This window comes from Paraburkholderia sp. LEh10 (assembly GCF_017814945.1).
Classification (GTDB): Bacteria; Pseudomonadota; Gammaproteobacteria; order Burkholderiales; family Burkholderiaceae; genus Paraburkholderia.
Genome location: NZ_JAGIPX010000034.1, coordinates 1 through 89,378, shown reverse-complemented (window position 1 = coordinate 89,378; position 89,378 = coordinate 1). Strand labels below are relative to the sequence as shown.

General features: G+C 63.7%; 81 protein-coding genes, 3 tRNA genes and 4 pseudogenes. 40 read left to right on the top strand and 48 right to left on the bottom strand.

All coding sequences use genetic code 11. The features are described from left to right. Positions 1-197: 197 nt before the first annotated feature. Positions 198-617, top strand: a complete 420-nt coding sequence (locus J8I87_RS25950) for a type IV pilin protein (RefSeq protein ID WP_209934905.1) — start codon at positions 198-200, stop codon at positions 615-617. 29 nt (positions 618-646) lie between these two features. Here J8I87_RS25950 and J8I87_RS25945 read toward each other — a convergent pair whose 3' ends face one another. The 3 genes from J8I87_RS25945 to J8I87_RS25935 form a co-directional block, all read right to left on the bottom strand. After that, positions 647-1,123, bottom strand: a complete 477-nt coding sequence (locus J8I87_RS25945; RefSeq protein WP_209934899.1) for a DUF3318 domain-containing protein — start codon at positions 1,121-1,123, stop codon at positions 647-649. 45 nt (positions 1,124-1,168) lie between these two features. Beyond that, a complete protein-coding gene (locus J8I87_RS25940; RefSeq protein ID WP_209934898.1) occupies positions 1,169-1,552 on the bottom strand; it encodes a phage holin family protein in 384 nt (127 codons plus the stop codon). 120 nt (positions 1,553-1,672) lie between these two features. Then, entirely contained in the window at positions 1,673-1,975 is a 303-nt protein-coding gene (locus tag J8I87_RS25935; protein ID WP_007584918.1) for a YqjD family protein, read from the bottom strand. Positions 1,976-2,359: 384 nt separating this feature from the next. On the opposite strand from J8I87_RS25935, the gene J8I87_RS25930 reads away from it, so the two are divergent. Beyond that, complete coding sequence (locus tag J8I87_RS25930) at positions 2,360-2,998, top strand: peroxiredoxin (protein WP_209934897.1); 639 nt, start codon at positions 2,360-2,362, stop codon at positions 2,996-2,998. 104 nt (positions 2,999-3,102) lie between these two features. On the opposite strand, the gene J8I87_RS25925 is transcribed toward J8I87_RS25930, so the two are convergent. Beyond that, a complete protein-coding gene (locus J8I87_RS25925; RefSeq protein ID WP_209934895.1) occupies positions 3,103-4,293 on the bottom strand; it encodes an acyl-CoA dehydrogenase in 1,191 nt (396 codons plus the stop codon). A 119-nt stretch (positions 4,294-4,412) separates the two neighbouring features. Between J8I87_RS25925 and J8I87_RS25920 the strand changes: the two genes are divergently transcribed. Further along, the gene (locus J8I87_RS25920) at positions 4,413-5,219 is read left to right on the top strand and encodes an IclR family transcriptional regulator (protein WP_209934894.1); all 807 of its coding nucleotides are present in this window, start codon (positions 4,413-4,415) and stop codon (positions 5,217-5,219) included. Between the two features lie 6 nt (positions 5,220-5,225). Here the strand turns inward: J8I87_RS25920 and J8I87_RS25915 are convergent, their stop codons facing one another. Next, entirely contained in the window at positions 5,226-6,056 is an 831-nt protein-coding gene (locus J8I87_RS25915) for an EAL domain-containing protein (RefSeq protein ID WP_209934893.1), read from the bottom strand. Between the two features lie 239 nt (positions 6,057-6,295). Here J8I87_RS25915 and hmgA point away from each other — a divergent pair, with 239 nt between their 5' ends. After that, positions 6,296-7,618, top strand: coding sequence for a homogentisate 1,2-dioxygenase (gene hmgA, locus J8I87_RS25910; RefSeq protein ID WP_209934892.1), 1,323 nt, complete (start codon positions 6,296-6,298; stop codon positions 7,616-7,618). Then, complete coding sequence (gene fahA, locus J8I87_RS25905) at positions 7,615-8,925, top strand: fumarylacetoacetase (protein ID WP_209934891.1); 1,311 nt, start codon at positions 7,615-7,617, stop codon at positions 8,923-8,925. Before hmgA ends, fahA begins: the two co-directional genes overlap by 4 nt. A 123-nt stretch (positions 8,926-9,048) precedes the next feature. On the opposite strand, the gene J8I87_RS25900 is transcribed toward fahA, so the two are convergent. From J8I87_RS25900 to J8I87_RS25890, 3 genes are all read right to left on the bottom strand, one after another. Then, the gene (locus tag J8I87_RS25900) at positions 9,049-10,206 is read right to left on the bottom strand and encodes an MFS transporter (RefSeq protein ID WP_209934889.1); all 1,158 of its coding nucleotides are present in this window, start codon (positions 10,204-10,206) and stop codon (positions 9,049-9,051) included. Between the two features lie 83 nt (positions 10,207-10,289). Beyond that, positions 10,290-11,447, bottom strand: coding sequence for an MFS transporter (locus J8I87_RS25895; RefSeq protein ID WP_209934888.1), 1,158 nt, complete (start codon positions 11,445-11,447; stop codon positions 10,290-10,292). Between the two features lie 206 nt (positions 11,448-11,653). After that, positions 11,654-12,523, bottom strand: coding sequence for a crotonase/enoyl-CoA hydratase family protein (locus tag J8I87_RS25890; protein ID WP_209934887.1), 870 nt, complete (start codon positions 12,521-12,523; stop codon positions 11,654-11,656). A gap of 264 nt (positions 12,524-12,787) precedes the next feature. Here J8I87_RS25890 and J8I87_RS25885 point away from each other — a divergent pair, with 264 nt between their 5' ends. Beyond that, the gene (locus tag J8I87_RS25885; RefSeq protein ID WP_209934886.1) at positions 12,788-13,345 is read left to right on the top strand and encodes a plasmid fertility inhibition factor family protein; all 558 of its coding nucleotides are present in this window, start codon (positions 12,788-12,790) and stop codon (positions 13,343-13,345) included. Positions 13,346-13,389: 44 nt separating this feature from the next. Here J8I87_RS25885 and J8I87_RS25880 read toward each other — a convergent pair whose 3' ends face one another. Together J8I87_RS25880 and J8I87_RS25875 are read right to left on the bottom strand one after the other, a co-directional pair. Then, complete coding sequence (locus J8I87_RS25880) at positions 13,390-14,397, bottom strand: 2-hydroxyacid dehydrogenase (protein WP_209934885.1); 1,008 nt, start codon at positions 14,395-14,397, stop codon at positions 13,390-13,392. 52 nt (positions 14,398-14,449) lie between these two features. Then, positions 14,450-15,436 carry a LysR family transcriptional regulator gene (locus J8I87_RS25875; RefSeq protein WP_209934883.1) on the bottom strand — a complete coding sequence of 329 codons (987 nt, stop codon included), beginning with the start codon at positions 15,434-15,436 and terminating at the stop codon, positions 14,450-14,452. A gap of 581 nt (positions 15,437-16,017) precedes the next feature. Between J8I87_RS25875 and J8I87_RS25865 the strand changes: the two are divergent. Together J8I87_RS25865 and J8I87_RS25860 are read left to right on the top strand one after the other, a co-directional pair. Further along, positions 16,018-17,404: pseudogene (locus J8I87_RS25865) on the top strand (bifunctional aspartate transaminase/aspartate 4-decarboxylase). Positions 17,405-17,562: 158 nt separating this feature from the next. Then, complete coding sequence (locus tag J8I87_RS25860) at positions 17,563-18,789, top strand: alanine--glyoxylate aminotransferase family protein (RefSeq protein ID WP_209934882.1); 1,227 nt, start codon at positions 17,563-17,565, stop codon at positions 18,787-18,789. Between the two features lie 830 nt (positions 18,790-19,619). Here the strand turns inward: J8I87_RS25860 and J8I87_RS25855 are convergent. The 3 genes from J8I87_RS25855 to J8I87_RS25845 all read right to left on the bottom strand — a co-directional run bounded on the left by J8I87_RS25855 (position 19,620) and on the right by J8I87_RS25845 (position 22,611). Then, positions 19,620-20,072: a GNAT family acetyltransferase gene (locus J8I87_RS25855; protein WP_209934881.1), complete on the bottom strand. Its 453-nt coding sequence runs from the start codon at positions 20,070-20,072 to the stop codon at positions 19,620-19,622. Then, positions 20,069-21,253, bottom strand: coding sequence for an acetylornithine transaminase (locus tag J8I87_RS25850; RefSeq protein ID WP_209934880.1), 1,185 nt, complete (start codon positions 21,251-21,253; stop codon positions 20,069-20,071). The genes J8I87_RS25855 and J8I87_RS25850 overlap by 4 nt, the downstream gene beginning before the upstream one ends. A 326-nt stretch (positions 21,254-21,579) precedes the next feature. Beyond that, positions 21,580-22,611 (bottom strand): CDP-6-deoxy-delta-3,4-glucoseen reductase, encoded by a 1,032-nt coding sequence (locus J8I87_RS25845; RefSeq protein WP_209934879.1) that lies wholly within the window; start codon positions 22,609-22,611, stop codon positions 21,580-21,582. 74 nt (positions 22,612-22,685) lie between these two features. Here J8I87_RS25845 and J8I87_RS25840 point away from each other — a divergent pair, with 74 nt between their 5' ends. Continuing rightward, the gene (locus J8I87_RS25840) at positions 22,686-23,777 is read left to right on the top strand and encodes a sugar nucleotide-binding protein (RefSeq protein WP_209934877.1); all 1,092 of its coding nucleotides are present in this window, start codon (positions 22,686-22,688) and stop codon (positions 23,775-23,777) included. Positions 23,778-23,991: 214 nt separating this feature from the next. Here J8I87_RS25840 and J8I87_RS25835 read toward each other — a convergent pair whose 3' ends face one another. The 6 genes from J8I87_RS25835 to J8I87_RS25810 form a co-directional block, all read right to left on the bottom strand. Then, positions 23,992-24,180, bottom strand: a complete 189-nt coding sequence (locus J8I87_RS25835; RefSeq protein WP_209934876.1) for a hypothetical protein — start codon at positions 24,178-24,180, stop codon at positions 23,992-23,994. Positions 24,181-24,345: 165 nt separating this feature from the next. Next, entirely contained in the window at positions 24,346-25,050 is a 705-nt protein-coding gene (locus J8I87_RS25830) for a pseudouridine synthase (RefSeq protein WP_209934875.1), read from the bottom strand. Between the two features lie 137 nt (positions 25,051-25,187). Next, positions 25,188-26,009 carry a glycine betaine/L-proline ABC transporter ATP-binding protein gene (locus tag J8I87_RS25825; protein ID WP_209934874.1) on the bottom strand — a complete coding sequence of 274 codons (822 nt, stop codon included), beginning with the start codon at positions 26,007-26,009 and terminating at the stop codon, positions 25,188-25,190. A 14-nt stretch (positions 26,010-26,023) separates the two neighbouring features. Beyond that, positions 26,024-27,016 carry a proline/glycine betaine ABC transporter permease gene (locus tag J8I87_RS25820; RefSeq protein WP_209934873.1) on the bottom strand — a complete coding sequence of 331 codons (993 nt, stop codon included), beginning with the start codon at positions 27,014-27,016 and terminating at the stop codon, positions 26,024-26,026. Positions 27,017-27,055: 39 nt separating this feature from the next. Next, the gene (locus J8I87_RS25815; RefSeq protein ID WP_209934871.1) at positions 27,056-28,096 is read right to left on the bottom strand and encodes an ABC transporter substrate-binding protein; all 1,041 of its coding nucleotides are present in this window, start codon (positions 28,094-28,096) and stop codon (positions 27,056-27,058) included. A gap of 81 nt (positions 28,097-28,177) precedes the next feature. Beyond that, a complete protein-coding gene (locus tag J8I87_RS25810; RefSeq protein ID WP_209934870.1) occupies positions 28,178-29,341 on the bottom strand; it encodes a mandelate racemase/muconate lactonizing enzyme family protein in 1,164 nt (387 codons plus the stop codon). Positions 29,342-29,582: 241 nt separating this feature from the next. Here J8I87_RS25810 and J8I87_RS25805 point away from each other — a divergent pair, with 241 nt between their 5' ends. Beyond that, complete coding sequence (locus tag J8I87_RS25805; protein ID WP_209934869.1) at positions 29,583-31,013, top strand: PLP-dependent aminotransferase family protein; 1,431 nt, start codon at positions 29,583-29,585, stop codon at positions 31,011-31,013. 140 nt (positions 31,014-31,153) lie between these two features. After that, on the top strand, positions 31,154-32,407 hold the full coding sequence (locus J8I87_RS25800; RefSeq protein ID WP_209934867.1) for an MFS transporter: 1,254 nt from the start codon (positions 31,154-31,156) through the stop codon (positions 32,405-32,407). Positions 32,408-32,434: 27 nt separating this feature from the next. On the opposite strand, the gene J8I87_RS25795 is transcribed toward J8I87_RS25800, so the two are convergent. Further along, a complete protein-coding gene (locus J8I87_RS25795) occupies positions 32,435-33,370 on the bottom strand; it encodes an alpha/beta fold hydrolase (protein WP_209934866.1) in 936 nt (311 codons plus the stop codon). Between the two features lie 276 nt (positions 33,371-33,646). Here J8I87_RS25795 and J8I87_RS25790 point away from each other — a divergent pair, with 276 nt between their 5' ends. Beyond that, positions 33,647-35,035, top strand: a complete 1,389-nt coding sequence (locus J8I87_RS25790; protein WP_209934865.1) for an amino acid permease — start codon at positions 33,647-33,649, stop codon at positions 35,033-35,035. Positions 35,036-35,209: 174 nt separating this feature from the next. Here J8I87_RS25790 and J8I87_RS25785 read toward each other — a convergent pair whose 3' ends face one another. Beyond that, entirely contained in the window at positions 35,210-35,365 is a 156-nt protein-coding gene (locus J8I87_RS25785) for a hypothetical protein (RefSeq protein ID WP_209934863.1), read from the bottom strand. Positions 35,366-35,525: 160 nt separating this feature from the next. Here J8I87_RS25785 and J8I87_RS25780 point away from each other — a divergent pair, with 160 nt between their 5' ends. The 3 genes and pseudogenes from J8I87_RS25780 to J8I87_RS44950 all read left to right on the top strand — a co-directional run. Then, positions 35,526-35,954, top strand: coding sequence for a hypothetical protein (locus tag J8I87_RS25780; RefSeq protein WP_209934862.1), 429 nt, complete (start codon positions 35,526-35,528; stop codon positions 35,952-35,954). Then, a complete protein-coding gene (locus J8I87_RS25775; protein WP_209934861.1) occupies positions 35,951-36,547 on the top strand; it encodes a hypothetical protein in 597 nt (198 codons plus the stop codon). Before J8I87_RS25780 ends, J8I87_RS25775 begins: the two co-directional genes overlap by 4 nt. Further along, positions 36,544-36,718: pseudogene (locus J8I87_RS44950) on the top strand (PAAR domain-containing protein); the annotation flags it as partial. The gene J8I87_RS25775 and the pseudogene J8I87_RS44950, both read left to right, overlap by 4 nt. On the opposite strand, the gene J8I87_RS44945 reads toward J8I87_RS44950, so the two are convergent. Next, complete coding sequence (locus J8I87_RS44945) at positions 36,680-36,898, bottom strand: Arm DNA-binding domain-containing protein (protein ID WP_409518801.1); 219 nt, start codon at positions 36,896-36,898, stop codon at positions 36,680-36,682. The pseudogene J8I87_RS44950 and the gene J8I87_RS44945 sit on opposite strands and share 39 nt — an antisense overlap. Before the next feature lie 21 nt (positions 36,899-36,919). Here J8I87_RS44945 and J8I87_RS25765 point away from each other — a divergent pair. Continuing rightward, a pseudogene (locus J8I87_RS25765) lies at positions 36,920-37,078 on the top strand (DDE transposase); the annotation flags it as partial. Between the two features lie 160 nt (positions 37,079-37,238). Here the strand turns inward: J8I87_RS25765 and J8I87_RS25760 are convergent. Together J8I87_RS25760 and hemN are read right to left on the bottom strand one after the other, a co-directional pair. Continuing rightward, positions 37,239-37,323 (bottom strand) — tRNA-Leu (locus tag J8I87_RS25760). 92 nt (positions 37,324-37,415) lie between these two features. Further along, entirely contained in the window at positions 37,416-38,834 is a 1,419-nt protein-coding gene (gene hemN, locus J8I87_RS25755) for an oxygen-independent coproporphyrinogen III oxidase (protein ID WP_209934859.1), read from the bottom strand. A 250-nt stretch (positions 38,835-39,084) separates the two neighbouring features. On the opposite strand from hemN, the gene J8I87_RS25750 reads away from it, so the two are divergent. From J8I87_RS25750 to J8I87_RS25740, 3 genes are all read left to right on the top strand, one after another. Further along, the gene (locus tag J8I87_RS25750) at positions 39,085-39,381 is read left to right on the top strand and encodes a YkgJ family cysteine cluster protein (protein WP_209934858.1); all 297 of its coding nucleotides are present in this window, start codon (positions 39,085-39,087) and stop codon (positions 39,379-39,381) included. A gap of 115 nt (positions 39,382-39,496) precedes the next feature. Further along, positions 39,497-40,090, top strand: a complete 594-nt coding sequence (locus J8I87_RS25745) for a DUF1439 domain-containing protein (RefSeq protein ID WP_209934857.1) — start codon at positions 39,497-39,499, stop codon at positions 40,088-40,090. A 76-nt stretch (positions 40,091-40,166) separates the two neighbouring features. Continuing rightward, positions 40,167-41,003 carry an undecaprenyl-diphosphate phosphatase gene (locus tag J8I87_RS25740; RefSeq protein WP_209934855.1) on the top strand — a complete coding sequence of 279 codons (837 nt, stop codon included), beginning with the start codon at positions 40,167-40,169 and terminating at the stop codon, positions 41,001-41,003. Positions 41,004-41,100: 97 nt separating this feature from the next. Here the strand turns inward: J8I87_RS25740 and trmB are convergent, their stop codons facing one another. The 5 genes from trmB to J8I87_RS25715 form a co-directional block, all read right to left on the bottom strand. After that, positions 41,101-41,886, bottom strand: a complete 786-nt coding sequence (trmB, locus tag J8I87_RS25735) for a tRNA (guanosine(46)-N7)-methyltransferase TrmB (protein ID WP_209934904.1) — start codon at positions 41,884-41,886, stop codon at positions 41,101-41,103. A gap of 169 nt (positions 41,887-42,055) precedes the next feature. Further along, positions 42,056-42,130 (bottom strand) — tRNA-Gly (locus tag J8I87_RS25730). A gap of 70 nt (positions 42,131-42,200) precedes the next feature. Beyond that, a complete protein-coding gene (locus tag J8I87_RS25725; protein WP_209934854.1) occupies positions 42,201-42,764 on the bottom strand; it encodes a YggT family protein in 564 nt (187 codons plus the stop codon). A 144-nt stretch (positions 42,765-42,908) separates the two neighbouring features. Next, entirely contained in the window at positions 42,909-43,229 is a 321-nt protein-coding gene (locus tag J8I87_RS25720) for an EthD family reductase (RefSeq protein WP_209934902.1), read from the bottom strand. A gap of 173 nt (positions 43,230-43,402) precedes the next feature. Continuing rightward, positions 43,403-44,341, bottom strand: coding sequence for a Rossmann-like and DUF2520 domain-containing protein (locus J8I87_RS25715; RefSeq protein ID WP_209934853.1), 939 nt, complete (start codon positions 44,339-44,341; stop codon positions 43,403-43,405). A 96-nt stretch (positions 44,342-44,437) separates the two neighbouring features. Here J8I87_RS25715 and J8I87_RS25710 point away from each other — a divergent pair, with 96 nt between their 5' ends. Further along, entirely contained in the window at positions 44,438-44,716 is a 279-nt protein-coding gene (locus J8I87_RS25710; RefSeq protein ID WP_209934852.1) for a hypothetical protein, read from the top strand. A gap of 151 nt (positions 44,717-44,867) precedes the next feature. Here the strand turns inward: J8I87_RS25710 and J8I87_RS25705 are convergent, their stop codons facing one another. Continuing rightward, complete coding sequence (locus J8I87_RS25705) at positions 44,868-45,095, bottom strand: hypothetical protein (protein WP_209934851.1); 228 nt, start codon at positions 45,093-45,095, stop codon at positions 44,868-44,870. A gap of 40 nt (positions 45,096-45,135) precedes the next feature. Here J8I87_RS25705 and J8I87_RS25700 point away from each other — a divergent pair, with 40 nt between their 5' ends. Beyond that, positions 45,136-45,420, top strand: a complete 285-nt coding sequence (locus J8I87_RS25700) for a hypothetical protein (RefSeq protein ID WP_209934850.1) — start codon at positions 45,136-45,138, stop codon at positions 45,418-45,420. Between the two features lie 128 nt (positions 45,421-45,548). Here the strand turns inward: J8I87_RS25700 and J8I87_RS25695 are convergent, their stop codons facing one another. Together J8I87_RS25695 and J8I87_RS25690 are read right to left on the bottom strand one after the other, a co-directional pair. Further along, a complete protein-coding gene (locus J8I87_RS25695; protein WP_209934848.1) occupies positions 45,549-46,226 on the bottom strand; it encodes a LysE family translocator in 678 nt (225 codons plus the stop codon). A 51-nt stretch (positions 46,227-46,277) separates the two neighbouring features. Next, a complete protein-coding gene (locus tag J8I87_RS25690) occupies positions 46,278-47,855 on the bottom strand; it encodes a UbiD family decarboxylase (protein ID WP_209934847.1) in 1,578 nt (525 codons plus the stop codon). Between the two features lie 617 nt (positions 47,856-48,472). Here J8I87_RS25690 and J8I87_RS25685 point away from each other — a divergent pair. Then, the gene (locus J8I87_RS25685) at positions 48,473-49,666 is read left to right on the top strand and encodes a transglycosylase SLT domain-containing protein (RefSeq protein ID WP_209934846.1); all 1,194 of its coding nucleotides are present in this window, start codon (positions 48,473-48,475) and stop codon (positions 49,664-49,666) included. A gap of 152 nt (positions 49,667-49,818) precedes the next feature. Here the strand turns inward: J8I87_RS25685 and J8I87_RS25680 are convergent, their stop codons facing one another. From J8I87_RS25680 to J8I87_RS25645, 8 genes are all read right to left on the bottom strand, one after another. Next, a complete protein-coding gene (locus tag J8I87_RS25680; RefSeq protein ID WP_209934845.1) occupies positions 49,819-51,012 on the bottom strand; it encodes a pyridoxal phosphate-dependent aminotransferase in 1,194 nt (397 codons plus the stop codon). 130 nt (positions 51,013-51,142) lie between these two features. Then, complete coding sequence (gene nusB / locus J8I87_RS25675; protein ID WP_209934844.1) at positions 51,143-51,580, bottom strand: transcription antitermination factor NusB; 438 nt, start codon at positions 51,578-51,580, stop codon at positions 51,143-51,145. Beyond that, positions 51,577-52,095, bottom strand: a complete 519-nt coding sequence (gene ribH, locus J8I87_RS25670; protein ID WP_209934842.1) for a 6,7-dimethyl-8-ribityllumazine synthase — start codon at positions 52,093-52,095, stop codon at positions 51,577-51,579. Before ribH ends, nusB begins: the two co-directional genes overlap by 4 nt. Positions 52,096-52,173: 78 nt before the next feature. After that, entirely contained in the window at positions 52,174-53,310 is a 1,137-nt protein-coding gene (gene ribBA / locus J8I87_RS25665; protein WP_209934841.1) for a bifunctional 3,4-dihydroxy-2-butanone-4-phosphate synthase/GTP cyclohydrolase II, read from the bottom strand. Positions 53,311-53,424: 114 nt separating this feature from the next. Next, positions 53,425-54,039, bottom strand: a complete 615-nt coding sequence (locus J8I87_RS25660; protein ID WP_209934840.1) for a riboflavin synthase — start codon at positions 54,037-54,039, stop codon at positions 53,425-53,427. 21 nt (positions 54,040-54,060) lie between these two features. Next, positions 54,061-55,182 (bottom strand): bifunctional diaminohydroxyphosphoribosylaminopyrimidine deaminase/5-amino-6-(5-phosphoribosylamino)uracil reductase RibD, encoded by a 1,122-nt coding sequence (ribD, locus tag J8I87_RS25655; RefSeq protein WP_209934839.1) that lies wholly within the window; start codon positions 55,180-55,182, stop codon positions 54,061-54,063. Between the two features lie 39 nt (positions 55,183-55,221). Continuing rightward, a complete protein-coding gene (gene hemL / locus J8I87_RS25650) occupies positions 55,222-56,502 on the bottom strand; it encodes a glutamate-1-semialdehyde 2,1-aminomutase (RefSeq protein ID WP_209934835.1) in 1,281 nt (426 codons plus the stop codon). 229 nt (positions 56,503-56,731) lie between these two features. After that, positions 56,732-57,388 carry a hypothetical protein gene (locus tag J8I87_RS25645; RefSeq protein ID WP_209934834.1) on the bottom strand — a complete coding sequence of 219 codons (657 nt, stop codon included), beginning with the start codon at positions 57,386-57,388 and terminating at the stop codon, positions 56,732-56,734. Between the two features lie 183 nt (positions 57,389-57,571). Between J8I87_RS25645 and J8I87_RS25640 the strand changes: the two genes are divergently transcribed. Further along, complete coding sequence (locus J8I87_RS25640; protein ID WP_209934832.1) at positions 57,572-58,780, top strand: Bcr/CflA family multidrug efflux MFS transporter; 1,209 nt, start codon at positions 57,572-57,574, stop codon at positions 58,778-58,780. A gap of 210 nt (positions 58,781-58,990) precedes the next feature. Here the strand turns inward: J8I87_RS25640 and J8I87_RS25635 are convergent, their stop codons facing one another. From J8I87_RS25635 to zwf, 3 genes are all read right to left on the bottom strand, one after another. Further along, on the bottom strand, positions 58,991-60,907 hold the full coding sequence (locus J8I87_RS25635) for a bifunctional transcriptional regulator/glucokinase (RefSeq protein WP_209934831.1): 1,917 nt from the start codon (positions 60,905-60,907) through the stop codon (positions 58,991-58,993). Continuing rightward, positions 60,885-61,592: a 6-phosphogluconolactonase gene (gene pgl, locus J8I87_RS25630; protein WP_209934829.1), complete on the bottom strand. Its 708-nt coding sequence runs from the start codon at positions 61,590-61,592 to the stop codon at positions 60,885-60,887. Before pgl ends, J8I87_RS25635 begins: the two co-directional genes overlap by 23 nt. 224 nt (positions 61,593-61,816) lie before the next feature. Continuing rightward, positions 61,817-63,274 carry a glucose-6-phosphate dehydrogenase gene (gene zwf, locus J8I87_RS25625; protein ID WP_209934828.1) on the bottom strand — a complete coding sequence of 486 codons (1,458 nt, stop codon included), beginning with the start codon at positions 63,272-63,274 and terminating at the stop codon, positions 61,817-61,819. 532 nt (positions 63,275-63,806) lie between these two features. Between zwf and J8I87_RS25620 the strand changes: the two genes are divergently transcribed. The 4 genes from J8I87_RS25620 to J8I87_RS25605 all read left to right on the top strand — a co-directional run bounded on the left by J8I87_RS25620 (position 63,807) and on the right by J8I87_RS25605 (position 68,250). Then, the gene (locus J8I87_RS25620; protein WP_209934827.1) at positions 63,807-65,054 is read left to right on the top strand and encodes an ABC transporter substrate-binding protein; all 1,248 of its coding nucleotides are present in this window, start codon (positions 63,807-63,809) and stop codon (positions 65,052-65,054) included. 174 nt (positions 65,055-65,228) lie between these two features. After that, positions 65,229-66,170: a carbohydrate ABC transporter permease gene (locus J8I87_RS25615; protein ID WP_209934826.1), complete on the top strand. Its 942-nt coding sequence runs from the start codon at positions 65,229-65,231 to the stop codon at positions 66,168-66,170. Then, positions 66,160-67,017: a carbohydrate ABC transporter permease gene (locus J8I87_RS25610; RefSeq protein ID WP_209934825.1), complete on the top strand. Its 858-nt coding sequence runs from the start codon at positions 66,160-66,162 to the stop codon at positions 67,015-67,017. The genes J8I87_RS25615 and J8I87_RS25610 overlap by 11 nt, the downstream gene beginning before the upstream one ends. Positions 67,018-67,134: 117 nt before the next feature. Then, on the top strand, positions 67,135-68,250 hold the full coding sequence (locus tag J8I87_RS25605) for an ABC transporter ATP-binding protein (protein WP_209934823.1): 1,116 nt from the start codon (positions 67,135-67,137) through the stop codon (positions 68,248-68,250). Positions 68,251-68,412: 162 nt separating this feature from the next. On the opposite strand, the gene J8I87_RS25600 is transcribed toward J8I87_RS25605, so the two are convergent. The 3 genes from J8I87_RS25600 to trxB form a co-directional block, all read right to left on the bottom strand. Next, positions 68,413-69,033, bottom strand: coding sequence for a trimeric intracellular cation channel family protein (locus tag J8I87_RS25600; RefSeq protein WP_209934901.1), 621 nt, complete (start codon positions 69,031-69,033; stop codon positions 68,413-68,415). Between the two features lie 14 nt (positions 69,034-69,047). Further along, on the bottom strand, positions 69,048-69,857 hold the full coding sequence (locus tag J8I87_RS25595) for a Smr/MutS family protein (protein ID WP_209934900.1): 810 nt from the start codon (positions 69,855-69,857) through the stop codon (positions 69,048-69,050). A 201-nt stretch (positions 69,858-70,058) separates the two neighbouring features. Further along, entirely contained in the window at positions 70,059-71,060 is a 1,002-nt protein-coding gene (gene trxB / locus J8I87_RS25590) for a thioredoxin-disulfide reductase (RefSeq protein WP_209934822.1), read from the bottom strand. A 470-nt stretch (positions 71,061-71,530) separates the two neighbouring features. Between trxB and J8I87_RS25585 the strand changes: the two genes are divergently transcribed. Beyond that, positions 71,531-73,846 (top strand): DNA translocase FtsK, encoded by a 2,316-nt coding sequence (locus J8I87_RS25585; RefSeq protein ID WP_209934821.1) that lies wholly within the window; start codon positions 71,531-71,533, stop codon positions 73,844-73,846. 114 nt (positions 73,847-73,960) lie between these two features. Further along, positions 73,961-74,656: an outer membrane lipoprotein chaperone LolA gene (gene lolA / locus J8I87_RS25580; protein ID WP_209934820.1), complete on the top strand. Its 696-nt coding sequence runs from the start codon at positions 73,961-73,963 to the stop codon at positions 74,654-74,656. 9 nt (positions 74,657-74,665) lie between these two features. On the opposite strand, the gene J8I87_RS25575 is transcribed toward lolA, so the two are convergent. After that, positions 74,666-75,580 (bottom strand): LysR family transcriptional regulator, encoded by a 915-nt coding sequence (locus tag J8I87_RS25575; protein ID WP_209934819.1) that lies wholly within the window; start codon positions 75,578-75,580, stop codon positions 74,666-74,668. Between the two features lie 163 nt (positions 75,581-75,743). Here J8I87_RS25575 and speB point away from each other — a divergent pair, with 163 nt between their 5' ends. Both speB and J8I87_RS25565 read left to right on the top strand, forming a co-directional pair. Continuing rightward, on the top strand, positions 75,744-76,736 hold the full coding sequence (speB, locus tag J8I87_RS25570) for an agmatinase (protein ID WP_209934817.1): 993 nt from the start codon (positions 75,744-75,746) through the stop codon (positions 76,734-76,736). 300 nt (positions 76,737-77,036) lie between these two features. Then, on the top strand, positions 77,037-80,267 hold the full coding sequence (locus J8I87_RS25565) for a tetratricopeptide repeat protein (protein WP_209934816.1): 3,231 nt from the start codon (positions 77,037-77,039) through the stop codon (positions 80,265-80,267). 14 nt (positions 80,268-80,281) lie between these two features. On the opposite strand, the gene cytX is transcribed toward J8I87_RS25565, so the two are convergent. Next, complete coding sequence (gene cytX, locus J8I87_RS25560) at positions 80,282-81,598, bottom strand: putative hydroxymethylpyrimidine transporter CytX (protein WP_209934815.1); 1,317 nt, start codon at positions 81,596-81,598, stop codon at positions 80,282-80,284. Positions 81,599-81,876: 278 nt separating this feature from the next. Between cytX and J8I87_RS25555 the strand changes: the two genes are divergently transcribed. From J8I87_RS25555 to J8I87_RS25515, 9 genes and pseudogenes are all read left to right on the top strand, one after another. Further along, positions 81,877-83,187, top strand: coding sequence for a replication-associated recombination protein A (locus tag J8I87_RS25555; RefSeq protein WP_209934814.1), 1,311 nt, complete (start codon positions 81,877-81,879; stop codon positions 83,185-83,187). A 92-nt stretch (positions 83,188-83,279) separates the two neighbouring features. Continuing rightward, entirely contained in the window at positions 83,280-84,575 is a 1,296-nt protein-coding gene (gene serS / locus J8I87_RS25550) for a serine--tRNA ligase (protein WP_209934813.1), read from the top strand. 160 nt (positions 84,576-84,735) lie between these two features. Further along, a tRNA-Ser gene (locus tag J8I87_RS25545) sits at positions 84,736-84,826 on the top strand. A 314-nt stretch (positions 84,827-85,140) separates the two neighbouring features. Then, entirely contained in the window at positions 85,141-85,371 is a 231-nt protein-coding gene (locus J8I87_RS25540; protein WP_209934812.1) for a hypothetical protein, read from the top strand. 523 nt (positions 85,372-85,894) lie between these two features. Beyond that, the gene (locus J8I87_RS25535) at positions 85,895-87,247 is read left to right on the top strand and encodes a two-component system sensor histidine kinase NtrB (RefSeq protein WP_209934810.1); all 1,353 of its coding nucleotides are present in this window, start codon (positions 85,895-85,897) and stop codon (positions 87,245-87,247) included. After that, positions 87,244-88,005 carry a response regulator transcription factor gene (locus J8I87_RS25530; protein WP_209934809.1) on the top strand — a complete coding sequence of 254 codons (762 nt, stop codon included), beginning with the start codon at positions 87,244-87,246 and terminating at the stop codon, positions 88,003-88,005. The genes J8I87_RS25535 and J8I87_RS25530 overlap by 4 nt, the downstream gene beginning before the upstream one ends. A gap of 60 nt (positions 88,006-88,065) precedes the next feature. Further along, positions 88,066-88,452 (top strand): response regulator transcription factor, encoded by a 387-nt coding sequence (locus tag J8I87_RS25525; protein ID WP_209934808.1) that lies wholly within the window; start codon positions 88,066-88,068, stop codon positions 88,450-88,452. Positions 88,453-88,691: 239 nt separating this feature from the next. Beyond that, on the top strand, positions 88,692-89,168 hold the full coding sequence (locus tag J8I87_RS25520) for a YMGG-like glycine zipper-containing protein (protein WP_209934807.1): 477 nt from the start codon (positions 88,692-88,694) through the stop codon (positions 89,166-89,168). A gap of 26 nt (positions 89,169-89,194) precedes the next feature. Beyond that, positions 89,195-89,378 (top strand): annotated as a pseudogene (locus J8I87_RS25515) (hypothetical protein); the annotation flags it as partial.

The window sequence follows — 89,378 nt, the reverse complement described above, 5'->3', positions numbered from 1 at the left end:
TAGAGTTTCTACGACCGGAGACCTTTGCTATCGGGGGCTGGATTCGACACTGCACATAAAAACTTTCGGCCGGTAATTCGCAGATGTGGCTGCAACTCCAGGTGGTCATCAGGGGCGGCGCGATTGAGAAACACTGGCGGCGCGTCGCTGCGCGTCCTTTTTAGGTTCTCACGGTGCACCCGACCATGACCATTGCGATCAAGCGCAACACGCAAGCCTTTTCGCTGCTCGAACTGATCGTCGCGTTGGCGATAGCCGCGACGCTCGCCGTCCTCGCGATTCCGTCGTATCGCGCTCATGTGGCGAAAGCGCACCGAACGGATGCGGCGTCGGCGCTGTATCGGGCAGCGCAGTTCGCGGAGTCACCGGCGCATGTGGATGGCGCGCCACTACCGTCCGGTCTCGATCAGGCGCCGCAAGCCGGGAGGGCTATCTATCGGCTGCGCATCCTGCCCGCCGGCGATACGAACGGCGGCTACGCGCTCGAAGCGCAGCCGGCGGAGGACGGCCCGATGGCCGGCGATGCGTGCGGCACTTTCATACTCGACGCGACGGGCTTGAGGAATAACCGGGGCGCGACGGGAGCGGACCCCGACGAATGCTGGAGCGCACGATAGAGATGATGGAAAGGTCGGTGCAAGCCGCGTCAGGGCGGGCTCATGTCGGAATCGTGGGCAGCGGCGGACGCGGCAGCTGGCTTGCGTGTTTCCCGCTTGATCTGCTGATAGATGCGAAAGGCTTCCCACGCGGCCAGCCCCAGGCTGCCCCACTTGAGCACGGGCTTTGCGGTCGCGGTGACGCCTTTGCGGATCGGCTTGGCGAGCACCAGCGAAACCAGCGAACTGATCAGCGGGTACTCCTTGAGCAGCGTGCCGATATTGCCCGCTGTGCCACGGCGGCGCCCCCAGGACATCGAACCGAAGCCCGGCACGATGAACTTGAGCCAGCTAAAGTGCATGACAGCGTTGCGAATGTCGAGCGTGGCCTGAGCCAGCTCCATGCGCTCGACGTCCGCGCGCACGATCAGCAGTTCTTTGCGCAACGCGCGCAGATGCGGCGCGCTCAGATCTTTGGCGGGCGGGCGGCGGCTGCGAAAGGCGTTATCGGAATGGACGTGGCTCATGGTAGATCGGTGGCAATGGACGAAGAGGGCGGCGGCACGGCCCGTTCAGCGTTTGCGGAAAATCTCGCGGTCTTTCTCGAACTCGTTGAGCGTCGTCTCGAAGATCATCGGCGCGTTGCGCAGGCCGCTGCGGGCGCGCAGCGCGCAGCCGATTGCGGCTAGCGCATAGACAATCGTGATGCCGGCAAGCGCCTGCCAACGGTAGGTGTCCCAGAAGGCGATCGCGATGAGCGCGGTCAGCGCAATCAACGCCATCGTCGCGAGCATCATGGCGGCGAGCCCCATGAAGAGCACCATCAGCAGGCGGTCCTTTTCTTCGGCCAGTTCGATGCCGATCAGTTCGAGCCGCGTCTGCAAGATCGAAAAAACCGAGCTGAGTAAGCGCCGCAATGGCCCGCGGTCCTCGCTGTGCGATTGTGTGTCGATCATGGCTTGAGCGTGTTGCGCGCGAGGATGCGCGAAGAAGGTGGAGACGGGACGCGTGCGCCCGTCCGCCTGTCGGCAAAGCGCACCCGCCGCTCGACGTCGCGGCGGGCCGCTCCCCGCGCTTTATTTGCGATTGATCAGCAAGCCGACCAGTACGCCGACACCGGCTGCGATGCCAATCGATGCCCACGGATGTTCGTGAACGTAGTCGTCGGTGGCGCGGGCGGCTTTCTTGCCCTTTTCGACGACCACGACCTGCACGTCGGCTGCCTTTTCCTTCGCCTGCTTGAGACGCGAGAGCGCCGTCTCGCGCAGTTCAGAAGCGCGTTCGCCCGTGGCGCTCGCGGCCTGCTTCAGCAGATCTTCCGCATCTGCGAGTACGGTTTTGATATCCGACATCAGTCTCTCCTTGTTGACTTCCGACATTGACTGCTCCCTTGTGCACGCTACGCGTGAATCGTAACCAAAGAAACGGCCGCTGGCGAGCCAGTGTGCCGTGCGCCATGGGTTACGCGCAAACCGCGCGCAATTTCCCGAACCCGTTCGCATGAAGCGTTCCCGAACGCCGCGAGCGTTTCATCTGCCCGCTTCGAGTCGTTCCGCTCATGGTGTTGCAAAGCACGCCATCGGTTGATGGAGTTGATCTGTCCCGTTAAGTTTCGTACATCGGCGAGAAAATTACAAAAACTGATAAGCGTTGCAGCCAATGTTCGTTAGAAGTGCACGTCTTCGTCCCGTATGCTCTAATTTTGCACCGCTCGGCCGGCCGGGTCGGGGCGGATTATTCGAACAATTTCAAGGAGCTGCACTATGAGTCTACGTCTTGGCGATGTCGCGCCCGATTTCGAGCAGGAGTCGAGCATTGGCCGCATCAGGTTCCACGAATGGCTGGGTGACAGCTGGGGCGTCCTGTTCTCGCACCCGGCAGACTTTACGCCCGTCTGCACGACGGAACTCGGGCTGACCGCGAAGCTCGCCAGCGAATTCGAAAAGCGCAACGTGAAGACGATCGCATTGTCCGTCGACAGCAAGGAGTCGCATAACGAGTGGATCAAGGACATCAACGAGACCCAGGCCGCGAGCGTCGGTTTTCCGATCCTCGCCGACGGCGACCGCAACGTTTCGCAGCTTTACGACATGATTCACCCGAACGCGAACGAAACGCTGACTGTGCGCTCGCTGTTCATCATCGACCCGAAGAAGAAGGTCCGGCTGATCATCACGTATCCGGCCAGCACGGGCCGCAATTTCGACGAAGTGCTGCGCGTGATCGACTCGCTGCAACTGACCGACAACTATCAGGTCGCGACGCCGGGCAACTGGAAGCATGGCGACGATGTCGTGATCGTGCCGTCGCTGAAGGATGAAGAAGAGATCAAGCGTAAGTTCCCGAAGGGCCATAAGGCGCTGCGTCCGTATCTGCGCATGACGCCTCAGCCGAACAGGTAAGCGGCTCGTGCGCGGCGGCAGGACGGCGCGCATAAACGAAAGCCCGCGTTCGTCGGAACGCGGGCTTTTCTATTCCCAGGGAAATCTGAACTGCTTGGCGAGTGTCAGAAGAACGCCTGGATACCCGTCTGTGCGCGTCCAAGAATCAGCGCGTGAATATCGTGCGTGCCTTCATAGGTGTTCACGACTTCAAGATTCACCAGATGCCGCGCGACACCGAACTCGTCCGAGATGCCGTTGCCGCCCAGCATGTCACGCGCGAGGCGCGCGATGTCGAGCGCCTTGCCGCATGAATTGCGCTTCATGATCGACGTGATCTCGACTGCGGCGGTGCCCTCGTCCTTCATCCGGCCCAGACGCAGCACGCCTTGCAGGCCGAGCGTGATTTCCGTTTGCATGTCGGCGAGCTTTTTCTGGATCAGCTGATTCGCGGCGAGCGGCCGGCCGAACTGCTTGCGATCGAGCGTGTACTGACGCGCCGTGTGCCAGCAGGCTTCCGCCGCGCCGAGCGCGCCCCACGCGATGCCGTAGCGCGCCGAGTTCAGACAGGTGAACGGTCCGCGCAAGCCTTTCACACCCGGCATCAGATTTTCTTCGGGCACGAACACTTCGTCCAAAACGATCTCGCCGGTGATCGACGCACGCAGGCCGACCTTGCCGTGAATTGCGGGCGCGCTCAAGCCCTTCCAGCCTTTCTCAAGAATGAAGCCGCGAATCTCATCCTTGCCGTCGGTGTCGAGCTGCGCCCAGACGACGAACACGTCCGCAATCGGCGAATTTGTGATCCACATCTTCGAGCCGGACAGCGAGTAGCCGCCGTCCACTTTTTTCGCGCGCGTGACCATGCTGCCCGGATCGGAGCCATGGTTCGGCTCGGTCAGGCCGAAGCAGCCGATCCATTCGCCCGACGCGAGCTTCGGCAGATATTTGTCCTTCTGCGCAGCGGAGCCGAATTCGAAGATCGGGACCATCACGAGCGACGATTGCACCGACATCATCGACCGGTAGCCCGAATCGACGCGCTCCACTTCGCGCGCGATCAGTCCGTAGCTCACGTAGTTGAGGCCGGGGCCGCCGTATTGCTCAGGAATGGTCGGGCCGAGCAGGCCCAGTTCACCCATCTCGCGGAAGATCTCAATGTCCGTCTTCTCGTGGCGGAATGCGTCCAGCACCCGCGGCGCGAGCTTGTCCTGCGCGTAGGCCTGCGCGGCGTCGCGCACCATGCGTTCTTCTTGCGTGAGCTGCTGGTCGAGGAGCAGCGGGTCTTCCCAGTGAAACTGCGCGGCGGCTGCCATGACGTATCTCCTGTGTCGGTGGAGTGGCGCTTTCGCCCTTTACCTCCATCCTATGCTTGACTTGAGTTCCGCTCTGCGAAACAATGTTTTGCAAAACGACGATCGGAGTTTAGCACCCCATGTCAAAGCCTGCATCTACAACGTCGCTATCGGCGCGGCCTTCCGATTCGATAGACGAACGCAAGTTCGTGACCGCGCTGGCACGCGGGCTCGATCTGCTGCGCGCGTTCCGGCCGGGCGAGACGCTGCTCGGCAATCGCGATTTCGTCGAGCGCACCGGGCTGCCGAAGGCGACCGTCAACCGGCTCGCGTACACGCTGACCGTGCTCGGCTACCTGCGTTTCGACGAGGCGCTCGGCAAATACGCGCTCGACGCGGGTGTGCTGTCGCTCGGCTTCGCGCTGCTGGCGGGCACCGACACGCTTGAACTCGCGCGCCCGCACATGCGTAGCTTCGCGCGCGAAGTGGGCGCGGCGGTGTCGCTCGGTTGCCGCGACGGAATGGACATGGTCTATCTGGAGACGATCCGCAGCGAGACGGCGCTGACGCTCGGCCTCGCATCGGGCTCGAAGCTGTCGATGCTGACGAGCTCGATGGGCCGCGCGTATCTCGCGGTGCAGCCCGCCGACGTGCGCGCCGCGTTGCTCGCCGAATTACGGCGCGCGGCGGGCGACGAAGGCACCGAGCTGGTCGCGGCGGCGCAAAAGGAAATCGATGTGTTCGCGAAAGAAGGCTGCTGCTATTCGTTCCGCGACTGGCACGACGACGTGAATGCCGTCGCGGTGCCGTTCACGGACCCGCGCGACGGGCGGCTGCTGGTGCTGAGCTGCAGCGGGCCGGCGTCGTCGATGGGGGAGAGCGTGTTTCGGGAAATGGTTGCGCCGCGTCTGAGAGCTTTGGCGCGGCGCCTCGGCGACAGCACCTGATGAGTCTCAAGCGGTCCGATTCTCATGCACGACGAATAGAGGCCCCTGCACGAACCGCACATCGTATTGCTGTAGCAGATCGAACTGCGCGTCCGTCGCCACACGGTTGAAGATCAGCGGAATTTTTAGCCGGTTCGCGTAGCTGACCAGCGGCTTCACCATCGAATCGCGCAGCGCCGAAGCGGCGTCCATCTTGATGAAATCCAGCCTCGCCATGTCCGACACGGACAGGATCTGCCCTGCGTTCGGCAGATTGCCGGCGACCTTGAATCCATAGTGTTGATAGCTCTTGGTCAGATAACCAAGAAACGTCCGATGTGCGACCGCAGCGGGCGGCAACTCGATCACCACACGCGATGGATTTAACCCGAACGACATCAGAATCGTCGAGAAATGCCGGCCGTGGTCGTAGCGCACGCTTTTCAGCAGCCGTTCGTGCACGCGCAGAAACAGCAGCCCGTGCCGTTGCGGGCCGAAGAAATTGATCGCGTGCATCGCGCGCGACATCCGGTCCAGCGCGACCAGTTGCTGATCGTCGGGGACGTGGTCGAACGGATCGAACATATCGAGCGGCTTGCCGTCGAGCCTTAGCGTGATCGCCTGGACGCCGAGTTCGTCGCCGAAGCGGTCTGCGCTGTCCGGCGACGACGATAGCGACTGCGCAAGCGCGTGCACGGTGATGTCGAAGATCGGCTCGTAGCCGCTGCCGATCTCGACGTCACCATAGGTCGCGATTGCTTCGCTGCTGTGCGGGCCTGTGCCCATCCTCAGATGCTCGCCTAGAAAAGGGTGAGTGGAGGCGCGGTCGACGAGTTGAGGGACGGTCAGCGGGATCATGAATACGTGCGAAGCGGTTTTGGATCACGGCGGGTGCCGCATGGTTCGATGGTAGCAGCCGCTGGCGCCCATCCATGCACCAAATACTGATATGGATTTCGTCGTCCGTGTGACGATCGCCAGCGAACCAAGGGTTTACGTTAATTTCACTAATCATAATCTGTTTTACTATTCGTAAATCTATCCCGCTTCAAGTCCGGCGCACGCGCAAACCGCTTGAGATTCATCGGAGACTTTGCATGGAATCGACCACACGACGCGAAATCCAGCCAGGCTATCAGTCCGGCTTCGCGAACGAATTCGCGACCGAGGCCTTGCCCGGCGCGCTGCCGCAAGGCCGCAACTCGCCGCAGCGCGCGCCATACGGCCTGTACGCCGAGCAGCTGTCAGGCACCGCATTTACCGCGCCGCGCGCGCACAATCGCCGCTCGTGGCTGTACCGCATCCGCCCCGCGGCCATGCACCAGCCGTTCACGGCGCTGCCGTCGCACCGCCTCGTCGCGAATTTCGCCGACGTGCCGCCGACGCCGCCCAACCAGTTGCGCTGGGACCCGCTGCCGATGCCCGTCGAGCCGACGGATTTCATCGACGGCTGGGTGACGATGGCGGGCAACGGTTCCGCCGAGGCGATGAGCGGCTGCGCGATCCACCTGTACGCGGCCAACCAGCCGATGCAGGACCGCTACTTCTACAACGCGGACGGTGAACTGCTGATCGTGCCGCAGGCCGGGCGTCTCGCGATCTTCACGGAGATGGGCAAGCTCGACGTCGAGCCGTTCGAGATCGCGGTGATTCCGCGCGGCGTGCGCTTTTCGGTGGCGCTGCCGGATGGGCGCGCGAGCGGCTATATCTGCGAGAACTTCGGCGCGTTGCTGCGCTTGCCGGATCTTGGGCCGATCGGCTCGAACGGCCTCGCGAATCCGCGCGACTTCCTGACGCCGCACGCCGCGTACGAAGACCGCGAGGGCGACTTCGAACTGGTCGCGAAGATGAACGGCCACCTGTGGCGCGCGGACATCGGGCATTCGCCCCTCGACGTGGTCGCGTGGCACGGCAACTATGCGCCGTATAAATACGATCTGCGCCACTTCAACACGATCGGCTCGATCAGTTACGACCATCCGGACCCGTCGATCTTTCTCGTGCTACAGGCGCAAAGCGACACGCCGGGCGTCGACACGATCGACTTCGTGATCTTTCCGCCGCGCTGGCTTGCCGCCGAAGATACGTTCCGCCCGCCGTGGTTCCATCGCAATGTCGCGAGCGAGTTCATGGGCCTCGTGCACGGCGCGTACGACGCGAAGGCGGAAGGCTTCGTGCCGGGCGGCGCGAGCATTCATAACTGCATGTCGGGTCACGGCCCGGATGCCGACACGTTCGAAAAGGCGTCGCAGATCGACACGACGAAGCCGAACAAGGTCGACAACACGATGGCCTTCATGTTCGAAACGCGCGCGCTGCTCAAGCCGACGCGCTACGCGCTCGAAACGGCGCAGCTTCAGGCGCATTACTACGAATGCTGGCAAGGTCTCAAGAAACATTTCAACCCGGAGCAACGATGAACGCGTCGAGCGATCTCCAGGCGACGCTCGACGCGTCGCGCAAGAGCTGGGTCGAATCGGCAAACGATCCGGCCTGCGATTTTTCGATTCAGAACCTGCCGTTCGGTATCTTCAGCGACGGCTTGAATGCGACACGGCGCGCGGGTGTCGCGATCGGCGATTGCATCGTCGATCTGGCGGCGCTGGAAAGCGCGGGCCTGCTGACGGTGCCCGCATCGGGCGCGGGCGACAGCGTGTTCGTACGTGACGGGTTGAACGACTTCATCGCGCTCGGCCGCGATGCGTGGCGCAGCGTGCGCATTCAACTGAGCAAGCTGCTGTCGCGCGAGAACCCGACGCTGCGCGACGACGCAGAACTGAAGAGCCGCGCGCTGATCCGCGAGGCCGACGCGACGCTGCATCTGCCCGTGCAGATTCCGGGCTACACGGACTTCTATTCGTCGAAGGAACACGCGACCAATGTCGGCTCGATGTTCCGCGATCCGAAGAATGCGTTGCTGCCGAACTGGTTGGAGATTCCGATCGGCTACAACGGACGGGCATCGTCGGTGGTGGTGAGCGGCACGCCCGTGCGCCGCCCAAATGGACAGATCAAGCTGCCCGATCAGGAACGCCCCGTCTTCGGCGCGTGCCGCAAGCTCGACATCGAACTGGAGACGGGCTTTATCGTCGGACGCGGCAATGCGCTCGGCGAGCCGATCGCGTGCGAGGACGCGGAGAACCACATCTTCGGCATGGTGCTGCTGAACGACTGGAGCGCGCGCGATATCCAGCAATGGGAATATGTGCCGCTCGGGCCGTTCAACGCGAAGACCTTCGCGACGACGATCTCGCCGTGGATCGTCACGCTCGACGCGCTCGAACCGTTTCGCGTCGCGCAGCCCGCGCAAGACCCGCTGCCGCTCGAGTATCTGCGCCACGGCGGCGCGCACGCGTTCGACATTTCGCTCGAAGTGCTGTTGAAGCCGCAAAGCGCGAACGAGCCGACGACCATCGCCCGCACGAACTTCCGTCATATGTACTGGACGATGGCGCAGCAGCTCGCGCATCACACGGTATCGGGCTGCAATACGCGTGTCGGCGATCTGATGGGCTCGGGCACGATCAGCGGCCCCACCGACGATTCGTTCGGCAGCCTGCTCGAACTGACGTGGAACGGCAAGAAGCCGCTGCAACTGAAAGAGGGCGGCACGCGCGCGTTCATCGAAGACGGCGACGAACTGACGCTCGAGGGATGGTGCCAGGGCGACGGATATCGCGTGGGCTTCGGCGCGTGTGTCGGCGAGATTCTGCCGGCGCATCGGTGACGTGACGAGGCGGCTCATGTTCGTCGAGCAGCGCGCGAGCACGAGCCCCCCGCGAAAGCCGCAGGGCTTCAATGCCGCTGTATCAATAGCCGCGCGCGGATCGAAGCGCGCGGCTTCATCGGATCATGATGGCGCGCACACTACGCCGCGCCGCTTCTCCCACGACGCCGCCGCGAGGAACGCCAGCGCGCTCGCGAGCACCACGCCGATCATCGCGTCGTTGCCGACGCTCTTCATCAGCGTGCCCGCGATGAGCGGTCCGCCAAAGCTCGCGATGCTCCACGACGCGCCGACGAGCGAACTCGCCGACACCAGCGCCACGCCGCGAAATTGCTCGCCGCACGCAACCAGCGACAGCGTATAGATCGCGCCCGCCGCCGCGCCGAGCACATAGAGCAGCGGCCAGCACAGCCACGGCGAGCGCACGGCCCACGGCAGAAGCGGCAGCAGCACGACGACGAGCACCGCGCAGCCGATATGCACGCGCTCGCGCCCGAGCCGGTCCGCGAGCCAGCCGATGGGAAACTGCATCGTCGTGTCGCCGAGCAGCAGCGCCGACGCGAACAGCACGGCGACTTCACTGGCGACGCCATGCGCCATCGCGAACAGCGGCATCAGCGACAGCGCGATCGTATCGAACAGCGCGAAGAAGCCGGTGCCGATCACGAGCGCGGGCATTTGCGGCAGAACATGACGCCAGCTGCCATGCGGCTCGTGTTCGTCGGGCGCGTGAGGTGTCGAGCGGATCATCGACAACACGGGCAGGGCGATCAGAAAGATCGCGCCGCAGATCAGAAAGCGCCAATGCTCGTACTGCGCGATCTGACTGACGAGCACGGGACCAACCACCTGGAATAGCGTGAAGTTCGTCGCGTAGATCGCGACGACGCGCCCGCGCGACGCATCGTCGGCGAGCTGGTTGACCCAGGCTTCGCCGATCGTGAAGAGCAGCATCAGCGCTGCGCCGCAGAGCACGCGCAACAGTCCCCAGACGAATGGATTCGCGCTCAGCTGCATCAGTGCCGTTGCAATCGCGACGATCAGCACCGCGCCGACGATCGCCTGGCGGCCGCCGCAGCGCGCGCCGATCCGGCCGGCCACGGGCACGACGAGCAGGCCGCCGCCCGCCTGCGCGGCCGTCAGCAGGCCGACGATATCGGTGCCGTAGCCCGCTTGCGTCAGCGCGAGGGCGGTGAGGGGGAGCGTCGCGCCGCTGCCGAGGCCGACAACGGCCACGCTCAGGATCAGCGCGAGGAAATCACGGGAGAAGACGACTTTCATAACGGGCGAGATGCTACTACGCCCGCATGCCGCGCGCACCCGCTGATGACGGGGTGCACGCGCCGGATATATCCGCTCGGCGTTCAGCCCGCCACGGGCAGACGACGGTCCAGCGACACCGACCACCACGTCAGCGCGACGGCGGCGGCCGCCGTCGCGACGCCGACCCAGGGCAGCGACGTGAGCGGCGCGCCCGCGCCGATCGCCATGCCGCCGAGCCATGCGCCCGTCGCGTTCCCCAGGTTGAAGGCGCCTTGATTGAGCGTCGAGGCCAGATTCGGCGCGTTGCTCGCCCGGTCGACGATCAGCATCTGCAGCGGCGGCACGATCGCGAACGCGAGCACGCCCCACAGGAAAATCGTGATCATCGCGGGGATTTCGCTGTGCATCGTAATCGCGAAGATCGACAGGATCGCGACGATCGCCAGCAGGAACGACAGCAGCGACTGCACGGGGCGCCAGTCCGCGAGCTTGCCGCCGAGCGTGCTGCCGACCGTCAGTCCGAGACCGAACAGCAGCAGCACCATCGTGACGGCATGCGGCGTGAAGCCCGTCACGTCTTCGAGAATCGGCGTGATGTACGTGAACGTCGAGAACAGGCTCGCCGATGCGAGCACGCTCGTGCCCAGCACCATCAGCACCTGCGGATTCTTCAATACGGTGAATTCGTGAACGAGGCTCGCCTTCTGCATCGCGATCTTCGACGGCAGGCACAGCGCGAGCGCGACAGCCGCAATCACGCCGATGCCCGTCACGGCCCAGAACGTCGCGCGCCAGCCGACCGCCTGGCCGAGCGCCGTGCCGAGGGGCACGCCGAGCACGTTCGCCAGCGTGAGGCCCGTGAACATCAGCGCAATCGCCTGCGCGCGGCGGTTCGGCGCGACGAGCCCCGCCGCGACGACGGAGCCGATGCCGAAGAACGCGCCATGACAGAACGCCGTGACGATGCGCGCGGCCATCAGCACCGCGTAGCCGGGCGCGATCGCGCACAGCAGATTGCCGACGATGAATATGCCGATCAGGCTCATCAGCGCCTTCTTGCGTGGCATGTTCGCGACGGCAATCGCGACGATCGGCGCGCCGATCGTCACGCCTAACGCATACGCGGACACCAGCATGCCCGCAGCCGGAATCGACACGCTCAGATCGCGCGCGACATCGGGCAGCAGCCCCATGATGACGAACTCGGTGGTACCGATTCCAAAGGCGGCAACGGCAAGTGCAAGCAAGGGCAAGGGCATGATGGGACTTTCACGGGACGGGTGCGCCGGCGGATGAGCGTGCCGTTCGCATCGCCGCCGCGCGCTTTCGGGACGAGTGCGCAGGCGTCGGCAAGGGTAAATCAGTAAGGGATTGTACCGAAGCCAAAAGCGTCGTGCTGCGCGCCGGGCGGACTGTTTTGTATTGCGTCGATTGCGGTGCAGGCGCACCAGGAAAGTGCCTTGTTTCAGGGGACTTTTTTGTCAGACGGATTGCTGAGCGCGCTCCCGTGGCGGCCCGCTCCCGCCGCGAACGCAGCCGCGCCGGCGAGGCCTTGCGCGAACACGGCCCGGTAGCCGCCCGCGCCCTCGCGGCGCAGCGCTTCGGGCAGATCGCCGGATGCGCTGTTCTCGTAGACCGAGCGCCGGTCCGCGAGCAGTGCGGCTTGCGGCAAGGCGGCCAGTTCGGCGGCCAGCTGCTCGGCGGCGGCGCGCGCAGCGCCGCTGGGCACGACGCGGTTGGCCAGACCGAACGCGAGCGCTTCGTCGGCGTAGACGGCGCGGCCCGTCAGGATCAGATCGAGCGCGCGCGACTGGCCGATCAGACGCGGCAGCCGGATCGTTCCGCCATCGATCAGCGGAATGCCGACACGCCGGCAGAACACGCCGAGCACCGCGTCCGCTTCGACCACGCGCAGATCGCACATCGCCGCCAGCTCCAGGCCGCCCGCCACCGCATGGCCCGCAATCGCAGCGATTACGGGCTTTGTGAACATCATCCGCGTCGGTCCCATCGGGCCGGGACCGCTGCCGTCCGCATGCAATTCGTTGCGCCGCTCATCGTCTTGAAGAGCAGTGAGGTCCGCGCCTGCGCAAAACGTGCCGCCCGCGCCTGTCAGCACGGCCACGCGCCACGCGTCGTTCGCTTCGAAGCGGCGGAACGCAGCGGACAGCGCGTCGGCTGTCGGGCGGTCGACGGCGTTGCGGCGCGCCGGACGATCGATCACGATCGTTGCGACGGCATCGAGCTGGACCGCAACTTGCTGGTTTTGTGTAGTTGGGTAGTTTTGTGCACTTTCAATGCGCACGTTTTCGCCGAACCGTTCGATAGCCATCATTCTCTCCGCTGCCGTTGCTTGAACGGCCTAGACTGGATTGAAGAGCATTGGACCAAAGCGGGCGCGCGCGGAGACCCTAAAGAAGTGCGCCAAACGACCGCTAAACATGAAGCAGGAGCCTGAGCTTCGATGCAGGACCAACGGGCGGCGATGCAGCGCGAATTGCTTGCCGCCACGTCACGCGGTTTTCACAATCGACTCGTAGCTTAGGCGGATTTCGAACAGCCAGGGCGCGCGCACGCACCGGCGCATGGAGTACGCCCTATGTCATCACTGATGGAATTTCCCACACCGTCTGCTGCGGCATCGCCGTCATCCGGCAACGAGCCCGTCTGGATCGTTCCGTTGCATGATCATCCTCCTTATGGTTCCGTACGCCTGAAACGCGTCTTCAACACGGACGGCACGCGGCATCAGGTCGTGCTGGTTGATGCGCGCAAACTGATTGCCTGCGCGGATCGCGACGAGACCGACTATGTGCTGCGTCCCGTGCACGAATGGCATCAGGGCAAGATGCGTGGCATCCGCGAATTCCTCGATCCGTCGAATGCGCGCATTCCGCAGATGCCCTACGTGACGATCACGACGCGTCGTGCGCCCGGACTTCTCGGCCTGTTGAGACTCGAGCACGAGGGCGTGGTCACGTTTCGCAACGGGCAGCATCGCGCGCGCTACATGCTGGCGGCGGGCGCCGTGTGGTTCCCCGTCGAAGTGCACGAGCGCGAGGCCGCGCTGCTGCGTCAATACTGCGGCGCGCCCGATGATGCACGCACCGCTTTGCGGCCCGGCCCGAACAGCGCGGGCGCGTTGCCGCGCAACTGAACGTAGCGCAATGCGGGCGGGCGGACGACGGCCCGCATTGCGCTTTAACCACTCGCCGGCGGCGCTTCGACGACATTGCGCGGCGTGCCGTCGCGCCATGCCTCGACATTGGCCAGTGTGGTCTGCGCGATCTCGGACATCGCCTCGCGCGTGAAAAACGCCTGATGCGCGGTCACGATCACATTGGGAAACATCAACAGACGCGCGAGCACGTCGTCCTGCAGCGGCAGATTCGAATGATCCTCGAAGAAGATGCCGCCTTCTTCCTCATACACGTCGAGCCCGAGATGTCCCAACTGGCCGCTCTTGAGCGCGCCGACCAGCGCATTGCTTTCGACGAGCCCGCCGCGCCCCGTGTTGATCAGCATCGCGCCGCGCTTCATCTTCGCGAGCGCGCGGCTGTCGATCAGGTGATACGTCGACGGCAGCAGCGGGCAATGCAGGCTCACCACATCCGAATCCGCGAGCAGCGTATCAAGCGGCACGTAGCGTCCGCCGAGCGCGAGCAGCTCCGTCGCGGGCGGGCCGGGATCGTGCGCGAGCACCTGCATGCCGAAGCCCGCCATGATGCGCGCGAAGCAGCGGCCGATGGTGCCCGTGCCGATCACGCCGACCGTCTTGCCGTGCAGGTCGAAGCCGAGCAGCCCGTTCAGCGAGAAATCGCCCTCGCGCGTGCGGGCGACGGCGCGCGCCAGCTTCCGGTTCAGCGCGAGGATCAGCCCGACTGCGTGCTCGGCCACCGCGTACGGTGAATAGGCGGGCACTCTGACCACCGCGATGCCGAGCCGCTGCGCGGCCGCGAGATCGACGTGATTGAAGCCCGCCGAGCGCAGCGCGATGAGCCGCGTGCCGCCCGCATGCAGGCGTTCGAGCGTCGCGGCGTCGACGGTGTCGTTGACGAACGGGCACACCACGTCATAGCCTTCGGCGAGCGCGGCCGTGTCCGCTTCGAGATGCGACTCGTGGAAGTGCAGCTCGTACTGGAAAGCGGCGTTCGCTTCCGTGAACGTCTCGACGTCGTATTGCCGGCTGCTGAACAGGATCATGCGCATGGTCACTGGCCTCCCGTGGGTCGCGATCGGAACCTGGGCAACTGCGCGCGGCTCATGAAGCGTGCCGCGCGATATGCAGGTCGTGCGCGACGATCGCATGCGCGCCGGCGGGAATCTCCGACGGCGCGCAACCCGCGTGTTCGAGCGTGTAGTCGACGAACGCGCGCGTCTTGACGGGCAAATGCCGGCGACGCGGATAGACGAGCGAGACCTTCGCCTGCGATTCGTCGACTGTATAGCCCGGCATGATGCGCTTCAGTGCGCCCGTTGCGAAGTCATCGGCCACGAGGGATTCCGGCAGCACCGCGATGCCCATCCCCGCGAGCGCCGCAAGCCGCACGAGCAATGCGCTGTTGACCGTGTAGGCAGGATCGAGCGCGACGGGTTGCGTATCGCCTTCGCTGCCGACGAAATGCCAGACGGTCGGAGCGCGCTGGTCGGAGGGCGTCGAGATGCACGCATGCAGCGCGAGCTGCCCGGGATGGCGCGGCTCTTCGCGCGCCGCCAGATATGACGGCGCGGCGCATGGCACGAGGCGCTGGGTCGCGAAGGACAGCTCGACGCTGTCGGTGTCCGGGGCCGCGCCCGCCGGCGCAGGGCCGGCGACGAACAGGCCGGCGTCGTAGCCGTCTTCGATCAGGTGCGCCGAGCGCTCGGCGAGCGTCAGGCGGATGCGCACCTTCGGGTAGCGCCGGCGGTAGCCGTCGAGCAGTTGCGTGAGCGACTGCGGCGACAGCGCACCCGATGCGACGACGCGCAGCGTGCCGCCCGGCTCGCGCTCGGTGCCCGCCACGGAACCTTCCAGATGATCGAGCTCTTCGAGCAGCCCGCGGCAGCCTTCCAGATAGTGCGTGCCTGCCTCCGTCAGCGACAGGTTGCGCGTGGTGCGATTGATGAGGCGCGCGTGCAGATGCGCCTCCAGCGTGGCGATCGAACGCGTGACGAGCGCATTCGACACTTTGAGTTGCTGGGCCGCCCGCCTGAAGCTCTGCGTTTCGGCGACCCGGACAAAGACCCGCATTGCGTAGATCTGATTCATGTTGGCGCCCTCGTGGTGCGCGGTGCCGCCGCGCGTCGTTAGCCCGGCTGTGGCCTGCGGCAGGGAGCGCTGCGTTGGCCTTGGCGGGTGTCAAACCGGCAGATTGCGAATGATCTCCGGCCCTCGAATCTTGCAGATCCGGCTCAAAAATAATATTGACAGTCGCTGAGGATTACAATATTTATGAAAACGATGACGCTATTTCGCGAATGTAAAAAGGCCATTTTCCTGTCATTTTACGAAATCCTGCTTGTCATTTCGCAAGATTCAAAAACACGGACATAAAAAACATCGGACGAAACCCCGCCGTGTTCACTGTTGTTGGACAATTTCGCGGGAGAACGATGTCTGTCAACGAAATCAACACCAGCTGATTCCCGGCTGCTCGACGAACACGCCGCCCCGATATGACGCCAATGTGTCCGCGCGGCGCAATACATTCCGTTTCGAATGACGCCGGTTAATCCGTCGATTAGCTGCGCGCGCTTTCATTAATCGCGATTTAATCTCGCGCGGATAATCGCGCGCCGAATCTTCTTAAAAAGATTCATACAACGATCCGCTTTGCGGGAAATCCGGACATGGTTGCCGAATTGCTTAAGTCTCCGCCGGAGATTGCGCTGTTCGCGAGTCTTGCGCCCGGATACCTGATTGGCGCGTTCAAGATCGGACCCATCCAGTTGGGCGGCGTGTGCGGCACGTTGATCGTGTCGTTGCTGCTCGGCCAAACGGGCGCGCGCGTCGCGCCCGACCTGAAGAACATTGCGTTCGCGCTGTTCATCTTCGCGCCCGGCTTTACGGGGGGCGCAGTTCTTCGCCAACATCGGGCGCGGATGGCGCTACGGGCTGTTGTCCATCGTCGAGATCGTCTCAGTGCTGACGCTCGTGATGGTCGCCGTCGTCCTGCTGCACCATCTGATCAAGGCGGGCGATACCATCGCGCTCGGCTGCCCGATCTTTACGCCGTACATCGAGATACCGACGCTCAACGACTACGAACTGAACGTCGTCAACCTGGACGCCGACGTCGAGAACAACTGGCAGTACTCGAAAGCGGAACTCGACAAGCTGCGCGACCCGAAGGTGAAGGTGTTCTTCCTCGTGAATCCGAGCAATCCGCCTTCCGTGAAGATCAGCGACGAGAGCCTCGAATACGTTACGGAAATCGTCAAGGAGCGCCCGGACCTGGTCCTGCTCACCGACGACGTCTACGGCACGTTCGCCGACGACTTCGTGTCGCTGTTCGCGCTCGCGCCGAAGAACACGATTCTCGTGTACTCGTATTCGAAGTATTTCGGTGCGACGGGCTGGCGTCTCGGCACGATCGCGACGCACAAGGACAACCTTCTCGACAAGCTGATCGCGGAGCTGCCGAAGGACACGAAGAAAATCCTGCACAAGCGCTACGAGTCGATCATGACGGAGCCGGACAAGCTGAAGTTCATCGACCGGCTGGTCGCCGACAGCCGCACCGTCGCGCTCGATCACACGGCGGGCCCGTCGGCGCCGCAACAGGTGCAGATGGTGCTGTTCTCGCTGTTCTCGCTGATGGAGACGCCGGACGCCTACAAGAACGCATTGAAGCGCCTGATCCGCTCCGCAAGCGCGCGCTGTTCGAGGAAATCGGCATGGCGTTCGACGAGAAGGACGCGAACCAGGTCGACTACTACACGATCATCGACATGGAGTATTTCGGCGAGCGCGCATATGGCCGCGAGCTCGTCGACTGGCTGTTGAAGCACGCCGAGGCGTCCGCGCTGCTGTTTCGCCTCCCGGCCGATGCGCGCGTCGTGCTGCTGCCGGGCATGGGCTTCGGCACGAAGCATCCGTCGGGGCGCGTGTCGCTGGCATCTCAACGAGTCGGACTATCGGAAGAACGGGCGCGCGATCCGCAAGCTCACGGACGAATACGTCGAGCGCTACAGGAAGGAGACGGGCAAGAAGTTCCAGCGAAAAGAGGTCAAGTGATGGGAGCGCGACTGTGCGAGCGTCGCTGAATCAGTCGGAAAGCTTGCGCAATTGCGCGTATCGGTGAATGATCGAACGACGGTCCGCCGCCCGCAGGTGCTGCTGCGCGTGGCGGGTCGTTTCTGTCAATGCTCACTACCGTTTGATGCGCACCGATCATGACCATTACAACGTCCACCGTCGTTCCTTGTCCTGAAGTCGAATCGCTCGATGCGATTCTTCCCGAAGAACCACTGCTGATGATGGGCGCCGGCCCCGTGCCGATTCCCGCCGCCGTCGCGAAGGCGAATGCGATCGTTATCAACCATCTGGGCAACACGATGGCCAAGGTGGTCGGACAGGTGAAGACGATGGCCCGCTACGTGTTCCAGACGAACTCGAAGTGGGTGCTGGGCGTTGCGGGTCCGGGCTCGGCGGCGATGGAAATGGCGATCTCCAACCTCGCGTGGTCCGGCACGCGCGTGCTGAGCATCAAGAACGGCTTTTTCAGCGCGCGGATGGCCGAGATGGGGCGGCGCGTCGGCGCGGACGTGTCGCTGCTCGAAGTCGCGGACCGTGCGGTCGCGACGCTCGAACAGGTCGAAGAGGCGATTCGCCGCGTGCGTCCTGAGATCGTGACGATCGTGCAGGGCGAGACGTCGAACACTGTCTGGAACTATCACCTGAAGGAGATTGCCGCGCTCGCGAAGAAGGCGGGCGCGCTCGTCATCGTCGATGCCGTGTGCACGCTCTCGACGATGCCGCTCGACATGGACGCATGGGGCATCGATGCCGTGATCACGGGCGGGCAGAAGGGGCTGTCGTCGATTCCGGGCGTGTCGCTGATCGCGTTTTCCGATGCGGCGTGGGAGCGCGTGAAAGGGCGCCGGCAGGCGAGCGCACACTGGTGCCTCGATGCATCGCTCGCCGAGAATTTCTGGCACAACGCGGGCTATCACTATACGGCGCCCGTGTCGGGCGTGCTGGCGCTGCACGAGGCGCTGCGGCTCGTCTGCGCTGAGACGCTGGAGAAGCGCTTCGCGCGCCATTTGAAGTGCTCGCTTGCCTTGCAGGCGGGCATCAGCGCGATGGGCCTCGCGCTGTACGCGCCCGCCGAATGCCGGCTGAACTCAGTGGTCGGTATCGAAGTGCCGACGAAGCAGAAGCCCGGGCTTACGCCGGGCGATATCTGTACGCATATTTCACGTCATCACCAGGTCGAGATTTCGGGATCGTTCGGGTTGCCGATCGTGCGGATCGGGCAGATGGGCGAGCAGGCTCGCGCTCATAATCTGTTTCGAACGCTGCATGCGTTTGGGCGCTCGATGATCGAGCTTGGGGTTCAGGTGGATTTGCCGGCTGGGGTTGCGGCGTTGGAAAGGTCTCTTGCGGGTGGGCGGGAGTAAGGGGAGGGGCTGTGGTTTGGTTTGGTTTGGCGCTGTCGCGGGCATTTGCGAGGCGGTTTGCTTTGCTCCTGCGCGGGCATCCGCGACGTATTCGCTTTGCCCCTACGCTGGCATCCGCGATAGCGCATCGCGGCGCAGGCGTTGCCCCTGTGCGGGGCGGCACCTACTTTCTTTGCCGCGGCAAAGAAAGTAGGCAAAGAAAGCCGCTCACACCTCCAACCATTGACCGTCACCCACGGGCCCTCAACGTCCCCATACTTCTCACGGCAATGCGTTGGCCCACGTTGATTGCCAACGCGCAATTTGAACGCCTCACCCACTTCATGCGCTCGCACAACAGCTAACCATCCCTGATGTTTCAGCGCCTTTTGCGGCAAAAATATGTTGGTTGTCGCGCATCACAGGGCAGCGCCCGCACCGAGCAGGCATGTCGCGCAGCGAAGGTGTCCTGTGTGGCGCGAAGGCACACATAGGTTTGCCGCACAGGGGCGTGGGATATTCGAGGGCGTGGCTTGCAACGCGGGAGCACGATGCGCGTGAGACGTTAGTCAGTGCGCTGGCAACGGACATGGGACAGCGGGTTGCCGCGAGAACTGTGGGGACGTTCGGAGCCCGTGGGTAAAAACAAGCACTGGCGGGGTGAGCGGCTTTCTTTGCTTACTTTCTTTGCCGCGGCAAAGAAAGTAAGTGCCGCCCCGCACAGGGGCAACACCCGCGCCGCGAGGCGCATCGCGGATGCCAGCGAAAGTGGCAAAACACAGGCCAGCGAAGAGGCAAAACAAACCGCATCGCGAAATCGAAATTCGCCCCCAGTGCAAAGGCAAACAAACCTACGCCACGCTCCCCAACCTCTTTCCCAGACTGATCACCTCATCAGCACGGTACCCAAGCGATTCGTAGAAAGCGCGCACATCCGCCTTGGCACTCAACACCTGCAGATTAACCTTCGGGCACCCGCGCCGCGTCAACGCCGACTCCGCATGCCGAACCAGCGCAGCGCCAATTCCGCGACGCCGTTCGGCGAGATCGACAGCAAGCGAATACAACCAGCCGCGATGGCCATCGTAGCCGGCCATCACCGTCCCCACGACGCGCCCATCCCTCACCGCGACGAAGAACAGTTCCGGCTGCGTCGCGAGCTTGTTCGCGATCGACAGATGCGGATCGCGCTGTGGCTTGCTCGTGTCCTTGTACTCCGGAAACGCATCGAGCCACAGTGCAACCACGGCATCCGTGTCGGCGGCGTCGAACGCCCGAATCGACAGCGAATATGCGCCGATCACAGCGAGTCGAGCACCGAACGCAGCATCGCCATCATCTGGTCGATCTCCTGCGTCGTCACGTTCAGCGCGGGCATGAAGCGCAGCAGATTCGGACGCGCCGCATTGAGCAGCAGGCCATCCGGCTGCATCAGACGCGCCTTCTCGACGATCTGGTTGCCGATGTCCTTGCCAAGCAGCAGCGCGCGCAACAGTCCTTCGCCGCGTTCGCCCTCAAAACCGCGCTCCGCCGACAGTTCCAGCAGTTTCGTGCGCAGATACTCGCCGCGAGCCTTAACGCCGTCGAGGAAGCCGGGCGCCGTCAGTTGTGAAATCACCGAGTAGCCGGCCGCCGTCATCAGCGGATTGCCGTTGTATGTGCCGCCCTGGTCGCCTGCTTCGAATACTTCGACATGCTTCTTGCACAGCAGCGCGCCGAGCGGCACACCGCTGCCGATGCCCTTCGCGAGCGTCATCACGTCCGGCTCGATGCCCGACAGCTCGTACGCGAACAGCGTCCCTGCACGGCCGCAGCCGCTTTGCACTTCATCGACGATCAACAGCAGGTTGTGCTTCTTCGTCAGTTCGCGCAGTTGCTGCATGAATTCGCGCGACGCGGGAAGCACGCCGCCTTCGCCCTGGATCGGTTCGAGCATCACGGCGACCGTCTTGTCGTTGATCAGCTTCTCGACAGAAGCGATGTCGTTCAGATCCGCTTTCGGAAAGCCCGGCACCTGCGGCGCGTAGAGCGTGTCCCAACCCGGCTTGCCGCTCGCGGACATCGTCGCGAGCGTGCGGCCGTGGAAGCTGTGATCGAACGTGATGATCTCGTACGCGCCGTTCTTGAACTTCTTGCCGTATTTGCGCGCGAGCTTGATCGCGCCTTCGTTCGCTTCGGCGCCGCTGTTCGTGAAGAACACCTTGTCGAAGCAGCTATGCTGCGTGAGCAGGCCCGCGAGCTTCGCCATCGGCTCGTTGTAGAACGCCGGCGACGGGTTGATCAGCGTGCGCGCCTGGTGCGCGAGCGCTTCGATCACGCCGTCGTTGCAATGGCCAAGGCTGTTCACCGCCCAGCCCTGAATGAAATCCAGATAGCGCTTGCCGTTGTTGTCGTAGAGCCACGAGCCTTTGCCGTGCGTGAAAACGATTTCGGGCCGGTTCGTGATGTACATCAGCGAATCGATCGGATACTCATTGAAATTCATGGCTACAGGCTCCAGGCAAACAGGGATGAAAAACCGCCTCGGACAAAATGGCCCAGCAACGGAGAGAAAGAATAGCGACGGAAAAACAAAAAGCCACGGCATGCCGTGGCTTTCATGATTCGAACAGCGTGCGCCTGATACGCGCGAACCTGTGACGAAGCCAGCGGCGTCCCTAAGGGAGCAGCGAGCGGCGACGTCGAAGTTCGGACAGGATGCGGTTCATGCGCGAAAGAATACGACAACGCCGGCGCCCGTGTAAACCTGCAATTTGCATGTCTTCACGCACTGCCGGCCGATTTTTCGTTCAGACGATGTCGACGCAACGATCAGACGGGGTTCGCCAGATCGGCTGCGCTCGTGAACGAATCCGCATAGAACTCGTCTTCCGGCAGGCGATGATGCTGCGTGAAATCGCGCTGTGCCGACTCGACCATCACGGGCGCGCCGCACGCATACACCTGATACGCCGACAAGTCTGGCAGATCCTCGATGACGGCGCGATGAACGAAGCCAGTGCGGCCCGTCCACGCGTCGCTTGCGTCCGGCTCGGACAGCACGGGCACGAACTTGAAGTTCGGGATCTCGCGCGCCCATTGCTCGGCCAGCTCCATCATGTACAGGTCTTTCTTGCGGCGCGCGCCCCAGTACAGCGTCATCGGGCGCGTGATGTTCTTGAACGCCGCATGTTCGACGATTGCCTTCAGCGGCGCGAAGCCCGTGCCCGATGCGAGCAGGACGATCGGCTTGTCCGACTCTTCGCGCAGGAAGAACGTGCCGAGCGGCGCCTCGAAGCGCAGGATGTCGCGCTCCTTCATCGTGTTGAAGACGTGATCGGTGAACGCGCCGCCCGGCATGTGGCGGATGTGCAGCTCGATCGGGCCTTCCGCGTGCGGCGCGGTCGCCATCGAATAGCTGCGGCGCTTGCCGTCCTTCAGGATGAACTCGAGGTATTGGCCCGCCATGTATTGCAGGCGCTCGTTCGCGGGCAATTGCAGCTTCAGCACGACGACGTCGTCGGCTTTGCGCTCGATTGCGTTCACGCGGCACGGCAGCTTCTTGATCTGCACGTCGCCGATGCCCGTCACTTCGCGGATATCGATTTCGAGGTCGGTGCACGCACTCGCGCAGCAGAAAAGGGCCATGCCGCGCGTCTTCTCGTCATTCGACAGCGCCGACGACGAATGCGCGCGCTGCTCGACTTCACCCGCGACGACCGTGCCCTTGCACGAGCCGCATGCGCCATTCTTGCAGCCGTACGGCAGGCCGATGCCCTGACGAAGGGCGGCTGTCAGCACGGGTTCGTCGGGTTCCACCTGAAACTGCCGGCCGCTTTGCCGGAGCGTTACGTTAAATGCCATAGGTCGTTCAATGTTCGAATACAGAAAGTCGGTAACCAGTGCATGCAGTGGATCGCGGCTACAATGCGTCCACGATGAAAGCGACACGAAATTTGCGCAGACCGCGCGTGCTGATCGTCGGCTGCGGCGATGTCGGCATGCGCTGCGTGCGTCAACTGCAGCGGCGTGCGCGTCTCTATGCGCTCACGCATCACGCCGAGCGCCGCGACGAATTGCGTGCGGCGGGCGTCACGCCGATTGTCGGCGACCTCGACGTGCGCGCGAGTCTGTCTCGTCTTGCAGGTCTCGCGCCGACCGTGCTGCATCTCGCGCCCCCGCAAAAGACAGGTGACGGCGACACGCGTACGCGCGCGCTGCTTGCCGCGCTGACTGCGCCGCGCGCCGGGCATGCCCGCCATCTCGCGACGAACGCGGCAGGGCGGCTCAGGCGCGCGCAGCGCGGCATTCGTGCGCGCAAAGCACCCTCCATTGTACCCGACGGGGGTATGGGGGCCCGACACGCCGGACATGCTGCCCGCGTGTGTGCCCGCATCGTCTACGCGAGCACGACGGGCGTCTATGGCGATTGCGGCGGCGCGTGGCTCGACGAGACGCGTCCCGTCGCGCCCGCCAACGAACGCGCGAAGCGCCGCGTCTCGGCGGAAACGCAACTGCGGCGCGCGGCCGCGCGGCGTGCGGTCACGGCGAGCATCGCGCGCATTCCGGGCATCTACGCGGCCAACCGGCTGCCGCTCGCGCGGCTGGAAAAGCGCACTCCGGCGCTCATCGATGCCGACGACGTCTACACGAATCACATCCATGCGGACGACCTCGCAGCGATCCTGCTGCGTATGGCGGCGCGCGGTCGTCCATCGCGCGTGATCCACGCATCCGACGACACCACGCTGAAAATGGGCGAGTACTTCGACCGTGTGGCGGACGCATTCGGCGTCGAACGGGCGCCGCGCATCACGCGCGACGAGGCGGAACAGCAACTCGGACCGATGATGCTGTCGTTCATGCGCGAATCGCGGCGCCTCGTCAACACGCGGCTCAAGCGTGAGCTGCGCGTGCGATTGCGCTATCCGGAGGTCGACGATTTCTTGCGCACCGCCGCGCATGCGGGGCGAGACGCCGATGCGGCGGGCGGGCGCGGTGACGCGCCTTCTGGACGGGCGAACCCATGACAGGCCGCGCCCGCCAGCGCGTAATCACCGCACGACAGGCACACGACAGGCACACGACAGGCACACGACAGGCACAAGACAGGCACAAGACAGCCACACGACAGGCACAAGACAGCCACACGACAGCCACACGACAGGCAAGCCAGCCGGCCGCGCACACGCGCGGCCACATGAGAAAGCATTAAAAAGCGCGACGGCGACGCGCGTGAAGGTATTAGATCAGAGCCGGCAGCGCTTCGAGCAACACGAAGCAGCAGAATGCGCCGATCAACGCCGCGAGCAGGTTCGGCTCGTACTTGTGCCGCATATGCATGACGGCCAGCGCGCCGCCAATCAGCAACATTGCGAGACCGATGAACGCGACCATCCCGTATGAAATCGCCAGGTTGCCGTAGATGACCATGGCGCCTCCTTGCCTGCTTTGTAATGTTTGTTGATCCGAGTATAGGACGGGCGTTCGGAACAGGCATGCTGCACCGCAGCGTTCTGGAAGGTTTTTGTAGCCGTTTTGTCCGGAATGCAACGTGATCTCAGGCACTTGCAGCACGGCAGCGGCGGCGTTAGTCGTTTACCCGCCCCGTAGCGCTCCGAGGTCGGATTCATCGAGCCATTGCCACGCGCCGGCGGCGAGGTCGGCGGGCAGCGCAAGCCCGCCGATGCGCTCGCGATGCAGCGCCTCCACGCGGTTTCCCGCCGCCGCCACCATGCGCTTCACCTGATGGTACTTGCCTTCGAGCACGGTCAGTTCGAGCGCGTGATCGCCGCGCGCGTGCGCAGCCACGGCCGCGACGGGCTTCGTTTCGCCGTGCAGCAGCACGCCGTCCCGCAAAGCCGTTAGCTGCGCGTCGTCGAGCGGGTGGCGGGTTGTCGCGTGGTAGACCTTCGGCACCTTGCGCTTCGGCGATGTGTACGCGTGAACGAACTGGCCGTCGTCGGAGAGCAGCAGCAGCCCCGTCGTGTCCTGGTCGAGCCGGCCGACGCACTGGACGCCGCGCGTCGCGAATTGCGCGGGCAGCAGGTTGAAGACACTCAGATGATGCTGCGGATCGCGTGAGCACTCGTAACCCGCAGGCTTGTTGAGCACGATGTACGCGCGCTCGCGAAAAGGCCACGCGATGCCGTCGACGGCGAAGGTGAGCGCGTTCGTATCGACATCGGTGTCGGGATCGGCGATCGGCGTGCCGCCGATCGACACCCGTGCGTCCGCAATCAATGCGCGGCACTGGCGGCGCGAGCCGAAACCCTGGGAAAAGAGGACGCTTTCGAGATTCATTGGAGCGGGCGAAGGGGCAGGCACGAGGAGCGCTGCATCAAACGTCGACGGCGTCCTTCGTTGCGAAGGACGCCGTCATCGTGTGCATTTTAACCGCCGCCTTGCATGGCGCCTCGAAGCGAGGCGCCGCGCACCCGTCAATGCGCGCCCGAACGCCTTTCGACGAAGCGCGCGACGTAATCGTCGGCGGGCTTCGTCAGGATCTCGTTCGGCGTGCCTTCCTGCACCAGCGTGCCGTCGCGCAGGATCGCGATGCGGTTGCCGATGCGCAGCGCTTCGTCGAGATCGTGCGTGATGAACACGATCGTCTTGTTGAGCGTCGCCTGCAATTGCAGAAGCTGGTCCTGCATTTCCGTGCGGATCAGCGGATCGAGCGCGGAGAATGCTTCATCCATCAGCAGCACGTCGGTATCGGCGGCGAGCGCGCGCGCAAGGCCCACGCGCTGGCGCATGCCACCCGACAGCTCATCCGGATAATGATCGCCGTACCCATCGAGCCCCACCTTGCTGAGCCACGTTCGCGCCTTCTCGTTCGCCTCGGCCTTGCCTTCGCCGCGCGTGCGCAGCGCATACGCGGTGTTGTCGAGCACGGTCTGATGCGGCAGCAGGCCGAAGTTCTGGAACACCATGCTCACCTTGTAGCGGCGCAGCTCGCGCAGGCCGTGCGCATCGAGCTTGATGACGTCCGAGCCGTCGATGACGATCTCGCCCGCCGTCGGCTCGATCAGCCGGTTGAAGTGGCGCACGAGCGTCGACTTGCCCGAGCCCGACAGCCCCATGATCACGTAGATCTCGCCCGAGCCGATATGCAGGCTCACGTTGTTCAGGCCGACGTTGCAGCCCGTTTGCGCGAGCACTTCGGCCTTGGTTTTGCCGCTCTTCAGCAGGTCGAGCACGCGAGCGTGTCCCGCTTCCGGGCCGAATAGCTTGTACACGTTCTTGACTTCGATCGATGACATGTCCGTGCCCTCCGTCAATCTGCCGCGCGGGTTTCGAGGCTGCGCTGCGCGGCGCTCTCGTTGCCCGTTTCCGCTGCGTCTTGCGCCGGCTCTTCCGTGCGCGCCGCGCGATATGGAATGCGCGACGCCGCCTTCGCCTTGCGACGCTGCGCGACGAGCCGCCGCGTGCGCCGGTCCTGACCGTAGCCCTGGCTGATGCGGTCGATGACGATCGCGAGAATCACGATCGCGATGCCCGCCTGCATGCCCTTGCCGATATCGAGCGTCTGGATGCCTGCGAGCACGTCTTCTCCGAGGCCGCGCGAGCCGATCATCGACGCGATCACGACCATCGACAGCGCCATCATCGTGGTCTGGTTGATACCCGCCATGATGCTCGGCCGCGCGAGCGGCAACTGCACGTTGACGAGCAGCTGCCAGCGCGTCGTGCCGAACGCGCGCGCTGCTTCGACGACGTCGGCATCGACGTGGCGGATGCCGAGATCCGTCAGGCGGATCAGCGGCGGCAACGCGTAGATGATCGTCGCGAGAATCGCGGGCACCTTGCCGAGGCCGAACAGCATCAGCACAGGGATCAGGTACACGAAGCTCGGCAGCGTCTGCATGATGTCGAGCACGGGCAACAGCACGCGGCGCATCCACGGACTGCGCGATGCCCAGATGCCGAGCGGCACGCCGAGCACGACGGACAGCACGGTCGCGACGAGCATCAGCGCGAGCGTCTGCATCAGCTTGTCCCACAGGCCGAAGCAGCCGATCACATAGAGGAGCAGCACGAAGAAGCCGGCAACGCCGAGGCGCCGCGTCGCGTTCAGCGTGAGCAGGCCGACGGCGATCAGGATCGCCCACGCGGGCGTCGCGCGCAGCGCGCCTTCGAGGGGCACCAGCACGTAGCGCAACAGCGCCGTGCTGAAGTCGTGGAAACTGTCGCCGTACGCGGCGACGAACGATTGCACATGGTCGTTCACCCAGTCGGCGATCGACAGATGCAGGAAGATCGAATTCATGATGAAACCCTCCGGTGCTTCATGACGCGTCGTTGGCGATCAGGCGCCTGTCAGCGCGGCCTGGACCTTGTGCGCGACGTCGGTGGGCACCCACGTCTTCCACATTTCCGGATGCTCACGCAGGAACTGCTTCGCCATCGTCTGGCCGTCGATCTTCTTGCTCGTCATCTCGAGGATGGTCTTGTTCAGGAAGTCCATCGGGAAGCTGACTTTCGAGTACGTGTCCATCAGTTGAGGCTCGGCCTGATAGAACGGCGCCGATACGCCGACTTTCAGATGCGACACCAGATAGGACGACGCGCATTGCGACGCGCTGTTGTCCGCGCGCAGCGTGTCCCAGCACTTCTGGTTGAACGGGGGCATCTTCAACTGGACGAACTTGTACTTCGCCATCAGCGCGGCGGGTTCCCAGTAGTAGAAGAGGATCGGCTTGCCGCGCTCGTAGGCCGACGCAATCGCAGCGTCGAGCGCCGCGCCCGTGCCGGGGCGGAAGTCGGTGTACGAGTCGTCGAGATTGAACGTCTTCAGCAGGCGCCGGTTCACGCGCTCGCAATCCCAGCCTGACGGGCAGTTCAGGAAGCGGCCCTTGCCCGGCTCTTCATCGTCTTCGAACACGTTCTTGTACTTCGGCAGATCGTTCACCGACACCAGATTGGGTGCGAGCGGCTTGAGGTTGCGCTTCGGGTCGCCCTTCACGACGTACTCGGGCACGAACCAGCCTTCGTTCGTGCCGCCAGGCAGCGTGTCGCCGAGCAGCTTCACGTGACCATCGGCGACGGCCTTCGCAATGATTTCCGAGCGGCCCGTCCACTGTTCGGACCAGACCTGCAGATCGTCGCGCGACAGGGCCGTTTCGGTGGCGGCCGTGTTGCCCGGCACCGTGTCCGTCTTGCAGCCGTAGCCCTTTTCGGTGATGAAGCGCAGCACTTCCGACGTGAACGATCCGCTTTCCCATGTGACGCCCGCAAAGCGCACGGGCTTGCCGCTCGAACACCAGTTGCCGGCATGAGCGGCGGCGGGCCATAAGGCGCTCGCCGCGAGCGCGACGGTGGCCGCGCGCATCCAGGATTTGATCTGCATGGTTGTCTCCATTTGTGATTGGTTGTTTAGCGTGGGGCGCTGTTGCAGGGCGCCTTGAGAGGCAATGCGGTGCCGGCGTCGTCAACCGTACGTGCTGCGCGCGCTGAGCGTCGCGGCGAGGATGTCTTCGTCGATGGACAGGCCGAGGCCCGGCGCGTCGGACAGTGTGATCCAGCCTTCGCTGTCGATATCGATCGGGTTTCTCAGCATGAAGTCGCGGCGCTCGATCGACCACTCGGGCGGGTCGTACGGGAACTCGATGAACGGCGCATTCGCGGCACCCGCTGTCAGATGCAGGTTCGCGGCGAGCCCGATGCCGTTGCCCCACGTGTGCGGCGTGAAGACCTTGCCGCGCGCCTCGACGGCCTGCACGAGCTTGCGCAGGCCTTCCATGCCGAGCGAGCACACGACGTCCGGCTGGAACACGTCGAGGCAGCCGTGCGCGAGCAACTGGTCGAACTCGTAGCGCTCGCGCGTCATCTCGCCGCCGGCAATGCGCAGCGCGGGCGACACGGCTTTGCGCAGCCGCGCCATGCCATCGTAGTCGCCTCGGTGCAGCGGCTCTTCCATCCAATAGACGTCGTGCTTTTCCAGTTCGCGCGCGACGGCGAGCGCTGCGTCGAAGGTCCACGGCGCGGCCGTGTCCCACGGCATGCGCCAGCCCTGATTGCAATCGACCATCAGTTCGAGCCGGCTGCCGACAGCTTCGCGCACAGCGGCGAGCACCGCGAAATCGTCTTTTAGCTGCGGACGGCCGAAGCGGACCTTCAGCGCCGGAAAGCCACGCTCGGCGACATGCAGCGCCATGCGCGCCATCTCGTCGGGGCGGCGGTGCACGCCGCTCGACGCATACGCGCGAATCCGCCCGTTGCGCCCGCCCGCCATCCGCCAGCACGGCTCGCCACGGATCTTGCCGGCGAGATCCCACAGCGCGATGTCGAGCGGCCACGGGCGGCCGGCATGAAAGCCGATGTTGTCGAGCACGGCGCTATGGCGCGCGAGATCGAGGGGATCAGTGCCGATGAAAAGATGCTGGTAGTCCGCGAAGCCATACATCGCGTCGCCCGAACCGAAGCCGACCCGGCCGGCGTCGTCGTGCACGCGCACGATCGTCGCGGGAAATTTGCGGCGGGGCTGGCTATCCCACGACGCGGGAAAGGGCGGGTCGAGCACCAGCTGGTGGTGCGTCACGTCGATGCGGGTGATCCGGGCCGTCTGTACGGCGGGACTTGCTTCACGATCCATCAGGCGTCTCCTCCTGTAGGTCGGCGCTTTGGCGCGCCATACCGCCGTCTCATATTGCAGATGCCGCATGCGTCGCATGTGCAATGCGTACCGAATGATCTGAGAATGACGCCATGCTATGAAGCCCGTGCGGGCAACTCAATCGCTTCAATAAAAGTAAATGACTGCATCCAATTTCAGGATATGCAGTGCGTATCATCCGAATGACACAACCCAACCGACTTCCGGAGACCGTCGCATCATGGCGATGAATGCCTGGCTGCCAAGGATCGAGGCGGGCAGCGAACCGAAATATCAGGTCATTGCGCGCGCGTTCGCGCAGGCCATCCTAAATGGGCAACTGCCCGCCGGCGAGAAGCTGCCGCCGCACCGGTCGCTCGCAAGCGAGCTGCATGTGACGACGGGCACCATCAGCCGTGCGTATGCCGAACTGGAGCGCCAGGGGCTCGCGAATGCGCGGGTCGGCGACGGCACCTATGTCGCGCAGGCGCGTTCCCGCGAGATGCCGCCCGCCGCCAACGGCTATGCGGCGCTGCGGCCCGGCGCGGCGAGCTCGCCGCCGCTGATCGATCTCGGCCAGAACGTGCCGCAATCGACGGAAGAAGCGGCCGCGCTGTCCGTCACGCTCGCCGACATTGCCACCGACCAGCGCCTCACGGCCGAACTGCTGCAATACGCGCCGGAGGCGGGCTCGATGCGCCATCGCCTCGCGGGCGCCGCGTGGCTCGGCCGCGCGGGCAGTCCGGCGAGCGCCGCGCGCGTGCTCGTCACGCAGGGCGCGCAGCATGCCCTCGCATCGGTGCTGCGGGCCGTCACGCGTCCGGGCGACACGGTGCTCGCCGAGGTGGTGAGCTATCCCGGCATCATTGCGCTCGCGAGGCAACTGCGGCTGCATCTCGTCGGCGTCGAGATCGATCAGGAAGGGCTCGTGCCCGCCGCGCTGGAGCTTGCGTGCAAGTCGCTGCATCCGCGCGCGATCTTCTGCGTGCCGACCATCCACAATCCGACGACGGCGACCATGTCCGCGCAACGGCGAGACGCCGTCGCCGACATCCTGCAGCGGCATGGCGTGCTGCTGATCGAGGACATCGTGCCCGCGATGCTGCTCGAAGCGCCGCCCCAACCGCTCGCGGTGCGGATCCCGGAGCAGGCGTTCCTGATCGCGGGGCTGTCGAAGTCGGTTGCGCCGGGGTTGCGGGTCGGCTATCTGCAGGCGCCGAGCGCCTGGTGCTCGAAGATCGCCGCCGTGATCCGCAGCGACTGCTGGATGACGGCGCCGCTGATGGCCGAGATCGTGTCGCGCTGGATCGAGAGCGGCGAGATGGATCGTCTCAACGCGTTGCAGCGTGCGCGGATCGACGCCGAGCACGAGATCGCGGACGGCGCGCTCGCGGACGTCGCATATCGCCGCGCGCCGACCAGCTCGCATCTGTGGCTGCCGCTGCCCGAGCCGTGGCGCGCGGCCGAGTTCGCAGCGGCGCTGCGCCAGGAGGGCGTGCTCGTCAAGACGGCCGACAGCTTCGTGATCGGCCGCAACGCCGCGCCGCATGCGATTCGTATCTGCATGAGCGGCGCGGCATCGCTCGATGCGCTCGCACGCGGCCTCGCGCTAATCCGCACGACGCTCGATCACGGGCTGGAAAGCGGGATGGCGTCGTCGTACGCGCCTTGAGTCTGGAGGCTTGAGCGTTGCGTCTTGAGGGGCCGTGCGACGCGCGGTCTTCGACGGGAATCACGCGGCAAGAAGCGGAGCGCGCGGGCGGGACGAAACCGTGACGATGAGTTCTTCGATATCGTGTCGCGGAGCCTCCGATGCGCTTTCGCCTTCCCCATTCTGCCGCCCGGCTGCCGGCGTCGTTCCGGCAGCTTGCCTGGTCCAACCTGATCGCGCAGTCCGCCGAGCAGATCAGTCTCGCCGCCGCGCCATTGGTGGCCGTTTTCACGCTCGGCGCTACCGCGCGCGATACCGGGCTGCTGCAAACGGCGCAGACGCTGCCGTTCCTGTTGCTGTCGATCCCGCTCGGCGTCTACGCGGATCGCCGGTCGCGCCGCGTGCTGATGGCCGCCTCGGAGAGCGTGCGCGCGCTCGCGATGGCAGCCGTGCTGCTGCTCATGCTGTCACATGCGCTGACGCTGCCGTTGCTCGCGATCCTCGGTTCTCTCGGCGCGACGGGCACGGTCGCGTACAGCGTCGCCGCGCCCGCGCTCGTGCCCGCCCTCGTTTCGCGCGATGCGCTCGCCGCCGCGAACGGGCGCATCGAGCTGGCGCGCAGCGTCGCGTATTCGGCGGGGCCGGCGTTGGGTGGGCTGCTGGTGGGCTGGATCGGCGCGGGCTGGGCCTATGGGTGCGCAGCGGCGCTGTCGGCGTGCGCTGCCGCGTTGCTGGCCGGTTTGCGCGAGCCGCCGCGCGCTTGCCATGCCGCGCGGCACTTCATGTCCGAGCTGCGCGAAGGCGCGCGCTTCGTGATCGGCGATGCGCTCCTTCGGCCGATGCTCGCGACGGCTGTCTTCTTCAACATCGGCTTTTTCACGCTGCAGGCGGTGTACGTGCCGTACGCGGTGCATCGGCTGGGCCTGAGCGCGTCGGCCGTCGGCGTGACGCTCGGCGCGTACGGCGTCGGCATGGTATGCGGCGCGATCGCGGCACCGTCCGTCGCGCGGCGCGTGAGGTTCGGGCGCACGCTGATGGTCGGGCCGTTTTGCGGATTGGCCGCTTCGCTCGCGATGGTCGCCACGCTCGCCGTGCCGTCGTTCTGGCTCGCGGCAGCGAGCTTCTTCCTGCTGGGCGCGGGCCCGATCCTGTGGACGGTCGGCTCGACGACGCTGCGTCAGGCGATCACGCCCGCCAGCATGATGGGCCGTGTGTCGGCCCTCAACAGCACGGCGACGTACGGCGCGCGGCCGCTCGGCGCGCTGCTGGGCGCGGCGATCAGCGCGCATCTCGGGATGGACGCATGTCTCGTCGCGGCGGCGCTCGGCTTCGCCGTGCAGGCGTCGATCATCGTGATGTCGCCGGCGGCGAGGCTTGCGCGGATTCCCGAAGGCATCGCGGCAATGACGCCATAGCGCCGCCGGGACCGCGCGGCGCATCCGTCACTCCTTGCCGAACTCCTTCGCGGCCCGCGCGATCGCATCGGCCGTTGCGCCTGCATGCGAGACGGGCACCAGATGACTCGACGGCGTCTCGACGATGGTCGCGCCGATCCGGTGCGCCATCCAGCGCTGGATTTCCGGCGACACCGCGCGATCCCGCGACGTCACGATGTACCACGACGGCTTGTATCGCCACGCGGCTTGCGTCACGCGTTCCTCGAACGCCTTGCTCGTGATCGGCTGCTGCGCGGCGACGAGCACGCGCGTCAGGCTTTCGGGCACGTCGGCGGCGAAGTCGCTGTGGTACTTCGCTGGGTCGAGCCAGAGGAAGCCGGTGCTGTCCTTGATCATGCTGGAGCCGGCGGGCATTTGCGGGCCGCGCTTGAGAATATCGACGGATGTTTCGCCGACGTCGGGCGCAATGGCAGCGACGTAGACGAGGCCGATCACTTTCGACGCGTCCGCACCCGAACCCGCTTCCGTGATCACGACGCCGCCCCACGAATGGCCGACCAGCACGGTCGGGCCAGATAGTTGAGCGAGCACCCGTTTGGTCGCGGCGACGTCGTCGGCGAGCGAGGTCAGCGGAATCTGCACCGAGGCGACGTGATAGCCCTTCTGCTGCAGCCGGGCAATCACGCCGTTCCAGCTCGAGCCGTCGACGAACGCGCCGTGCACGAGCACGATGTTCCGCACGGGGCCGCTCGGCGGAACGGCGGCGGTGGGACGGGGTTCGGGAGCGGGGGCTGGGGCGGGCGCCGGGGCAGGCGCGGGCTCTTCGGCGGCGGGTGCCGCTTGCATATCGGGCGCCGGCGCGTCAGGCGAAGGCGCTGCGGACGGCGTGGGTTGCGGCGCCGGTTGTCCCGTTTGCGCATATGCGCCGCAGGCGAAGCAGGCACCAAGGACAACGGCATAAAGCAGATGTTTCGGCGACATGACGACTCCATCGGCAGGACGGGATTCTGCGAACATACCGAACGCAAGCCGGGGTGACAACCGCTATCGAAAGAACATTTCGGACACGTTGCTCAACCTTTTGGCGCGAGCGTGGAAATCGGTCGCGACGGTGCGGATGTCGACGCGGCAGGCGTCAAGGCGACGGCACCTTGTCTGCCCAGTATGTGAGCACTGCGTCAGAAGGTACAATTTGCGGTTTTTCCGGGCGGTTTCCGCCCGCGCAGTGCCTGATTCAACGTAGTGGAGTGAGACATTTTGGACAACGGACAGCAGCATGACGGCCTCAAGCGCGGGCTGAAGAACCGGCATATCCAGCTGATCGCGCTGGGCGGCGCAATCGGCACGGGCCTTTTTCTGGGCTCGGCGGGCGTGTTGAAGGCGGCCGGGCCGTCGATGATTCTCGGGTACGCGATCGGCGGTTTCATCGCGTTTCTGATCATGCGCCAGCTAGGCGAAATGGTTGCGCAGGAACCGGTCGCCGGTTCGTTCAGCCACTTCGCATACAAGTACTGGGGCGACTTCCCCGGCTTCCTCTCCGGCTGGAATTACTGGGTGCTGTACGTGCTCGTGAGCATGGCCGAGCTGACGGCCGTCGGCACTTACGTGCACTTCTGGTGGCCCGGCGTGCCGGCGTGGGTGTCGGCGCTCGTCTGCTTCGCCGTCATCAATGCGATCAATCTGGCGAACGTGAAGGCATACGGCGAGACGGAGTTCTGGTTTGCGATCGTCAAGGTCGTGGCCGTGATCGGCATGATCGTGTTCGGCGGTTATCTGCTGCTGAGCGGCAGCGGCGGACCGCAGGCGTCGGTTTCGAACCTGTGGAGCAACGGCGGCTTTTTCCCGCATGGCTTCCACGGCCTCTTCATGATGCTCGCCGTGATCATGTTCTCGTTCGGCGGACTTGAGCTGATTGGCATTACGGCCGCCGAAGCCGACGAGCCGCAGAAGAGCATTCCTAAAGCCGTGAATCAGGTGATCTACCGGATTCTGATTTTCTACATCTGCTCGCTGGTCGTGCTGCTGTCGCTGTATCCGTGGAATCAGGTCGCGGAAGGCGGCAGCCCGTTCGTGATGATCTTCTCGCAGATCGGCGCAGGCGTGACTGCGAACGTTCTCAATGTGGTCGTGTTGACGGCGGCGCTGTCCGTGTACAACAGCGGCGTCTATGCGAACAGTCGCATGCTGTACGGTCTCGCGGAGCAGGGCAATGCGCCGCGTGCGTTGTTGAAGGTGGACGGGCGCGGCGTGCCGTATGTGGCGATCGGCTTGTCGGCGATTGCGACGTTTGCTTGCGTGATCATCAATTATCTGGTTCCGTCAAAGGCGCTCGATGTGCTGATGGCCCTCGTCGTTGCCGCATTGGTGCTGAACTGGGCGTTGATCAGCCTGACGCATCTGAAGTCCCGCCGCGCGATGGTCGCGCAGGGTGAGAAGCTTGTGTTCAAGTCGCTGTGGTTTCCGGTCGGCAACTGGATCTGTCTTGCATTCATGGCCATGATTCTTGTGATTCTCGCGATGACGCCAGGACTCAACGTGTCAGTGCTGCTCGTGCCCGTGTGGCTTGTCGTGATGTGGGCGGGCTACGTGGTGAAGCGCCGGCGCGCGGCTGCGCATCAGTTGGCGGGAGTTGCGGGCGGTCGCTGAGGTGTTTGTGGCGGGATCTGGACGCGTCGAGGTTAGGGGCGTTTGATGAAGTGAAAGCCGGGTCGGCCGTGGGGCGATCCGGCTTTTGGTTTTTTGGTCACGTGTTTTTGATTGCGAGGCCGGGAAAACACAAAACCCGCGGCATCAGAACGATGAACGCGGGTTTGGTTGGGGTTAGCTGAATTCCTGGGGATGGCCGGTGCGCTCGTCGCGTTGTGCTGCGAAGCCGAAGACCCTGCCGTGAAGGCCCGCCGCGTACGGGCCGCATTTTATGCCCGCAGCATTGTTTTGCGCGTCCGCTTCAGTTTTCATACTTTTCTGATCGTGCATGGCCTGGTTTTCCGGTCTAGTGCGCGATGGCCTCGGTGTGAGTTCGAGCGGGCATCTGGTCATTAGCATCACTGATAAACAATGGAAGCAGGCATGAGAGACACATAATGAAAAACCATTCACGCTACAGCCCCAATGTCTAAAAGGCGCCCGCGCGCACGTGATTGACGGGCCCGCGCTGCCGCGCTGGACGCCGCGCTACACCGACATGCTGGCCGAGGGCGAAGACACCCGACCCGTGCTGGTCCCCATCAGCCTGGCGGGACGTGAAAAGATCGGCAGGCCGTGCCGCTACGACGTGCTGTGCAGGACGGATATCGAGCTGCCGTCATATCCGGACCGCACCACGCTTGAACTGGACAGCATCACCAGTACGCCCGTCACTATCTCGATTGACATCCCGGGCAGGAGGCAGTTGCAGCGGCGTACAACGGCAATGGCTGGCGGGATAGCAATCCGGACTATGCAAAAAATCTTGGAGATTTCTATGATAAATACAGGTAAGTCAATTGCATTCTTCTTGCAATTCCTCCTTGTACAAACAACGTATGCAACTGGTTCGGCAATTTTTTTGACCGTGCTGAATTGATTGCCTTTGATGCAAGTGGCGTCGTGACGGGGTACTACAATGCGCAGGACAAGAAAAGATCGTGCACTTTCCTATTTGTTCAAAAGGGGGCGCATATGGAGGGGCAGCCAGAGCCGCCATATTCGGAAGTGAAAATACTTACGTTTGCGCCCGGGGAAACGGACTTAACATACGTCGACCGCGACCAATTTTTTGATATCGCTGGAGAACTCTTTAGAGGGCATGAGACATGGATTATTCGTACAGACGAAGGACAGGCGGGTTGTGAAAACGCGCTGGGTGCATTTACCTCCTTTCCGAAAAACAAGGTTGGGGGCGAAATATTTACTATGGAGAATAAAATCCCTGCTATCGGCATTCGCTTGATTGCTCGTAAAACTTATTTCCACGATGTCCGAAACGGAAAGTTCCTCGCGAGAAAAGGGTATCTAACTAAACGGGACGGGGTTATTGTGCTCCGGACGCAAGATCAGTTTTCCTATGTCCGGTTTGCGGACACACGAATCGATACTTCAAGTCCAGGGCGAGTGACAACCGGCTGGGTCCGCTCCGCCGACCTTGTGAATCCCTTCCCGCCTTTGAACAAACAATGATCAATCTCATCCGCCTCGGCGACACCACCGACCACGGCGGCGAAGTCGTCACCGCCTCCGACACCATGCGTTATGGACGCGTAGGCGTGGCCCGCAAGGGCGACGCGGTGGCATGTCCGCAGCATCCCGACATCAATCCCAATCTGATCGTCGAGGGCGATGAAACGATATGCGATGCGGCCCGGCGGGCGGCGCATTATCGGCTTTCATTGCTTCACCCGGATCAACGTTCGCCGCCAGATTTTCGCGGGCGTCATCGCGCCGCTTGCGGGCATCGGCAAGCGGCTCGTCCGGATAGACGCCACGCACCAGGCCCTTTTCCTTTCCGGCGAAACGGTCCTTGAAATACATCGGTTGCTGCCCGATGGCGTGACGATCCAGCACGAGATGATGTGGGCCGCCCTCACGCCGGCCTACGCAAAATTGCTTGCATGCCTTCAGCGTCCGCGGGACCGGCTCAAGTCTCTTCCCAATGGAAAACGACCCGGCCGCGCATGCGACCGGGTCGTCAAATCCCGCCCCAAACGTTAGACCGTTCGATACCTCAATAAGGACATTAACTGCACGGAATTACCCCTGATGGGGGCGTTTTCGATGGTGTAGCATTGGAGGCCATAGCAAACAAAAACCCCGCTCAGCGGTTATCTGGCGGGGTTGTGTTGTGAACCGTTGAAACCGGTTTTAGGGTATCTGGTGCCCAGGGCCGGACTCGAACCGGCACGCCTTGCGGCGGGGGATTTTGAGTCCCCTGCGTCTACCTGTTTCACCACCTGGGCTTGTCTTCCACGGGGCCTTGAGTTCAAGGCCTCGCGAGACGAAGACGCAGATTATGGCTGAAAACGCGTCGGCGGGCAAGCCAATGCCGACGCTACACCGTGCGCGAAAACCGCTGCATCGACTGCTGGCCCAGATACCGGTCGAATACCATCGCGATGTTGCGCACGAGCATCCGTCCCGCCATTTGCACCTCGAGCCGCCGTGCGCCGAACTTCACGAGGCCGTCGTCCTCGAAGCCACGCAGGCGTTCCAGTTCCGGGGCAAACGCGTCGTGAAAACGGATGCCGTAGGCAGCTTCGAATTCGTCGAAGCGCAATTCCAGGTTGCACATCAACTGCGTGATGATGTCGCGCCGCAACCGGTCGTCGGCGGAAAGGCGGATGCCGCGCGTAATCGCGAGCTGGCCTTTGTCGATTGCCGCCGCGTAGCCGGCCAGGTCCTTCACGTTCTGCGCGTAGACGTCGCCGACCTTGGCGATCGACGACGCCCCGAAGGCGATTAGATCGCACTCCGCGCGCGTGCTATAGCCCTGGAAGTTGCGATGCAGCGTGCGCTGCGCCTGCGCGCGCGCGAGTTCGTCGGTGGGCAGCGCGAAGTGATCCATGCCGATATACACGTAGCCCGCCTCCGTCAGCCGCTCGACGACGAGCCGCAGAATTGCGAGCCGCTCGGCGGGCGAAGGGAGCGCGGCGGCATCCATCTGCCGCTGCATCTTGAAGAGTTGGGGCATATGCGCGTAGCCGAACACGGAGAGCCTGTCGGGCGCGAGTTCGAGCATGGTATCGAGCGTCCTGCTGAAGCTGCCGACGGTCTGGTACGGCAGGCCATAGATCAGGTCGACACCGATCGAGTGAAAGCCAGTCGCGCGCGCTGCACGGATGACGCTCGCGGTCATCTCGAGCGGCTGAATGCGGTTGATTGCGCGCTGCACGACAGGGTCGAAGTCCTGCACGCCGAGGCTCAACCGGTTGAAGCCGAGATTGCGTAAATGCACGATGGTCTTCGGCGGCGCCTCGCGCGGATCGACTTCGATCGAAAACTCGCCTTCAGCGTCGCTGCACAGCGCGAAGCGCTCGCGCGTCGCGGCCATCAACTCCGTCATTTCGTCATGCGACAGAAAAGTCGGCGTGCCGCCGCCCCAATGCAGTTGCGACACTGGACGCCGCGTGTCGAAGAGCGACGCCTGCAATGCAAGTTCGCGCTTGAGCCGGTCGAGATACGGACGCGCCCGCGCGCGGTTCTTCGTCACGACCTTGTTGCAGCCGCAATAGAAGCAGACGGTGTCGCAAAACGGTATATGAAAGTACAACGACAGATCCGTGTCTGCCGCACCCTGGTCCGCGGCGGCGCGGCGGTAGTGGTCGGGTGAGAAGTCGTCGCGGAACTGCACGGCTGTCGGATAGGACGTGTAGCGCGGGCCATTCGCGCTGTACTTCGCGAGCAGGTCGGGGCGGAACAGCGAGTCGGACGAAAAGCCGGACGAAAAGCCGGACGAAGGCGCGGTAGTCATGGGACAGATGGCCCGGCGCCCGCCGAATGATGCGCAAGCCGCCGTGCACGCGGCTCGTTCGTTGCGCTCGGTCGATCAGGGCAGGCGCCGTGCGAGCGTGATTGAACTCTGAAGAGTGTACGAGACCACGCGCGCGACGAGTCGGGTAAAAAGGTCGCATGCGTCAAATGGCACAATGTCGTTTGACCGACGTCAAGTTTTCGAACGATTGATGCGCGGTCGTCAGTTTTCATGTTTCTGGAAGCGTGCTGTGTCTGCTCATTTGTCGTATTCGTCGTCCGCGGCTGCGGATCACGCGTGCCGCCCGAATTGCGGCGCGTGCTGTATCGCGCCGTCGATCTCCAGTCCGATTCCGGGCATGCCCGACGGCAAGCCCGCAGGCGTGCGCTGCGTACAGCTCGGCGACGATCTGCGCTGCGCAATCTTCGGCAAGCCGGAACGTCCGGCCTGCTGTTCGGGTCTACAGCCGCAGGCGGACATGTGCGGCAAAACGCGCGACGAAGCGCTCATCTGGCTCACGCGTCTCGAAGCCGATACCAGGCCGTGATCGCGGCGTGGCGTTTTGCGCGCGCATCCGCCCATCGGCAAGCGCTGGAATCCGTTCGCCGACAACCACAGCCATATCGATGCGGCGGGCTGTCCGCGTCACAAGGAGAATCTGCATGACCCAAGCCGCAGCGCTCACACGGCGCCGCTTTCTGATTTCCGCGCTGTATGCGTGCGCGGCCGCTGGCGCCACTGCACCGCTCGCCGCGTGCGCGACGTCCACGTTCCCGTTTATTCCGGATCACTACACGTTTTCACAAAAGCAGGTTCAGGACGCAGTGCAGCGCAAGTTTCCGTATCAGCGCACGGTGTCGCAGGTGTTCGATGTTGCGTTGACCAATCCCGTCGTCGGCTTGCAGCCGGATACAAACCGCGTGTCGGTGCGGCTCGACGCGCGGCTCGCGAGTCCGTTCCTGCAGCGGCCGGTGAACGGCGTGTTCACGCTGTCGAGCCAGCTCGAATACGACCCGCAGAGCCGTTCCGTCGTACTGCGCGCGCCCAATGTCGACAACGTCAGCGTCGACGGCGACGCGCAGGCCTATACGCAGCAGATCAACGCGGCCGCCGCGCTGGTCGCGACGCAGTTGCTCACCAACTATCCCGTCTATACGTTCAAGCCCGAACAACTGCAATTTGCCGGAGTGAATTACGAACCCGGTACAATCACGGTCCTTACAAACGGCATACGCGTGCAGATCGTCGAAAAGTGACGTGCGCGGCCGGGCGGCCCCGTCGTTTCAGCGCGGCCGCGCATCGCCTACCAACTCCAAGCGAAAAGGGCCACGGATGGACTGGATTCTCACGTTAAAGGCGTTGATCCTCGGCGTCGTCGAAGGCTTGACCGAGTTCTTGCCAGTGTCGAGCACGGGGCACCTGATCGTCGCCGGCAGTCTGCTGAATTTCGACATTCCGCAGGAGAAGACTTTCGATGTCGTGATCCAGCTCGGCGCGATTCTCGCCGTCTGCTGGGAATACCGCCAGCGCATCGGCAACGTCGTGGCCGGGCTCGCCACGCGCCCGGACGCACGTCGCTTCACGCTCAACGTGATCATCGCGACCATTCCCGCGATCGTGCTGGGCCTGCTGTTCGAAAAATCGATCAAGGCGGTGCTGTTCTCACCCGTGCCCGTCGCGTTCGCGCTGGTGGTGGGGGGCGTCTTGATTCTGTGGGTCGAAATGCGGCAGCGCAACCGGCCGGAAGTCCGGGCGCGCGTGCATTCGATGGACGACATGAGCCCGCTCGATGCGCTCAAGGTCGGCATCGCGCAATGCTTCGCGCTGATTCCCGGCATGTCGCGCTCGGGCTCGACGATCATTGGCGGCATGCTGTTCGGGCTCGACCGGCGCGTGGCGACCGAGTTCTCGTTCTTCCTCGCGATTCCGATCATCTTCGGCGCGACCGTCTATGAGCTGCACAAGGACTGGCAGGCGTTGTCGTCCGATGCGCTCGGGCTCTTCTCGATCGGCTTTCTGGCGGCGTTCGTCAGCGCGTTCGCGTGCGTGCGCTGGCTGCTGCGCTACATCGCGTCGCACGATTTCAGCGCATTCGCGTGGTATCGGATCGGCTTCGGCTTGTTGATCCTGCTGATCGGCTACAGCGGCGGGTTGAGCTGGGCGGACTGACATTCCGTCGAGCTTCGGGCGTCAAATGTGAAAACGGCTTGCGGCTTTTTGGGAGCCGCAGGCCGTTTTGGCTGGAATGACGCATCCGTTTCAGTTTTCAGCTGTTCGGGCGACGCCTGTAAATCAGATCCCGGACGCCATGCCCGAGACGCAGGCCGCGCTTCTCGAACTTCGTCACAGGACGATAATCGGGACGCGGCGCATAGCCATCTGCGGTATTTTCCAGCGCGCGCTGCGCGCCGAGCACTTCGAGCATCTGCTCGGCATAGTTCTGCCAGTCGGTTGCGCAATGGATATAGGCGCCGGGTTTCATGCGCGACACGAGCAGCGCGACGAACTTCGGCTGGATCAGGCGACGCTTGTGATGGCGCGCCTTATGCCACGGGTCGGGAAAGAAGATATGCACGCCGTCTAGGCTCTCTGGCGCGATCATGTTTTCCAGCACCTCGACGGCGTCGTGCTGGATGATGCGGATATTCGACAGATTGTGCTCGCCCATCAGCTTCAGCAGCGCGCCGACGCCCGGCTCGTGGACCTCGACGCCAAGGAAATCGTCGCCGGGACGATGCGACGCGATTTCAGCCGTGGTCGCGCCCATCCCAAAACCGATCTCCAGAATGCGCGGCGCGCGGCGGCCGTAGACGGCGTCCCAGTCCGGCTGTTCGGGCGCGTACGGCACGACGAAGCGCGGGCCGAGCTCGTCCATGGCGCGGCGCTGTCCCGTCGAGACGCGGCCCGCGCGCGTCACGAAGCTGCGGATGCGGCGAAGGTGCAGCGCTTCTTCGGGTGCGCCCGTGTCGGTGTCGGCGGCTGCGGAAAGGTCGTCGCTGGACATCTGGGAAGGATCGCGCGGCAAACCGGCTTCGTTCGGATCGTGAATCATCGTGGATGAAGGCAAGAGTGGCGGCGGGAACGGTTGCGCGCGAGGGCGGGCGTCTGCGTCGCCGACGAGCACGCTACAAAAAAGCCGCCTTCATGGAGGCGGCTCTCGCGCTGTATTCTCCGCCTGGCTCCCTGCCCGTACGCAGTGCGGCAGAGGGAGCGGCTGAAAGTGGAGCGGGCGATGGGAATCGAACCCACGTCTCTAGCTTGGGAAGCTAGGGTAATAGCCATTATACGACGCCCGCAGAGCGCGCCATTTTACGCGGTTTCGGCGGCTTTGGGCAAATCGCCGGGCGCGCGGCGCCTGTCCCAGCCTCAGATGCCGAACAGCGTCAGCGACACGGCTGCTCGCGTCACGACCATCAGCAGCACCTGGACGATCACGAACAGCAGGATCGGCGAGAGATCGATGCCGCCGAGGCGCGGCATGATCCGGCGCAGCGGATCGAGGAACGGCGCTGTCAACTGATACAGGATCGGCATCGCGGGCGAACGCGGATTGAGCCATGACAGTAGCGCCATCAGGATCGTCAGCCAGATAATCAGGTTCAGCGCCCACTTGACGACGGTCAGCAGGGCGACGATCAGCAGCGACGGCATCAGCCCGAGGGGATCGACGCCGACGATCACGACCATCAGCACCACATAGACGATCGACGTGAGCAGCGCGGCGACGAGGCTCGCCCAGTCGATGCCGCGCACGCCCGGAATGATCTTGCGCAGCGGCAGCACGAGCCAGTTGGTCACCTGCATGACGGCGCTCGACACCGGGTTGTACGGCTGCATCCGGATGAACTGCAGCCACGCGCGCAGCAGCAGCGCCGCGCCGAACAGCGTGAAGATGGTATTGAGCAGAAAACGGGCGATATCGCCGAACATCGTGGGTCCTTTCCTTCAGAAAGCGTCTCGCTGGGCGGGACGCATGGCGCCGGCATGCCGGCGGACGGCTGATGACATCGAGCGCGCGTCGTGCGGTGCAGCTCACCGATTGCCGCACGCGGCGGCTTCACGTGGACAGGCTCGTCAGACGGAGACTTTCACTTCGCTGATCAGGATTTTGCCGTTGCCGCCGTCGGTGTAATTGGGAATGTCGGCCAGCAATGTGTCGCTGGCGGGCTTGAAAACCTGATAAAACGCCTCGGCCGTGTCGAACAGAAAGTGTCCGGCCGCGACGAACGGCGGCGGCGAGCCCGGCGGCCCGGCATTGATGCCGACGTCGACCGACCAGCCCTTGAGCGCCGCGCCGAACAGCTTCGCGGCGAGCGGCATGTGCGTGCGGCAGTAGTAGTCGACGTCGAAACGTCCGCCTTCTCGATACGGATAAAGGATGCTGACCTTGATCATTGTGCGTTCTCGTCGTTTGGTCACGAAGCGCGGGGAGGCGTTGTGCGCCCCGCTGCGCATCGTTGCCCGCGTGTTGGTTCTGGCGATGCCCGCGGGATTCGTCCCGGCACGGATTCCACTGGAAGCCGAGGCCGCCGTAGTCCCGTTCATGCCGGACGTCACATTATCACGGCTTACTCGGCGCCTGCACCTGTCGCCGCGCCTTTCAGCGTACGGCTGAGCGACTGTTCGACTGCTGCGTCGATCGCATCGATCGCGGCGGGCGGCGTCGTGCGGTCGCGGGCGAGTGCAACCGCGCGCCGCGACATCAGGCCGAACAATGCGCCATGATCTGCACCAAGCGCCTCCATCAGCGATAGTTGCTTTTCCACCACGCCCAGGTCGCCTCGTGAAACAGGGCCCGCGAGCGCGTTGGCGAGGCCCCGGTCGCGCGCGGTTTCGAGCGTCCCCGCCATCATCGGCAGCAGCGCGCGAAGCGCGTCGCGTTCGTCGAAACCCAACTTGCGCCACAGATTCACGGTCTCACCCAGATTGCATAAGGCAAAACTGGCGGCGTAGTGCGCCGCCGCGTGATACAGCATCCGGCCGCCGGGCGGAATCGACAGCGGATGGCAGCGCAAAGCGGCGGCGAGCGCGGACAGCGCGTCCTTGAGCGCGCCCTCGGCTTCGATCGTCACTGAGCAGCCGGCGATCCGGTCGACGTCTGTCAAATCGCCGCTGAACAGGTAAAGTGGATGAAAACCGCCGATCGACGCGCCCTGGTTGCGAGCCGGGGCAAGCAGTTCGACGGGCGATGCACCGCTGCAATGCACGACGGCCCAAGCTTCGCTGCCGGGCGCCGCGCGAGCGGGAAAGGCGAGTGTGTTCGCTGTCGTACCGATGCTGTCATCGGGCACGGTTAAAAAGAGGATGTCCGCCGACTCGACGACTCGCTGGGCGTCGTCATACGCGGCGCAGAATTCGATCTGACTGGCGAGCTGCCGAGCCGACTGAGGCGAGCGGCTCGCGATTGCCGTGACGCGATACCCGGCGCGTGCGAAGCCGAGCGCAAGACAGCGCGCAATCCGGCCCGCGCCGACGAAGCCGAGGCGCGGCAAGGAGGGCTGGGACATGGTTCCTGCTCCCGACGGGACTGGTGAAGGAAGCTGGAGTATCGCGCCAATAAATCGCGGGCGCGAACTGGAGGCTTTCAGCGGCGGTTTAGGCGCATGCAAGCGCGCGTTTCGCAATCGGCTGGCGGTTCGCTTGCCGCAGCCGAAAAGACGAGCAAACAGGCGCGAAAACTGCTTGAGGATTTCCGTAGGAGCGGATTGGTCGACACCGTCGTTTTCAATGTCTCGCAGTCAGAATCGGGAGGTTACGATGAGCATCTTTTCTTACCGAAAGCACTTGCGGTTCCTCACGCATTCTCAACGTCGTCGCTGGTGGGATCAAAAGAAGCGGCTCACTCCACGGGTGAAGATAAGCGGCGCGTATGTGCCGCCTAACGTGACGCGTGAGTTCACATATGTGAAAGTCGGTTGATGCTCTGTTGTATCGGATTATCCGCACCGCCCGGCCAGTGCCGGGCCTTGTCGTTTAACGGCCTTGGGCGCCGTCTGATGCGCGCCTGCAACGGGCGCCGAGTGAATTTTGTAATCAAAGATTACCGACGCGCGCGATGCGCGGTTGTCCGATGCAGTCAACCTGCCCGATCGTCATGCGATCAGCGGCGAAACCCTTGATTTCCAATGCCCCGAACGTCATCTGGCCAGTATACGGAGAGGCATGGCTGACGAACCGCTTTCCAGCAATTGCAATTTGCAACAAATGCAGACGACGGCGTGCGAGCTTTTTCGATACATTCAATAAGAGCATGTCCGTCATGCGACCCAGCCCGCTGGCCGGGCCGCCAGGAGAAATACAAGTGAAGAAGATGGTTCCGTTTATCGCTGCTGCCGCACTCGGGGCTGGTTTGAGCACCGCAGCACAGGCTCATGTATCCGTGGGCATCGGCATTGGAGTGCCCGTCGCGCCGGCCTATCCCGTCTATGCAGCGCCGCCGCCCGTGTACTACGCGCCGCCGCCCGTCGTGTATGCGCCGCCGCCGCCCGTGTACTACGCGCCGCCGGTCGTAGTTGGCGGCTACTATGGTTATCACCGGCCTTACTATCGTCACGGCTACTGGGGCCGCCCGTATTACCGTTATTGATGGCTTGGCTGCGTAGCGCGTGCCGCGCACGCTAACCGACACAACGGCGCAACGCCGGCTCGACGCCGCGTTGCGCCGTTTGCATTTCGGCGGCCGATAAGCGGGATTTCCCCGGCGTGCGGCGCCTGTCAACTCGCCGCGTGCGCCGTCGGCACGATCAGATCATGGTAGCCGTTGACGATCACGCTATATGAGAAGTACGCGAACAACATCGCCGACAGCACATGGCAGACGCGCAGCAGTCCCGCGCCCGCGCGTTTGCGTCCGTGGCTCGCGAGTCCGCATATGAAAAGCGTCCAGCACAGTCCACCAAGGAAAAAGCCGCCGAGAAACACCGGCGCGGTCGTCACCGACGTTGCGCCCGCCTTGGCGATCAGCGCGCCGCCGACGGCCGCGAACCACAAGATCGCGCTCGGCGAAGAGACCGCCAGCAACACGCCGCGCAGGAAGCCGCGCTTCGGATCGAGATGCGGCATCGACGCATCCGCTTCGCCCTCGACAGGCGGCGTGGACGCCGGAAACAGCGCCTCACGCGCCATCTTCCACGTGAGGAACAGCAGAATCGCCGCGCCGCCGATCCACACCGCCCAACGCACCGATTCGAACTGCAGCAGCGCCGCCATCCCCGCAAGCGCGAGTGCCGCGTAGATCAGATCGCCGAAACAAGAACCGAGGCCGAGCCAGAAGCCGGGCCGGAAGCCGCGCGACAACGTCAGCGAGATGATCGCGACGTTGACGAGACCGATATCGAGGCACAACGACAACGACAGAAAAAAACCGTCCGACAACATCGACAAGCTACGCATCCTTCAACCGCTCAGGTGAATTGTTGTTGTTCAAATGGACGCGCACGCGAGTCACAAACCGAGTTCATTCCACAGACCGTCGATACGCGCCTTCACGGCGTCGTCCATGACGATCGGCCGGCCCCATTCGCGGTCGGTCTCGCCCGGCCACTTGTTGGTCGCGTCGAGGCCCATCTTCGAACCGAGGCCGGCCACGGGCGACGCGAAATCCAGATAGTCGATCGGCGTGCGATCGACGAGCACCGTATCGCGCGTCGGATCGATGCGCGTCGTGATCGCCCAGATCACTTCCTTCCAGTCGCGGATGTTCACGTCCTCATCGACGACCACAATGAACTTCGTATACATGAACTGCCGCAGGAAGCTCCACACGCCGAACATCACGCGCTTGGCGTGGCCCGGATAGCTCTTCTTCATCTGCACGATCGCCATCCGGTAGCTGCAGCCCTCAGGCGGCAGATAGAAGTCGGTGATCTCGGTGAACTGCTTCTGCAACAGCGGCACGAACACCTCGTTCAGCGCGACGCCGAGCACGGCCGGTTCGTCGGGCGGCTTGCCCGTGTAGGTGGAGTGATAGATCGCGTCGCGCCGCATCGTGATGCGCTCGATCGTGAACACGGGGAACCACTCCTGCTCGTTGTAGTAGCCGGTGTGATCGCCGTACGGCCCTTCGAGCGCGTGCTCGTAAGCGGCGCTCGCCCCCTTCGACGGACGCGGCGGCGCGCCCTCGGGCACGGGCGCGAGGGCGCCTTGCTGCGGATAGATGAAGCCTTCGAGTACGATCTCGGCGCGCGCGGGCACCTGCAGCGTGTCGACGCCGGGCGTCAGGCACTTCGCCAACTCGGTGCGGCCGCCGCGCAGCAGCCCGGCGAACTGGTATTCGGACAGCGTATCGGGCACGGGCGTCACCGCGCCGAGGATCGTCGCCGGGTCGGCGCCGAGCACGACGGCAACGGGATACGGCTTGCCGTGGTTCTTCAGCGCGAATTCGCGGAAGTCGAGTGCGCCGCCCCGATGGGCGAGCCAGCGCATGATGACCTTGTTGCGCCCGATGACCTGCTGGCGATAGATGCCGAGGTTCTGCCGCGTCTTGTTCGGACCGCGCGTGACGGTGAGACCCCACGTGATCAGCGGACCGGCGTCGCCGGGCCAGCACGTCTGGACAGGCAGCTTCGCGAGATCGACGTCATTGCCTTCCCAGACGATCTCCTGGCAGGGCGGAGCGCCGACCGTCTTCGGCGCCATGTCCCAGACAGCCTTCGCCAGCGACAGCAGCTTGCCGGCATCCTTGAGACCCTTGGGCGGCTCCGGCTCCTTCAGCGCGGACAACAGCCGCCCGACATCGCGCAGCGACTCCAGCGACGCCTGGTCGCCGCCTGCATCGCCTTGCGCGGCAGCATCGATGCCCATGCCGAGCGCGACGCGCCGCGGCGTGCCGAACAGATTGCCGAGCACCGGGAACGCGTGTGTGTGTTTTGACTCGAACAGGAGCGCCGGGCCGCCCGCGCGCAACACGCGATCGCAGAGTTCGGTCATCTCCAGCACAGGCGATACCTTTTGCGAGATACGGCGCAGTTCGCCGAGCGATTCGAGGCGGCTCGCGAAGTCACGCAGGTCTTTGTATTTCATGGGTCCGGTTGGCAGCCGCGAAGCGGCCGGGGCAAAGGCTTGAAAACGGTGACGACAGCAGGCGGCGCGGCGATTGAACGCCTGAGCGCGCGTCGGGCCGAACGGATTGTCGATTTTACCTGCGTTGGAAAGTGCACGTTGAAAACCGAAAGTGCGAATCCGCTGAAAAGCGCTAGGGGAGTGGAGTCTGGCCTCCTGAACGCTGTTCATTATTACAATTAGTTATAATTTTGACCACGTATAGTGTTGACGATCTATAAAACCCTGATAGAATCCGGTCACATTGGTTGCAGGGAATTGATAGTTTTTACCACCGTCCCCCGGTCCTCAGACGCAACGCGTCGCTCTTACCGCCCCCTGCACGGTACTTGACGGTCATAGGTAGTCTTTACCAGCGCAATTCGACGCTGGTTTTTTCGCGTGGGAGCCACCGAATGCGTGCCATCTGGCATGCAGGCGGCCCTTTTCAAGGTTTTGGCCCCCCAACGGTACTTTTTGCCGTTTCCCGACGTCGGTGTCGCCTTAACCAGAGCGCACGGCGTCTTGGCTTTTGCGGACAGTATTTCTAGCCGGTCACTTTTACGGTGTTCGCGAGGCCAGCAACATGGGAGATCCGAATGAACGCCTGGTTATCGTGGCGTCCCGATGAGCGTCTCGCGCAGGTGATGCGCGGCGCGCTGCGTCAAGGGACGCGTTTGAGTCACCATCTATTCAGCGTGGTTGGCGGCGTCGCTGTCCTGTTTGCTCTGACGCTGTGGTTGATGCCCAGCTGGCGCCTGACGCTGGCTGCGCGGTTGATGCCCTTCATTTCGGCCGCCGTGCAGGCTGGTCCAGCCCGTCTGCTGCAGGGCAACCCGCTGCCGTCGTTCGCCCCGCAACAGCGCGGCAACGCGGTGTCTAAGGACGACACATTGTCGACGTCGTCGAATACGGTCGACAAACCCAATACCGCCGCAGCGGCCGCTGATGCCGGCTACAACGTCGTCGGCGATAACGGCGGCCTGACGGCTTCGTCCAGCACGGGTCTCTCGTCAGCGGCGCTGAACGGACTCGATCCGCGCACGCTGCCGAGCGTGAGCACGATCGCATCGATGATTCCTTCGCAACGCGTGTCGCCGGACGCACGCGACGACCGCGTGCTGGTTTCGACCCGCGAGCAGGACCTCGTTGCGTCGTTTCTCGCGCGCCGCTATCGCGTCGCCCAGGAGCCCGTCAGCGAGCTCGTGAAGGCCGCGTTCGACACCGGCCGCGAAGTCGGACTCGATCCGCTACTGCTGCTCGCCGTGATGGCCATCGAATCCGGTTTCAATCCGTATGCGGAAAGCGGCGTCGGCGCGAAGGGCCTGATGCAGGTCATGTCGACCGTTCATTCGGACAAATTCCGCTACTTCGGCGGCCAGAGCGCGGCGCTCGAGCCGCTCGCGAACATCAAGGTCGGCGCGATCGTGCTGAAGGACTGCATCGCGCGCGGCGGGTCGCTGCCAGGCGGCTTGCGCCTGTATGTCGGCTCGACGTCGCAGGACGACGGCGGCTACGGCGCGAAGGTGATGGCGGAGCGTACGCGTCTGCGCGATGTCGCGCGCGGCCGCAAGGTCCCGATCAACTCGCCGCAGGCGCCCTCGACGGTGACGGCATCGACGACGTCGGCGGCCTCGTCGACTGCATCGACCAAACGTGTGCAGGTGACACTCGACGGGCATCCGTTGGCGGCGGCGAAGACGGCGGCGTCGCCGGACAAGAGCGCGGAGCAGGACGATGCCGGCGCGAATTCGGCGAAGCATGCGACCCAGCAGCCGGAGCTTGGCGCGTAATCGCGCATTAGAAATACGCAGGCTTGCTGACCGTGCAAGAGAAAAGGGCACCTTCGGGTGCCCTTTGTCATTGTTGCGTCAGCTTTGCTGTTGCGCTATCCAGTCATTCGACGAACCGCCATCCGGGCGGTTGCGTCTTGCTCGGCCTCGCCTCACCTGCCGAAGAGCTTTTGCAGACGCTCGACAGCTTCCTCGAGCTTCGAGTACGCCGTCGCGTATGACAGGCGGATGTATGCGCGCGGCTGATACGACCCGAAGTCCATGCCAGGCACGAGCACCACGCCCGCGTCGTGCAGCATCGCCTTGGTCAATGCGGCGCTGTTGCCCGCGGCGGGATGCGCGACGCCGCGGCAGTCCGCATACACGTAGAACGCGCCGTCCGGCATGACGGGCACCGAAAAGCCCAACGACTCAAGCGCGGGCGCGATGAAATCGCGGCGCCGCTTGAACTCCATGCGGCGCGCTTCGTAGATCGCGAGCGTGTCCGGCTCGAAGCAGGCGAGGGCCGCATGCTGCGCGAGCGCCGACGCGCAGATGAACAGATTCTGTGCCAGTTTCTCGAACGCGCCGACGAGAGCGGGCGGCACGACAAGCCAGCCGAGCCGCCAGCCCGTCATGTTGAAATACTTCGAGAAACTGTTGACGGTGACGACATCCTCGCCGAACGACAGCGCCGACACAGGCGGCGCGTCGTAGCTCAAACCCTGATAGATCTCGTCGACGATCGTGAAACCGCCGCGTGCGCGAACGGCCTCGACGATGCGCTTCAGTTCAGCCGACTCGATCGAGGTGCCCGTCGGATTCGACGGCGATGCGAGCAGCACGCCGCGCGTGCGCTCATTCCACAGACGCTCCACGTCAGCCGCTGTCAACTGGAAACGCTCGGCGGGGCCACTCGGCACGAGCACCGGCTTGCCCTCGGCGGCGGCGACGAAATGACGGTTGCACGGGTAGCTCGGATCGGGCATCAGCACTTCGTCGTCGCGATCGACGAGCGCCGCGCAGGCCAGCAACAGCGCCGCCGATGCACCCGCCGTCACGACGATCCGCGCCGGATCGATGGCGAGGCCATACGCATGCTTGTAGTGACCGGCGATCGCGTCGCGCAGCGCATGAATGCCGAGCGCGTTCGTGTACTGCGTGACGCCCCGCCGCAATGCTTGCGTGGCCGCCTCGATGACGGGCTCCGGCGCCGTGAAATCGGGCTCGCCGATGCCCATGTGGATGATGTCGCGCCCGGCGCGCTCCAGCAGCGCCGCTTCCTTCGCCAGTTCCATCACATAGAACGGCTGAATCGCGTCGACGCGGGCGGCCAGTTTCACGAGGGGTTCGGTGACGCTGTTCATTCGATGAGTCCAGTTCAATACAAAAGCGCACGGACAATCGCGACCGCGCAAAAAACAAAGGCGGGTCAGCGTAACGCCGGACCCGCCTGCATCAGCGGCAACGCAAGCCAGCCACGCCGATGGACCTCGCTTACTGCTTGCGGCCGCCTGCCTGCGTTTCCGCGGCCCGCAGATTTACCGATAGCTTGTCCAGCACGCCATTCACGTACTTGTAGCCGTCCGCGCCGCCGAAGGTCTTCGCCAGCTCGACGGCTTCGTTGATGACCACGCGATACGGAATGTCGATGTGATTCTTCAGCTCGTAGGCGGCGACGAGCAGCACAGCGCGCTCGACGGGCGACAACTGGTCGATGGGGCGATCGAGACAGGGCGTGAGATCGGCGGACAGCGCCTCCGAATCGCGGATCACGCCATGCAGGATCGCGTCCAGATGCTCATGGTCGGCCTTGTCGAAACCCTGCGCGCCACGCAGTTGCGCGTCGATCTCACCTGCCGGCGAACCCGACAGCAGCCACTGATAAAGCCCCTGCGTGGCCAGTTCGCGGGAGCGTCGGCGTGCGCTCTTCATGCCCGTTCCTCTTCGTCGTCCTCGTCTTCGCCTTCGTCGTCCTCGTCGCCGTCCAGTTGCTCGAGCGCGACCGCGAGGTTCGCCATTTCGACGGCGGTGCGCGCGGCGTCACGGCCCTTTTCGGTCATGCGTGCGACGGCCTGTTCGTCCGTTTCCGTCGTCAGCACGGCGTTCGCGACGGGAATGCCGAAGTCGAGCGCGATGCGCGAGATGCCCGATCCGCTTTCGTTCGACACGAGTTCGAAGTGATACGTCTCGCCGCGGATGACCGCGCCCAGCGCGATCAGCGCGTCGAACTGGCCGCTTTCGGCGAGTTTTTGCAGCGCGAGCGGGATTTCCAGCGCGCCCGGCACTGTGACGAGCAGCACGTCTTCGCCCGTCACGCCGAGGCGTTCGAGTTCTTCGATACATGCGTCGGCGAGGCCATTGCAGACGGGTTCGTTAAAGCGCGATTGGACGATGCCAATGCGCAGACCGTCGCCGTCGAGATTCGGTTGGTATTGTCCGATTTCCATATGAGGTCCGTAATGTGTTGGTTAAGCGCAGATGAGCGAAAACGATGCAAAAACTGGGCTTGAAAGCAGCTGGAGCGTTCAACAGTTCTGCGGCTTTTCGGCCGCGCTGCCCGGCATCGGCACGAAGCCGGTCACTTCGAGCCCGTAGCCGGACATGCTGCCCAGCTTGCGCGGGTTCGACAGCACCTGCATCTTGCCGACACCGAGTTCGCGCAGAATCTGCGCGCCGATGCCATATGTCTTGAAGTCCACCGGGCGGCGCTTGAGCGCTTCGGCCCGGCTTTTTTCGTCGAATGCCTTGAACACGTCGATCATGTGTTCCTTCGAGTCGCCGCAGTTCAGCAGCACGATCACGCCATGGTCGCGCGCGGCGATTTCCTTCATCGCGGCGTCGAGCGTCCACGAGTGCGTGGAGCGGCCGACTTCGAGCAGATCCAGTACCGACAGCGGCTCATGCACGCGCACCAGCGTTTCGCGCTCGGGCGTCGGCGTACCGCGCACCAGCGCCATATGCGGCTGGCCACTCGGCTGGTCCAGATACATCACCGCGCGGAACGGGCCATGCACCGTCTGCATCGTGCGTTCGCACACGCGCTCGACGATCGATTCCGTGCGGCTGCGATAGTGGATCAGGTCGGCTATCGTGCCGATCTTCAGGCCGTGCTCCTGGGCGAACGTCAGCAGGTCGGGCAGGCGCGCCATCGTGCCGTCGTCCTTGATGATTTCGCAGATCACCGCGGCGGGCGTGAGGCCAGCAAGCGCCGTGAAGTCGCAGCCGGCTTCCGTGTGGCCCGCGCGCACGAGCACGCCGCCAGGCTGCGCCATGATCGGGAACACGTGGCCCGGCTGGACGATGTCCTCGGTGCGCGCGTTCGCCGCGACGGCTGTGGCGATGGTGTGCGCACGGTCGGCCGCCGAAATGCCCGTGGTGACGCCTTCGGCGGCTTCGATGCTGACCGTGAAAGCCGTGCCGTATTGCGTGCCGTTGCGGTGCGTCATCAGCGGCAGGTTCAGCAGCTTGCAGCGTTCTTGCGTGAGCGTCAGACAGATCAGGCCGCGGCCGTAGCGGGCCATGAAGTTGATCGCTTCCGGCGTGATGAATTCCGCTGCGATGACGAGGTCGCCCTCGTTTTCGCGGTCTTCTTCGTCGACAAGAATCACCATCCGGCCAGCTTTGAGCTCGGCGATGATTTCGAGAGTGGAGGCGAGGGTCATGTTGGCGAGAAGTTTGGGAAAGCGCGTATTTTACGCCACGCCGCCCGGCAAGTCGCCCGTCCGAACGGCATATGCCATTCGGACGAATGTTCAGCCGCCAGCCGGCGCGCGAGACTACTTCGGCGCGTTGAGCATCCGCTCGACGTAGCGTGCGATCAGGTCGATCTCCAGATTGACCTTCGCGCCTTCCTTCAAAGCCTTGAGCGTGGTCACTTCAACCGTATGCGGAATCAGATTGATCGAAAACTCGCAGCCGTCGTCGCCGTCCGTCACGGAGTTCACGGTGAGGCTCACGCCGTTCACGGTGATCGAGCCTTTGTACGCGAGATACCTGCCGATCTCGCGCGGCGCGAGCACGCGCAGTTCGTGCGATTCGCCTACGCGTGCGAAGCGCGTCACCGTGCCGAGGCCGTCCACATGGCCCGACACGATATGGCCGCCGAGGCGATCGTGCGAGCGCAGCGCCTTTTCGAGGTTCACTTCGCCCGCATCGGCGAGACCCGCCGTGCGGTTGAGGCTTTCGCGCGAAACGTCCACGTCGAACGAGGTCGCCGACTTTTCGATCACGGTCATGCACGCGCCCTGGATCGCAATGCTGTCGCCCAGCTGCACATCTTCGAGGTCGAGGCCGCCCGCTTCGACGGTCAGGCGAACGCCCGCGTCCGGCTCGCTGCCAAGCGGCTTGATCGATGCAATGCGGCCGACAGCCGCAACAATTCCGGTAAACATCGTGTCGTGTCCTTTTTTCGGTCAATGCGCGGGCGGCAGCGGCATCAGGCGCGCGAGAATCCGCACGTCGCTGCCGATCCGGTCCACGGCATGAAATTCGAGTTGCGTGCGCGCGTCGAGCGAGCCGGGCGCGGCGAGATTGAACATGCTCATCGAGTCGTTGCCGAGCAGGCTCGGCGCGAGATAGATCAGCAGCTCATCGACGCAGCCTTCGCGCAGGAGCGAACCATTCAGCTTGTAGCCGGCCTCCACGTGCAGTTCGTTGACTTCGCGCTTTGCGAGTTCTTCGAGCATGCGCGGCAAGTCGACCTTGCCTTGCTCATTCGCGAGCGGCACGATCTCCGCGCCGCGATCGTGCAGCGCGGCAGCGCGTTCTTCGAGCAGCGGCGTGAGCGCGCTGCAGAAAATCAGCGTCGGCGCGCCCGCGAGAATCTGCGCTTCGGGCGGCACTTCGAGCTGGCTGTCGATCAGTACGCGATGCGGCTGGCGCGGCGTATCGACGGCGCGCACGGTCATGCGCGGATCGTCTTCCTTCACGGTGCCGATGCCAGTCAGGATCGCGGACGCGCGCGCGCGCCAGGCGTGGCCGTCGTTGCGCGCCGCCTCGCTCGTGATCCACTGGCTTTCGCCCGACGGCAAGCCCGTGCGGCCATCCAGCGAAGCGGCAACCTTCATCCGCACCCACGGCCGTCCGCGCGTCATCCGCGACACGAAGCCGATGTTCAGCTCGTGCGCTTCCGTTTCGAGCAGGCCGCAGCGCACTTCGATGCCTGCGTCGCGCAGCATCGAGAGGCCGCGTCCCGACACGCGCGGGTTCGGATCTTCCATCGCCGCGACCACGCGCGCGAGCTTCGCCTCGATCAGCGCATTCGCGCACGGCGGCGTGCGGCCGAAGTGGCTGCACGGTTCGAGCGTCACGTAGGCGGTTGCGCCTTTGGGATCGTTGCCGCGCTTGCGCGCGTCTTTCAGCGCCTGGATTTCCGCGTGATCGTGACCGGCCGGCTGCGTGTAGCCTTCGCCGATCACCTCGCCGTTCTTCACCAGCACGCAGCCGACGCGCGGATTCGGGTCGGTCGTGTACAAGCCGCGCAAGGCGAGGGCCAGCGCACGTTCCATATGGACGAAATCGGTCTGCGAGAACATCGGCGTCGTGTTATCCGTTCAGTATTTCGTCAGCGTCGGTCAGGCGAGCGACTTGAATGCGCCGTGCGCCGCTTCGATCGTGGCGTCGACGATCGCGTCGTCGTGCGCGCTCGACACGAAGCCTGCCTCGTACGCGGAAGGCGCGAAGTACACGCCCGCATCGAGCATCTTGTGGAAGAACGCATTGAAGCGCGGCACGTCGCAGCGCGAAATTTCCGCGAAGCTGCCCGGCACGGACTCGGCGAAGTACAGGCCGAACATGCCGCCGACCGAGTCTGCCGCGAACGGCACCTTCGCTTCACGCGCGGCTTGCGTCAGGCCTTGCACGAGGCGCGTCGTTTGACGCGTCAGTGCGTCGTAGAAGCCCGGTGCCTGGATCAGTTGCAGCGTCTTGAGACCCGCCGCCACCGCGATGGGATTGCCCGACAGCGTGCCCGCCTGATACACGCCGCCGAGCGGCGCGAGATGGGCCATGATGTCGCGCCGTCCGCCGAAAGCCGCCGCAGGCATGCCGCCACCGATCACCTTGCCCAGACACGTGAGGTCCGGCGTGATGCCGTACAACTGCTGCGCGCCGCCCAGCGCAACGCGGAACCCGCACATCACTTCGTCGAAGATCAGCACCGAGCCGTACTCCGTGCACAGGCGGCGCAGCGCGCCGAGAAATTCCGGCGTCGCGCGCACGAGGTTCATGTTGCCCGCAACCGGTTCGACGATCACGGAAGCGATCTCGTTGCCGAAGGTCTTGAACGCTTCCTCGAGCGCCGCGACGTTGTTGTATTCGAGCACGGTAGTGTGCTTCGCGATATCGACGGGCACGCCCGCCGAAGTCGGGTTGCCGAACGTCAGCAGGCCCGAGCCCGCCTTCACGAGCAGGCTGTCCGCGTGACCGTGATAGCAGCCTTCGAACTTGACGATGCGGCTGCGGTTCGTGAAACCGCGTGCGAGGCGCAGCGCGCTCATCGTCGCTTCCGTGCCGCTCGACACCATCCGCACCTGTTCCATCGAAGGCACGAGCTTGCAGATTTCCTCGGCGATCTCGATCTCGGCTTGCGTCGGCGCGCCGAATGAGAAGCCGTTCACCAGCACGCGCTGCACGGCCTCCAGCACGTCAGGGTGCACGTGCCCGACGATCATCGGTCCCCACGAGCCGATGTAGTCGATATAGCGCTTGCCCTCGGCGTCCCAGAAGTACGCGCCTTGCGCGCGTTCGATGAAACGCGGCGTGCCGCCGACCGAGCGGAACGCGCGCACGGGCGAATTGACCCCGCCTGGAATCGTTTTCTGGGCGCGTTCGAAGAGTTCTTGATTGCTGGACATGAGCGTTGGACCTGCTTGGGTTGGGCTCGCGCGTCGGATGGCCTTGACGGGCGCGAGTGCATACAAGGGCGGCAGCGATGCGGCGCGAACGGCGCAGAAGCGCGCAGCGCACCGCACTCGCCGTAAGAGCGAACTCACGAAATTGTACCGGAGTCGTGTCGAACCAGCCGTGAGCCAGGCGGCGTGGCAACGCGTTGCGGGCGGCGCTCAGGCGTCGCTCAGGCGTCGCTCAGGCGTCGCCGCCAGGGTTGCCGCCGTCATTGCCGTCGCCACCGCCGTTGCCATCGCCGGGCGTGCCGCCGGCGCGCCGGGCCGGACCGAAGTACATCGCGACCCGCGCCGCGCGCTTGCCGGCCGCCGCCTTGTTCGCGGCGCTCCAGGCTTGCGTGGCTTTTTCCTTTGTCGACTTCGCCGGCTCGCCGGTCTGCGGCGCGACGACGGGCCGCGCGCGCCTGCCCGTCCGTTCGATCCACAGCTTTTCAAGCGCGCCTTCTGCAATCGGCTTGATTGAGATGCCCGACGTTTGCGCGTCCCATGTCTGGACGGAGAATGGATGCTTGCGCAGTTCGTCGCGCGAAATCACGACTTCGTGATGCGCGTCGGCAAGGTAGTCGTACACGAAGTCGACGCACAGCCGGTAGCCGCGCTTTTTGGTCGCGTCGGGCACTTCATATGGCGCGCGCGTGACGTAGCCCGACGCGAACACGCCCTTGGGTTCGAGCGTCACGCGATGAATGAACACGCGGTCGCCCGGCAGGATGCTGCGCGAGAAGCCGCAGCCCCACACGTCGGTGACGGCTTCGCCCGCCGCGACGCGTTTTGCCACGTCCGGCAGTTCGGGCCACGGCCACTTCCTGGGGCTCCAGATCAGCAGAAAGGCGGTCATCCGGGTCGAAGGTCTGTATCGAAAGTACGGACGGCCAGCTTAACCGATCAGGCGAGAAAGGCCGTCCGGCCGCGCCTTCGCGAGGGGCAACCGCAGCCGTCAGTTACAATCGGGGGCCGTATCCGCCATGATGCGCGGCCTGTTTCGGGCCGGTCTTTGCACGTGGCTTCTCAATGGAATCCCATGTCTCATGTCGCCAGATCCCGGCCGGATATCCGGCTGATTCTGCTGCTCGGCGCGCTTGCCGCGTGCGGGCCGATTTCGATCGATATGTATCTGCCCAGCCTGCCGTCGATCACGCAGGCGTTCAGCGTCAGCGCGGGCGCCGCGCAGAGCACGCTGACCAGCTTCATGCTCGGTTTTTCGATCGGCATGCTGCTGTACGGGCCGATGTCCGACGCGTATGGGCGGCGGCCGGTGCTGCTCGGCGGGATTGTCATGTACACGCTTGCAACCATTGCCTGCGCGATGTCGCTGTCGATCGGCGCGCTCGTCACGTTCCGCTTCGTTCAGGCGCTCGGGGCAGGCGCGGCGTCGGTGCTCGCGCGCGCGATCGCCCGCGACGCGCACGGACCGTCCGATGCGGCCCGCGTGCTGTCGATGCTCGCCATCGTCACGTCCGTCGGCCCGTTGCTCGCGCCGCTGATCGGCGGGCAATTGCTGTTGCTGGGCGGCTGGCGGGTGGTCTTCGTCGCGTTGACGATTTTCGGCGCAGCCTGCGCGGTGACCGCGTTCATGCGCGTGCCCGAAACCTGGCCTCGCGAAATGCGCGCGCATGGCGCCGTGTTTCAGTCTTTCGGGGCATACGGCAAGCTGCTGAAAGACCCCGTCACGTGGGGGCATATGCTGTGCGGCGGGATGGCGTTCGCGTCGATGTTCGCGTACATCACTGCGACGCCCTTCGTCTATATCGAGTACTTCCACGTGTCGGCGCAGCATTACGGCTTTCTGTTCGGGCTGAACATCATCGGCATCATGCTCGGCAACTTCATCAATACGCGGGTTGTCGGGCGTACCGGCCCGCTGCCCGTGATTTCTGTTGCGGCGACGATCAGCTTCGTCGCGTCGCTGTACGTTGCGCTGATGTGTTTGACGGGGTGGGGTGGGCTGTGGTCGATCGTCGCCGGACTATTTTTCGTGGTCGGTGTGGTCGGTTTGCTGTCGGCCAATTGCACAACTGATCTGATGCACCGCTATCCGCGGAACGCAGGCGCGGCGGCGGCCGTGTTTGGCGCGATGCAGCTTGCGCTCGGCGCGCTGTCGAGTTTTGCGGTCGGGCTGTGGCATGACGGCTCGCCGCAAGGGATGGGGGTGACGATCGCAGTTGCGGGTTCGTTGTGCTTTGTTGGGCGAGCGTTGGTGGTGCGCTGGCATGGGCGGCCCGCAGTGTAGGGGTGTTTGCGACGGCGACTTGTTGCCGCTGGTGATTCGTATCGCCCTTTCTTGGCCCTTTTTTGGACATTTGCGAAGCGGGTTGTTTTGCCGCTATCGCGGGCAACCGGCGCGGGGCAGAACAAACCCCGGCGCTGACGCCCGCGCAAAGTTAGGAACCCGAACACGAATACCCGCGCCGCGAGGCGCAAATCGCCGCGTGCCCAACCGTCAATCTCTCGGCGAAGCGGCAGCCCCATGACTGAGCCAGTCGAGCACGGCCGACGTATCGTCATCTGCCCCCTTACGCGCCTTCGTGACCGCCGCGCTCACCTCCGACGCCGGAGCAGCACGCCGGATCGCGACGCCAACAGCCAGGACGTCAATCATCAGAAGATGCAAGATCCGCGAGATCATCGACAACTGCGACTCGCGAATTTCGATGTGATCGGTTTCCAGCGCGACTGTCGCGCGTTTGGCCAGCGGCGTGTTGCTCGACGTGATCGCGATCACCTTCGCGCCTGCCTGCATCGCCACTTCGAGCACGCGCAGCAGTTCCGGCGCGCGTCCTGACTTCGACACCGCGACGATCACGTCGCCCTTGCCGAGCAGCGCCGCCGACGCAGCCTGCATGTACAGGTCGCCATAAGCGATCGTCGGAATGCCGAAGCGGAAGAATTTGTAGTGCGCGTCCTGCGCGACGATGTTCGAGTTGCCAAGACCGTAGAACTCGATGCGCCGCGCGCTGTTCAACAGATCGATCGCCGCCTCGACATGCTCGAAGTTCAAGTGCTCGCGCAACTGCAGGATCGCCGACACGGTATTGTCGAGCACCTTCGCGCCGAAGTCCGTCGCCGTATCGCCGAGATGAACCTGGCTGTGCGAGACGGGAATCGTGCCCGTCAGCCCCGTCGCCAGCTTGAGCTTGAAATCGGACAGGCCCTGGCAGCCGAGCGAACGGCAGAACCGGATGACGGTCGGCTGGCTCACGTCGGCCTTGCGCGCGATATCGACGATGGGATCATTGATGATCGAACGCGGATGATTCAGCGCGAGATCCGCGACGCGCCGCTCGGCAGGCGTCAACGCATCGCGCATCTGGCGAATCCGCTCGAACACGGCCGACGAGCTGCCGCCCGCGCGATTCGACAGTTGCTCCGCGAGAATCGCCGACACGCCGAGAAACGCCGGATACTCCGCCGTGATCACGTACGTCGGCACGTTCTTCAGATAAGACTCGAAGCGGCCCTTCGCCTCGAAGCGCTGACGGAACGACGAGCGCGCGAACACTTCGCCCAGGCGCGGCACGACGCCGCCGCCGATATAGATGCCGCCCAGCGCACCGAGCGTCACCGCGATATTGCCGGCGAACGTGCCCAGAATGCCGCAGAACACGTCGATGGTCTCCGCCGCGAGCGGATCGCCGTCGAGTCCTTTCTTGACGATCTCCGACACTTCGATCGACGCGGGCACGCGCTTCTTGTCGCGAGCCGCGAGCGCGCGATAGATCACTTCGATGCCGGGGCCAGCCGCCACGCGCTCGAACGACACATGCGACCACTTCTTGCGCGCGTACTGGAGAACCAGGTCTTCGCGTTCGTCCATCGGCGCGAACGTCGCGTGGCCGCCTTCGCTGCCGAGCGCGATCCAGCGGTCGTCGGCGGGAATCAGGCCGGACACGCCCATGCCCGTGCCCGGACCGAGCAGGCCGATCACGCTGTGCTGACGACGCGTTCCACCGCCCACCTGCACGCGCTGCGAATCGGTGAGGCCGGGCAGCGCCATCGCGAGCGCGGTGAAGTCGTTGACGACGAGCAGCGTATCGAAACCGAGCGCGCGGCGCGTCGCTTCGATCGAGAACGTCCAGTCGTGATTGGTCATGCTGACCTGATCGCCGTCGACCGGGTTCGCAATCGCAATCGCCGCGTGATTCACGCGGCCGATCTTGGTGTCCTTCAGATACTTCTTGATAACCTCCGCAACGCCCGGATAGTCCGCGCACGGATAGACGAGAACCTGCGTGATTTCGCCGGGACCGGTTTCGAGCGCGAAGCGCGCATTGGTGCCGCCGATGTCGGCGAGCAGCCTCGGTCCGTCGGCGTGCTGTCCCACGCCGGGAACAGGCTTAGTTTGCACACCAGTAGACATCGAGTCTCACTCCCTTGTCGTTCGCCAACGCGGAGATGGCATTTTTTTGTGGGGCGGCTGCGGCGGCCTTGAGCACGTCGAGCTTTTTGCGACCGGCGATCAGCAGGAACAGCCGGTCGATCTTCTTCAGCGCGGACATCGACCAGCTCACGCGCGCATGCGGCGCGGCGCCGGGATGCACGGCGACGAACGGTTCGGCCGTCGAGACGGCGTGTTCCCATTCGGGCGCGTCCGCGAAAATCGATGCCGTGTGGCCGTCCTCGCCCATGCCGAGCACGGCGACGTCGGGCAGATGACGCGCGCCGTTTGCGACATCGCCATTCAATGCGGCGACCTGCGCAGCGAGCGCTTGCGCCGTATCCACGAGCGGAAGGAAGGCGGCTTCACGTGCGGCGTTCTGCAACAGCGTCTCGCGAGCGAGGCGGGCGTTGCTCGCGTCGTCGGCCTCGGGCACCCAGCGGTCGTCGACGAGCGTGACAGCGACGCGCTTCCAGTCGAACGGCTGCGTGGAGAGCGTGTGCAGGAACGGACGCGGACTCGTGCCGCCGGATACGGCAAGCGTCGTCGGGCGCGCGCGGGCCGCGCGCGCGTCGGCGGCGAGCGACGCATGTAACGCGTCGCCGACCGCCTTCGCCAGCGCGTCGGATTGGGCGCGCGGGTCGTCGAAAGCGTGAAGCTCGATCACTTCTCCTCCATGCTGCTTTCTTTGTTTGATCTGAAGTGCCACGGGTTGACGCCGGCCATCATGTGCGCCGGCGTCGATGTGTCCCGCTGCTGCCGCTACCGGCCCTTCGCCAACGAGGCCCGGTCCGGCGATTCATGCTGTGTTCAACCGATACTGCCAAGGCGCGCTGCGAGCAAAACGCCGATCATCGCAGGACAAAACCAAACGCGCCGCACAAACGTCAATCAGTTCTCTTCTTCGAGCCAGCAGGTGCCGTGCTGCGCGAGCATCGCGCTCGCGGCCGCTGGCCCCCACGTGCCCGCCGCATAAGGCTTCGGTTTGCCCGACGCGGCCCATTCGTTGAGGATCGGCTCGACCCACTTCCATGCCGCTTCCTGCTCGTCGCGGCGCACGAAGAGCGCGAGACGCCCGTTGATCACGTCGAGCAGCAGGCGCTGGTACGCCTCCATCTGGCCTTCCTTGAAGAACTGGTCGAAGGCGAGGTCGAGGTGCACGCTCGACAGGTTCATCCCTTCGCCCGGCTTCTTCGCGAGGCAGTAGAGGCGGATCGTTTCGTTCGGCTGCAGACGGATCACCAGACGATTTGCACCCGCGCGCAACGCCGGTGCGCCCAGCGCCGAATGCGGCACCGGGCGGAAGTTCACGACGATTTCCGCGACGCGGTCGGCCAGCCGCTTGCCCGTGCGCAGGAAGAACGGCACGCCCGCCCAGCGCCAATTTTCGATCTCGACTTTCAGCGCGACGAACGTTTCCGTCGTGCTGTCCGGCTTCACGCCGGGCTCGGTCGCATACGCGGGCACCGACGTGCCGCGTATGACGCCGGCATGATACTGGCCGCGCACGGCGAGCTTGCTGATGTCGCGCGGATCGACCGGCTTCAACGCGCGCAGCACGCGCAGCTTTTCATCGCGCACGGAATCCGAGTCCATCGAATGCGGCGGCTCCATCGCGACGATCGAAAGCAGTTGCAGCAAATGGTTCTGCACCATGTCCCGCAACGCGCCCGTGTTGTCGTAAAAGTCGCCGCGCGCTTCGACGCCGAGCTCTTCCGCAATCGTGATCTGGATGCTCTCGACCCAATCGCGGCGCCACAGCGGCTCGAACAGCGCATTGCCGAAGCGCAGCGCCAGCAGGTTCTGCACGGGCTCTTTGCCGAGATAGTGGTCGATGCGGTAGATCTGCTCTTCGGCGAAGATTTCGCCGACGGCGTCGTTGATCGCATTCGACGAACGCAGGTCGTAGCCGAGCGGCTTTTCGAGCACGATGCGCGCATTTTCGTTCAGGCCCACCGAGGCGAGCGCGCGGCAGATCGGGACGAACAGTGACGGGCCCGTCGCCAGGTAGAACACGCGCGTGCCGGGCAGGTCCTGCATCGCGTCGCGCAGCATCACAAAGTCTTCGGCGCGGCCGAGATCGAGCTTCACGTACTCGATGCGATCGAGAAAGCTCGACCACGCGTCTTCATCGACGCCGCTCTTCGACACGTGCGTCTTTACATGTTCATTGACCCATTGCAGATAGTGGCCACGGTCTTCCTCATGTCGCGCGATGGCGACGATCTTGCCGCTCGCCGCGAGCATGCCTGCACGGTGCGCTTCATACAGAGCAGGGAGGATCTTGCGCATCGACAGATCGCCAGTTCCGCCGAAGAGAACAAAGGTGAAGCTCGAGTCGGTATGCATGAGTCTCCGTGGGATGTCCGATGGGCCTGTAAGGCGCCCGTAGTCCGATAAAATTTTTTTTGACACTGAATTGTAGTTTAACTACAATCCAAATCAAGAGGTAACGTGAATTCGATGAAAAAAGCGTGCGGGGCCTGAGAACAGGCGCCTTTTCGCGAGTGAGCGTAGCTTCCCTGCATGTTAATGGACAACGCGTTCCGCGATGCGTCAGAGTGCCGTTCGAGTACCGCGCAGGCATGACGGAGCAAGGCGTTTTCAGCGAATGACGTGCGCGGACCACCTCGAGTCTGCAACGCGCCGCAGTTAGAAGGCGGAGCAGGCAAAAATCAAAAGAGGAGACAGTTCCTTGCATCGCAAATCACTCATCTCTTGAGCGTCGCGCGGCCGAACCTCGGCACGCGGGCACATCCGCTTCAATCGGTGCCTGTCCGACGCTCGACCGTCCAGCGCATTGCCTGTTTGACCAACCATCACACCCTGGTGACATCAGGGGCCACTCGTTTTTAGTTCAGGTGTCTGGAGGAGATAAGCAATGAAATTCCGTGCGATCATGGGTGCCCTGTGCGCCGCAGGTCTGATGTGTGGCGTCGCCACGGCACAGGCGGCCGAATCTGTCGAAGTGCTGCACTGGTGGACGTCGGGCGGCGAATCGAAGGCCGTCGGCGTGCTGAAGGACGACCTGCAGAAGCAGGGTTACACGTGGAAGGACTTCGCGGTGGCAGGCGGCGCGGGCGCGGCGGCCATGACGGCACTGAAGACCCAGGTGATCTCGGGTAACGCGCCGAGCGCGGCCCAGATCAAGGGCCCGCTGATCCAGGACTGGGCATCGCAAGGCGTGCTCGTGAACATCGACTCCGTCGCCGGCGACTGGAAGAAGAACCTGCCGCCCGAAATCGACAAGATCATGCACGCAGAGGGCCACTACGTCGCGGCGCCGTTCTCGGTGCACCGCGTCAACTGGCTGTACATCAACAAGGAAGCGCTCGACAAGGCGGGCGGCAAGGTGCCGACGACGTGGCCTGAGTTCTTCGCTATCGCCGACAAGATGAAGGCGGCCGGCATCCAGCCGATCGCGATGGGCGGCCAGCCGTGGCAAGACCTGACGCTGTGGGAAGACGTCGTGCTGTCGCAAGGCGCGGACTTCTACAGGAAGGCGCTCGTCGACCTCGACCAGAAGACGCTGACCTCGGACAAGATGGTCGGCGTGTTCGACACGGTCCGCAAGATCCAGGGCTACTTCGACAGCGGCCGCACGGGCCGTGACTGGAACCTCGCGACGGCGATGGTCATCAACGGCAAGGCCGGCATGCAGTTCATGGGCGACTGGGCGAAGGGCGAGTTCGCGAACGCGAACAAGAAGTCCGGCTCGGACTACATCTGCGCCGCTGTTCCGGGCACGGAAAAGTCGTACACGTTCAACGTCGACTCGTTCGTGTTCTTCCAGCAGAAGGGCCAAAAGGCTGCGACGCCGGGCCAGCTCGCGCTCGCGAAGACGATCATGAGCCCGGAATTCCAGGAGCAGTTCAGCCTGTACAAGGGCTCGATCCCGGTGCGTCTCGGCGTGGCGATGGATAAATTCGACGACTGCGCGAAGAAGTCCTACGCTGATGAACAGACGGCCATCAAATCCGGCGGCTATGTGCCGTCGCTCGCTCACGGCATGGCTCAGCCGGACGCAGCAGCAGGCGCGATCTCGGACGTCGTGACGAAGTTCATGAACTCGAATCAGGACTCCAAGAGCGCCGTTGCAGCACTCGCGAAGGCTGCGAAGACCAAGTAAGGCAGTCGTCGCACAGATGTAGCAGAACGCCCGGCGCGCATGGTCTTTAATGAAGGAATGAAGACGCGTGCCCGCCGGGCGACGATGGAGCGTGCATGGTGCAATGCATCACCGCGCCTTCGCCGCTCCGGTGTCTTTGGCGATGCCTGACGGTACAGTTCCAGGAGTCGAGTTGTGACTGCTTCTATTAGCGGAAACGCAAAAGGCACGGCGCCCGCGGCGCGCCGCGTGTCGCCGATGGCGGCAATGGCCGACCGCTGGATTCCGAAGCTGGTGTTGTCGCCCAGCATCGTGATCAGCCTTGTCTTTGTCTACGGTTTTATTCTGGTTACGGGTTATCTGTCGCTGTCCACATCGCGACTGATGCCACGTTACGACTTCTCCGGTTTGGACCGGTACGCCGAACTGTTCGATAACGACGTCTGGTGGACGTCGGCCAAGAACCTCGGCTGGTTCGGCATTCCGTTTATCGCGATCTGCGTCGGCCTGGGTCTGTTCCTCGCGATCCTGCTCGATCAGAAGATTCGCAACGAAGGCGCGTTGCGCGCGGTGTTCCTGTATCCGATGGCGCTGTCGTTCATCGTGACAGGTACGGCGTGGCAGTGGATTCTGAACCCCGATCTCGGTTTCCAGAAAGTGCTGAACGACTGGGGCTGGACCAGCTTTTCGTTCGGCTGGCTGGGCGACCCCGACAAGGCGATTTTCTGCGTCGTGATCGCGGCCGTATGGCAATCGACGGGCTTCGTGATGGCGCTGTTCCTCGCCGGTTTGCGGGGCGTCGACAGCGAAATCTTCAAGGCCGCGCAAGTGGACGGCGCGACGCTGCCGACCATCTATCGCAAGATCGTGATTCCGAGCATGCGCCCGGTGTTCTTCTCGGTGCTGCTGATTCTCTGCCACATCACGATCAAGACCTTCGACCTCGTCGTCGCGTTGACGGCGGGCGGTCCGGGCACGTCGTCGTCGCTGCCCGCGATGTTCATGTACACGTTTTCGTTCAACCGCGGGCAACTGGGCGTCGGCGCAGCGTCGTCGATGATGATGCTCGCGACCGTCGTGGCCGTGCTCGTGCCGCTGATGTATCTGGAATCGAGGAGCACGCGCAATGCAGCCTAAGATGAACATCAGCCGTGCTGTCATCTACGCGGCACTGATCCTGTTTGCGCTGTACTTCCTGTTCCCGCTGTACGTGATGCTGTCGACGTCGTTCAAGGACATCGAGCAGTTGCGCACGGGCAACCTGCTGACGCCGCCGTCGCACTGGACCGTCGCGCCGTGGGTGAAGGCGTGGAGCGAAGCGTGTACGGGCGTGCGCTGCGAAGGCATGCAGCCGTTCTTCATGAACTCGGTGAAGATGGTGATTCCCGCCGTGCTGATCTCGTCGATCATCGGCGCGTTCAATGGCTATGTGCTGACGCACTGGCGCTTTCGCGGCGCGGACGCGTTCTTCACGATGCTGCTGGTCGGCTGCTTCATTCCATTCCAGGCGATCCTGCTGCCGATGGCGCGGCTGCAAGGCTACTTCGGCCTGTCGAACACGATCGGCGGGCTGGTGCTGGTGCACGTCGTCTACGGTATCGCGTTCACGACGATGTTCTTCCGCAACTTCTACGTGAGCGTGCCGGCTGAACTCGTGAAGGCGGCGCGTATCGACGGCGCCGGGTTCTTCATGATCTTCACGAAGATCATGATGCCGATCTCGCTGCCGATCTTCATGGTGTGCCTGATCTGGCAATTCACGCAGATCTGGAATGACTTCCTGTTCGGTATCGTGTTCTCCGGCGTCGATTCGATGCCGATCACCGTGGCGCTGAACAACCTCGTGAATACGTCGACGGGCGTGAAGGAATACAACGTCGACATGGCGGGCGCGATTATCGCTGCGCTGCCGACGCTGCTCGTCTACGTGATTGCCGGCCGCTATTTCGTGCGCGGCCTGACGGCGGGCGCGGTGAAGGGCTAATTTTCTTTGACGTGCCGCCCGCGTCGTTCCGTGAGGTGGGCGGCGGCTTGAACGGTATTCGGCTCGCGTCGCCAGCTAGCGACGCATCAGCAGTACAGAGACTAGAGGATTCACAGCATGGCAAGCCTTTCCATCCGTGACGTGTACAAGACCTACCCGAACGGGGTGCCCGTCCTCAAGGGTGTCAACATCGACATCGAAGACGGTCAATTTCTGATCCTTGTCGGCGGCTCGGGCTGCGGTAAGTCGACGCTGCTCAATATGATCGCCGGTCTCGAGACGGTGACGAAGGGTGAGATTCAGATCGGCGGTAAAACGGTGAACAACCTCTCACCGAAGGATCGCGATATCGCGATGGTGTTTCAGTCGTATGCGCTTTATCCGTCGATGACGGTTCGGGACAACATCTCTTTTGGGTTGAATATCCGCAAGGTGCCTAAGGGAGAGCAGGATCAGATCGTGTCTCGTGTTTCCAAGTTGCTGCAGATCGAGCATTTGCTGGATCGCAAGCCCGGGCAGCTGTCCGGCGGTCAGCGGCAGCGGGTTGCGATGGGCCGCGCGCTGGCGCGGGACCCCGCGATGTTCCTGTTTGACGAACCGTTGTCGAACCTCGACGCCAAGTTGCGTATCGAGATGCGCTCCGAGATCAAGCTGCTGCATCAGCGCCTCGGGACCACGATCGTCTATGTGACGCACGATCAGATCGAGGCGATGACGTTGGGCGATCGCATTGCCGTGATGAAGGACGGTATCGTTCAGCAGTTCGGCGCGCCGCAAGAGATTTATGATTCGCCTTCGAATCTGTTTGTGGCCGGGTTCATCGGCGCGCCGCCGATGAACTTCATTCAAGGCAAGGTTGTCGAGCAGGGTTCGGGCGTTGGGCTTGAACTCGATACGGGCGTCAAGCGGTCGGTGCTGAATCTGCCGTTCGATGGCGCGGTGAAGTCGCATGTCGGGAAGGAAGTGATTCTTGGCTTGCGCCCCGAACGCATCACCGATACGCGCAATGCTCATAACGTCGAAGACGGCAAACTGCAACCGATCGACGTCAAGGTCGATGTGATCGAGCCGACTGGGCCTGACACCCTGGTGTTCGCGCAAGTGAATGGCAAGCGCATCGTTAGCCGGGTTCACCCGGGCGCGAATCCGCAGCCTGACCAGGGCATGTCGCTGATGTTTGACGTGTCCAAGGCTGTGCTGTTCGATCCTAAGACGGAAGAGCGGATTGCTTAAGGGTTAGTACCGCAGGTAAATTCACCTGAGGAAGCCCCGAGCGCTTCAGATGCGCTCGGGGCTTTCTGTGTTTTGGAGCCTCGGATTTTCGTCTGCCTGCGCGAAGGGCCCGGTTGGCGCAGCCATTTGTCTTCGGATTGTTACCCTGAAGAAGCATTTGGATCAATGCGGGAGCCTCACATCCAACTTGAACGTCACCAACCGCGCCACGAGAATAAACCCTGTCGCAATCAGCACGCTGTACACCGTATCGAAGTTGACGTAGTCCAACAGCAGATAAACCCAACACCCAGCCAGCGCACAAGTCGCATAAGGCCGTGAATCCCGCAGAATCAGCGGAACCTCATTGCAGATCACATCGCGGATGATGCCGCCAAACACGCCAGTCGCGACACCCATCATCGAAGCCACGAACCAAGGCATCTGCGCATCGAGCGCCAGAGAAGTCCCCGAAATACTAAACAGCCCGAGTCCAACCGCATCGGCGACTAGCAAAACCCGCTCATTGAGCACGCGACTAAACGTCTTAAGCACCAGGGGCGCGAAAAACGAAAGAACAAAGATCAGTATCGGATACCACTGATGCTCGACCCAGTAGAACGGTCTCCGATCGAGCAAGATATCCCTGACCGTCCCACCGCCAAACGCCGTAGCCATCGCAACAAGAAAAGTCCCAACAGCATCAAGCCGTTTCGTCCTTGCTTCGATAAACCCTGAGATGGCGTACGCAAGAATAGCCAGCGCTTCCATGATGGCAAGCGCGAGAGTGAGGCGAGGATGCATCATCGAAAGCCTTCTCAGACTTTACCGTGCGATGACGAAGAAGACCCGAAGCCGACCGACCCAGGCTGCAACAGCACAAGCACAGCGCCTGCACCACCATCATGCGCACGCGCCTGAGAGAACGCGATGACCTCTTCCTTCTGCACGAGCCACGCGCGGACCTTGCCTTTGAGCACGGGTTCTTTCCCGACCGAACCCAGCCCTTTCCCATGAATCACCCGCAGACACCGCAGACCTTTCTTACTCGCCTCACGAATGAACTCGGACAGCGCCTCACGCGCTTCCTCGCGACGCATCCCATGCAAATCAAGCTGCGCCTGAACGATCCAGGCCCCACGCCGCAGCTTCTTAACGATTTCCTGACTCACACCCGGCCGGCAGTAGGAAAGCGACTCATCGGTATCGAGCAATACCTCAGGATCGAACTCGTCCGAAATCGCCTCATGCAGCACCGCCTCTTCGTCGAGCTTCGTCTGAATAGGAACGGGCGCAGGCGGCGTGCGCGTGACCTTCGCGCGGGGTTTCGCACCAATCGGCGCAACTTCGCCAATCTCCCGCCGAAACAGTTCTGCATCAGCCGCCGCCTCACGCGAGGCTTGCGTCGCCGCAGCTTTCTCGCGCTGAGCGCGTTGAGCAGCGCCCTTCAAGGCATCGCGCAATCCACCGAGCCCCGCCAATCCGGCACCCGTCTCGACCAACGGTTTCTTCGCCGAACCCGAAGCGACACCAGACGACGCTGACGAATCGGCAGAAGCAGACGCAGGACCAGGCGCCGCGTTACGCGGCCGTTTCGGTTCGCTAGGATGGGGCAGATTCTTAGGCATGGCGACAGGACTCGAAAACGAAGCGGACAAACGACCAACACCGCAAACGAGATACAAGAACAAAAAAGAAAAGGGCCGCCGGCATTCCGCCGCAGCCCTTTCATACATCAACGAATCTCAAACTACGCGCGGCAGACTGGTATCCGCCACTATTCTACCGACCCGCATCCCAAACAGGCGACGCGATCAAGCCAGCAAACATCAACGCTCGGCCTCGGCGCTCATCGCGCGCTCGCCGATCGACTCATGGATGCTTTCGAGGTAACGCTGCGCGTCGAGCGCCGCCATGCAGCCCGTACCGGCGCTCGTAATCGCCTGACGGTAGATATGATCCTGCACATCCCCAGCAGCGAACACGCCCGGCACGCTCGTACCCGTCGCGTTGCCGTTCAAACCGCCGTTCGTGATGATGTAGCCGTTCTTCATCTCAAGCTGGCCTTCGAAGATATCCGTGTTCGGCTTGTGGCCGATCGCGACGAACAACCCCTGCAGTTCGAGATCCGAGGCCGCGCCCGTCTGCACATCCTTGATGCGCAGCCCATTGACGCCGCCTTCATTACCCTTCACTTCGTCGAGCACATGGTTCCACTTGATGTCGACGACGCCTTCCTTTTCCTTCTCCAGCAGACGGTCGATCAGGATCGGCTCGGCGCGGAACTTGTCGCGGCGATGGATCACCGTCACCTTCTTCGCGATGCCCGCCAGATACAGCGCTTCTTCAACAGCCGTATTGCCGCCGCCGACCACGGCGACGTGCTGGTTCTTGTAGAAGAATCCGTCGCAGGTCGCGCACGCCGATACGCCGCGGCCCATGTACAGCTCTTCCGACGGCAGGCCGAGATATTGCGCCGACGCGCCCGTCGCGATGATCAGCGAATCGCACGTGTACTCGCCGGAATCGCCGATCAGGCGAATCGGCTTCTCGTCCAGCTTGGCCGTGTGGATGTGATCGAAAATGATTTCGGTGTTGAAGCGTTCCGCGTGCTCGAGGAAGCGCGTCATCAGTTCCGGGCCTTGCACGCCCTTGGCATCGGCGGGCCAGTTTTCGACGTCCGTCGTGGTCATCAGCTGGCCGCCTTGCGCGAGGCCCGTGACGAGCACGGGCGACAGGTTGGCGCGCGCCGCGTAGACGGCCGCCGTGTAACCGGCGGGGCCGGAACCGAGAATCAGAACCTTCGCGTGTTTGGTCGGGGAAGCTGGCATGATCGAAATCCGTTAAAAGCGTCGGTCAACAGCGACGAAGCGTCCGCGATGACCGGCAGCACTGGCGTCGAGCCGGGAAAGCTGGTTGACGCCGTAGATGGGTATCAGCCCGATATTATAAAGGGCAGGCTAGCCGCTGCTTCATGAAGCTTTACGATCAAACCGATAGCCGAACCCCTAAGACGCAACCGGCATTCGCGCCAAAACGGCCGAAAACGCCCCGATTTTGCCCAAAGCGTATGTGTTTTACGACATTCCTGGCCGTCCGGCCAACGTTACCGTCATTTACAGCCTTGCGCGCAACAGTGCGTTTACAATAGGCGCCAACGAACGACAGGCGGCTTGCCGGCAGCAAAACGGGTCAACCCGTCGGCATCAGGACCGGTCCCGACGGTGAATTGAAGGGCAACTGAAACCGGCACCGGGACGGGAACGTGAAACCGCTGCAGGCCGCACACGCAACAGGCTCAATGGCAAAAGCTCCCTATTCCGCGAACGCGCAGGCATTGCCTCACCGCATGTCGCGCCTTTTCACCGAAATCCGCTGGATTCTCCAGCTGGCGCTCGGCGTTTTCCTCGTGATGGCGCTGATCAGCTACAGCCGCCGCGACCCAAGCTGGACGCACGCGGCGCAGGTCGATCACATCTCGAACTGGGCCGGCCGCGTCGGCGCCTGGACCTCCGACATTCTCCTTCTGCTCTTCGGCCTGTCCGCCTGGTGGTGGATCGTGCTGCTCGCGCGACGCATCTCGGCGAACTACAAGCGCATCACGCGCCATGAAGAGCCCGACGAAGACGCGCCGCGCGACAACAGCTGGCTCGCGGATGTGTTCGCGTTCGTGCTGGTGCTGCTCGCGTGCGACGGCATCGAGGCGCTGCGCATGTGGTCACTGAAAGTGCAGTTGCCGCGGGCGCCGGGCGGCGTGCTCGGCGAGGCGGTCGCGAAGGGTGTGTCGCACGCGCTCGGCTTTACGGGCGGCACGCTCGCGCTGCTGATCGCGCTCGGCATCGGCTTGTCGCTGTACTTCCGTTTCTCGTGGCTGTCGGTGTGCGAGAAAGTCGGCGATTCGATCATCAATGCCGTCACGCTCGCCAAGCTGCGCCGCGAAGCGGGCCGCGACCGCAAGCTCGGCGAAGCGGCCGCCGTGAAGCGCGAAGGCAAGGTCGAACAGAGCCGCGTGAAAATCGAGGAACACGAGCCGGTGATGATCGTCCCGCCGGTGACGAAACCGGAAAAGTCCGAGCGCGTCGAGAAGGAACGGCAGGTGCCGCTGTTCGAGAGCCTGCCCGGCGACTCAACGCTGCCGCCGATCTCGCTGCTCGACCCCGCGCCGGCGACACAGGAAACCATTTCTGCCGATACGCTCGAATTCACCTCGCGTCTCATTGAGAAGAAACTGAAAGACTTCGGCGTCGATGTGAGCGTGGTTGCCGCTTATCCTGGCCCCGTTGTCACGCGTTACGAAATCGAACCGGCGGTCGGCGTGAAGGGCAGCCAGATTGTGAACCTGGCGAAGGACCTCGCGCGCTCGTTGTCGCTGACATCGATCCGCGTCGTCGAGACGATCCCGGGCAAGAACTTCATGGCGCTCGAACTGCCGAACCAGCGCCGCCAGACGGTGCGGCTGTCGGAGATTCTCGGCTCGACCGTCTACGCCGACGCCGGTTCGCCGCTGACGATGGGCCTCGGCAAGGACATCGGCGGCAAGCCGGTGTGCGCGGACCTTGCGAAGATGCCGCACTTGCTGGTTGCGGGTACGACGGGCTCGGGCAAATCGGTCGGTATCAACGCGATGATTCTCTCGCTGCTCTACAAGGCGAGCGCAGATCAAGTGCGAATGATCCTGATCGATCCGAAGATGCTCGAAATGAGCGTCTACGAAGGGATTCCGCATCTGCTGTGTCCCGTCGTGACGGACATGCGCCAGGCCGGTCACGCGCTGAACTGGACCGTCGCTGAAATGGAGCGTCGCTACAAGCTGATGAGCAAGCTTGGCGTGCGTAATCTCGCGGGCTTCAACAACAAGATCGAAGAAGCGAACAAGCGCGAAGAGAAGATTCCGAATCCGTTCAGCTTGACACCGGACGATCCTGAACCGCTGTCGCGTCTGCCGAATATCGTCGTTGTGATCGACGAACTGGCTGATCTGATGATGGTGGTCGGTAAGAAGGTTGAAGAACTGATTGCGCGTATCGCGCAGAAGGCGCGTGCGGCAGGCATCCACCTGATTCTCGCGACGCAGCGTCCGTCCGTCGACGTGATCACGGGTCTCATCAAGGCCAACGTGCCGACGCGGATGGCGTTCCAGGTGTCGTCGAAGATCGACTCGCGCACGATTCTCGACCAGCAGGGCGCGGAATCGCTGCTCGGCATGGGCGACATGCTGTATCTGCCGCCGGGCACCGGCCTGCCGATTCGCGTGCACGGCGCGTTCGTGTCCGACGACGAAGTGCATCGCGTCGTCGACAAGCTCAAGGAGCAGGGCGAGCCGAACTACATCGAAGGGCTGCTGGAAGGCGGCGTGTCGGGTGAAGGCGACGAAGGCTCCGCCGACGCCGCGGGAACGGGAGCGGGCGGCGGCGAGTCCGACCCTCTGTACGATCAGGCGGTCGAAATCGTCATCAAGAACCGTCGCGCGTCGATCTCGCTCGTGCAGCGGCATCTGCGCATCGGCTACAACCGCGCGGCCCGTCTGCTCGAACAGATGGAGCAGTCGGGCCTGGTGTCGGCGATGTCATCGAACGGCAACCGGGAGATTCTCGTGCCGGCGCGCGAGACGGAATAATCCACGGCGCTTCAATCGTGTTACGGATGGCGGACAGCGGCACGCGTTGTAGCGTCGCCGCTTTTTTGATTCACGTTCCCGTCCGTATCGGTCCGACTCAAGGGAGAAAACAACATGCTGCAAATTGTTGGGTCTAAGACCCGTTTTGGCAGTCTGCTGCGCACGCTGGCTTTCGGCGCTTCGCTGCTCGTTGCGTCGCATGCGTTCGCAGGCGGCACCGATCAGCTGAAACAGTTCGTCTCGCAGGTACATTCGGCGCGCGGCGATTTCGTGCAGACAGAAGTGCGCGCGCCGAGCAACGCGCAGCAACAGGCGAGCGGCGTGCTGTCGACGCAAGGCGCGACGCAGAACAAGGTGTCGAGCGGCACGTTCACGTTCGCGCGTCCGGGCAAATTCATCTGGGCATATGAGAAGCCGTATTCGCAGTTGCTGCAAGCCGACGGCGACAAGCTCTACGTCTATGACAAGGACCTGAACCAGGTGACGGTGCGCAAGCTGGGCGGCGCGCTCGGCGCGAGTCCGGCGGCGATCCTGTTCGGCAGCAACGATCTCGACAAGAACTTCACGCTGAAGGACGCGGGCGTGAAGGCTGGCATCGACTGGCTCGAACTGATTCCGAAGTCGAAGGACACGCAGTTTCAGCGGGTCGGCATCGGCTTTCGTGACGGCAACCTCGAAGCGATGGAACTGCACGATGTCTTCGGCAACGTGACGTTGCTGAAATTCTCGAACATCCAGAAGAACCCGCCGCTGCCCGCCGACGCGTTCAAGTTCACGGTGCCCAAGGGCGCCGACGTGATCAACGGCTAGACGCTGTGTTCACAGATGAAGGCCGGGCGACGGATGCGCGGCCTTCATATCGTCGATGAACGCTTCGACGATCTCCGTCCGATGCTGCCGCATGCGCGTCACCATGTGAAACGCAACGCGGTAGCTCATCTGCTGCGAGTTCAGCGCGGCAAGCAAACCTTCCTTCACATACGGCGCGGCGAAGTGCCCCGGCAGATAGCCGAGGTGATGTCCGGACAGCACCAGCATCGCGACGGCTTCCATATTGTCGGCGACGGCCGTGACGTTGTGCGGCGTCGCGGACGCTTCGGCTTCGGGCAGCGGATAGCTGCGCCATGCCCATCCGTGTTGCGCCGCTTCTGCAGGCGACACATTGCCTGCTTGAGCGAACAGCGGATGCCCGTTCGCGCAATAAGCAAACTGTTCCTCGGAAAAGATCTCCGTATACTCAAGTGACGGCACGCGATGCCAGAAATATCCAATACCCATCTGAATCCGTCCGCTCAGCAGCAGTTCTTCGAGCTCACCCGGCGAGCGTACGAGAATCGAGAAATGCACGGATTCGTCGCGAGCGCGGAAACGGGCAATCGCATCGCTGATTCGCGCACTTTCTGACACCGGCGTATGGCCGATCATGCCGATTCCGAGCGTGCCGACCAGCTTTCGTCCGACGTTTCGCGCCTGCACGCCGAACGCATCGACGGCGCAAAGCAGCGTGCGCGCCGCATCGACGAATTGCTCGCCTCGCGCGGTCAGGCTAAAACCGCTGCGGCCGCGCTCGCACAGACGGTAGCCCAGACGCGTTTCAAGTGTCGATAACTGGGTGCTGATCGTCGATTGGCCGACGTTCAATGTAGCCTGAGCAGGCGAAACGCCGCCCGCGTCCACGATGGCCAAGAACACGCGGATGAGGCGCAGGTCTAGATCGGTGAGTTGCGAGAACATACGGCAGGATACATCGGTAGCGATCGATGTGAAGTTTATTCCGTCGGCATTTTATGTTCGCCGGAACTGCACAAGAATAAGCAATGCCCCGGCGTCGCACGCCTTGCGACGGCTGGATTCGACGCTTTCCCAAGATGCTGTGCCTTTTCATTGGCGAACCACGATGAATACTTCCTCGAATTTCGTATCCCCGGATCTCACGGAGCGGCCGCAGCCGTTGTCGGGCAACGCGATGCCGCGCTCGGGCGGGATCGCCACGATGATGCGGCTGCCGAACGTGGGCTCGGCGCAAGGGCTGGATGCGTGCTTCGTCGGCGTGCCGTTCGATCTGGGCACGTCGAACCGCACGGGCGCGCGCTTCGGCCCGCGTCAGATTCGCGCGGAATCGGTGCTGCTGCGTCCGTACAACATGGCGACGCGCGCCGCGCCGTTCGATTCGCTGCGCGTCGCCGATATCGGTGACGTTGCGATCAATCCGTACAACCTGCTGGATTCGATCGCCCGGATTGAGCGTGCTTACGACGAAATCCTGCAACACGGCACGAAGCCGATCACGCTTGGCGGCGACCACACGATTGCGCTGCCGATCCTGCGCTCGATTCATCGCAAGTACGGCAAGGTCGGGCTGATTCACGTCGACGCGCACGCGGACGTCAACGACACGATGATGGGCGAGAAGATCGCGCACGGCACGCCGTTTCGCCGCGCGGTCGAAGAGGGCTTGCTGGATTGCGACCGCGTCGTGCAGATCGGGCTGCGCGGCACGGGTTACGCGGCGGAGGACTTCGACTGGTGCCGCGATCAGGGCTTCCAGGTCGTGCAGGCCGAGTCGTGCTGGAACCAGTCGCTGGTGCCGCTGATGTCGCGCGTGCGCGAGCAGATGGGCGATGGTCCCGTCTACATCACATTCGATATCGACGGCATCGATCCGGCGTTCGCACCGGGCACGGGCACGCCGGAGATTGCGGGACTGACGGTGCCGCAGGCGCTCGAAATCATTCGCGGCGCGCGCGGGCTGAATATCGTCGGCTGCGATCTGGTCGAGGTCGCGCCACCGTACGATCCGTTCGGCACCACGGCGCTGCTCGGCGCGAATCTCGCGTTCGAATTGCTGTGCGTGCTGCCGGGCGTCGAGTATCGGCCGGCGACACGTTAATAGCGCATCAACGATGGCGCCTGCACGGCGCCGCATCCGCACGGACGATTCATGCAATCGTCGAGACAACGCCCATAACGCCCGTTATGGGCGTTGTCGTTTCTGCCGTTCGTTGCGCGGCAATTTGCCCGCGTCAGCCTTTTTAAGAATAGTGAGCTTCAGATGGGCGTGCCGCGCCGGTAGGCTACGCAGGGTTCGGCGCGCGTTCGACCCGAATTCTCTGATAAATCGTAAAGCGCGCCGCCTGAACCGGCTGCGTATGCGGCCGCCATCCGAAAACGTCTCTCGCAGGATCCAGTCATGTACGGCGATTTGCAGCAGAATCCCGAGCCCGCGGTCGAACCCTATTCAAGCGCAGCCTCTTTGTATGGCAACGGGCGTTTTGGCGAAGCGCTATCGCTGCTCGAAGCGCTGCTGCAACGGCATCAGACCGACGCGCAGGTTCTGAATCTGGCCGCCGCATGCTGTCTGTCTCTCGACCGCCTGGACGACGCGCAGACATACTGGCGCCGCGCGATCGATGCGAAGCCCGACTACTGCGATGCGCATAGCAACCTCGGTGTCGTGCTCAAGGAACTCGGCCGCCTGACGGAAGCCGAGGCGTGCTATCGACGGGCTCTGGCTATCGCGCCGGACCATGCGGGCGCGTACGTGAACCTGGGGCGCCTCTTCGTCGAACTCGGCCGTCCAGCCGATGCAGAGCAGGCGTATCTGCGCGCGATCGAATTGCATCCCGGTGACAGCGATGCGTATCTGAATCTCGGCGTGCTGTATCAGGATCAGATGCGCTTATCGGAGGCCGTGGCAGCATACAGAAATGCACTTTCGGCCGATCCGGGTTCAGCCAGGGCGCACTTCAATCTGGGCGCAGTTCTCAAAAAGCAAAAGCGTTTCGACGAAGCCGAAGCCTCATATCGACACGCCGTCGCGCTTCGCCCCGATTATTTCGAGGCGAAGATCAACCTCGCGCATCTGCTGCTGATGGTCGGACGGCTGGAAGAAGGATGGGCGCTGTTCGAAACCCGCTACGACGCCGCCTGGCCGCAGCGCAAGATCGCGCCGCCGCCCGTCGATTTTCCGATCTGGCGCGGCGAGCCGCTTGCGGGCAAGTCGCTGCTCGTGTGGCCCGAACAGGGGCACGGCGACAGTCTCCAGTTTTGCCGCTACCTGCCGATGTTGAAGGCGCAAGGCCTCGCGAAACTGAGCATCGCGTGCTCGCCCGCGCTGCGGAGTCTGTTCGAAACGATCGACGGCATCGACGAATGCATTCCGCTCGATGGCGAGCACGACATTGCGCAGCACGACTATGTGTGCCTGACGATGAGCCTGCCGCATCGTCACGGCACGACGCTCGCGACCATTCCCGGCGCGACGCCTTATCTGCGGGTGCCGTCGTCGCGCGCGGCAAAATGGCGGGGGCGTTTGCCCGAAGGCAACATCAAGGTCGGTCTTGTCTGGGCTGGCGATCCGCGCCCCGACCAACCGGCAATCAATGCGGTCGACCGCCAGCGCTCGCTCGACGCGCACGCCTATGTTCCATTGCTGCGCGTACCGGGCATCACGTTCGTCAGCCTGCAGAAGGGCGCGTTGACCCAGCCGCAAATCAATACTCTGCCGCCCGGGCTGCGCCCATTCGATCCGATGCACGACGTCCACGATTTCGCGGACACGGCAGCCATCATCGAGCAACTGGATCTGGTGATTACCGTCGATACATCGATCGCGCATCTCGCAGGCGCGCTGAACAAGCCCGTGTGGATTCTGTCGCGCTACGACGGCTGCTGGCGCTGGCTGCACGATCGCGACGAGACGCCGTGGTATCAGAACGCCCGTCTGTTCCGTCAGACGCGCCACGGTCACTGGGACGATGTGATCGAACGCGTGACGCACGAGCTCGAACACTTCGCCAATCAGCTTGCCGCCGAACGCTCGATGACTCGCGACGAGCGCTTCCTCGCTGCCGTCGATCACTACGAGAACCAACGCTTCGACGAGGGCCTCGCGCTGCTGCGACTGTCGATCGAAACACATCAAGCCGATGCGCGCATGTTGAACCTCGCGGCGGGATGCTCGCTCGCATTGGGCCGCGCATCCGATGCTGAAACATATTTGCGACGCACGCTTCAGATCGATCCGACCCATGCCGACGGGTACAACAATCTCGGTGTCGTGCTGCGTGAGCTCGGCCGGCCCGACGAAGCGCAACAGGCGCACCAGCAGGCGATCGCGGCGAACCCGGACCATGCGGGTGCGCATATCAATCTCGCGCGCCTGCTGGAGTCGCTTGGGCGCGTGCACGAAGCCGAAGTTGCCTATCGGCGCGGCCTCGATCTCTACCCCGGCCACGCCGATACGCACAACAACTTCGGCGCGATGCTTCAGAGGCAAGGACGCATGCCGGAAGCCGAAGCGTGCTATCGCCGGGCGCTGGCGATCGAGCCGGATCTGGCGAACGCGTGCTTCAATCTCGGCATCGTGCTTCAGTCGCAAAAGCGTCATCGCGAGGCGGAGGCTGTCTATCGCCGCGCGCTGAAGGGCGAGCCGCACATGCTCGAAGCCAGGCTCAATCTGGCGCATCTGCTGCTCGCTAGCGGGCAATACGTCGAAGGCTGGCAGCTCTTCGAGTGCCGCTACGACGACGCGTGGAAAGCGGACTCCGTCAAGCGCCCGCCGCTGCCGTTCGCGCAATGGCAAGGCGAAGCGCTCGATGGCAGATCGATCGTCGTGTGGCCCGAGCAGGGTTATGGCGACTCGCTGCAGTTTTGCCGCTATCTGCCGATGCTCAAGCGGCTTGGCGCCGCGAAAGTGACGGTCGCGTGCCAGCCGGGGATGCAAAGTCTGATCGAGGGGATCGAGGGCGTCGATGCGTGCATCGCGAAGGACGTACACGCTACGCCGCCTCACGACTACTGGTGTCTGATGATGAGCTTGCCGCACCGGATGGGCACGACGCTCGACAGCATTCCCGCGACGATGCCTTATCTGAGTGTGCCGCCCGCGCATCGCTCGCGATGGGCAGGGCGGCTGCCGAAAGGGCAGAAGGTCGGACTCGTATGGGCGGGCGATCCGCGCCCCGATCAGCCGTCAGCAAACGAAGTGGACCGCCGCCGTTCGATCGATGCTCTCGCTTACCTGCCGTTGTTGAGCGTGCCGGGCATCACATTCGTCAGCTTGCAAAAGGGCAAGACGACGCAGCCGCAGATCGACACGCTGCCGCCCCATCTCCGTCCGTTCGACCCGATGAACGATGTGCACGATTTCGCGGACACGGCGGCCATCATCGAGCAACTGGACCTCGTGATTACCGTCGATACATCGGTCGCGCATCTCGCAGGCGCGCTGAACAAGCCGGTATGGATTCTGTCGCGCCACGATGGCTGCTGGCGCTGGCTACATGATCGCGACGATACGCCGTGGTATCCGAACACGCGGTTGTTCCGTCAGCGGCAGCCAGGCGAGTGGGGCGAGGTGATCGGGCGCGTGAGGCTCGCGCTCGAAGCATGGCCGGCACGCGAGCGCATGCCGGCCTGAATCCGCGAGCGCGCTTACGCGTACGCCTGTTTGCGCGTCGACACGAACGCGAGATAGCACAGCCCGCCGATCGCCAGCGCGGGCAGCGTCGCGCCGAGATTCGGCAGCCACTGGTTGATCGCCTGATACGCGGCAATGCCGATCGCCCACGCGATGAACGCGCTCACGTGCCAGCCGCCCGAGAAACCGTAGCGGCCTTGCGTATCGGCGAGCGAGCCCGCGTCGATGCGGCGCTTGCGCACGATGAAGTGATCGACCAGCACCACGCCGAACAGCGGCGCGAATACCGAACCGATCAACAGCAGGAAGTTCTGATACTTCGCCATCGGCACGGCGAGCGCGATCAGCGTGCACAGCGCGCCGAACGCGGCGGACAGCAGCGGCACGCTCGCGCGAGTCCAAAACGTGCCCGTCGAGACGGCGGCCGAGTGCACGTCGGCGAACGCATTGTCGATTTCGTCGATCAGCACCAGCAGCAGCGCGAGGCCGCCGCCCGCTTGCGCGAGCGCGGTCGTCAGCAGCGCATCGCCGCCGCCTGCCGTCAGCCCGTACACTGCGCCGAGCGCGTAGAACCAGATGTTCGCAATGCCATAGCCGAAGATCGTGCCGCGAAACGTCTCGCCCGCCTTGCGGCCGAAACGCGTGTAGTCGGCGATCAGCGGCAGCCACGACAGCGGCATCGCGACGACGAGGTCGACGGCGCTGCCGAACGGCATCTCGCCATTGCCCGGACGGCGCATCAGCGCGCCCAGATCGTGCTGCGCGAGCACGGCGTAAGTCAGCCAGGCCGCGCCCGCGAGCAGCAGCCAGATACCCCACGTGCGCAGGAAGCGCCGCACGAACGACAGCGGGCCGCTGATCGCGAGCAGCGTCGCGAGCGCGCCGAAGATCAGCGTCCAAACGAGCGGCGCTGAGAAGCCGAAGGCCTGCTTCGACAGTGCATCGGCGGAATCGCGCATCACGATCACTTCGAACGCGCCCCAGCCGACCAGCTGGATCATGTTCAGCACGGCGGGAATCGACGCGCCGCGCACGCCGAGCGTCGGACGCAGCGACGACATCGCCGCCAGCCCGGTGTCGGTGCCGATCACGCCCGCGAGCGCGAGCAGCACGACGCCGATCACGCTGCCGATCAAAATGGCGCCAAGCGCGTGCGGCAGCGAAAGGCCGGGTACGAGCAGCGCGCCAGCCTGCGCGACCAGCAGGCCGATGCCGAGTGAAAACCACAGTGCGAACGCGTCGCCCGTCTTGAACGCGCGGCGCGAATCCGGCACCGGCTTGAGCGGCGCGTAGGTCGAACCGGCCTCGCCGGTGATGGGATCTTGAGCCATCGAATCTGTTTCCTGTCTGTCGTTGTCGTGGTGGCGGCCGTGTTCATCGCCGGCTTGCGGTACGCGCCTTGCGGGCCGCGCCTATGAGAAACCGCTTATGGCATTTGCCGCAGGCTCCGTCGCGCGCCGGCTGTCATAATGCACAACCCTGCATGCGCCGTCTTTCGCCGGATGACGGTTCGAAACGGCTGCATGCCGTTATAGGCAAGGCCGTCGCGCGCCGTTTCGTGCATCGCGACGGTTTATACCCGAAAAGCCGAGATTATCCCCAAAACGCCATGTTTGAAGAAAACCGCGCCAATGTTCCCCTCGCCGAGCGCCTGCGGCCCCGCAGCATCGACGAAGTCATCGGGCAAAAGCATCTGCTGGGCCCGAACAAGCCGCTGCGCGTCGCGTTCGAGTCCGGCGAGGCGCACTCGATGATCCTCTGGGGCCCGCCGGGCGTCGGCAAGACCACGCTCGCGCGTTTGATGGCCGACGCGTTCGACGCGCAGTTCATCGCGCTGTCGGCGGTGCTTTCGGGCGTCAAGGACATCCGCGAGGCCGTCGAAACCGCGCAGATCCATCGCGCGAACGGCCATCAGACGCTCGTGTTCGTCGACGAAGTCCATCGTTTCAACAAGAGCCAGCAAGACGCGTTCTTGCCTCACGTCGAATCGGGGCTGTTCGTGTTCGTCGGCGCGACGACGGAAAATCCCTCGTTCGAGGTGAACAGCGCTCTGCTGTCGCGGGCGGCCGTCTATGTGCTCAAGAGTCTCGATACGGACGAGCAGCGCGAACTGCTGGACCGGGCGCAACAGGAACTCGGCGGCTTTACGTTTACCGAAGAAGCACGCGATGCCCTGATCGGTTCCGCCGACGGCGACGGCCGCAAGCTCCTGAACAACATGGAGATCGTCGCGCGCGCGGCGGCGCGGCAAAAGAAGACCGAGATCGACGGCGAACTGCTCGCCAGTGCGCTGTCCGAAAACCTGCGCCGGTTCGACAAGGGCGGCGACGCGTTCTACGACCAGATCAGCGCGCTGCACAAGTCGGTGCGCGGCAGCAACCCGGACGGCGCGCTGTACTGGTTTTGCCGCATGCTCGACGGCGGCGCGGATCCGCGTTACCTGTCGCGGCGCCTCGTGCGGATGGCGTGGGAAGACATCGGGCTCGCCGATCCACGCGCCGCGCGCATCGCGCTCGACGCCGCCGAGACCTATGAGCGCCTTGGCACGCCCGAAGGCGAGCTGGCGCTCGCGCAGGCGGTGATCTACCTGGCCGTCGCGCCAAAGTCGAATGCCGGCTACAACGCGTATAACGCGGCGCGCAGTTTCGTCGGCAAGGACCAGTCGCGCGCAGTGCCCGTCCACCTTCGCAACGCGCCGACCAAGCTGATGAAGGAACTCGGCTACGGCCACGAGTATCGCTACGCGCACGACGAGCCCGACGCGTACGCGGCGGGGGAAACCTATCTGCCCGATCGGATGCGTGAGCCGCGCTGGTATCAGCCGACGCCGCGCGGGCTCGAAGGCAAGATCGGCGAAAAGCTCGCACGCCTTGCCGAACTCGACGCGCAATGGCGCAACGAGAACAAAAAGAAAAGCTGAGCCGGGCTTTTCATCCGACTCGATCAGGCTGCCGGCCACCCGCGCCGGTGCGCTAAAATCGCCATTCACATCACGAACAGTTGCCCCATCCCATGCTTGACATCCAGCTGCTGCGCAAAGATATCGACGGCGTCGCGAAACGCCTCGCCGATCGCGGCTATGCCTTCGACGTCGCGGCGTTCTCCGCGCTCGAAGCCGAACGCCGCGCCATCCAGACCCGTACCGAAGAATTGCAGGCGAAGCGCAACAGTCTGTCGAAGCAGATCGGCGCGATGAAAGGGCGGGGCGAGGACACGTCGGCCGTGATGGCCGAAGTGGGCGGCATCGGCGACGAGATGAAGGCGTCGGCCGTACAGCTCGAAGACATCCAGACGCGCCTGTCGGATCTGCTGCTCGGCGTGCCGAATCTGCCGCACGAAAGCGTCCCCGTCGGCAACGACGAAACGCAGAATGTCGAGGTGCGCCGCTGGGGCGCGCCGCGCCAGTTCGACTTCGAGGTGAAGGATCATGTCGATGTCGGCACGCCGCTCGGCCTCGACTTCGAGACGGGCGCGAAGCTGTCGGGCGCGCGCTTCACGATGCTGCGCGGACAGATCGCGCGCCTGCATCGCGCGCTCGCGCAGTTCATGATCGACACGCATACGCAGCAGCACGGCTACACGGAAATCTACACGCCGTACATCGTCAATCCTGAAATCCTGTTCGGCACAGGCCAGCTGCCCAAGTTCGCCGACGATATGTTCCGTGTCGAGAAGGGCGGCGGCGAACACACGGTCACGCAGTATCTGATCTCGACGTCTGAGATTTCGCTGACGAACACGGTGCGCGAGAGCATCGTCGATACGAACGAGCTGCCCATCAAGCTGACGGCCCACTCGCCGTGCTTCCGTTCGGAAGCGGGCTCGTATGGCCGCGATACGCGCGGCATGATCCGTCAGCATCAGTTCGACAAGGTTGAGATGGTGCAGGTCGTGTCGCCGGAAACGTCTTATGACGCGCTGGAGCAGATGGTCACGCATGCGGAAGCGATCTTGCAGAAGCTCGAGTTGCCGTATCGCGTCATTACGCTGTGCACGGGGGACATGGGCTTCTCGGCGGCGAAGACGTATGACCTCGAAGTGTGGTTGCCGGCGCAGAACACCTATCGCGAGATTTCGAGTTGCTCGAACACCGAGGCATTCCAGGCGCGCCGCATGCAGGCGCGCTACCGCAATGCGCAAGGCAAGCCGGAGCTCGTGCATACGCTCAACGGTTCGGGGCTGGCTGTGGGCCGTACGCTCGTCGCGGTACTGGAGAACTTCCAGAACGCGGATGGATCGGTGACGGTGCCTGTGGCGCTGCGTCCGTATCTGGGCGGCGTCGAGCGCCTGGAAGTCCCGGCGGCCTGAGGCAGCTTGCGCTTTGCCGATCGAGCCAGGCTCTTTTCAACTTTCTGCGAAAAAGGGCTTGGTTTTCGAAAACAGGTGTTCTATAATCTTCGTCTCACGCAAGCAGCGACCCGCTTAGTGTGAGGCGACAAGACCACCTTGGTGGCAAGTCAAAGAATCAGGAAAGGTGGCAGAGTGGTCGAATGCGCCGGACTCGAAATCCGGTATACGGTTATACCGTATCGTGGGTTCGAATCCCACCCTTTCCGCCAGATGTAAAGCGAAACAGGCCCTTCGGGCCTGTTTTCGTTTGCGCGCGTTTTTCTGCGCAAGCAATTCAGTTGCACACTCCGCGTGCCTCTTCACCGGGCTTCGCAAATTACAACGCCTCCGCCTGCCTCGCCTATCTTTCTTCTTTTCATTCGCGGCGTTTCTTTGAAGCGCTTTGCGCGAATGTTCGTCTGCACATCGGGTGTCATTCAGGCTCGGTGGGCAGTCTTCTCGTCATCCCACGCACCTGCACAAAACAAATGGTACGGTCGTTGCGTAATCGAAGGGCGTCTGCCAATCACAATTGGAATCCACGATGACGAACCCCGATCGCGATGAAAGCAAACGGCCGAAAGACCCTGCCGAAATCCCGCCGAACGAGCTCAACAAGCCAATCGGCGACGCCATACCTGCACCCGTCGAGCCCGGCCTCGATCAGCCATTGCCCGAGAAGCCGAAGACAGAGGACGAATCATTGGACGAACCGATAGGCGATGACGATCCGCCGCCCGGTGTGCCTCCCCCTGGACCGTCCGATTTCGCATGAGATCGCTTTCTGTTCATCCATTCTTCCGGCCTCATTCCGGCGTCATTCCGGCTTCAATCAGCGGCCCGAAAAGTTCGACAAAATGCGCGATCGTTTCGGGCCGCGTATCAAGATTCCCCGCCAATAAGTACACCCCTCAGATTCCGACAATCGCCCGGCATTCCTTTACTACCGCGTACTTTGTGCATACGATGAAGTTGCACTTTTTTCCGCCCGCCGACACACGCACGAGTAAAAAATCGACTGCGATCATTGACAAAAAAGTGATGCGGAAATATTCGTAGTCCACAAGAGGATTTGAATACCTCGCTGGCGGCAGCGTCGTTAAGTGTTTGCCGCAAATCATTGTGTTTATCGACCGACGAGCTGCATTAGTACAGATGTTTGTCACGGTTTGATGCGTGAAGGCAGAGGCGTCGCAGGCCCGAAGCTGCGTCGTCGCCCGGTTGCGTTGCTAACAACAATGAAGGCGCCTGCGTTGTCACGGCTTTACGGTGCAAGCGCCCTCGAGGAACGGTGAGCTATGCACATCGCTATTTCTGCTGTCACGGTGGTAGCGGCTGCAATCGTCGTCTGGTGGTCGCTGCATCCGCGCCGCGTCGCGGCGCATCGCGCCGGGACCGTCGCGCACACGCGCAACGGCCTGTTCATTCCGCCGCTGCTCAATCGAATGACGGCCACGGTCGCGCGCTTCAGAGTCACGCGTGGCGCGGCGGGTTTCTGGTTTGCGGCGCAACGCCAGCCAGGCGCAATGACGGGGCTCGCCGACGTCTTCGAATGCTTGCCCGTCGCGTCCGTCGTCTTCGACGAGCATGGCGTGATCGTCCTCGCGAACGCGCAGGCGGAGCGTCTGTTCGACTATCGGCGCGGCGTACTCGACGGTGCGTGTGTCGGGCTCGTCGCGCCGGCGTTGTCGGAAGAAAGCCGCGCGCACGAACGCCACGCGGATGCGGCCGCCGCGCCGCAAGCGAAACGGCCCGCGGTGACACACACGCGCAATCTTCGCGCGCGTCGCCGCGACGGCAGCGAGTTTCCCGTCGAGATCGCGACGAGCGCCATCCGCTACGAAGACCGCATGATGACGGTCGCCTTCATCACCGACATGACAGAGCGCTTCGAGCTCGAGCGCAACCGGCGCGAGCTGGCGCATCTGACGCGCGTATCGACGATGGGCGAACTCGCGGCATCGCTTGCGCACGAGCTGAATCAGCCGCTTACCGCCATCCTCAGCAACGGCCAGGCCGCGCAGCGCTTCATGGACCGTGAACCGATCGATCTTGCCGAAGTGCGCGACATCCTGAAGGACATCGTCGACGACAGCGGCCGCGCGAGCGAAGTGATAAGGCGCATGCGCGCATTCGTGAAGAAGGAAGAGCAGCAGCAACTCGCGAGTCTGGATGTCGGCGGATTGCTGCGTGATGTGGCGCTGCTCGTGCACAGCGATGCCGTCGCGCGCGGCATTCACGTGTCGCACGTGATCGACGATGGGCTGCCGCCCGTGCGTGGCGACAGGGTGCAACTGCAGCAGGTGCTACTCAATCTGCTGCTCAACGCATTCGATGCCGTGAGCGAGTGCGGTGCGTCCGATCGCGTGGTGGCGCTCTTTGCGCAACCCGATCGCAAAGGCATGGTGCGCATCGCGGTGCGCGACCGCGGTCCCGGACTCACGCCCGACAAGCTGGAATGCATCTTCAAGCCGTTCATCACGTCGAAGCCGCAGGGCCTGGGGCTTGGCTTGTCGATCAGCCGCTCGATCGTGCAGATGCACGGCGGCCGTCTGTGGGCCGAGACCAATGCGGAGCAGGGCATGACGTTCTATGTCGCGTTGCCCGCATCGCGCGATGTCGGCGGCACCGCTGCGCAGGCGGCATCATGAGCGGCCTCGCGAGCGATACGGGAAGCCGCCTCGACAGCGACCCGGCCGCGCTCGTCTATATCGTCGACGACGACCCGTCCGTGCGCCGCGCGCTCACGCGTCTCGTCAGATCAGCTGGGCATGGTGTCGAGGCCTGCGGCTCGGCACGCGAGTTTCTCGAACTCGCGAGTGTCGAGCGCACGCCCGCTTGCGTGGTGCTCGACGTGCAGTTGCCCGACCTGAGCGGACTCGAATTGCAGCGCGAACTCGATGCGCGTCTGCCCATCATCTTTCTGACGGGGCACGGCGACATTGCGATGACGGTCGGCGCGATCAAGGCGGGAGCGACGGATTTCCTCACCAAGCCCGTCCGCGACGACGCTCTGCTGCGCGCCATCGAGCAGGCGCTCGCGCATTCCATCGAAGTGTCGAAGGCGACGCGCGAGCTGGAAGAATTGCGCAGCCGCGTCGGCCGTCTGACGCTGCGCGAGCGCGAAGTGATGAATCTCATCGTGCTCGGCTTGTTGAACAAGCAGGTCGCTTGCGAACTCGGCACCGTCGAGAAGACCGTCAAGGCACATCGCGCGCGGGTGATGCAGAAGATGGAAGTCGGCTCGCTCGCGGAACTGGTGCGCATCGCCGACAAGGTTGCCGTAGCGAACGCTTCGCACAATCACGCCGATCCCGCGCAGGCGCATGCGGGCTCCCCTTCCGCGCACGCCACGAGCGAGGGGATACGGGACCAAGGTCCAATACCGCCGACGCCCGCAGTCTCATAGTCTATTGCTGAAGCGCCATGCATCGTGTGCGTGTGCGTGACGGTCAACGGACTAATCAGCATGGGCACAGACAAACCGTTCGTCGTCGTGGTCGACGACGATGCATCGGTGGGCAGGGCGATCAGGCGTCTGTTGCGCTCCGTCGGGATCGCAGCCGATACGTACACGAGTGGCGACGAGTTTCTCGATGTGCTGTCGGCCACGCCTACGTATCGTCCCGACTGCGTGATTCTCGATGTGCAGATGCCAGGCTCCAACGGTATCGAGGTGCAGCGCCGGCTGGCCGGCAGCGCCGTGCCCGTCATATTCATCACAGCCCACGACGATGCGGGCGTGCGCGAAGCCGCGCTCGCGGCGGGCGCGAAGGCCTATCTGCGCAAGCCCTTCAACGACGTGTTGTTCATCAGGACGGTGTGTGCCGTGCTCGGCATCGCTGCGCCGCTATGAGAGACCCGCGTTCATCCAGTAACTGCGGTGCGCGCACACGCGCATCGCGTGTTGCGCCAGATCGAATTCGCAAGGCGCGGTATTGGACCAAGGTCCAATTGTCTTTGACATGGCGGGCTTCCACACTTGATTGCATCCGCTTCGCGAGGCCGAAGGGCGCATATGGACTGCGCGGGCCGCGCGATGCGTGCGACGCATCGACTCGTATCGATTAAGGGAATCAGATTGAGGAAATCATCATGAGACGAGCCTCCCGAAACGCCTCGACGCTCGCCGCATTGTTGCTGCTGGCAGGCGCGGCAACGGCACAGCAGCCGATCTTCTATCCGGCCAAAGGACAGAGCCCGCAAAAACAGGCAAGCGACATGTCGCAATGCGAGAGCTGGGCGACGCAGAACACAGGCATCAATCCCGCTGTGCTCGCGCAGAACGCCGCCAACCAGGCGCCGCCGCCCGCACCGTCGGGGCAGCGCGTGCGCGGCGCGGCAGGCGGTGCGGCGGCGGGCGCGGCGATTGGCGCGATCGCGGGCGACGCGGGCAAAGGCGCGGCAGCGGGCGCGATCGCAGGCACGATGGCGGGCGGTGTGCGGCAGCGCCATCAGACGGCGGCTGCCCAACAGCAACAGCAGGCCATGCAGCAGCAGACATCGCAGCAGATGGCCACATGGAACCGTGCGCTCGCGGCCTGCATGACGGGACGCGGGTATTCGACGTGATGACACAGCGATCGAAGGGAGCCGCGATGAACTGTCGATCGTACGCGTGGATGTCCGAAGCGAACCATGCTGCCGTCTCGCGCACGCGTCGCGTGATCTCGCGAATCGTGCTGGCGACGGCGCTCGCGTCGGCGGCCTCCCTCACCGCCTGCAAAAAAGCCCCCACGGAACCCCCGCGCCCCACGATCGACGTGACCGTCGTGACGGTTG

What these genes read in the sequence shown, in the direction of transcription:
- ribBA (WP_209934841.1), bottom strand. Translation starts at nt 53,310, where the DNA reads ATGACCCTCGCCTCCACTCTCGAAATCATCGCCGAGCTCAAAGCTGGC.
- J8I87_RS25715 (WP_209934853.1), bottom strand. Translation starts at nt 44,341, where the DNA reads ATGTCCCAGCCCTCCTTGCCGCGCCTCGGCTTCGTCGGCGCGGGCCGG.
- J8I87_RS25710 (WP_209934852.1), top strand. Translation starts at nt 44,438, where the DNA reads ATGCAAGCGCGCGTTTCGCAATCGGCTGGCGGTTCGCTTGCCGCAGCC.
- trmB (WP_209934904.1), bottom strand. Translation starts at nt 41,886, where the DNA reads ATGATTCACGATCCGAACGAAGCCGGTTTGCCGCGCGATCCTTCCCAG.
- hemN (WP_209934859.1), bottom strand. Translation starts at nt 38,834, where the DNA reads ATGACTACCGCGCCTTCGTCCGGCTTTTCGTCCGGCTTTTCGTCCGAC.
- J8I87_RS25900 (WP_209934889.1), bottom strand. Translation starts at nt 10,206, where the DNA reads ATGAAAGTCGTCTTCTCCCGTGATTTCCTCGCGCTGATCCTGAGCGTG.
- J8I87_RS25840 (WP_209934877.1), top strand. Translation starts at nt 22,686, where the DNA reads ATGAAAGCGACACGAAATTTGCGCAGACCGCGCGTGCTGATCGTCGGC.
- J8I87_RS25540 (WP_209934812.1), top strand. Translation starts at nt 85,141, where the DNA reads ATGACGAACCCCGATCGCGATGAAAGCAAACGGCCGAAAGACCCTGCC.
- J8I87_RS25820 (WP_209934873.1), bottom strand. Translation starts at nt 27,016, where the DNA reads ATGAATTCGATCTTCCTGCATCTGTCGATCGCCGACTGGGTGAACGAC.
- J8I87_RS25610 (WP_209934825.1), top strand. Translation starts at nt 66,160, where the DNA reads ATGCAGCCTAAGATGAACATCAGCCGTGCTGTCATCTACGCGGCACTG.
- J8I87_RS25795 (WP_209934866.1), bottom strand. Translation starts at nt 33,370, where the DNA reads ATGTCGCCGAAACATCTGCTTTATGCCGTTGTCCTTGGTGCCTGCTTC.
- J8I87_RS25585 (WP_209934821.1), top strand. Translation starts at nt 71,531, where the DNA reads ATGGCAAAAGCTCCCTATTCCGCGAACGCGCAGGCATTGCCTCACCGC.
- J8I87_RS25935 (WP_007584918.1), bottom strand. Translation starts at nt 1,975, where the DNA reads ATGTCGGAAGTCAACAAGGAGAGACTGATGTCGGATATCAAAACCGTA.
- hmgA (WP_209934892.1), top strand. Translation starts at nt 6,296, where the DNA reads ATGGAATCGACCACACGACGCGAAATCCAGCCAGGCTATCAGTCCGGC.
- J8I87_RS25720 (WP_209934902.1), bottom strand. Translation starts at nt 43,229, where the DNA reads ATGATCAAGGTCAGCATCCTTTATCCGTATCGAGAAGGCGGACGTTTC.
- J8I87_RS25945 (WP_209934899.1), bottom strand. Translation starts at nt 1,123, where the DNA reads ATGAGCCACGTCCATTCCGATAACGCCTTTCGCAGCCGCCGCCCGCCC.
- J8I87_RS25785 (WP_209934863.1), bottom strand. Translation starts at nt 35,365, where the DNA reads ATGCACGATCAGAAAAGTATGAAAACTGAAGCGGACGCGCAAAACAAT.
- J8I87_RS25895 (WP_209934888.1), bottom strand. Translation starts at nt 11,447, where the DNA reads ATGCCCTTGCCCTTGCTTGCACTTGCCGTTGCCGCCTTTGGAATCGGT.
- trxB (WP_209934822.1), bottom strand. Translation starts at nt 71,060, where the DNA reads ATGCCAGCTTCCCCGACCAAACACGCGAAGGTTCTGATTCTCGGTTCC.
- ribD (WP_209934839.1), bottom strand. Translation starts at nt 55,182, where the DNA reads ATGTTCTCGCAGACCGATTTCGTCCATATGGAACGTGCGCTGGCCCTC.
- J8I87_RS25640 (WP_209934832.1), top strand. Translation starts at nt 57,572, where the DNA reads ATGTCTCATGTCGCCAGATCCCGGCCGGATATCCGGCTGATTCTGCTG.
- J8I87_RS25565 (WP_209934816.1), top strand. Translation starts at nt 77,037, where the DNA reads ATGTACGGCGATTTGCAGCAGAATCCCGAGCCCGCGGTCGAACCCTAT.
- J8I87_RS25705 (WP_209934851.1), bottom strand. Translation starts at nt 45,095, where the DNA reads ATGACGGACATGCTCTTATTGAATGTATCGAAAAAGCTCGCACGCCGT.
- J8I87_RS25690 (WP_209934847.1), bottom strand. Translation starts at nt 47,855, where the DNA reads ATGAAATACAAAGACCTGCGTGACTTCGCGAGCCGCCTCGAATCGCTC.
- J8I87_RS25875 (WP_209934883.1), bottom strand. Translation starts at nt 15,436, where the DNA reads ATGAATCAGATCTACGCAATGCGGGTCTTTGTCCGGGTCGCCGAAACG.
- J8I87_RS25645 (WP_209934834.1), bottom strand. Translation starts at nt 57,388, where the DNA reads ATGACCGCCTTTCTGCTGATCTGGAGCCCCAGGAAGTGGCCGTGGCCC.
- J8I87_RS25600 (WP_209934901.1), bottom strand. Translation starts at nt 69,033, where the DNA reads ATGCATCCTCGCCTCACTCTCGCGCTTGCCATCATGGAAGCGCTGGCT.
- J8I87_RS25635 (WP_209934831.1), bottom strand. Translation starts at nt 60,907, where the DNA reads ATGTCTACTGGTGTGCAAACTAAGCCTGTTCCCGGCGTGGGACAGCAC.
- J8I87_RS25800 (WP_209934867.1), top strand. Translation starts at nt 31,154, where the DNA reads ATGCGCTTTCGCCTTCCCCATTCTGCCGCCCGGCTGCCGGCGTCGTTC.
- J8I87_RS25920 (WP_209934894.1), top strand. Translation starts at nt 4,413, where the DNA reads ATGTCAAAGCCTGCATCTACAACGTCGCTATCGGCGCGGCCTTCCGAT.
- J8I87_RS25745 (WP_209934857.1), top strand. Translation starts at nt 39,497, where the DNA reads ATGACCCAAGCCGCAGCGCTCACACGGCGCCGCTTTCTGATTTCCGCG.
- J8I87_RS25930 (WP_209934897.1), top strand. Translation starts at nt 2,360, where the DNA reads ATGAGTCTACGTCTTGGCGATGTCGCGCCCGATTTCGAGCAGGAGTCG.
- speB (WP_209934817.1), top strand. Translation starts at nt 75,744, where the DNA reads ATGAATACTTCCTCGAATTTCGTATCCCCGGATCTCACGGAGCGGCCG.
- J8I87_RS44945 (WP_409518801.1), bottom strand. Translation starts at nt 36,898, where the DNA reads ATGTATTTCAAGGACCGTTTCGCCGGAAAGGAAAAGGGCCTGGTGCGT.
- J8I87_RS25880 (WP_209934885.1), bottom strand. Translation starts at nt 14,397, where the DNA reads ATGCGCATGATCCTGTTCAGCAGCCGGCAATACGACGTCGAGACGTTC.
- J8I87_RS25860 (WP_209934882.1), top strand. Translation starts at nt 17,563, where the DNA reads ATGACCATTACAACGTCCACCGTCGTTCCTTGTCCTGAAGTCGAATCG.
- J8I87_RS25525 (WP_209934808.1), top strand. Translation starts at nt 88,066, where the DNA reads ATGGGCACAGACAAACCGTTCGTCGTCGTGGTCGACGACGATGCATCG.
- J8I87_RS25555 (WP_209934814.1), top strand. Translation starts at nt 81,877, where the DNA reads ATGTTTGAAGAAAACCGCGCCAATGTTCCCCTCGCCGAGCGCCTGCGG.
- nusB (WP_209934844.1), bottom strand. Translation starts at nt 51,580, where the DNA reads ATGAAGAGCGCACGCCGACGCTCCCGCGAACTGGCCACGCAGGGGCTT.
- J8I87_RS25810 (WP_209934870.1), bottom strand. Translation starts at nt 29,341, where the DNA reads ATGGATCGTGAAGCAAGTCCCGCCGTACAGACGGCCCGGATCACCCGC.
- hemL (WP_209934835.1), bottom strand. Translation starts at nt 56,502, where the DNA reads ATGTCCAGCAATCAAGAACTCTTCGAACGCGCCCAGAAAACGATTCCA.
- J8I87_RS25805 (WP_209934869.1), top strand. Translation starts at nt 29,583, where the DNA reads ATGGCGATGAATGCCTGGCTGCCAAGGATCGAGGCGGGCAGCGAACCG.
- ribH (WP_209934842.1), bottom strand. Translation starts at nt 52,095, where the DNA reads ATGGAAATCGGACAATACCAACCGAATCTCGACGGCGACGGTCTGCGC.
- J8I87_RS25620 (WP_209934827.1), top strand. Translation starts at nt 63,807, where the DNA reads ATGAAATTCCGTGCGATCATGGGTGCCCTGTGCGCCGCAGGTCTGATG.
- J8I87_RS25940 (WP_209934898.1), bottom strand. Translation starts at nt 1,552, where the DNA reads ATGATCGACACACAATCGCACAGCGAGGACCGCGGGCCATTGCGGCGC.
- J8I87_RS25695 (WP_209934848.1), bottom strand. Translation starts at nt 46,226, where the DNA reads ATGCGTAGCTTGTCGATGTTGTCGGACGGTTTTTTTCTGTCGTTGTCG.
- J8I87_RS25815 (WP_209934871.1), bottom strand. Translation starts at nt 28,096, where the DNA reads ATGCAGATCAAATCCTGGATGCGCGCGGCCACCGTCGCGCTCGCGGCG.
- lolA (WP_209934820.1), top strand. Translation starts at nt 73,961, where the DNA reads ATGCTGCAAATTGTTGGGTCTAAGACCCGTTTTGGCAGTCTGCTGCGC.
- J8I87_RS25605 (WP_209934823.1), top strand. Translation starts at nt 67,135, where the DNA reads ATGGCAAGCCTTTCCATCCGTGACGTGTACAAGACCTACCCGAACGGG.
- J8I87_RS25535 (WP_209934810.1), top strand. Translation starts at nt 85,895, where the DNA reads ATGCACATCGCTATTTCTGCTGTCACGGTGGTAGCGGCTGCAATCGTC.
- J8I87_RS25595 (WP_209934900.1), bottom strand. Translation starts at nt 69,857, where the DNA reads ATGCCTAAGAATCTGCCCCATCCTAGCGAACCGAAACGGCCGCGTAAC.
- J8I87_RS25890 (WP_209934887.1), bottom strand. Translation starts at nt 12,523, where the DNA reads ATGATGGCTATCGAACGGTTCGGCGAAAACGTGCGCATTGAAAGTGCA.
- J8I87_RS25835 (WP_209934876.1), bottom strand. Translation starts at nt 24,180, where the DNA reads ATGGTCATCTACGGCAACCTGGCGATTTCATACGGGATGGTCGCGTTC.
- J8I87_RS25520 (WP_209934807.1), top strand. Translation starts at nt 88,692, where the DNA reads ATGAGACGAGCCTCCCGAAACGCCTCGACGCTCGCCGCATTGTTGCTG.
- fahA (WP_209934891.1), top strand. Translation starts at nt 7,615, where the DNA reads ATGAACGCGTCGAGCGATCTCCAGGCGACGCTCGACGCGTCGCGCAAG.
- J8I87_RS25725 (WP_209934854.1), bottom strand. Translation starts at nt 42,764, where the DNA reads ATGTTCGGCGATATCGCCCGTTTTCTGCTCAATACCATCTTCACGCTG.
- J8I87_RS25530 (WP_209934809.1), top strand. Translation starts at nt 87,244, where the DNA reads ATGAGCGGCCTCGCGAGCGATACGGGAAGCCGCCTCGACAGCGACCCG.
- J8I87_RS25925 (WP_209934895.1), bottom strand. Translation starts at nt 4,293, where the DNA reads ATGGCAGCCGCCGCGCAGTTTCACTGGGAAGACCCGCTGCTCCTCGAC.
- J8I87_RS25885 (WP_209934886.1), top strand. Translation starts at nt 12,788, where the DNA reads ATGTCATCACTGATGGAATTTCCCACACCGTCTGCTGCGGCATCGCCG.
- J8I87_RS25845 (WP_209934879.1), bottom strand. Translation starts at nt 22,611, where the DNA reads ATGGCATTTAACGTAACGCTCCGGCAAAGCGGCCGGCAGTTTCAGGTG.
- J8I87_RS25825 (WP_209934874.1), bottom strand. Translation starts at nt 26,009, where the DNA reads ATGTCATCGATCGAAGTCAAGAACGTGTACAAGCTATTCGGCCCGGAA.
- J8I87_RS25740 (WP_209934855.1), top strand. Translation starts at nt 40,167, where the DNA reads ATGGACTGGATTCTCACGTTAAAGGCGTTGATCCTCGGCGTCGTCGAA.
- J8I87_RS25915 (WP_209934893.1), bottom strand. Translation starts at nt 6,056, where the DNA reads ATGATCCCGCTGACCGTCCCTCAACTCGTCGACCGCGCCTCCACTCAC.
- J8I87_RS25575 (WP_209934819.1), bottom strand. Translation starts at nt 75,580, where the DNA reads ATGTTCTCGCAACTCACCGATCTAGACCTGCGCCTCATCCGCGTGTTC.
- J8I87_RS25685 (WP_209934846.1), top strand. Translation starts at nt 48,473, where the DNA reads ATGAACGCCTGGTTATCGTGGCGTCCCGATGAGCGTCTCGCGCAGGTG.
- cytX (WP_209934815.1), bottom strand. Translation starts at nt 81,598, where the DNA reads ATGGCTCAAGATCCCATCACCGGCGAGGCCGGTTCGACCTACGCGCCG.
- J8I87_RS25660 (WP_209934840.1), bottom strand. Translation starts at nt 54,039, where the DNA reads ATGTTTACCGGAATTGTTGCGGCTGTCGGCCGCATTGCATCGATCAAG.
- J8I87_RS25830 (WP_209934875.1), bottom strand. Translation starts at nt 25,050, where the DNA reads ATGAATCTCGAAAGCGTCCTCTTTTCCCAGGGTTTCGGCTCGCGCCGC.
- zwf (WP_209934828.1), bottom strand. Translation starts at nt 63,274, where the DNA reads ATGCATACCGACTCGAGCTTCACCTTTGTTCTCTTCGGCGGAACTGGC.
- serS (WP_209934813.1), top strand. Translation starts at nt 83,280, where the DNA reads ATGCTTGACATCCAGCTGCTGCGCAAAGATATCGACGGCGTCGCGAAA.
- J8I87_RS25680 (WP_209934845.1), bottom strand. Translation starts at nt 51,012, where the DNA reads ATGAACAGCGTCACCGAACCCCTCGTGAAACTGGCCGCCCGCGTCGAC.
- J8I87_RS25850 (WP_209934880.1), bottom strand. Translation starts at nt 21,253, where the DNA reads ATGAATTTCAATGAGTATCCGATCGATTCGCTGATGTACATCACGAAC.